Source organism: Bacillus sp. F9_6S_D1_P_5 (assembly GCF_054823925.1).
This window is the reverse complement of the sequence record NZ_JBTREW010000001.1, coordinates 115343-230685: the sequence shown is the minus strand read 5'-3', so window position 1 is coordinate 230685 and position 115343 is coordinate 115343. Positions and strand designations below refer to the sequence as shown.

Genomic DNA, 115343 nt, shown 5'->3' with positions numbered 1-115343 from the left:
TAAAAAGATAATTCTCCGCCTAGTGTTCTCGCTTCTTGTAATATCATCTCTTCTAAAATAATTTGATAACAAGCCGTTTGTTTTGATGGACTAATCTCTTCTATTTTTTGAAGTAACTTCTCATCGTTTCCATACTGAGTCGCCCGCATTTTTGCTAATTCTTCCTTATTCGCCTCAGCTATTGTATGAACTGCTATTCTTCCTCGGCAATTTTCTAATGCTTTACCCGCCGATCTAATTTTTTGTTCTAAACCCAATTCTCGAAATAACTCCATCGTACGAAAAGTGATTCCACCTGCTTTTGGATGAATTGCAGTAGACGGGTGCCTTTCAACCAGTGAATAATCAACGTTATGTTTTGCAAGGAATAGCGCAGATGCTAACCCTGATAATCCTCCTCCTACAATTAAAACTGGTACGTAATTCAATTTCATATATTTACCCTCCACATCATTGTTCTGAGCTCAGTGACATAAATATAATCAAAAAAACAACAAAGATATAGACTTATAATTCATTTTAAATTATCATATAGATAGATTACGCCCCAAATTACTTTTACTTTTTCATACATCTATAATCTGTTTGAATTATGCATGTATGAAAGAGTAAAACGAAACAATTCACTTTAGTAGACACCATCATAATAAAAACATGATAAGCGGTCGTACCCTATAAGTTATTCAGGGTACGACCGCTTATTTTTTTAAAATCCTTATCCTTTCTCATCTGTAAATAACATATCATTAAAGTCTTTTCTATCCCCTACCATTTTCAACTCATAAAATTTCATTCGTCTCGATTTTCTTTCCCAATATTGCAGCTCATATAACAATGATGTAGCATTACCGTATCGATGTAATGGTCCATCATCTTAAACCTTTCGACTAATTCATTGGAGGTAAAGTGATTGAAATGAATAAACAAGAACAATTAAGCGTTATAAAAAAAGATTTTATTGATTCTCAAAAAGTATTATTGGCAATTGGTGATGAAACACGGCAAGCTATTTTGTTAGTTCTAATGGAAACAGAATGTCAAACCGGATTACGTGTAGGTGAAATTACGAAACAAACACACCTTTCTCGACCAGCAGTATCACATCACCTTAGAATTTTACGAGAAGCCGGTATTATTTTAATGCGAAAAGAAGGCACAAAAAACTTTTATTATATTGATATACGTACAAAATTAGGCTTATTAAAAAATCTTGTATTAGATATTGAAAAGCTATTGCACAACTTTTATTGAAATTTGGAGGTATAAGAAATGAAAGCAATGATAATTGATAAGTACGGGAAAGTTCCAATGCGTATGGCAGAGGTACCTACTCCTGAAATAAATGAATATGAAGTACTCGCTGAAATTCATGCAGCTAGTATTAACCCAATTGACTTTAAAATACGTGATGGAAAAGTAAAGATGTTACTTAAATATGAAATGCCCTTAATTCTTGGTAATGACTTTTCCGGTGTCATCGTAAAGGTTGGATCAAAAGTGACTCGTTTTAAAGCCGGCGATGCAATATATGCACGTCCAAGAAAAAATAAGATCGGTACTTTCGCGGAATATATAGCCATTCATGAGGATGATATAGCTTTAAAACCAAAAAATTTAAGTTTTGAGGAAGCGGCGTCGATTCCTCTCGTTGGCTTAACATCATATCAAGCACTACATGACATCATGCACTTACAAAAAGGACAAAAAATATTAATTCACGCTGGATCTGGTGGTGTTGGTACTTTCGCAATTCAGTTAGCAAAAATAATGGGTGCTACCGTTACGACGACTGCTAGTGAAGCTGGTTCCGATTTAGTAAAGTCTCTTGGCGCAGATGAAATTATTAATTACAAAACAGAAAAATTTGAAGAAATACTAAAAGATTATGATGCAGTATTTGATACAATCGGCGGTACAACACTTGAAAAATCATTCGATATTATAAAAGGCGGCGGCAACATTGTTTCCGTTTCATGAATGCCAAATGCTCGTTTCGGTAAAGAATTTGGTTCCAGATTTTTTAAAACACTCTTATTTTCATTAGCAAGTAAAAAACTTACTGCACTTGAAAAGAAGCATAGTGCTCAATATTCATTTTTATTTATGAAGCCAAGTGGCGATCAATTACGTACTATCGCAAATTATATTGAAGCAGGAAAAATCAAACCAGTAATCGATCGAGTTTTCCCTTTTGAAGATGCGCAAAAAGCAATGGAATATTCAGAGGCTGGAAGAGCAAAAGGAAAAATAATCGTAAAAATAAAATAATAATAAAGACTCCATTTTCTTAAAATGGGGTCTTTATATTTACTGTTAAATAGACATAGTGCAGTGAAGTCCTTACAATAGATTGCAAGGGGAAATATCATATTATACTTTTAGCTAATTTTGCAAAGAATACATACGTACAAATACATAATAAAAAAATAAACAAGGAGGAGATAAAATGACTAAAAATAATGAAGCTGGTTGGAATTTAGATAATAGTTATACGACTTTACCACAATCATTTTATACAGAACCCCCCCCTACTCCCGTAAGTTCACCGGAGTTAGTTAAACTAAATCATTCATTAGCAATATCTCTTGGCTTTAATCCTGAAGAATTGAAAAAAGAAGTTGAAATTGCTATTTTCGCTGGTAATGCACTCCCAGAAGGAGCTCATCCATTAGCTCAAGCGTATGCCGGTCATCAATTCGGACATTTTAATATGTTAGGCGACGGTCGTGCGCTTTTAATAGGTGAACAAATTACCCCTTCAGGTAAACGTTTTGACATTCAGCTGAAAGGTTCTGGCCCTACTCCGTATTCACGCCGTGGTGATGGTCGCGCTGCACTCGGTCCGATGCTACGTGAGTATATTATTAGTGAAGCAATGTATGCACTTGATATTCCAACTACGCGCAGTTTAGCAGTTGTTACAACTGGTGAACCAACATATCGTGAAACAAAGTTACCTGGAGCAATTTTAACTAGAGTAGCAAGTAGCCATATACGCGTCGGCACATTTCAATATGCTGCCGCTCGTGGTTCCATCGAGGATCTTCAATCACTAGCTGACTATACGATAAAAAGGCATTATCCAGAAATTGAGGATCATGAAAACCGATATACTGCATTACTACAAGAAGTCATAAAAAAACAAGCAAGTCTCATCGCTAAATGGCAACTTGTTGGATTTATCCATGGTGTAATGAACACTGATAATATAACAATCAGTGGAGAAACGATTGATTACGGCCCTTGTGCGTTTATGGACAATTACGACCAAGGAACTGTATTTAGCTCTATTGATACACAAGGTCGCTACGCATATGGAAATCAGCCATATATGGCTGCATGGGACCTGGCGCGACTAGCAGAATCTTTAATACCAATTCTGCATGAAGATGAAGAAGAAGCATTAAAGATTGCTCAAGACGAAATTTCAAAATTTAGCGTACAATATGAAAACCTGTGGTTCATTGGAATGAAAAAGAAATTAGGACTATTTAACAGTGAGAAACAAGATCAAACACTTATTGAGCAACTTTTAAAAATGATGGAGAAACATAAAGTAGATTACACAAATACATTCCGTTCATTAACTCTTAATACGCTCGAAAATACAGCTCTATTTGAAAGTCCTGAATTTAAAGAATGGTACAAACTGTGGCAATCTCGATTAGAAAGACAAGAAGAATCGAAGGAAAACGCCTACGAAATGATGAAAAATAATAACCCATCGGTCATCCCAAGAAACCACCGCGTAGAAGAAGCACTAGAAGCAGCTGTCACAAATGGCGACTATAGCGTAATGGAAAAACTTCTTGAAGCTCTATCCAATCCTTATGCGTATGCTACAGAGCAAGAGGAATACTGCGTTCCACCTGCACCGACGAATCGTCCTTATCGTACTTTTTGTGGGACTTGATTGTTTAACATGTAAAAAGGTGTGTTCATACAGATTGTGTGAACACACCTTTTTATATTCTCCCCTCTCAACTAGAACTTTAAAATGCACCTTTCCCGATTCCTTTTCTTTACTCCAAAACAAAAATTAAACTATTCCAATAGACTTACTCATAAGCTCGTTAAACAAATATTGAGAAATAAAAATTACATTTCTAAATATTGTTATTTTTGATAATATATTTTATAAGAATATTCAAAAAGCGAGGGGATTTCATGAACGTTCAACTACAAGGTAATGAACAAATTACGAAATTATTTAATGATTGGTATTTAGCTATGCTTAAACAAGATGTGTCCCAGGCGACAAACTTAAAGCATGAAATTGAGGAAAAGGAACTAAACTTTGAAGAAGATGAAAACTTAGCATTATATCATTCCTTACTAGACTTTCGATATAAAGTTTTAGTAGATAGTTTAAGTATTTCAAAAGATTGTTTTGATAAAATAGATTCTTACTTAATCTCATCCAACCATCCACTGGCTTACTACTATCACTTCTTTAAAGGCATTTATGCAACTTTAACCACAGACTATAACTTAGCTAGCGAACATTATGAACAAGCTAAGTTATTACTAGTAAATAACACTGATAATCTAGAGCATGCTGAATTTTATTATCGAATGGCGATTTTCCATTATCACTTTTATCAACCAATTGAATCCATTGAATATGCAACTAAGGCTAAAGAGATTTTCGATAAACATACTGGCTACGAAGTTAAAGTTGGATTATGCAAAAATACATTAGGTGCCTCATTTGTATATTTAAAACAATATGAACAAGCGGAAGAACAATATAATTCAGCAATACACCTTTTACAAAAATCTAATGAAAAAGAATTAATTTTAAGTGTACGTAATAATTTGGGTTGGTTATATGCGAGTCAAAACCTCTCCACACTCGCAATCCGTCACCTATCAGAAGTAACTGAAAAGAAACCTACACATTTCAAAGCTCTCTTCTTGCAAGCAAGAGAACACTCTAAACTAGATGAAACTAGTATTGCTGAAGGGTTAATCCAAAAAGGGTTAAAAATTTGTACTGAATTAAATAATGAAGAATATATATATCATTTTAAAATTCTAAACGAACTAAATAATAATGTTGCTTCTGAAGAATTAGAAACAATTATTCTTAAAGGAATTACGTTTTTCGACAAAGAATTATTATATAACTACACTCAAGAATACTCAGAAAAATTAGCTGTTAAATTTTATAGTGAAAATAACCACATTAAGGCAAGTGAATATTTTCATAAGGCGTTACAAGCAAAAGAAAAAACGTTTGAGAAAGGGGCATTGAAATGATTAAAAAAATTAGCTCTGTTTTTTTAGGACTATCTGTTTTCGGTATTCTAGCTACTGGTATTCATAGTTCATTTACATACCAAGCGGGTCATGCTGATCTTCCTGCACCACAAAGACCTGACCTTGTTCAATCTGTTGACGCAAGTAAAGACTACAACTCAACAACAGCTGAAAAAGCACTTTAAAAAACGGAAGACCTTCAATTAAGAAGGTCTTTTTAAATACGCTTATTTAGAATATCTCCCTTTGATGTAGACTTTATTTTCTCATCAACTCCGCAATCCCCCTACTCCCCTCACTACCAACTTTCTCAAGTTCCTCCACAACTAATTTTCTTCTTGCCACAGAATGATTTTGACTTAATTTCGCTTTTCCTTCTATTTTACTAATCTTAATTTTAAAACCAACTATCCCTTTACTTAATCCTCCCATATAATTCGGATCTACATCATTAAGTGAGTAGGTGCTCTCTGGATCTTCATATTTATGTACTAACTCTTGAAGAGAATTTAATAATTCCTGTTCATCCTCAACAATTTCTAATTCCCCATATACATGCACTGCAACGTAATTCCATGTTGGTACTGCATTGTTTGTTTCATACCACGATGGAGATATGTAGCTATGTGGTCCTTGGAATATAGCTAACACTTCTTGATTCTCACTATCTTTCCACTGTTCATTCGGACGTGCGAAATGACCATGTAAAGTTAGAGTCTCCCTATTTAATAACAACGGTAAATGCGTTGCATATGGTTCCCCGTTATGTTGAGAAAATAATGTTGCAAAGCTATTTTGTTCTATTATCTCATACTTCATCTTTTCATCTTCTATTGCGAAATATTTTGGTACGTACATAAGCTCCCTCTTTTCCGATCTTTTATTTCTAATTATATTTAAGTCTCGTAGCATTCAACAGGGCCAGTTTATATTTGTTTTATAATGGCAGCTCTCAATTAAAAAAGAATAGGCCGCATATACTCAATGCGACCTTAGTTTATTTTTTCCAATATATTTGTAATAAATGCCGTCTTACCTTCACTATAACTGGATCGATGTTTCGACTCTCTTGCTAACTCTTTCTTTAAACTCCCATATTCAGCAGCAACGGCTTCATGTTCACGAAGGTAATCCCGAAACGCTATATGTTTTCTTAACTCTTCGCTATTTTTGTCACACACATATAAATGATGTTCCATCCAAACTGTATTTTCTTCACTCCACGGAACGAAAGCATCCTTTCTACCAAACGCCTCGCTCCCTTTGTAACTCCATTCTGCCTGATGATAGTATCCTATCGTTTCAAGCCTTTTTACTACTTCAGGAAAAATTTCGTACTCTTCTATTACTATATCGATATCTAATATTGGTTTTGCCGCAAGTCCTTTAACAGATGTACTCCCAACATGTTCAATAGCTACAATGCTGTCTTCCATTACATTGTTAATAAGAGTGTATATTTTATTAAATTCACTTTCCCATTTGACATTATATTCTTCGATAGCAATTCTCTGTTTCAACCTATCCCTCTTCTCAAAACAAATTATAACCGTTGAATATGAGTATCCTTAAAATCCGTCTCATATTTCAATCCATATCCAAACATTCGATCCATTCCAATATGCGCTGTCCATATTAAGCCAATCATTATAACTGTATCTACCTTAAAATAGACACCTATGATAGCTATTACTATTGATATAATATATGTGTGAAAAATATTATAAATTTTAGCGCCTACATGATTATTTATACTATACGCTAACATTGATAAATCCGGAGCTAAGAGGAATACAAAAAATATAATCCAACTAAATTCATATATTGAATACGCATAAATCGTGGCTAAGAAAACAACTAGTCCTTCAAAATGTAAAATACGCTTTTGCATTCTTTACCATCCCTATTTTTCTATATTTACAGATACATTTTCATCACTGAAAGTATTCTTTGCATTTTTTGACCAGATAGTTGCTAAAATCGGTCCTGCAATGTTATGCCACACTGCCGCTAATACACTCGGAAGCGCAGCTGCTGGTCCAAAATGTGCTGTTGCCAGTGCAACGCCTAAGCCTGAGTTTTGCATTCCTACTTCTATTGAAATAGCTCTTCTTGTCCCTTCGTCTAGTCTAAGTACGAACGCTGTTATATATCCGAGTAAAAAACCAAATGCATTATGAAGCATAACTGCGATAAAAATAAGAAGGCCAGAAGAAGTAATGCTACTTACATTCGCTGAAACAACTGCAGAAACAATAATGATAATTGCTACAACTGATATTAAAGGAATAACAGTCATTCCTTTCGTAACAGTTTTAGGGAAAAACTTCTTCACTACTAATCCTAAAATAATTGGTAGGATAATAACTTGTACGATAGAAAGAAACATAGACATAGCATTCACTGGCATCCATTGTCCTGCAAGTAATAATAAAATAAGAGGTGTAGCAATTGGTGCTAGTAACGTTGATAATGACGTCATTGCAATAGACAACGCTAAGTTCCCTTTTGCTAAATAAACCATAACATTTGACGCAGTGCCACCCGGTACTGAACCGAGCAACACTAATCCAGCTGCTAATTCAGCTGGCAGATTCATAACGTAAGCTAGTACGTATGCGACAAGTGGCATAATAATAAACTGAGCACATACACCGATAATAACTGGCAATGGTTTTGTAGCAATGATCTTAAAATCAACAGCCTTTAATGTTAATCCCATCCCAAACATTACAACCCCGAGTAAAATTGTGATGTAACTAGTTAACCCAAGAAATGGTCCAGGAATGAAATATGCAATAGCTGCAATACAAATAACCCAAAATGCAAAATATTTTCCAGCTATATTACTTATCGCTTCTAGTACTTTCACCCCATCATCCCCTATCCTTCAACTGAAAAACTTTATTCGGATTCAAAATATTTTGCGGGTCAAGAGCTTTTTTTATTTTTTCCATTACGAGCAATGCCGCCCCATGTTCTTCTTCTTGATACTTCCGCTTTCCGATTCCAACGCCATGTTCTCCCGTACACGTTCCACCTCGTTTAAGAGCATATAAAACGATACTTTCATTTATTTCGTCACCCTTTTCCACTTCTTCTTTATCGTTCGGATCAATCATTAAGAGCACGTGGAAATTACCGTCTCCTACATGACCGAGAATACCACCGACAAGCCCTACTTTATCTAACGTCTCTTTCGCATTTTGGATTGCACCAGCTAATTCTGAAATGGGTACACATACGTCTGTACTCATAAGCTTTTTACCAGGATAGCTATGAACGTAAGAGTATGCTAGATTATGCCGTGCATCCCATAATTTATTTCTCGCCGCAGTTTCCGTTTCAAAAGCAACTTCTTTACATTTATGATCAAAAACAATTTCCTTCGTGAATTCAATATCTTGCTTAAGCCCTGCTTCATTGCCATGAAATTCTAAAAACAGTGTAGGTTCTTCTCTGTAACTTGTTTCATTATAATGATTTACTTGTTTCATAGATAATTCATCTACAAGTTCAATTCTCGCAATTGGAATACCCGCTTGTAGTATATTAATTACAGCTTCTACTGCATCATTTATAGTTGGAAACGATGCTCTCGCAGCCATAATATGCTCTGGTATGCCGTATACTTTTAATGTTAACTCTGTAAAGCATCCAAGCGTACCTTCTGATCCTACGAAAACACCATTTAAATGATAACCTGATGATGACTTCGCTGCTAAATTCCCAGTATGTATTACTTCTCCATCAGCAAGAACGACTTCTAAATCACGAACTTGATCACGCATAACACCATACTTCACGGCTGTCGTTCCACTCGCATTTGTAGCAGCCATTCCACCTAACGTTGCATCTGCCCCTGGATCTACGCTAAAAAACAAACCGTATTTCTTTAATTCTTTATTAAGCTGAGAGCGAGTCACTCCCGGCTGTACTTTTACTAGAAAATCTTTCTCTCTTATTTCGAGTATTTTATTCATAAGCGAAAAGTCCATTGTAATTCCTTTTTCATACGGAATAACATGTCCCTCTAAACTAGAACCTACCCCAAAAGGAACGACAGGTTTTTTATGCTCACTCGCTACTTTCATTAATCTACTAACCTCTTCAGTCGTTTTCGGAAAAACTACTACATCAGGTAAACTACTAGTATGATAAGATTCATCTTTACTATGTAACTCTCTTACTGTCGTATTTACAACTACTCGCTCTTCGGGAAGTACACCCTTTAATTCATTTACTAAACGCTCTACCGTTATTTCCATCGTACACCCCCTACTTCCTATAAATTTGAATTACAAAATATGTTAACTATTTTATACATAATAATCGGAAAAATTAAATAATTCAAGCTTTATACATATGAAATTCGTTTCTTTCTGTCGAATAAACAAAAAGAACTTGCAATAACTATTGCAAGTTCTTTTCTATAAAACTACATTTTAAATGACTTCTTTATTAACAACATAAACCAAACTAAAGTAACTGCCATTAACGAATGGGAAAACCCTACAATATAAGTTAATCCTTTAAAGTCCGCTCCATTTAGCTGAAGAAGCCCTCTCGCTGCTAGCGAACCTAACATTAAAGTTAATGCAATGTTATGTAAAACAAACCACTTATTAAAACTTTTCGCTTCATGAAACGCGAATACTTTTGCTAACCCTAAAGCAATTAAAAAGAAGAAAAAGCCGAGTACAAGTGTATGTGTATGCAAAAGATTTAACAAAGTAGATCCTACAATCCCCTTATACTTTCCATACTCCCTAGCGAAAATTCCTGATAATAAACCGATAATCAAATACGTAAACGATGCATTATATAATTTTTTCATTATGTACCTCCTTGAGTAGAATGTGTAGTGTGTCATATTTAGTAATAATGATAGTTATATAGTAAAAACTCCTAGTTACCTAGGAGTTATTGTATAAGCATCTCACTCTTTACAATCAATCCTAATTATAAAATATCCCTTTATACAAAACAAACGAACTTTATGTGAACAAGCAGGACTCTATTAAAATATGTTGCGATTTCGTATTACGCAATTCATACTAATTATTATAAATGTTAAAGGTGGTGCATTGGATTGATAGTTCTTGAAACTGAACGACTCGTTCTTCGCTGGTTTCATATAAAAGACGCTCCATTTATTATAGAATTAGTAAACGATCCTGCATGGATTCAATTTATTGGTGATAAAAGGATAAAAAATTTAGAAGATGCAAAAAAATACATCTTAAACGGCCCTGTTGATATGTATAACAAAATGGGATTTGGTCTTTACTTAGTTGAACGAAAAGAAGATTTCACTCCACTTGGTATGTGCGGACTTATTAAAAGAGATTCATTAGAAGATGTCGATATCGGTTTTGCCTTTTTAGAGAAATTCCGCTCAAAGGGGTATGGATTTGAATCAGCTTCTGCTGTAATGGAATACGGTGTACAAAAGCTTGGACTGAAACGAATAGTAGCAATTACTACTATTGATAACATCAATTCAGGAAAGCTTTTAGAAAAAGTAGGATTTCAGTTCGAAGAAATAATTTCAGAATCCGGAGAAAATTTAAAGTTATTTGGGTATAACATATAATAAATTGTCAGAGTTCACTTTTAATCTAATCAAAAAATATTTCTTACATATACATTCCTAAAAGTTATTATGATTAAAATACTCATCTGTTTTTTAACATTATAACCACACTAATTTAAATCACAATTCTGATTTTCAGTACTGTATTTATTCTTAAAAACACTCTATTTTGTTCTTAAAGTTGTCAAAACTCTTATGTAGCTACATGAAAAGTTTATGCTAATATGTTAATAAGAAACTATGCGTTCCCTTAACCCTGTATCCGGCCCTGTATTTTTTACAGGGCCTTTGTTTATTTAACTTACTTATCACGTGCTTATATACACATTAAAAGTCATTTCAAATGTAATAAAAAATAAATAATAAAATAACTTTAGACAGTATGACCTGCACCTGTAATACGATTCCTTCAAATTTCTTGACGAGAAGACAAGTCATGAAAAAGGAATCACTTAAGAACAAGATAACAGCTTGAGTAATGATACATCTTAATGCAAAATATTTTGGAAACCTAACTGCTAGTTAACTCAAAAAGAAGTTCTACTTAATATAGGTAGAACTTCTTTTCCCTTTACTTCACAAGTACATAGTTCTCACTTATTCCCTGCTTAAAAACTTGAGAAACTCATCTTCATTTACAGGTTTACTGTAATAATAGCCTTGAATTAAATAGCATGCATTTTGTTGTAACACTGTTAATTGTTTCTTCGTTTCTACTCCTTCCGCAATCACTTTCATATTTAAAGTATGAGCTAGCGAAATAATAGTTTGTATAATTTCATCTCCATCATTCGAAGTTCCAATCCTATTCACAAATTCTCTTGGAATTTTCAAAGTATCAATTGGATATAAAGGTAGATATGCTAATGAAGAATATCCTGTACCAAAATCATCAATTGATAAATGTACACCATATGATTTTAATGCTTTTAACTTCAATAAAGTTTCTTTTTCATCTACCATGGCAATTCGCTCTGTTAATTCCAAATCAATCAAATTAGCTGGTACTCTTATTTCTTCTATGGTAGATACAATCGTTTGAACAAAATCTTTCTGTTCAAACTCTATAGCTGATAAATTTATCCCCATTTTTAGATTTGTATAACCTGCAGAATGCCATTCTTTCAGTTGTGAACACGCTTGCTGTAGCGTCCATTTCCCAATTGTAATAATCTGTGATGTTTCTTCCGCGATAGGTATAAACTCAAAAGGTGAAATTAGCCCCAGCTCTGGATGTTGCCAACGTATTAATGCCTCTGCACCAATAACCTTTCCTGCCTTACTATCAACCTGTGGTTGGTACAATAAAAACAACTCATTATTTTCAATTGCATTCGGTAAATCTTGCTCTAATTGTAATCGTCTTGTTATTTTTAGAGATAATGTCTCGTCGTATATACAAACAGCATTGCTACCTTCTTCCTTTGCGCTATACATAGCAATATCAGCGTGTTGTAAAAGTGTTGTGGCATTTGTTCCTCCAAATGGATACAATGCTATTCCTATACTAAGGGATAAGTAAGAGTTCTGTTGATTTATTACAAATGGTTCTTCAGTTATACGAAATAGTATTTCGCACAAATCCAATAGCTGTTGCTCTGTTTTGTTATGGACAATGATTGCAAACTCATCTCCCCCTATTCTTGCTAAAGGAATAGTTGGTGGCAGACATGTCCTAAAACGGTTGGCAACTTCTTTTAAAACCTTGTCACCAATTGCATGACCCAGTGTATCATTAATGTTCTTAAAGCGGTTTAAATCTATATACAGGAGTCCAAACTTATCCTGTGTTTTTTGTACACGCTCAATAGATCTGTCTAATTCTTGTTGGAAGAATATTCGATTCCCAATTCCCGTCACCGTATCATGAAATGCTAGATAGTTTATCTCATCCTGTTGTTGCTTCATCCTCGTTATGTCTTTTACCATTATATAACTCCCAAAAGTTTGTCCTTCTATCATGATAGGAACAATCGTAACGTACCAAAAATGTATATCCTTCTCATTATGATTTTTCACACGTAACTGTAACGAAGACGAACTACATCGTTTCCCCATCTTTAGAGCTGCTTCCAATTCAGGTTTATCCTCATCTAAAAAAATAGAAAAGCACTCTTTTCCTATTAATGCAGCACTGTCCTTCCCTAATAATATACTTCCAGACTGGTTTATATTTAAAACGGTACTATTTGAATCAATTGTTAATATAGGGTCTGGATGATACTCATATAAGGACTTAAACCTCTCTTGATTTTTCACCAAATCATTAGATTTTTTTATTAAATCTGCTGTTCTTTTAGATACTTTTTGCTCTAATTGATTATTAAACACTTTTAATGTTTCGGTTAAATCTTTGTTTTGCATTCGTACAATTGTATGACGAATCAGTACAAATACAAAGGCAATACAATTTCCCGTAATCAGTGTAGAGGAAGAAGTTTGCTCTTTGAAAGTAAAACCAATTAAAATTGCAACTGCAAGATAAGGAAATATGACAAGAAGTTTCTTTCCAAATGTCGGATTAATAATAAAGTAATCTCTTCTAGAAGATGTACTCCTTGGAATAGTAGCAGCAATGGCAATAAATAATAGAAAAACTCTATACAAACACCTTAATAATATAAGTGAACGATGTGATAAATCATCTTGTAAATAGAAATATAAATAGTCCGTAATAGACAAGCCAGTTAATACTAAGATAAAAATAAATAATTTACTTTTCGCATTAAAAATTGCTGGTCGAAAAATAAGGCTAACTCCTAGTAATAGAAGCAATAGATCTATAATTGGGAAAATAAATGAAAGAAAAACATCTCCAATAGATAAGAATAAGATATTTGCAGAAGGTTTATTAAATAGGTACCACTCTAAGGTAAAAATGGCAGTAACAACAATACATAAATCACAAATCAAATATGCTTTTTCCCATTTATTACATTCCATCATGATTTTATAAAAGAAAGCAAAGAGAAAGAAGAATAAGAAAAACAATAAAAATACATCAGAGATATTAAAATTTTGTATTGGTAATTCTATATTAAGTACTTGAAAAGCGGATATAAAATTTCCTATCAAAAAACACCCTATTGCAATAGTAATACAAACCCAAAAGACTCCTAGTTTAATTTTTCTTGATACCATAGAGTAAAGTAATGAGATAAATACAGTAGTTTCAACAACTAAGGATGATAGTCGTATATTAAAATCTGATACAAAATAATGATTCGGAAAAACAAATAAAAATATAAAACAAAAGCTTAAATAAGCTAGTAGAGCTAATATCAATACATAAAATTGCACATGTGAATGTTTACGCAACGGACTCACCTTCTTAATTTTTTCTAGATTTTTATTACTGCACTGCTCGTATTCATTAAAATGAGCTTACTTATTATTCCATGTTATGACCTTTTTATAGGATTTCTTTCTACATACCACAGCCTGATTTGCTTTCTGCAGATATTTCCTCTTTTTTAACTAAGCATTCCAAAAGAATACGATGGAAAATGTTATTTTTTTAGTATTTGCTCATCGTAAATTTGAATAATACAACTTAACTGTTCTTTGAATATGAGATAGAATCTAAACTTCCATAGCAACATAGTTATTCGCTTATTGTCACACTTAGAAAGAAGGGGAATATACTATCATTAATTTAGAAATTCGAATTAAATGACCGAACTCACTGTAACTATTATAGTTACAGTTAGGGGTGCTGTCAATTTCAAATACTTCCCCTTTTAATGGACAAAAGACGTGACATTTTGAACAAAAATAAGATGTTTATAAGAAAGATGTAATGTTATATCGACCTAACCAAAGAAATATAAATGATCTAGCATTAAGTGAAGATGATATTGCATCTCCCCAAAAAGAATGTTACTCTAAAAATAGAATGATGAAAGGAATGATGGATGAATAATGATTAACTAATTTATATTTTAAGTTGAATTTTATAACTTCAAACTACAAAATATAGGGTTAGTCTATCCATTTTTATAATTCATTTCATACTTTATTTGTCCTGATTCAAATGATTAATAAGTACTTACTTGAGCGACAGACTAATCCTTCCGGTTAAAAATCGGGGGATTTTTTTATTCCCTTTTATGTAAGTTGAAATTTATTAATCGCTAAATTTACCTAACAAATAAAGGAGCGAAAAAAATGGCTAATTCAGATACTATTGTTACACATGTAATGCTCTATATAAGTCGTTAATATCCATCAAACTTATATAGAGAAATTAAAAAATGGATGGATGTTCCGACTTTATATGAAACGTTTCGATATATAAAGGAGGAATTATTATGTCAATGATAAAAGTTCAAGACTTAACTTTTTCATACCCAGGTAGCTTTGATAATATTTTTGAAGGTGTAAACTTTCAAATAGATACGGATTGGAAACTAGGATTTATCGGTAGAAACGGACGAGGTAAAACGACATTCTTTAATTTATTATTAGGAAATTACGAGTATAGTGGAAAAATCCTTGCTTCTGTAGAATTCAATTACTTCCCCTACCCTGTTGCAGATAAGAACAAATTCACTCATGAAATCCTTGAAGAAATTTGTCCCCAAGCAGAAGATTGGGAATTTCTACGTGAAATATCCTATTTAAATGTTGATGCCGAGGTCATGTACAGACCGTTTAAAACTTTATCAAATGGAGAACAAACAAAGGTGTTGCTTGCTGCACTGTTTTTAAATGAGGGCCAATTCCTATTAATTGACGAACCAACAAACCACCTAGACACGGATGCACGAAAAATAGTCTCTGATTATCTAAGGAAGAAAAAAGGGTTTATTTTAATTTCACATGACAGAATCTTTTTAGATGGATGCGTTGACCATATCTTATCTATAAATAGAGCAAATATTGAAGTTCAAAGCGGGAACTATTCTTCTTGGAAATTAAATTTTGATAGACAGCAAGAGCACGAAGAGGCTACAAATGATCGTCTACAAAAAGACATAGGAAGATTAAAACAGTCTTCCAAGCGTTCAGCAAATTGGTCTCATGATGTAGAAGCTTCAAAAAATGGAACAAGGAATTCAGGTTCTAAGTTGGATAAGGGATTTGTAGGACATAAAGCAGCCAAGATGATGAAAAGGGCAAAAAACCTAGAATCAAGGCAACAAAAAGCTATTGAAGAAAAGTCAAAATTACTAAAAAATGTGGAGAAAACTGAGTCATTAAAATTAGAAGCATTGAAGTTCAAGTCAAATGAATTAGTTACTTTGGCTGACGTGTCTGTTACGTACGATGACCAAGTCGTGAATGAGCCAATTAACTTCGTAGTTGAACAAGGTGACCGAATTGTGCTTGATGGCAAGAATGGGAGCGGGAAAAGCAGTATCCTAAAACTAATTCTAGGGTATCCGATACAGCATACAGGTTTAGTTACATTAGGTACAGGACTCACCATTTCCTATGTTCAACAAGATACTTCTCATTTGAAAGGATCGCTATCAAATTTTATTGAAGAAAACAAGATTGATGAGACATTATTTAAATCCATCCTACGAAAGATGGATTTTGACCGAATTCAATTTGAAAAAGATATATTTCATTATTCTGGGGGACAAAAGAAAAAACTGCTTATCGCTAAAAGTTTATGTGAAAAAGCCCATATGTATATATGGGATGAACCATTAAACTTTATAGATATTTATTCACGTATGCAAATTGAAGAGCTAATTCAACAATTTAATCCCACAATGATTATTGTTGAGCATGATAAGGCATTTCAACAAACCGTTGCAACGAAAACTATATCTATGTAACTCCACTCGAATTATTAATAAATTAAGCCATTAGTCTATAAAGTATTTGAATGAAGTGTCCAAAAAAGCCTAATTTCTCTACAATCCTTTGAGAAATTAGGCTTTTTAACAGGAAAATTAGGATTCATAAACAATGACTAATTTACATATTAGGCTTATCTGTTAAAGCAGAAATAATTCTGCTCACCAAATCTTCTGGCATCCATTCGTAATTTGTATCATTCGATTCATTTGGTCCTAAAGAATCAATGAACTTTTTAAACTTTGGAAATAAAACAATAGAAGTGATCCAATGTATCGTATGATTTATAGAGAAGAAATGAAATACTCCTTGTTTCTCCCCCTCCTGCAATATTTCTTTTAACTGTTCAAAACTACCTACAAAATACGGTTTAATCTTTTCTAATCTTGCACTTTCCTTAATAATCTCCTCATATGCCAATGTGCCAATTTCAGGATTTTCTTTTATATGTGTAATAAAGACTGTTAAATATTCTTTTAGAGCATTAATAGGATTAAATTGATTCTTCTCAAGAAAATTAGGTAACTCATTAGCAAGACCATATTTCTTAAACACCTCATAATATAGGTTTTCTTTCCCATTAAAATAGTAAGAAGCCATAGCAACATTCACTTTCGCTTCTTTTGCAATTTCTTGTATGCTCGTACCTTCATAACCACGCTCTCCAAATTTTTTCTTAGCAGCCTTCAAAATATTTTCCATCGTCTGCTCTCGAGATTTCCCCATTTCACACACCTCAAATAATATATATTTCACTTCAAAAATCCACTAAGGACTTTGAATAGAGTATCTTTTTAATGAAGTTTAATTATATATTTAAAGTAATAACTTAACAACCGATGAAGACTTGATTACTTTAAACTATTCTCCACACAACATACTCCTCAAAAAGAAACATCTCCTGAACATCGCCTACCCTATGTCATCATACAAAGAATTCATTTAAAAATGAAATAAAAATAAACACCCTACTTAAAACAATATCTCCCTGCGTGGTATGAATAGCTTTCAAATACCTCACGCTCTTTTCTAATTGCGTATAAGAATAAAAAATAATAAGGGCCAGAGTTTATCTATCTTTACAGATAAACTCTGGCCCTTTCATTACGTTATACAGATTTAACATAAACCTTTATACTCATATCTTGATGAAATAATTATCTATCAATTGCAATTCATTTACTGATTAGACTTGTTTAATCTCAATATAGGGTCCTTTAATGTTTAATTTGTTAATGTCATTCGAAATATTACCTACAGTTGTTTTTTCATTAAACGTATAGATCTTTTCACCATTCACAAAGATACCCCAATTTTTATCCTCGTAACTAATACCATAACCAGCATTGCTAGATGTCGCTTTGAGCTGATGTCCATTCATTGAAAAAGATAATTTTCCTTTGCCTTTGTTGAGTTGGTTATTCACACTGTTGATACTACTCATTTGTTCTTCAAGAGCTTTTTGGTTATCAAGAGTAACTTGATGGTTTTTCCAGTCTAACTTATAGTTGTTTGTAAAGAACTCATTATATGTATCTTTATTATTTGTTCCCCACCATTTCGAACTTACCCATTCGATATTGTACTGATCTGATATTCTACGATTTGTTATTTTTAAATCAGATGTAGATTCTGTTTTATCTGCAGTAATAACTGCTACTACATTAGGAGAAAAACCATATCCTGTTAAAGCTGGTACTGTATCTTTTGAAACAAAATTATTCGTTCCTTCATTATAACTACGTGATTTCATAAATAGTTGATTACCGTAGAAAGTATTAAATGAATCACGATTATAAATTCCCCACTCCGGGTAATTAAATGATTGGAATCCTACTTTCCAATTTAATTTTTTATCTGTGTGAGTCTCTAATACCGTTTTATAGTCTACTTGATCATAAGATACACTTTCTTTCCAAGCAAAGCTACCTGTAATACTTGCATCAGCATTTGGGCCTTTATCATTTACCCCAACTTTAACACTTCCGCCAAGTGTATACCCTACTTCAGAAGTAACCTTTGCTGAAGTCATTGTATTAACTGGGGCAGCTTTATGGAATTGAGTGCTATCACCACTTGTTATTTCTACTTCAGTATGATAAGCCGATGGCCACTTTAAACCTGCGTTATAGTATCCGCCATTGATTGTATATTTAGCATCTATATTACTACCATCAGTAGTAACAATTGCAATCTTTTTATCTGCGTAAGGATCCTCAATAAAAGAAACCTTTATTGAATTTTTAATATTCTGCTTCATGTCATAAGTAGTTTTAAAACTATTATAGACTTTTCCACCATTTTGAAGATTTTCTACAGTTCCTTTAGAATCTGCAAATACAGATGTTGCTTGTAAACCAAGTGATCCAGACATAATAACGGACGCTACCGCAACACTTTTAGCTATTCCATTTGTTTTTTTCATACAGACAGCCACTCCTTCTTAAACATTTAAAAGATATAAACGTATTATTTTTATCTCTCCATACTAGAGATAGATTCATAACGTTACAATGTAGAAATTTATTAATCTTTATGACAATAACTATCAACACTTATTTTGCTAATTTTCATCTCTTTTTTTACTGATAACTATTATCAATATTATTAAAACACAGAATAACGATTTAAACAATAATTTTAAATACACATTTAAAATTATTGTTTAAAAAATCACAAAAAAATTATAGAATTCTTCATTTCAAGAATTACTATATTTTCATTTGCTTATTACAATCTATATTCAGATACATTATTCCCTTTCCATTCATAATAATCTAAAATACCCTCATAAATGGCTTCTGCTGCAATCTGCCTTCCGTTTTCTGTAGATAACTTACTGTAATCGATACCATTATCTATAAAAGCAAGTTCCGTTAACACAGCTGGCATGTCATTTTCTCTTATAACATGAAGATCTCCATGTTTAACACCTCTATCACGTGTTTGAAGTGCGTCTACTAATCGTTCTTGAATTTTTTCAGCTAAAACACGACTTTCTTCCACATGAGGATTTGTTTTTTCAGATTTAGAAGATTTATAGTAGTATGTTTCTGTCCCTTTTGCATTACCGTTAAAAGCATTTGCATGAATGCTTATAAAGATATCACCCTGATTTTGTTTAGCAAACTTAACACGTTCCTGTAAAGAGCTTTTTTGATCATGTCCAGGTCTAGTATCAGATTCACGAGTTAGTAAAACTGTAAAGGGAGTATGTTTTTCAAGCAATTGTTGTAGACGTAAAGAAGTGTCTAGTACAATCTTACTTTCAGGTAATCCCTTTGTGTTTTTTCCAGGATCTTCGCCGCCATGTCCGGGATCAATAATTATTGCTTTATTTTCTAAAGGATTACTTTGACTATATTGAAGCATATCTGTTTTTGCGGTTAGTTGTGCAGCTTCAGCGCGTGTTATGAATCTATTTGGTTGCCAACCATTATCTGTACCAACTGAAATTTTTAAATCAATTAAGGTATTTGCGAACTTTTCACCCCAATGTCCCTTTAAATCTTCAAATTTACTTTGCCCATTGTTATTGCTTTCATTTTGTAGTTTATATGCATTCACTAGCATAGTAGCCATAGCAGCACGAGTAACTTTTCCAGAAGGATTGAAAATTCCATTTCCTTCACCTTTAATTATTCCTGCCTTTTCAGCTGCGGCAATATAAGGAGTTCCCCAGTGGTTTTGTGAATCTTTAAAAGATGGTTTTGCATTTAAATCAATGTGTATACCAAGAGCCTTTGTCATAATGGTTGCTGCAGAAGCTCTATCTAATGTGTCATTTGAACCAAAAGTTCCATCTGGATAACCACTCAATACTTGCTTATCAACTAAATAAGTAACGGATTTGTCAGCCCATGCAGGAACATCTGGGAATTTGTGAGTATCTGCAAAAATACTAGAAGAATAAGATAGTAGACTTCCAGCGAGAATTCCTGTAGCAATTAATTTGTTCTTCAAAATTTAGCACCTCTAAAAATTTATTACAAGTTAGTAAATATATCATTTATAGTTAATCTTTAAATGATAGTCCTTTGAATACAAAAATAGATTAAGTTGGCACTAACACTATATTACAAATGAATAAATTTAAATCGAACTATTATTCCGAAAAGAATCTTCAGACATACACTTATAGATTGAAGCTAATAAATATATTTACCAACATTGTGTAACTAGTATAGTTACTTATATATACGAGTGTCAATTGAAATAACCTTACAGTTTTGTAAGGTAACAAACTTAATAATATATTAAGTAATTATTAAACAATGTAAACAATTATCTCTTATTTTAAGCAAAGATTGATTCAAAGCACATTCCTTCTAAATTAGCATTGGTGCCTCCTTCAAGTCCTAATGCACATCTTAAAAAGAGCATTTTTGAAAAGTGCTCTTTTTAGCTACAAACCTAGAATTCCTACAATCTGGCGAGCCTTAACATTATCTATATAATAATGCATCTCTAACCCTCGTCTTTCTGCACGGAGCACGGTTCCCCTTAATTTTGATAGATGCTGTGAAACAGTAGATTGCGGGAGTCCTAATATTTCTGTCAACTGTGTAACATTACACAGTTTATGGTGCATTAATTCATTTACAATTTTCAATCGAACGGGATGTGCCATTACTTTTAATACATCTACATCTTCCTCTCGGATGTTAGCTAGATCTCTATTAGATATTAATATTGTCATTTCGCATTCCCCTTTATTATTAATTTCTATTTTCCAATTATCCTTATAAGTAGTACTTATAGATATTTACCATTTGTCCTGTTGAGAAAATATATTCTCGTTCTTAAACAAAAAAAGATATCAATAATCCTATAAACAGTTTTTACTGTTCCAATGAATTGATGCCCTCTAATTTTTAACCAAACTATATTTTGTTTTAAAAGGATTATTTTATAGTCTATTATATGACTTTGAATGAGACTTAGTATTCTTTGTTACTTAAAAAGTAATACTTTTCTCCCTTGTTTAAGTACAAATTAAAATCTTGATTCCTCTTACACATATTGTAAAATCCAAAAGAAATGTTTCTTCATTTTATCTTATACAGACAGCATATATTATGTATTTCTCAACACCAATAAACGTAGCTAAATCCCCTATAATGGTATCTCTAGCTGGTAACTGTCATACCTTTTTAAAAGATCACTGTCTTTAATAACAGATCCTTTTAACTTTCCACAATTAAAATATCCTTTTTATTTCATTTTCTGTTTAACCTCAATGATATGTAAACCTCTTTTAATCTATTAATCTCCTACTAAACTTCTCCATGTAGAGATAAAGGAGACTTCTCGTTCAAATAATAAATTATGCAACATTGCATTTGATAATCGTTTTAGTTGTAACTATAATGATTACAGGATTACTATTAATCCAAATATTCCACATGGAGGTTTTATTATGTTTAAAAAAATCATTGTATCTTCTATGGCGCTTACTATGTTTGGTGGAGCAACAACTATGTTAGAAACACCTATTGCTCAAGCAGCTTCTTATAACTCAACATCATCTTCTTACTTTGATGTCACTCCTGAAGAAGCGTCTGCTTTTTATCAATCTCAGGACTATAAAACATTAAAAGCCTTTATGGATGATTTTGAAGCTAGAAACCCTTATGTTCCTGGCGGAGGCTACGCTCAAGGTAGTGTTCGTATGCAAAAATTCAATGACGCTCTTAGAGATGCTAAATTAACAAATGTATACCAAGAATTTATTAGAATTTCGTACTACAATCATTATCCAGAACCAAAATAATCTAAACAAATAAAATGCTTATTACTTTAACTTAGCCTAATTTTAAATGTATAGCCTAAAACTAGAAAAACCACTTATATAAGTGGTTTTTCTAGTTTTCCATGTAACTTAACTGAATGTTAAGTTACCTTTACTTTAAGATTTGTCACAACCGACATCCTCTTTTTTACACAAACTAGTAAATTAGCAATAAAAATATCAACATGTATTTATAAATAGTTGAAAACAATTCTCTTCTGTTTTCTAGCAAAAAACGAGCATCCTCTCAAATTAGATAAGGTGCTCGTTTTCATTTTGATCGGTAATTCTTAATTCAATTTAGTTTCTTTCCAATAAGGAAAGATTAAATCAACTTAAAACAAAGCGTTTTAAATTTAATTCATAGATCTTACTGAAACTTGGAATTGCCCCTTAGAACCATCATCATTTGAAACGTAAATTTTATATGTTCCGCTCGGTAATGGAGATAAAGCATTCTGTACATTTGTAACATTAATTTGTTGTTCACCAGGTTTTATATAACCACCAACAATTAGCTCCATATTTGGACCTTTCACACTATATCCCATTGTATTTTGACCATTATTTTTCATAAAGAAGCTTAAATTTTCACTCCCATTATACACAAAAGAAGTTACAGTCTCTCCACTATAATCCATTGTTTGAGTTAATAATAAGTCTGCAGGAACATGTTCAACTATATGAACGGTATCATTTGTTTTGTGTATTTCTTCAGCATAAGTATTATTTCCTAACACACCAAGTGTTAATGCTGAAATTACTCCACAACTAAGCACTAGTTTATTTAACTTCATTTTAAGCTCCCCCTTGATGTTTGTAATCTATTACCATCATACATTCTTTTTCAAGTACGTTTTTATGTAATAATTCATATCTTTAAACCTATATATTTTAACTTTATACCTTAATAGTTACTGAAAAGCTCACATTGATAAAGCTACAGTATTATGATTCATAAAAAAACATGTAAATTTCAAAATTTATTTAACGAGAATTCATACAATTAAGTACCAACGCACTCAAATAAATAGCGTTTCCATTTTAGATAAAATATACTAATGAAAAATTTCGAAATTTCCACTTTATAATTTGGTATATTCCATGTTAATATAACGAAGGCTACAAATAGAATCCACAAAATATATTTTTTCATAAAATATTCATACTTAAAATCCTATTATTTTATTAGTAACTCAATCCCAGCTTTACTTATACAAAAGTCAATTCCTAGTTTCATATGTATAAATATCTAAGTAGATTTTTTTATCTATTATTTTTCCTAACTTCCTTATCCATTCTAATAAAAGTAATATTATAGTACTTTTTCAAGTGCTCTTCCTTTTTTAGATAGAAAGTCTATTAATAACTAAACATCTAAGTTTAACTCATACATAATCCAATATACAAACTATCGGAGATGCAAACCTATGGGAATATCTACTCTTTTATTAAATACCTTTATAATAATAATTTGTATCCTTAGCTACCACGTATTTTGGCTAGAATTTAAAGAAAAAATAACATGTAATAATATATTGATTTCTATCCTTTCCTCCATTGCTATTATTTTTTGCATGACTTTTCCTTTTCAGTTACATGCTGGATTTATTTATGATTTACGTTTTATTCCTATCATATTAGTTTTTCTATATGGAAATACAAAAAATATTATTTTTATAGGAATTTTATATCTTTCTTATCGATTTTACTTAGGCGGAAATGGCGTTCTTCCATCATTTATTATCTTTACTATTATTTCTGTTATAGCAATGCTCTTCCATTACTTATTACCTCTATATGTTAAAGAAAAAAAGATATTATTGAGCTTGCTTCTTATTTTAGTATGTACAACTTCACTTTCTATCTGCGGTATTGTAACTCAAATACATACAGGCAGTAAAATAGACTCTACTCTCATAGAATTTTTATTAAATTATATAATCATTAATATTTTCACAGGATTATTATCAGTATATTTAATAGAGGGAATGATTGAGAAATATAAAATGAAAGAAAAGCTGCAACGGGCTGAAAAATTTTATATAGCTAGCGAACTAGCGGCGTCCATTGCACACGAAATTCACAATCCACTAACTACAGTACATGGATTCACTCAATTGTTAAATGAAAAACATGCCTCTAAGCTACCTCAGGATCAGTACTTAGAAATCATGTTAATTGAAATGCAGCAAATACAATCTACTATTAATAACTATTTATCTTTAACAAAACCACAGAACATCCTAAAGGAGAAAATAGATATTAATCATATTTTAAATCAAGTGAAAGACACTATTTCACCACTAGCTCTATCATACAAAGTTGAAATAAAACAAAATAGTACAGATTCCTTTTATATAAATGGAGACCCCGAAAAATTCAGACTCTGTCTAAACAACATCATACAAAACGGAATTGAGGCCATGATAAATGGTGGAGTATTACAAATAAATATACAGAAAATAAAAGGGAATATTATAATCGATATTATTGATTCAGGGATTGGAATGTCTTCTCAGCAAATAAAGCGGATTGCTTTGCCATTCTATTCAACAACAGAAAAAGGGACTGGGCTTGGTACCATGATCGCTTATAGTGTTATTAAAGAGTTAAATGGTGATATAGAGATAGAGAGTGAATTAGGTAAGGGGACACGCTTTTCTATTAGTATCCCATGCTGATATGACGGAATTATTTGAATGATAAATTCTTTCTACTTAACTTATTAAATAAATTTCAAAAATGCCACTACTTGATTCATTAATTATCTTCATTTCTTAAATAAATTAAAAGTAATAAGGACCAGAGTATATCCGTTTTTACCGATAAACTCTAGTCCTTATTACTTTGCTCACTTCTCTATGAAATCATAATTCATCAACTATTGTATCTCATTTACTAATTAGGTCTACTTAACTTCAAGATAAAATCTCGTGATACTTGATTTCTTAATATCATTAGATACATTACTTACAGTTATTTTTTCAGTTAAAGTATAATTTTTTTGATATTCATAACGATAATCAAGTATTTATCTTTATAACTGATATCATTACCTGCATTACTAAATATAAGCTAAAATTGATTTCCAGTCATAAATTTCTATTTCACTTCTACCGTATAATTCCCTGTTCCCCCGCCATACTGATACACATGTAAATAATATTTTCCTGGATACGTGTAGTAACTTCCTACTAACTTATTCCCTTCTTGCTGTGCATACGTAACATAATTATTTAAATCTGCTTCTGAATAAAGAACCCAGTTTACTCCGATATTATTTTCCTTCGTTACATTAATTTGAAGATTTTTCGCCGTTTCCACATTTATTTCAAAGAAGTCACTCGTATCACCATTTCCTAAACTTGCGCGTAAAACTTGATTTAATTGTAGTTTATTTGCTGTTTGGAATGAATTATTCGGCTCTTTTTCTACGCTGTTATCTTCTTTCTTTTGAACCGTTACATTCGTTGTAACAGTATTCGTTAATCCTTTATCATCTGTTACTGTTAATTTCGCTGTATACGTTCCTTCTTTTGTATACACGTGAGTCGGATTTTGTTCATTACTTACAGTACCGTCACCAAACTCCCATTTATAAGAAACAATTTTCCCATCTTCATCTTTTGATCCATCGCTTTTAAACGAAATTGCTTCATTTACATTTCCGCTATATGGACCGTTTATAACCGCAACTGGCGCTTTAATCACAGCACCTTCTTCTGTATTAATACCATGGAATACTACATCATATTCAAATTGTCCTGATGCATTCACACGGTAATTCACAAAGTAAGCTGTTACTGTTTTATATCCTGTCCATTCTTTCGCACTTAAACGTTTTAACGTATCATTCACGTTTTGTGTAATTGTTTTCCAGTCTTCATATTCCCCTTTTGCATTCGTACCTGTATACGTTCCTTGCAGTGTAAATGTATTAAAGAACTGTGATTTATTTTTCTTAACTGATACATTACTTAATTTTGCTTCTGCTGTAATTTCTGCCGCAATATCTGAAACTGGTTTCGGTGCGTGCGTTGCTAAATAATCATTTGATACTAACGGAACATTATATTTCTCACGGTTATCGACTAACATTTGCATATAATCTTGATACTCTTTATTTAAATTCGCATCTTTACTTAATGCAGAGCGGTATGCGTCATATGCTGTTACATCATTTTTCCTAATAAGATCATGAATTTTGTCAAACATATCATATCTCTTAGTGTACATGTACGATTGTAAAGCGAAGGAATAATTATAGAAATCCCACGTTCCATACTTTGCGTTTAACGTTCTCTCTGCCGTATAACGCTCTGCTGGATTTGAAGATATTCCTCCTATAATGCTCTTTCTCGGTACAACATTATCTGTTCTCGTTGCACCAGCAAAAAACTCCGCATTCCCTTCTTCAAACCAAGATAATCTCTCATTCTCATACATCTTACCTTGTCCCCACAGTCCTGGCACTTCATATCTACCTTGTAAGTAATGTGTGAACTCATGTCGGAACAATTCTTCTAAACTATAAATACTTTCTTCTGGCGTACGTTCATAAGTAAAGAACGTACCTGTTCCTTCTATATAAAGACCGCCGTTATTCGTTTCATACCCGTACAACTGACGGTTAAATTGATATTCAGCTGGACTATTATAAATAACCATCGTTAATACATCGTCAGGATTTCCTTTTTCTAAAGGCTGATCACTTTCAACCGTACGATGGAATTGTGCCTTCACTTCTTTTGCCGCCCAATATAGACGTTTTACTTTTTCTTCGGTCACCTTATCTCCAGCTTTTAAAACAATTGCCCCATCATCAAACGTATACGTTTTCGGCAAATACTTTTTCTTTCCATCTTCTCGTATTTGATCTAAATTCACAACATTTCCATTTGCATCTTTCCCGCCATAGTTCGTCGCAATTTGCTCAGCAGCTACGAAATATTGCTCTCCTAAATACGGATACATTTTCATTGCGTCCGTTACAACTTGCAATCCTTTCGTTCCTGTACTATGGAATGTACCAAGTCTACCTGTATAATAAATACCATTATTAATTAACCAGCCATTCTTCGCTGTTACCGTTCCAATTAATGCAAAACGACTTAATTCATTGACATAGCTATCAATTTTTTGGTACCACATTGTATCTTTCGGAGCTTTTCTCGTATCGTACAAATACGATTGAATATCGTAGTCAACACCTTGCATAATATCGTAAATCGCATTTCCAGCTGAAAGATTGTCTACCCATGTAGAAAAATTATCGTTATATTGTTTAAAGATCTTTGCAGCTGATGTTATCGTTTCCACATCACTCGAAGCATTTCCTATTAATTTTCCGTATGATGAGACAACTCTATTTTGTTCTAATGTACCGAGTTTGAAATTCGGGTTATTCGCAATCGTTTTTAATGCAGGTAAGCATTTATCATGATAGCTCCGCTCATTTAGTTTACTTAATTCTGCATGATAAAATCCTAAATAAAATCCTGAGCGTAATACCTCTACTAAAGTCTCAATCCCTTTTGAATCATCTTTCGTATAAGCTTGTCCTTGCTGCTTCAATTTATCAATAATTGCCTGCATTCTACTTTCATTTTGATAGAATGCAAGACTATCCTTATTAAACTGAAATAGCCCAGTAATTTGCTCCCAATCAATTGTTACGAGTAAATCTACTAACTGCTGATTGCTCAATTGATTTAATTCAGCAATTGTGTAAGTTTTCGCTACAGCTAATTGCTTACTTTCTTTTTTTACTTCAGGCGGTCTTTGAGACAAATCAGCAAATTGTAACCTTTTCTCAAAAGACTTATTTTCAAGCACTTTTGATGAATGAGCTAATTCTTGCACTGGTAATTGCACACCAACTGGCTCCATTTTGAGAACGTTCTGATAAGAAACTTGCTCTCCCTTTGTACTTTCCGCCAATGTGCTGCCTTGAAAACTCCCTAACATTAAACTAGCAAAACTTACCCCTACTAACACTTTTTTTGAATAGCCTTTCATGCTCTCCCCTACCTTACATTTTTTAGTGTACCGCACCATTATTTTACTATTCTTACTTTTTATTCTGTATTGAGAAAAAATAAGGTAACGTTCACATATGTATCCATGCCGTGCAAAATTAACACTTGACTTTATGTGCATTTTATATCAAAAAAGATAGATAATAGCGAATTTCCTGCTACATCTATCCTCGTTTTCAGCGCTATGATTTTAACTTTATAAATGTTACTTCCGGTAATGTTTGCATATGCTGAATCAACTCATTCTTTTCTTCTGATGATATATTTTTCAACTGCACCCCTACCTTATAAACAGTTTCTGCTCCTTGCTGTAAAGCTTCCACTTCATATGAAAGTATTGGAATGCCTTTTACTTGTAGCGTTTCTACTATTTGTTGTATCGCTTCATGTTTATTTATATGTATTTGCACTGTTATGCTTTGAGGAAATAAAAATTGCACCTTAAAAATACGGCTCACAATCTCTAAACCAATTAAAACGAGAATCGTCGCTCCAATTCCTACTACATACATGCCAGCCCCAATTGCTAATCCAATTCCTGCTGTAGCCCATAAACCAGCCGCTGTCGTTAATCCTTTCACCGCCTGCTTTTGAATAATAATTGTACCTGCACCTAAAAAACCTACTCCACTAACAACTTGCGCTGCAATACGGCTCGGATCAAGAGCCATATGTTCCTCATTCATAATATCTGAAAAGGCATATTTTGAAACGACCATTATTAAAGCACTTCCTACCGCTACTAGGAAATGTGTTTTTAATCCCGCCTCTTTTGATCGAATTTCCCTTTCAATTCCGATTATTGCTCCTAACAAACCCGCAACACCGATTCGTATAATTAAATCCATATTTACACTCACGAGCCCTTCCCCCTTTCGTTCATTATAGATAGATAAAACAAAAATTATCACACACATCCATTTATCGATATGAAGGAATCTTACTAAAATACACTTAATACCTAGGCCGTTTTATGTTAATATTTTAAATATTAACATAAAATAAATAAATTTTAATTTTAAACCTTCACTAGTTTTCTTAAAAAACAATGGTGGATTACATGAAATGAGGTTGAGAAAATTAAGAAAACGCTTTCATTTTGTGTTGTAATTTTTTTATACATACTACATAAATAAAGGAGCTTATTAACAATGAACGTCTCTTTACTTACACCTACTACTGATTTACAAGAAGAATACTTAGATTTTTATAACGAATGGAAAGATAGCGGTGAAACAATGATCCCGTGGGTTATCTCAAAAGATCCATCTAATTTCACAGCAATGATTCAAGAACTTCACGATGCGCATAACGGAATAAACCTTCCCGAATCTTGGGTACCAGACTCTACGTATTGGCTCGTTACAGATAATAATAGAATTGTAGGAGCTGTTAATATACGTCATAGTTTAACCGAGCATTTATTTAACGCTGGCGGTCATATCGGTTATGGCATTCGCCCTTCCGAAAGAAGAAAAGGTTATGCTACAAAGTTATTAGAATTATCGCTAGAAAAAACGAAGGAATTAAACATCGAGAAAGTACTTGTCGTTTGTGACGAAGTGAATACAGCTTCCGAAAAAACAATTTTACATAACGGTGGGCTTCGCGATGATGATTTTACTGAGGAAAATGGGAATGTAGTAAGACGGTTTTGGATTGAGCTATGAAGAAGTCCCCCAGTAAACATACTCTTGTTATAGAGAAATATAGTAGCAGCAATGAGCTACAAGTAAAACAACTTATTGACTTATACAATGAAGAATCGTATGTATTTAACTTATTACGAAATAATAAAACAAAATGTGCGTGTGTTGCCTACTATAAAAAAGATGTAGTAGGCGTCTTTTTCACCTGGAATAGTAACTTCCATCCATACTGCACATACTTTCGAATATATACAAATCCTTTCTATTCAGAGCTACACATTGAACAATTTTTATTAAACGAGATTCAAAAACGAGAAAACTTCAAACTACCATTACAAACCTCTATATGGGAAACATCGGCTCATTTAAAAGCCTATTATGAAGAACATAATTTTACGGAAATCCGAAGAACATATATGCCAATATTAGACGTACAAAAAATTATACCTATCGTGACAACGCTTCATTCAAATTATGCTGTACAAAGCTTATCAAACATATTATCCAATAATAGCTTCTTTGAAAAGCTAACTCACTTAGTAAAAACGAATTATGAGGATACTCACTTAGCAAATCCTGTTACCTCATTCCCGTTAGAAACTTGGAAAGAAAAGATCTTAGCTGATGACACATTATTAGATGGGAGCTTTGTATTGATAGATGAAGACAATGAAATTATTGCGTACTCTTTCCTCCATACGTCAGAAAAGGATAATACAGTAGAACTAGGATGGTGCGGGACTCACACTACAGAAAATGTATCCTTACTGAAACTGCTCGTTTTCAAACAAGCTATGTATGCAAATAAACACGGCTACTCTTTCATTCAAGGTGAATTCGATTCAACGAGTATATATGCAATGGAATTATTAAAAGCCTTCCCTTTTAATCCTTGTGCTACTTGGATTACGTATCAAAAAGAAGTCGGAAAGTGATTATACACCTTCCGACTTCTTTTATGCTGTTTCTATTTCAAACTGCACTGTAATACCGCTTGGGTCTACTACAGTAAATCCCTTTGTACTTTCGTTTACTTTATGTTGTTTTTCTATTAATCTTCCTTTCACTTCCTCTAACGCTTCTTTATGCGGTAATACAATTGTATATAATTTAAGCCCCGTTGCATGTGCTGGTGGATGTGGATTATTTACTCCGTTCCACGTATTTGCACCTATATGGTGATGATATCCACCTGCAGAAATGAATAAGCAGTCATCTTCGCGTTGTTGCACTTCAAACCCTATTGTCTCTACATAAAACTCGTGTGATTTCTCTACATCAGCTATTCGTAAATGTACGTGCCCAACGACAGTATTAGCAGGTAATCCATCAACCTCATAATCAACGAGCGTTGCCAGTTCTTTTAAATCAAGTGGCGTACTGCCTCCTGCTCCTTCTCCCCATTGATTTCGCGGACGATCAGCATAAATTTCAATACCATTTCCCTCTAAGTCTTGTAAATAAAACGCTTCGCTATACGTATGATCGCTTGCGCTATTAAACCTTGAAATTGGTAAAATTTCATTTGAATATGTATAACGTCCCTCTCGCTCAGTCGGACTATCAATTACGTTCTTATTACGAATCACTCCAAATAATGCCGAAGCAAACGCCTCACGAGTCGGAACTAAAAAAGCTACATGATATATACCAGTTGTACGTGGCTCTTGCAGTACCCCGTCCTCTAATTTTTCAAGAACTAGTAACGTGTTCTTTCCACCTTTTCCAACTAAATGTGCTTTATTCCCCTCTTGCTTAATTACTTCTAACCCTACTACATTCTCATAAAAAGCAATTTGACGCTCTAAATCTTTCACTTTAAATTCCACATGACCAATACGTGTCTTCGGATGAATTTGTACCATGAATAACTTCATCTCCAGTTCTCTTTTATTTTTATATAAGTTGATGGACAATAGCCATATTCAACGAACTTAACTTAATTTTGTTTTTTCGTAGCATCAACTTTCAGCCATTTTTTTGATATTTCGCTTAATGTGCCATCTTGTTCTAATTCTTTTAACGTTTTATTTATATCTTCTAACTTTTCGCTCTTTTTTGCAAATGGAAATGCAATCTCTCCCCATTTAAGTGGACCAAATCCTACTTTCACATTATCTAAGTCCGCTTTTTTAATTGTTGTTTCTACTTGCACTTTATCATTATAGTAAGCATCTACACGGCCAAGTCCTACTTCGTTCAATTCTGCTGTTGGATCCTCTGAGAACGTTTTAATTGTAAAAGCATTATTTTTATTTAAAGCTTTTAATTCTTGTTCCCCAGCTGTACCAAGCCCAACACCTACAGTCTTTCCTTTTAGATCTTCTAGCGATTTAATTGTATTATTATCTTTCTTCACCGCGAAAACAGATCCTGAATATACATATGGAATTGAAAAGTCATATTTTTTTTCTTTCCGGAGAAACGGATAATTCATTTGCAATCGTATCAATACGACCTGAATCTAATAAACCGAATAATCCTTCAAAATCAGAAACGTTCCATTCAACTTTATATCCAGCTTTTTAGCCTGTTGCTGAGATTTCATGGGGTCAGTCCCTCCATCTCTCTCGATAAAAAAACTAAGAATTAAATCCATATTTTTTTGCACATACAAACAATACGCCATCAAAATTACTATTTCTAATAAACCGTACACAAAAAGCCGGCACTTCACTCCCCTACTCCCAAACTCACCAACGCCTCTTTCCGAACCCGATAGATCGTTCACTGGCACTAGGAAGCATTGCGCGATTCTGTCGCCCTTACTGATTTTGATTCCTTCATACTTAATCGGTGCTGTTATTATGAATAAGGTCTTTCTATTATACAGTTTAAGAAACTTTTCTTATCTGAATCCCTATTTTTTATCGCATACCTCTCAACTTCTTAATAATTATATTTGGTGTTAACCACTCATCGCAATTAAAATCAGAAATAGATTCTTCAATATCTAAACGTTCTTGGAATTCTACTAAGTAAAGATACTGTACAAAAAAAGCAAGAATTCCTTCATCAAATAGTTGTACATATTGATAGAATGCATCATCGTTTTTTTGTGTTAAACTATATCATTATTTTTGCGTCATGATTCCTAGTTAAGCACACTTATTTTAACTAATTAATTTTTTATACTATCAATGGAATCAATTGCTCAATCTGAAGGTAATTTTTATTGAAAATAACTTCTTGATTTTTATCTATTTTCTCTACTGCGACAGACAACATATAGCCTGCGGAGGGATTAAAGGAATAATATAGTATATCTTCATTTGGATTGACATCTTTGCATAAAGGAACTGTAAATGTAAACGGTGATAATGAGAATCCTTTACCAATAAGCTTCATATACGCTTCTTTTCTTGTAAATATTTGATAGAATAGATTCTTTCTATTCTTAAAATCACTTTGAGAGTTTACGTAAGAAATCTCTTTTGGTAAAAAAAACATTTCCATTAATTCAAGATAATCTATTTCTGTGTTTTCAACATCAATACCTAAACGCCCTACCCTTGTTATGCCACATACTAATTTACCATCTGTATGTGACAAGTTAAAATTTAAATTTAAACCATGAGGTTGGTTACTTAAATAAAGCTTCCCATACTTGTTTTTAGAGAAAGAGATTTCTCTTGCATTTTTTTTGAAAATATTTCCTAAAATACCTTTCAATAAAATTCTACCTATTAAAAATTCTATCTGTTTTTTTTCTATCTTATATTTATTAAATTGTTTTACTTCTTCGGAATCCAGTATATAGGTGTATTGCTTTAATTCATCTATCCCTATTTCAATTGGAATTGAAATAATAAATATTAAAACATTTTTATCCTCTAAAAAGATTTTTTCATTTAGCAATAATTTTTTCATAAAATCCTCTTTTTCTATCTTCTTATTTAATTGGCTATTCCGATTCATTAGAAACCTAAATAATCTTTATCTATTTAAAATATTGTTATCTTGCATAATTTGTTTAATAATTTTCAGAGCCTGATTAACATCTTGAGTATTCACGCCAGAATGTGTCACAGCACGAATTCTGCCATGTCCTAATTCCGCTATGTTTAAGTCATGTTCTCTAGCTTTCTCAATAAAAGTCTTCCAAGTATAGCGTTTATCTATTACTTGAAAAAAAACAATATTGGTATCTACAGAGTCCACATCACACTCAATTCCTTCTATTTGTGCAAGTCCTTCAGCTAGCTGCCGAGCATGCACATGATCTTCCGTTAGACGATCATTCATTTGCTTTAACGCAATTAAAGCTGGAGCAGCAATAATACCAGCTTGTCTCATTCCACCACCTAACATTTTTCGAATACGGTATACTTTCTGAATAAAATCTTTCTTTCCAGCAATCATAGACCCAATTGGAGCCGACAAACCTTTAGATAAACAAAATTGAACTGAATCTGCATATTGAGCAATCTCTTTTACCGGTATATCCATTGCAATAGCTGCATTAAATATACGTGCTCCATCCATATGTATAGGAATCTCTTTTTGTCTTGAAAACATTTGTACTTCTTTAAGATATGATAGAGGTAAAACTCTTCCCCCCATTCGATTGTGAGGATTTTCAAGACAGATTAGAGAAGGTAATGAAAACTGTGGATCAGTTGGATCTTCTGGAAATGCCCTAGCTAAATCTTTGATTAAAAGGCGACCATCTGCTTGCGTTGGAATAGGTTCATACATAATGCCACCACAAACAGAAGCTCCACCAGCTTCATAAATATAAATATCCGTTTCATTGCCTACTAGTACTTTTGAACCTCTTGGGCAATATGCCATTAAGGCAGCCAAATTTGCCATTGTTCCACTAGGCATTAGAATAGCAGCTTCCTTCCCCATCATTTTGGCAACTAAAGTTTCAAGCTCATTCACAGTCGGATCTTCTTGATATACATCATCCCCAAGTGGTGCATGAATAATTGCCTTTAACATTTCCACTGTTGGCAGCGTGAACGTATCACTTCTTAATTCAATCATTTTATAATTACCTCCTATATTTCTAATAACCTCTCATTATTTTACCAAGGAATAAAGAACAAATATTTTATTGAACCAACTAAATTACTCTCCTCTTATAGATAAGATTTATTCTCAACTAAAAATATATTTTCAATTATAAATAAGTGAATTTTCTAACGAAAATAAAAGAATTTAGTATTTTAGCTACTCTGATGCTTTACACCATGAAAGTATATAAACCAATTGCGCTACATAAAAATTATCACAGAAAATCTGTGTAAAGTGAAGTCGATTACTAATAAACAGTAAGAAGATAGTACAATATCTACAAATCGGAATTACAAACCATTTTCTGATACTCTCTACTTTTTAGATCTCGTAAAAAAACTACAGAGAATGTTTCCAATTCTTTCACTTTACTTGTCTTATAATTGTTTTTAAAACTCCATTAGCATAAAAAGTTTTTTCTGAGCATCCAAATATTTTGTTTGTATTTTCCATTAAGCAAATCTTTAAACCTATTTCTTATATCTATGAATTGATAATTTTTTATCCTATAATGATGTAACCTGTTTCACTTTCTCCACTACCATCTCGGTTTTCCAAATCTTATTTCTAAAGATGATTCCAATCCCACCTAATAGAAACATAGCACTCCCTATCCATACATAAACTTGACTTACTCCTATGAGCTTAACGAACACTCCGCCTATAAGTGGAGGTACAATAAACATCAAATTTGATAGAGAACTTTGAATACCAAATACTCGACCAGCTGTTTCTATATCTGTTTCTTTCTGTAAAATGATGTTAAATGAAATAAAGAATAATCCGCTCCCTATTCCAGCAATAAAACCAATCACAAAAGTAAAAAAAATAGGGGTTGTCTCAGTAAAAAGACCAAGGCTTCCAAATCCTAAACCTATTAGAGCAATTCCACCACCAAGAAACCAGCCATATTTCAACTCTCCTATTCTCTTGATAAGCCAAACACCGCAAACTCCCCCTAAGCCCACAATTGCATTAATCCAACCCACCATTTCCGGAGAATTCGGGAATAATTCGCGCATTAGGACAGGCACTTGCGATTCAACGAGCTGCAGAATACCCACTCCACATAATCCATAGAACATAGTATAAAAAATGATTTTTCTATTCCATACATACTTCCAACCTTCAAGCCAAGCAGAAAAAAATCCTTGTCGTTCTTTTTTTTGTATTTGTTCGAATTGTTTTTTATCCTTCACCATTTTACTAATACTCAATAAAATAAAAGCGGAGCACAAACTGCTGACTCCTCTAACCGACATAGAAATCTGTGGTGACAGTCCAGTGATTAACATTGCCCCTAAGAGTGGTCCCGCAATTCTCCCCACTTGATCCATCAATCCATTCCAGGATGTAGCTTGAGCTAAGTGGTGCTCATGAACCACTTGCTTCGTCAAAGCTTGATGAGCTGGTTGAAAAAAAGAAGCAAATGTAGATCGAACAGCGAGTAATAAGAGTAACCAGTACACATTAGGAACAAATACCAAGATAAAGGTAACGATTGCAATAAGAACATCTGCAATGATCATAATTCTCAACTTTTTGAGGCGATCAGATAACACTCCTGCCCACGATCCAAATAGAATCATTGGGAGAGCATATGCAATAGGGATCAAACTTATGATGATAGGATCTGATTTCCACGTATAACTAACTAATGTAGCGACAGCTATCATATCTAAATAGACACCAAAAATAGAGATGGAAAAAGCAGAGAACATTCTAACATAAATACGATTACCCCATAGTGAAGCTATTTCATTCATGATTCATCCTCCATAAGATTAATTGTTTATGCGATATTGAGAACACAATGCATATCCCATCACATTATGGATTTGCATTAATTAAATTCGTAATATAAATTATTAATAGCTATCCTATGACAGAAAATAATCTAATTGAATATTAAAAATCACTGCATCGCCTATCCACAGGGAATATCAATTTTTTAGAAAATAGAGGCACTGCCAATTCTTCAACAAAATTTGCTAATAGTAGTATTATCAAGTACAAGAGCAATCTGAGACCCTTCCCATTCCTTTTGGAAAGATTCGCTGTGGTAACTTATCTATACCGCAAGGAATGAGGTAGTGTCTCAATATTTTTCACTTAAAAATTATTTTTGAGGATTCATAGTTTTAAAGAATTTTTAACCACTGTTTGTATCAGTGAAGCAACAACTCTGATAATGCGGACTTTATAACTCTCAAGACTTTGCACTTAGTCGAACAATTCGTTGAGTTCTCCTTTTGTAAAAAGTACATCTACCGAACCTAGTTGAATCTCACGCAAGCGCTTTTCTGGATGTTTTACCACACTCTCAAGCACAAGTTGAAATTGCGAAATCATTTTTTCAATCGTTTCCTTCCTAAATAGATCGGTACTGTACTCCACGTTACCTATCAATTTCCCCCCACGTTCTTCCATAAAAAAAGTCAAATCAAACTTTGAAAATTTTTCTTCCACTTCGCAAACTGTCATTCTGATATCATGGCAATCTAGTAGGATTGTAGGTACCTCCTTTTGTAAAACAAACATCACTTGACACAGAGGAGAATAAGAACGATTTCGCTCTGGGTGGAGTTCCTCAACTATCTTCTCAAACGGAATATCTTGATTTGCATATGCCTCTAGAGCCATTTCTTGTACTTGTTGCAATACTTCTTGAAAGGTTGGATTACCAGACAGGTCTGTTCTCAGAATCAAAGTGTTAACAAAAAAACCAATCAATCCCTCAGCTTCGCTACGGTTGCGATTGGCAACTGGAAACCCAACCGAAATATCCTCTTTCTCTGTCTCACGAAACAATAAAGTTTTATAAGCTGCCATCAGAGTCATGAACAGCGTAACTCCAGCAGTACGAGATAATGTTTTCAATGCAGAACTAAGTTCTATCGACAGTTCAAATTTCTGTACAGCCCCTCGATATGATTGGACTAGTGGACGTGGATAGTCTGTTCGTATTTCTAAGAGAGGTGGTGCATCTGCTAGATTTCGTTTCCAATAGCCAAGTTGACTCTCTAACACGCCCCCTTCTAACCAATTACGTTGCCACGCTGCATAATCTACATATTGTACTGGGAGCTCTGGTATTGAAAATGATTGACCAGTTGCAAAACTTTCATAGAACTGTCCAAATTCTCGTATCAGCAATTCATTAGACCAGCCATCAGATATAATATGATGCATTACCATGACAAGTACACATTCACATTTCCCTATTTTAACCAGATGACTACGGAATAGAGGTCCTTGAGACAAATCAAACTTATAGTCTGTGAGTTCTTTAATCAGTTGCTGTACCTGTGTACTTTGCACCCCTAAATCACCCCTACTCAAATCAATAACAGATAATTGTATCTCAGACGGTGGCTTGATTACTTGCATAGGGGAACCCTCTACCTCTGTAAAAGTAGTACGTAGTACTTCATGACGATTTACAATCTCCTGTACAGCAGATACAAGAGCTTGTTCATTTAAATTTCCCACAATGTGTAGCGGAAGAACAATATTATATAGAGCACTTGCTCCCTCCAGCTGATCTATGAACCACAAACGATGTTGGGCATAGGAAAGTGGCAATGGATTTCCTCGCTCTACGCGCTTCAGCGGAGGAAGATTTCGTTTCTGTCCTCTTTGACGCAACTGAACTACCCGTTCAGCTAAAGTCTCAACTGTCGAATGCTCAAAAAGTTCCCGTACTGAAAGTTCAATTTGAAATGCATCTTGTAACCGAAAAGCTACTTGTGTCGCTAAAAGAGAGTGTCCACCTAACTCAAAGAATGAATCCTGAATCCCAATATGCTCCATACCTAACACTTCACTCCAGATAGAAGCTACTAATTCTTCCACAGGAGTTCGAGGAGAAAGCACATTCTCTATAACTAATTGCTCCTTTGGAGCGGGCAAGATTTTCCGGTCAATTTTTCCATTTGGAGTAAGTGGCAGAACCTCCATTTCTATAAAGTGTGTAGGAATCATATAACTAGGTAATCGGCCCTTGAGGTATTCTCTCCATTCATTGCTATTTCCATTACCAACCACATACGCTACGAGACGTTTATCCCCAGGATTATCTTCTCTTGCTAAAACCACCACCTCTTTCACAGAAGAATGTTCAAGTAAAGCTGCTTCTATTTCTCCTAGTTCAATTCGAAAGCCTCTGATTTTAACTTGGCTATCAATCCGGCCTATATATTCTAAATTTCCATCTGGAAGATATTTTACTAGGTCCCCTGTCCGATACAGCCGCTCTCCTTGCTTGAATGGATGGGGAATAAATCGTTCACTGGTTAATTCAGGGCGATTCAGATATCCACGTGCTAAACCTACGCCTCCAATATACAATTCTCCAATCACTCCAATTGGAACTGGTTGCATCAAAGAATCAAGTATATAAAATTGCTTGTTGGTAATAGGCCGTCCGATTGGTACAGGACCTTTTTGAATCTCACTTGCATGATAGACAGAACAACCCACTACCGTTTCAGTAGGTCCATATTCATTAATTATCCTAGTCTCAGGAGCTGCTTGCTGCCAGAAAGTGATATTCTCCCCTAGCAGTGCTTCTCCACCGATTACGACTGTACGTACTCGATTCGCCAAATCTTCTGATGACAATTGCTGATTAAGCAATTGTAGATGTGCTGGAGTAATTTTAAGTAAGCTGAGATTCTTATATTTTCGTAACATCTCACTTAACTGCTCAATCTCTTCCCCTTCGCGAAGTAAGATCGCTTTACCACCGATTAATAGAGGTGGAAATAAGCTAGTAATCGTTGCATCAAACGCTAGTGATGATGACACAATCGTGCCAATCCCCTTTTCTACTTCGTAAGCATCCAAAGCCCACGTTAAATAGTCAATCAAACCATGGTGTTCTATCATAACCCCCTTCGGATTTCCAGTAGACCCAGAGGTGTAAATGACATAAGCTAAATTCTCTATCGTTACTTTACTATCAGGTGAAGTGCTATTTTCCAGATAGATCTTCTCTTGATCCCGATCCAAACAAATCACTTCTATTTCTTCTGAAAATAATTCTAGTAACGTTTCTTTTGTTACAAGCACTTGTATCCCTGCATCCTCTACAATATATCTCAATCGTTTTTGTGGATATGTCGGATCCAGTGGAACGTAGGCTCCTCCTGCTTTCAGAATACCAAAGAGACCTACTATCATCTCTGGAGAACGCTCTACACATAAGCCAACCAATGAATCTGGTCCAATCCCTCGCTTCTGTAGATAATGAGCTAGCTGATTCGCCTTCTCATTCAACTCTTGATAAGTTAGTTTTTGGTCTTCATATACTACCGCTACTGCTTCTGGAGTACGTTCTGCTTGTTCCTCAAGTTGTTTATGAATTACATCCTTACGTGGATACCCCACTTGAGTATTATTCCAATTAATTAACATTAGTTCTCTTTCCGTTTCCGTTAATAGAGAAATTTCACTTAACCGTTGTTGTGGATCAGAAGAAATACTTCTAAGCAGACAGCAAAAATGCTCTGCCATACGCTCTATCGTCACCTTATCAAATAAGTCAGTATTGTATTCCAGACTCGCTTGTAAACCATTCTCCACCTCTGTCACAAATAAAGTAAGATCAAATTTAGACATTTCTGTATCAAATGTGTGCTGACATATATTCAGCCCTGGTATTTTTTCTTCTTTAAAGAGACTACTTTGCATTACAAACATTACTTGAAACAATGGAGAATAGCTTTGATTCCGTTCTGGATGTAATTCTTGAACCAATTTTTCAAATGGTATATCTTGATGCGCGTATGCTTCCAATGAGACACGCCTAACTTGTTCCATCAATTCAGTGAACCTTGGATTATTAGACAATTCCGTACGCATTACCAATGTGTTCACAAAAAAACCCATTAACCCCTCAATTTCAGTGCTGTTACGATTGGCTATCGGTGAACCAATTAGTATATCTTCTTGTCCGCTATATCGATAGAGTAATGTATTTAACGCAGCAAGTAGAGTCATGAATGTCGTCATACCAAATTTATGAGACAATTCCTTAATACGCTTAGACAAATCTTGTGAAATCACAAATTCATGAATAGCGCCATGAAATCTCTGCACAGGTGGACGTGGTTTATCAATAGGTAACTGTAAAACGGGTAGTATTCCACTAAGTCTTTGCTTCCAATACTGTAACTGTTGCTTCAGCACATTTCCTTGTATCCATTCTTGTTGCCAGTGTGCATAATCAGCATATTGAATCGGTAGCTCGACCAATGGGGAGGGTTTCCCCACATTAAATGCAGAATACAGAATCATTAATTCCTTTTTGAACAATTCTGTTGACCACCCGTCTGAAATTATGTGATGTACAATCCAGATCAGATAATAATCCTGCTTACTAGTCTGTACCAATACACTACGGAATAATGTACCTTGAGATAGATTGAATGGCTTATCATTTAGTTGTTTCGCTAAATGGTATACATCTTCCGCTTCTGCCTGATCTAAGTGAATCAATGGCACATCCACTTTAATCTGCTCTTGAATTTGCTGAACAGGTCCATTCTCTCCTTCCCAAATTCTTGTACGAAATGATTCATGACGCCTAACTATTTCAGTGATACTACTCTTAAAAGCTTTAATATTTAAGTTCCCTTCCAGATGCAAGACAATGGGTATATTGTATACAGAATATTCTTGGTTAAGACTATGTAAAAACCACATTCGCTGTTGAGCATAAGAGAGCGGTAATGGCTTGCCTCGCTCTACTCGCTTCAGCGGAGGAAGATCTCGTTTCTGTCCTCTTTGACGCAACTGAACTACCCGTTCAGCTAAAGTCTCAATTGTCGAATACTCAAAAAGTTCCCGTACTGAAAGTTCAATTTGAAATGCATCTTGTAACCGAAAAGCTACTTGTGTCGCTAAAAGAGAGTGTCCACCTAACTCAAAGAATGAATCCTGAATCCCAATATGCTCCATACCTAACACTTCACTCCAGATAGAAGCTACTAATTCTTCCACAGGAGTTCGAGGAGAAAGCACATTCTCTATAACTAATTGCTCCTTTGGAGCGGGCAAGATTTCCCGGTCAATTTTCCCATTCGGAGTAAGTGGCAGAACCTCCATTTCTATAAAGTGTGCAGGGATCATATAACTAGGTAATCGGCCCTTGAGATGTTCTCTCCATTCATTCCTACTTCCATTACCAACCACATACGCTACGAGACGTTTATCCCCAGGATTATCTTCTCTTGCTAAAACCACCACCTCTTTCACAGAAGAATATTCAAGTAAAGCTGCTTCTATTTCTCCTAGTTCAATTCGAAAGCCTCTGATTTTAACTTGGCTATCAATCCGGCCTATATATTCCAAATTTCCATCTGGAAGATATTTCACTAAGTCCCCTGTCCGATACAGCCTTTCTCCTTCTTTGAATGGATGCGGAATAAAACGTTCGGACGTTAACTCTGGACGATTCAAGTATCCCCTCGCTAGGCCTGCTCCACCGATATAAAGTTCACCCGTCACACCAACTGGAACAGGTAACCCATTCCTATCTAATACATAGGTTTGAACGTTCGGCAACGGACGCCCAATAGTTACTCTCTTGCTATCTTTTTTGATATGATAACATGTTGCATCAACAGTACATTCTGTAGGACCATATACGTTATAAAAATGGATTTTATCAGCCTCAACTAGTTGTTCCCACAGTGACGGCATAATCACTTCTCCACCAACCAGTACCTTGCTTGGAACATGAACACCATCGTTCATTTCTAACAACCCACCATCTATGAGTAATTGAAGTAATGAAGGTGTTATATCGAACATTTCCAACTTGTTCTCCCGAATATAAGATACAAACTGTCGAGGATTACTGCGAACCTCGTTCGGGATAATATACAAACTAGAACCATACAAAAGCATTTGTAATTGCTGAACAGATGCATCAAAAGCAATTGAAGCATTTAAGCCGACGCGCATGCTAGTGGGTATCTCATGTAAAAAAACTTCTTTCTGTAAACCATAGGATAGATTTAGTACAGAATGATGCTGCACCAAAGCCCCCTTCGGATTTCCCGTAGATCCAGAGGTATAAATGACATAAGCTAAATTCTCTATCGTTACTTTACTATCAGGTGAAGTGCTATTTTCCAGAGAGATTTTCTCTTGATCCCGATCCAAACAAATCACTTCTATTTCTTCTGAAAATAATTCTAGTAACGTTTCTTTTGTTACAAGCACTTGTATCCCTGCATCCTCTACAATATATCTCAATCGTTTTTGTGGATATGTCGGATCCAGTGGAACGTAGGCCCCTCCTGCTTTCAGAATACCAAAGAGACCTACTATCATCTCTGGAGAACGCTCTACACATAAGCCAACCAATGAATCTGGTCCAATCCCTCGCTTCTGTAGATAATGAGCTAGCTGATTCGCCTTCTCATTCAACTCTTGATAAGTTAGTTTTTGATCTTCATATACTACCGCTACTGCTTCTGGAGTACGTTCTGCTTGTTCCTCAAGTTGTTCATGAATTACATCCTTACGTGGATACCCCACTTGAGTATTATTCCAATTGACTAATATTTGCTGTTGTTCTGTCTCATTTAAGAGTGGGAGACGTGTAATCTGCTCCCCTAGGTTACAAACAATCCCTTCTAATAAAACCTGGAAACTTTCTAACATCCGGATGATTGTATCCTGCTCAAAAAGTTCTGCATTATAATAAAATGTCAAGTTTGCTACTTCTTCAGCAAAACTACTGAGTAAGTACAAATCGTACCCCTCTAGTTTCCTGTTATCAAGCCAAACTTCATTCTCAATATGTTGAAATAATAACGGTATAGATCCTTTTTCCCATAACCACTCTTGAATATTAGCTTTTTTCTGAAAGCCAGTATGCAGTTGTTCAAGCAATTTCCGAAACGATATCTCACCTAAACTATCAAACAAAGCCAACTCGAATCGGTCTGTATTAACTATGCAAATAACTAGTTCTTCCTGTGAAGAGTAACGCTGAATGAACACCGAATAAGCTGCTAGCAAAACTGTACTCTGTGAAACTCCTACTTGCTGAGAAATTTGATGTAATCCTTTCAATGTAGCTGCTGCAATTGAGATTGATTGTTTACCCAATGTAAACGAAGTAAATTCCTCTCGGTCATGATCAGTTTGTAATGTAATCTGAGAAGATAAAACAACTCTATCAACAAGATTAACCATTCATACTCCTACTTTCTAAATTTTAATCTATTTATCCTAAATCTATATCCGTTCAACTTAAAAAACTACTTGAAGTAGAAAAGTTGATATTCGAAACGAATGTCCTTTGCGTCTCTCCCTAAAAGGTAAAGACAACATAGGGCAAGTCTTTTATACGTTACTTCTGTAAGACTTTGCCCTATATCCCGTGATTCCTTCTTAGGGGTAATCATTTCTCACTTTTCTCCAAGACTTAAAATCCTAAGAGATAAACATTAACTCCAAGAATCAAGTGGAGACATCAACTTTTACTTTAAAGAGTGTGATATACATGCACTTGCCCATACATCTTTTTTAATTTTTTAGTTAACTGTATTAGTTTATATTTATACTCTTCTTCTTCTTGCCAAAGTAACAAACCAATAAAGGTGCCACTATGTGCAACCACAATACCTAACGCATCATATTGATCGGAAAGTTGTAGAAAATGATTTAAATAACGCTTTTTTTGCCGTGACTGATTCATGATAGCACTTCGAGTTGTCACTTCTCCTATTGTACGGACATCTTGTTCCTGGAAAGCTACCTTTAATCGATTAACTAGCTGTGTATATTCAAGTTTCTCTTCCAATGTGAATACTTTCCGAAGCTTATTAAATTCAATAGTATCCACTTCCCCACCTTCATCTATTGCTAAAATTGTTAAAGGGGGTATAGGACCTAGCATTTCACCAAGTTCCACTTTGCGGTGATAGAAAGAGACTACTCCAGGATACATTACCCCATCAGTCGGTTCGATCTCTCCCATAAATTTTTGCAGTAATGTAACTGGAATTGCAATGGCATAAGATGATTCAATCGCTCGTGCAGTCGCTACTAAATCAGCAGAGGAACTTGCTAACCCCTTCCCTGTTGGCAAGTCGCTCTTAATGGTCAATGTTCCACCCAGCGGTAAATTGAAGTACTTCAGCAACCGAACAGCAAGTAGAGCTGACTTTTGTTTAAATTCAGGAATTACTTTTAACTCTTCAGACAAATCGGGGGCAAATTCAACCCTCGAATATCTTTTGATTGGTAATGTGACGAGAAAATCAAGATTATTATCAGCGTGTACACCCTGTAATAATTCACCAAACGTTCCAAACGAGGTTCCTGTGCCAATTTCACCAGAGACTAATGTGCCTGTCTTCCATTGCTTCTGCATCTTATGATTCCCCCATTACTTCTGATACCTGCTCACCAACTAATACACTCTGTATTACCTCAGCCAACTTGCTCACATGTGGAGGTTCTACCATACTATTATGATCACCTGGAACATCGAATACGGTAACATTACCAGTAGTACGTGGTATCCATTCATTCGAATTAACTAGTGGATGCAGATGTTTCGAAACTTCATGTACACAAAACAACTGAAGATTAGAACGAATAGGCCCTTGATAACGGTAATTCACCCTGGCCTGACTACAGGCAACAAGCACTCTTATTTTTCGGCGTATAGAATCAAGTGTCATACCCTGTGTCCATTTGCCACATTCTTTTGCCTTTTGTAGTAGTACTTTAAGAGCTTTTTCCGGATCCATCTGAGTATATAGACAAGGTTCAAGCTCAAACAGAGTAGCAAAATAATCTATCGCATCACGTTCCGTAAACTCCTCATATATTACTCCTGCCTCGTCTAATGGTTCCGCATCAAGTAATCCAACGAATTCAATTTTCTCATCCAAATGTTCTAACTGCCTTGCTATTTCATAGGCCACTGTTCCACCGAAAGACCAACCCATTAAACGATAAGGCCCTTGTGGTACCACACGACGGATTTCTTCAACATATAAAGCAACCATTTCTTCAATTGATGTCACCGGCCGCTCATCTGACTCATATCCAATTGCCTGTATCCCATATACTGTTTCCTGAGGCCCTAATGCCTTGACCAAATGAATATATGGTAGTACACCACCACCGTGTGGATGTATAAGCACTAGAGGAGGTTGTTTTCCGTCGCCTTGCTGAAGTTGAATCATAAATGCTCCATGTTCTGTAGCTTCTTCTTGCAAATGTGTGCACAGTTCAGCAACTGTCGGATTTTGGAACAGAGCAGTTAATGGCAATTCAACACCAAATCGCTCACGAATAACATTCTGCAATAGTAGCGCTTTTAGTGAATAGCCACCAATTGCAAAGAAATTATCATTAATTCCAATTGGTTTAACATTTAGCATTTCTTCCCAAATATTGACCATATATAACTCATTAAGGTCGCGAGGTGGTTCATAGGTATGGTGTGACAACGACACATTTAAATCTGTAAGTTGCTTACGATCCACTTTACCATTGGATGTTAAAGGTATTTTGTCCAACTCTATAAAAGCTGAAGGAACCATATACTCTGGAAGTTGAGTGAGACAATGTTTACGTAACTCTTCATGTGTAGGCAACCCTTTCCCTACCGGAACAAGATAAGCAACCAACTTCTTTTCATCCAATATATCATCTTGTGCCACCACCACTGCTTCACTAATATCTGAGTGTTGTTGTAGTACGATTTCAATCTCAGATAGTTCAATGCGATAGCCACGAATCTTCACTTGATGATCTATTCGTCCTAAACATTCTAACGTCCCATCAGCAAGATAACGTACAAGATCACCAGTACGGTAGATTCGTCCTTGTCCAGTAAAAGGATTCATCAGAAAACGCTCATCAGTTAAATCAGAACGGCGCCAATAACCTTGAGCTACACCATCTCCACCGATATACAATTCACCTGGCACCCCAATCGGCACAGGTTTCATCTCTGAATTGAGAACATATAGCTCTGTGTTTCCGATAGGTCGCCCAATCCTTACTGATCCTTCCTGCTCAGTCACATGGTGGATAGCTGACCAAATAGTGGTCTCTGTTGGCCCATACATATTCCATAGTTCACCACTGCGAGCCTGCAATTCCTTCGCTAGTTCTCGAGTCCACATCTCACCGCCGCAGAGAATCTTCAGTTGTGGACTTCCCTGCCAACCGGCTTCTATTAACAGGCGCCAAGTCGCTGGAGTTGCTTGCATGATCGTCGCTTTACTCTCTTGGATTACCTGTGCTAGACGTACTCCATCCATCGATTCTTCACGACTGATAAGAACAACCGTAGCACCTGTAATTAGTGGTAAAAACAGTTCCAGTCCAAAAATATCGAAAGATAAAGTAGTTACTGAAAGCAAACGATCTGCTGCACAAATACCAGGTTCATCCGCCATGCTGGTTAGGAAGTTAACTAAGGAACGGTGAGACACTTGAACTCCCTTTGGCTTACCGGTAGAACCAGAAGTATAGATTAAATAAGCTGTTTGTTCACTTGACATAGGGAAAGAAGGAGCTTCTTCAGACTCAGCAGAAATTTGCATAACAACCATTTCCAAATCAATAATTAGTACATTATCTGGCACAGATGCATTTATAGATAAACGGTCGGTTAGCGCTACCTTAACAGAAGAATTTTCCAACATATACGTTAGACGATCTGATGGAAAATTAGGATCAAGTGGCACATACGTTCCACCTGCTTTCAGGATACCTAACAGAGCAACTACCATTTCCAGTGAACGATCCAGACAGACGGCGACATTGACTCCTACTCCAACGCCTTGTTTTCTCAAATAATTGGCTAATTGGTTTGCACGCCTCTCTAACTGATGATAAGTGAGATATTGCTTGCCATATTCCACAGCGATTCGATCCGAGTTAGTAAGAACAGTTTGCTCAAATAATTGATGAACACAAGAATGAATTGGATAAGAGTGTCTTGTGTTGTTCCAATTGATTAACAATTGATTCTTTTGTGGTTCATCCATAATCAATAAATCAGACACCTTATTATCAGGATCATTTAGAATACTATCGATCATAACTGTGAAATGTTTTATCCATCGCTGTATTGTTTCTGCTTCATAAAGATCAGTACGATACTTAAATTGAATATCAAGTCCTTCTCCAGTTTCAGCACAGATAATCATCAAGTCAAAATTGGTCATGTCTGTTCCAGTTGGTAATTGGCGAAAACTCAAGTTACCTAACTCTATCGGCGTGGTCGAATGTATCAATTGGAACATAACCGAGAAAAGGGGTGAACGACTTAGATCACGCTCTAATTTAATTTTTTCAACTAATTGATCAAAAGGATATTCATGATGAGCAAACGCGTTGAGTGCAGTACGTTTACAGTGTTGTAATAATTCAATGAATGTCTGATCATCACTCAGACGAAGACGTAAAGGCAAAGTGTTAACAAAAAATCCAAGTAACCCTTCAAGCTCCACATGATTTCGTCCCGCCTCCGGTGTGCCGATTACGATATCTTGTTGTCCACTCATTCGCGACAGAAATGCCCCAACTGCAGACAAAATTGTCATGTATAACGTCGCTTCCTGTCGTTGAGCCAATTCTTTAAGTTTATTCAGACATTTAAGATTAAGTTTACAAGTCTCTTGTGCAGCTGCAAATGTCTGTATTGATGGACGCGGATGGTCAAGAGGCAAGTCAAGAATTGGTAAATCTCCATTGAACTGTTCAAGCCAGTAACGCTCTGCCTCTACCAGTTCACCTCGTTGTAAACGATCGTTCTGCCAACTCGCATAATCTTTATACTGCACGATTAAAGGTGGTAGTAAAGGAATCCGTCGTTGACAATATGACTCATACAAAGCAGCAAAATCTTTCATCAACACCTGCCATGACCAGTAATCGCCAATGATGTGATGCATATTCATCCAAAACACATGGCGGTCGCTCGCAAGTTTGCAAAGTCTCATCCGAAATAGAGGACCTGATGTCAAATCAAAATTTATTTCTTCCTCACACCTGCTAATATCTTCTATTTTCTGTTGCTGTACTTTCTCATCTTCATCTGATAAATCAATGAATAAACATTCGTTGTGAAGCGATTCAGATACCCGTTGCACAGGCTTTTCATCATGAATAGCAAAAGTAGTACGCAACCCTTCATGTCTATTTAATAGCGATTGAAAAGCTTGTTGAAATGCTTCTAAATCCAAAAACCCTACGAGTTCAATAGCAACTGGCATGTTGTAAGAAAGATTATATGGATCGAGACAATGAAGTAAGAATAAACGTTGCTGTGCATGTGACATTGGATAGAACTCTGCCGGACCTACTTGCGGAATAATTCCCTCTACTATATTCCCTTCTCCATCTAGTGCTTCTTTCAGCATCGGCGAAAGTTTTCGAATAGTCTGATAATCAAACAGATTTTTCAGTGGTATTTCTACATTGAACTGTTGTTTGATTCGCGAACGAATCTGAATTGTTTTTAACGAATGACCTCCAAGATCAAAGAAATTATCATCAATACCAATAGGGCTAATCTCCAGTACTTCTTCCCAAATCTTAACTAACATTATTTCCCAAACATTTCGTGGGGCTATATAATTAGTACTTTCACGTTCAGATTCATCAGGATCTGGTAATGCTTTCCGATCAATCTTACCATTACGATTCAGTGGCATCTCCTTTAGGATAATAATGTGTTCCGGCACCATGTACTCCGGTAAATGCTTTTGTAAATATTGCCGAATTTCAATAACATCAACTGAAGCATTCAGCATGAGATAAACCAAAATACGATTGTTCCCTCTTCGATCCTTACGGACGATTGCCAAACATTGACTCACCGCTTGATGACTCAACAAAGTGGATTCAATCTCTCCAAGTTCAATACGGTACCCTCGTACCTTTACTTGAAAATCGGCACGTGATATGAATACTAGTTGTCCATCCGGTGTAAACCGTGCCAAGTCACCCGTTTTATACATCCGCTCTCCCATACCATCTGAAAAAGGATTAGGCAGGAAAGCTTGAGCTGTACGCTCTGGATCATTCAAGTAGCCGCGCCCCACTCCAATACCTGTTATATAAACTTCACCAATACAACCAATTGGTACCGGTCGCTGATCAGCATCAAGTAGGTAGTGGTGAATGTTAGGAATCGGTGTCCCTAGCACTACCTGTGGATGATCCTTATAAGGATATATACCACAAATCACTTCATGTGATGTATCATCAGAACATTCAGTTGCCCCATAGGTATTGACCACCTTCACATGTGGATATGCCGTCAACCATTTACGACATAAAGATACTGGTAACCCTTCTCCTGTCGAAATCATAAATTCCAATTGAGGGAGTGTACAATTCAACTCATCGCTCGCCGCCTGCAGAAACAACTCAATTATTGCAGGCACCATCTCCAATACAGTTACATGATCATTGTGCACTGCTTGAAATAATGCTTGTGGATCAGTTGCTACCTCGTTACTGTAGATGATAACTTGTCCCCCTGTCATTAAAGGCGCTAAAAACTGCCAAACTGATATATCAAAGCAATGTGATGCATTTTGAGCAACTATACTATTCTCATTTAACCCCAGTAGATAAATCTTCGCATATAGATGGTTTAGCATCCCAATATGCTCGACCATCGCTCCTTTTGGCTGTCCTGTAGAACCAGAGGTGAAAAATACATTAGCTAAATCCCCCTGCTCATTAATAAATGTCGGGTTTTCCACCGAGTACGAGGCAAGCTCTTCGATATCAGCGCAACTACCATCTCCTGTATCAAGTGAAAATGCCATGATATCTTGTAAGATATTCTTACTTAACTCCAAACTGCGTGATTGCCATTTGGATTCTGTTAGAATCACCTTGGCACCACTATTATCTAGTATAGTAAGCAAACGGTTATCAGGATGTGTAGAATCAAGCGGTACATAAGCTCCACCTGCTTTCAGCACTGCCAATATACCAACCAGCATGTCAATATTCCGTTCAGCTAACAAGGCAGCAGTATCATCACGTCCAAATCCTCGTTCTCGAAGCCAATGTGCCAGCTGGTTTGCGCGTTTATTTAGCTCTCTATAAGTAATAGACTCTACACCACATATCGCCGCAATGGCATGCGGCCTCTTTTCCACCTGTTCCTCAATCACTTGGTGAGCCAAGCGATTCAGAGGTGGCATAGCCAACTTTGTTCGATTGAAATCCACTAGAAGTAGCTGCCGCTCCTCATCTGATAGCAAATTCAATTCACGTAACTGTGCATCTGACTGATTAGAAATACTCTCCAATAATGTGACAAAATGCTCTAACAAACGCTTTAAAGCTGGCAAAGAAGAAGAGTTTGGCTGGAAGAGCTCAATTTTCCAGCGCGAACCAATCGTTACTATAGCTTCAATCTGCTCCTTACCTGATCGATAGAGAAGATATGGATTGCAATAGCGATTATTAACTGAGCGCCTCACTGTTACACTACTATCAAACAGGGAATTATCCTCAATAATATCTACATATGTGCGAGCTATCTCACTTGGAACATGACTAATTTCTTGCAACTGTTCCCACTGCTTCTGCACAGTAGCAAACACTTCACCTAATCGTTGATTAGTAGTTAAAGTTGTGTTTATGAGAAGATTATGAGCAAACGGACCAATAATGTCTTCCTCCCAGTTCATAGGACGACCTGACACTGTCGCTCCACAAGAGACACTCTTTTCACCGCTGTACACTTTGAGTAGCAGAAGCCATGTCACTAATAATAAGGCTTCTTCTGACACATGATGTTGTACCGCAATCTGTTCCAACCGTTTGGATAACTCTTCTGATAATAAAGTGCTACAACTATGGGCGTTTCCTTTGCCCTCTGTCTGACTATGCATCAATTGCAGCATAGGAATCGGTTCATAGCCAGTTAGTTGGTCTATCCAATATTTTTTGGCAGGCATTCCATCCTGACCTGCCTCCCATGCTAAGTACTCTTTGTAGGATTTATAATTAAAACCAGCTTGCATTATTTTTTGTGTACGATCCATCCATTCATTGAAAATCCTATCACGACTGTGATCATCCATGCACAGGGCGTGATGCGTCCACAGAATAACCGTACGCTCTTCATTAAAACGGCATACTGCCAAACGAATCAATGGTCCAGTCTCGATTTCGATCGGCTCTCGGTGTGAATTAGCAACAGACTGAAATTTAGTCTGTTGCTCTTCTTCCTCCATCCCATACAAATCTAACCATTCGATTGGAATAGGTCTTTGTTTAAGTAGCACTTGTACAGTTCGGTTCTTCAATGTACGAAACACAGATCTCAGTGCTTGATGAGTTGCCACCGTTTCCTCCCACGCCTGCTGCAATCGATCTGAATCGAAATTTCCTTGCAGTTCATAAGCCACTTGAGTGAGGGTGCCATTCGGTAATACAGCTTTTTGTACAAGAGATAATTCTAAAATATCTTGTACATTATCTTTAGATAAACAATTCAAACTAACACGTCCTTTCAATCAGTTCAGCTGTTCGTTATACTACTCGGAATAATCAGAAAACAATAAATATTCAAGGTTATCTTCCATTAGCTTGACTTGAGATAAACGTATTTGTGGATTTTCTACTAACTGAGTCAATACATACTCTATCTGTTGCAAGAAACTATCAACTGTTTCTGTACGGAATTTTTGAGAATTATAACGAGTTTCCAACAACAAATTATCCTCGTCTTCAAATAAGAATATAAGCAGATCAAATTGAACTCTCTCGTCACCACTAAATTCATTTGCCGTAACATTCACTTCATCTTGTTCCTGTCCAAGTTCTTCCAAAGAAACTGAACGTATGTTTATCCCGTTATACTCCAACTTATTATGGTGAGCATTTTGACCAATAAAACTGATTGAATACAATTTCGATTCGTTACCGTTCCTTATTCTCTCCTGCACGATGAGATCAAATGGATAATCTTGATTGTTATATGCTCCAATTGTAGTTTCTTGAACCCGCTCTAACACCTGTAAGAATGTTGGATTACCTGAAAGGTCAGTACGCATTGCCACAGGGTTGATGCATAATCCAAGGAGATCCTCCAAATCTAGGTGCGTACGTCCTGAGAGAGTAGAACCAATGGTAATCATAGTCTGATTAGACTGAAGAGATAGCCAAATTTTCACAGCTGATAGTACGGTCATATAGGTTGTACCTTTGTATAAAGCCGTCATCTTGCGTAAGGAATGAGCCAATTCTGGTGCTAATGTTCGTACTCTTACATCAGAAGGATTCTGCTCTTCCACAGGAATATTCATATCGCACGGTACATTTGGTGGTTCTATCGACTGCTCTAATTTTTCCATCCAATAGATTCTCTGATGTTCCATAGAACCATTAATTAATTGTTCATTTTGCCAGCGAGTGAAATCTACATATTGCAATGGCATAGGCAGTAATAATGGATCCTCACTATTAATGATCGCTTGGTAAATTTTAAATAAATCCTTCATAAATACCTGGTGTGACCATCCATCACATCCAATATGATGTACACATAATAGGAGTAAATGTTTTTGCGATTCTAAACGATACAAGCTCATACGATAAAATGATTCACAAGTCAAATCAAACGGTCGGTTTTGCTCAAACCTCACCGCACTTTCCAGTTGCTTTGAACGTCCTGCTTCTGATAGTACTGACAGATCCTCATAGAAGCAAGGAACATCTAGTGACTTATGCACCTTTTGATATGGCCGTCCATCGCGCTCAATAATTGTCGTACGCATGATACTATGTCTTTTGATTAGAGTACGCAATGCTTTATACAATGCACTTGAGTCAATTTCACCATTTATCTCGAAGGCACCTAAATCACCAAAAGTATCACTCATATACTGTGCTCGAAACCATATACGTTTCTGTCCATTCGAGAGTTCATAAAAAGCTTTCTCAGCCTCTGTAGGCGATTGTTCTCCGTCTGATTTTAATTCCAATGAAAATTCTGCCGGACCTACTCGCGGAATAATTCCCTCTACTATATTCCCTTCTCCATCTAGTGCTTCTTTCAGCATCGGCGAAAGTTTTCGAATAGTCTGATAATCAAACAGATTTTTCAGTGGTATTTCTACATTGAACTGTTGTTTGATTCGCGAACGAATCTGAATTGTTTTTAACGAATGACCTCCAAGATCAAAGAAATTATCATCAATACCAATAGGGCTAATCTCCAGTACTTCTTCCCAAATCTTAACTAACATTATTTCCCAAACATTTCGTGGGGCTATATAATTAGTACTTTCACGTTCAGATTCATCAGGATCTGGTAATGCTTTCCGATCAATCTTACCATTACGATTCAGTGGCATCTCCTTTAGGATAATAATGTGTTCCGGCACCATGTACTCCGGTAAATGCTTTTGTAAATATTGCCGAATTTCAATAACATCAACTGAAGCATTCAGCATGAGATAAACCAAAATACGATTGTTCCCTCTTCGATCCTTACGGACGATTGCCAAACATTGACTCACCGCTTGATGACTCAACAAAGTGGATTCAATCTCTCCAAGTTCAATACGGTACCCTCGTACCTTTACTTGAAAATCGGCACGTGATATGAATACTAGTTGTCCATCCGGTGTAAACCGTGCCAAGTCACCCGTTTTATACATCCGCTCTCCCATACCATCTGAAAAAGGATTAGGCAGGAAAGCTTGAGCTGTACGCTCTGGATCATTCAAGTAGCCGCGCCCCACTCCAATACCTGTTATATAAACTTCACCAATACAACCAATTGGTACCGGTCGCTGATCAGCATCAAGTAGGTAGTGGTGAATGTTAGGAATCGGTGTCCCTAGCACTACCTGTGGATGATCCTTATAAGGATATATACCACAAATCACTTCATGTGATGTATCATCAGAACATTCAGTTGCCCCATAGGTATTGACCACCTTCACATGTGGATATGCCGTCAACCATTTACGACATAAAGATACTGGTAACCCTTCTCCTGTCGAAATCATAAATTCCAATTGAGGGAGTGTACAATTCAACTCATCGCTCGCCGCCTGCAGAAACAACTCAATTATTGCAGGCACCATCTCCAATACAGTTACATGATCATTGTGCACTGCTTGAAATAATGCTTGTGGATCAGTTGCTACCTCGTTACTGTAGATGATAACTTGTCCCCCTGTCATTAAAGGCGCTAAAAACTGCCAAACTGATATATCAAAGCAATGTGATGCATTTTGAGCAACTATACTATTCTCATTTAACCCCAGTAGATAAATCTTCGCATATAGATGGTTTAGCATCCCAATATGCTCGACCATCGCTCCTTTTGGCTGTCCTGTAGAACCAGAGGTGAAAAATACATTAGCTAAATCCCCCTGCTCATTAATAAATGTCGGGTTTTCCACCGAGTACGAGGCAAGCTCTTCGATATCAGCGCAACTACCATCTCCTGTATCAAGTGAAAATGCCATGATATCTTGTAAGATATTCTTACTTAACTCCAAACTGCGTGATTGCCATTTGGATTCTGTTAGAATCACCTTGGCACCACTATTATCTAGTATAGTAAGCAAACGGTTATCAGGATGTGTAGAATCAAGCGGTACATAAGCTCCACCTGCTTTCAGCACTGCCAATATACCAACCAGCATGTCAATATTCCGTTCAGCTAACAAGGCAGCAGTATCATCACGTCCAAATCCTCGTTCTCGAAGCCAATGTGCCAGCTGGTTTGCGCGTTTATTTAGCTCTCTATAAGTAATAGACTCTACACCACATATCGCCGCAATGGCATGCGGCCTCTTTTCCACCTGTTCCTCAATCACTTGGTGAGCCAAGCGATTCAGAGGTGGCATAGCCAACTTTGTTCGATTGAAATCCACTAGAAGTAGCTGCCGCTCCTCATCTGATAGCAAATTTAAATTTGCTAGAGGTACTTCTGGCTGATTAACGATTTCATTCAGCCAATTTTCAAAATTCTGCGCCATGCGTTCAATAGTTAAAGAGTTAAATAAATCAGTATTGTATTCAAAGGCTAGGAAAAAACCTTCTTCCTTTTCAATTCCAAATAAAGTGAGGTCAAATTTCGCAATTGAAGTATGAATATCCATCGTTTCTAAAACTCTGCTCGATAACTCCCTTGGTCCCTGTTTTGCATTTTGCATGGTAAACATCGTCTGAAAAATTGGAGAAGTACTCATATTCCGTTCAGGTTTTATAACTTCTACTACTTTTTCAAATGGAATATCTTGATGTTCATAGGCTTTCAGTGCCTTTCGACGAACCTGGGACATTAACTCTTGGAATGTCGGATTTCCAGTCATATCTGCTCTATACACCAACGTATTCACGAAGAATCCGATTAACCCTTCTACCTCCCTGTAGTTTCGGTTTGCAATAGGACTTCCTACTAATATATCTTCTTGTCCTGTATAACGAGAGAGGAAGCTCTGGTAAGCTGCTAATAAAGTCATGAATAACGTCGATCCTTCCCGACGACTTATTTCTTTCAGTTTCTCCAATAATGAATGAGATAAAAGAACAGAATGCATCGCACCTCGGTGTGTTTGAACAGTTGAGCGTGGACGATCCATCGGTAATTGCAGGATTGGTAATTCTCCAGACAACTCTTCCTTCCAATACTGTAGTTGCTGATCTAGTACCTCCGCTACCAACCATTCTTTTTGCCACTGGGCAAAGTCAACATATTGGAACTGTAAAGGACTTAGTTCCGCTGGCTTTCCATCCACCACTTCTTCATATAAAGCTAGCCATTCTTCAAGGAAGATTTCCATCGACCATCCGTCAGAGATGATATGATGCATAGTACAAAGAAGAATCCATTCCTCTTTTTCAACTTGGAAAATTTGTGCTCGAATTAATGGACCATGCTTCAAATCAAAGGGAGTTTCTACTTCTCTTTGAATCAAATGATTCATTTCTTTTTCTTTCTCTACCGAAGAGAGCTTTGTCAGATCCACTCTTTTCATAGATTGTGGCACATAAAGACAAATCTGTTGCATAGGCTGTCCATCTACCCCTTGGAAGAAATTCGTTCGTAAAGACTCATGACGTTCGATAAGTTGATTCCATCCTTTTTCTAACGCTTCAGGTTCCCACCTTCCTTTGAGGCGCCATACGGCTGGGATATTATATAGAGCACTTGCTCCCTCCAGCTGATCTATGAACCACAAACGTTGTTGGGCATAAGAGAGCGGTAATGGCTTCCCTCGCTCTACTCGCTTCAGCGGAGGAAGATCTCGTTTTGGTCCTCTTTGACGCAACTGAACTATCCGTTCAACTAAAGTCTCAACTGTCGAGTACTCAAAAAGTTCCCGTACTGAAAGTTCAATTTGGAACGCATCTTGTAACCTAAAGGCTACTTGTGTCGCTAAAAGAGAGTGTCCACCTAACTCAAAGAATGAATCCTGAATTCCAATGTGCTCCATACCTAACACTTCACTCCAGATAGAAGCTACTAATTCTTCCACAGGAGTTCGAGGAGAAAGCACATTCTCTTTAACTAATTGCTCCTTTGGAGCGGGCAAGATTTTCCGGTCAATTTTTCCATTCGGAGTAAGTGGCATAACCTCCATTTCTATAAAGTGTGCAGGGATCATATAACTAGGTAATCGGCCCTTGAGATGTTCTCTCCATTCATTCCTACTTCCATTACCAACCACATACGCTACGAGACGTTTATCCCCAGGATTATCTTCTCTTGCTAAAACCACTGCCTCTTTCACAGAAGAATGTTCAAGTAAAGCTGCTTCTATTTCTCCTAGTTCAATGCGAAAACCTCTGATTTTAACTTGGCTATCGATCCGGCCTATATATTCCAAATTTCCATCTGGAAGATATTTTACTAGGTCCCCTGTCCGATATAGCCGCTCTCCTTCTTTGAATGGATGCGAAATAAACCGTTCACTGGTTAATTCAGGACGATTCAGATATCCACGTGCTAAACCTACGCCCCCAATATACAATTCCCCAATTACTCCAATTGGAACTATCTCAAGGCTCTGGTCAAGTACGTATAACTGAGTATTATTAATTGGCTTCCCAATTGGGATAAGTGTTAATTCTTGTTCTAAATCACAATCAAAGTATGTTACATCTACAGTTGCTTCAGTAGGACCATATAAGTTATTCAAATTCGTCCCCTGGGAATTAAAAAACACACTCTTAAATCGTCGAACCTGATCTGTATTTAACGCTTCTCCACTTGTAAAAACATGTCGGAGAGAAGATAAGTTCTTTTTACCTGTCAACCGTTCCATATAATTCAAAAAAGCAGATAACATAGACGGAACAAAATGCATAATATTCACGCTATAACGTTCTATATAATCCACAATCAACCTAGGATCTTTTTCACCACCAGGTGGAAGCAAACAAACACGAGCTCCTACAAATGACCACCATAAAAGTTCCCAAACAGATACATCAAATGAAAAAGGCGTTTTTTGAAGGATAGTATCTATTTTAGATATTGGATACTTTTCCTGCATCCATTCTAATCTATTAATCACCGAATGGTGCTCTATCATAACCCCCTTCGGATTTCCAGTAGATCCAGAGGTGTAAATGACATAAGCTAAATTCTCTGCTGTTACTTTACTATCAGGTGAAGTGCTATTTTCCAGAGAGATTTTCTCTTGATCTTGATCTAAACAAATTACTTCTATTTCTTCTGAGAACAATCCTAGTAACGTTTCTTTTGTTACAAGCACTTGTATCCCGGCATCCTCTACAATATATCTCAATCGTTTTTGTGGATATGTCGGATCCAGTGGAACGTAGGCCCCTCCTGCTTTCAGAATACCAAAGAGACCTACTATCATCTCTGGGGAACGCTCTACACATAAGCCAACCAGTGAATCCGGTCCAATCCCTCGCTTCTGTAAATAATGAGCTAGCTGATTCGCCTTCTCATTCAACTCTTGATAAGTTAGTTTTTGGTCTTCATATACTACCGCTACTGCTTCTGGAGTACGTTCTGCTTGTTTTTCAAATAGCTGATGAATTGTGAAATTTGAAGAATAATTGGCTTTTGTCTCGTTAAACTCTACCAATACTTTTTCCTTTTCTTCATTAGGAAGAATACTAATTTCTTTAATCTTTTGTTTCGGTTCTTTTAATATATTCTCCAATAAAACAAACATAGAATTGAAGAAACTTCTAATCTCTTGTCTTGAAAATAATCTTTCCCGATAATCTACTACTAATTCTAAATTACCGGTATCAAGTTGCTCTTCAATATGTACAGCAAAATCATTAACTTCATGTCCATTTGAAAGCCAGAAAAAGTTATTATCTACATATTCCTTACTAAGTTTTATAGGACGATAGTCAATGGAAACTCCAAAAAAACGTTCGAAGCTACCGTTAATTTTTCTTATCTTCTCAGACAATAAGTTAAAGGGGTATTTTTGATGAAATAAAATCTTCTTTTGCTTTTTAGCTATCCGAGTAAAGAAAGACACTGCTTCCTCTTCAGGTTCAATATTCATTCTTAAAGGAACTGTGCTAACCATCATCCCCATAAGTTCTTTTTCAATCCTACCCGCGCGATTCCCATAAACCATTCCAAGTGTAATATCATTAGATGAAGTCCATCGATGCAAAGCTAGCTGAAGAACAGAAACAAAAATAGAATAAATACTAAAACCATACTCCCTAGAAAAGTTCTCTATTGCACCCCTTAATCCATCTGATACAACGAATTTTTCACGTGAAGATTTTGTACTAGTTAAGAAAGGATTATGAGGTTTTATTCCAGTAACGGCTGGGATAGTCTGAAATTCTTCCAACCAAAAATTCTCATCTTTTTCAAAACGAGAACTCTTCATATAGTTTTCTTCATTTTTTATAAACTGTACATATGAGCTTGTAGAAATCGCATTTATCTCTTTTCCCATATAGAGATTTACGTACACATCAATGATTTGATTGACTATCATATTCATTGATAAGCCATCCGTAACTATATGGTGCACCTTGCAATAAATAAAACCTTCCGTTTTTCCAGGTTTCACCAAAGAAAAATAATATAAATCTGAATCCATCAAATCAAATGGTTCTCTTAGTTTTTTTTCTATCCAAGAGTCTAATTTTGCAGAGTCATTTTCATTGCTAAAATCTAAATATTCAAAATTTTTATCTTGATGTTCTATGAAATATTGTACTGGCTCCTGGTTATCTTGCTGTTTAAGTCTAATGCGAAGACTATCATTTTCACTAATCACTTTATTAATTGCCTTATTTAATAAAAAATAATCCACTTCACTGTATATCCTTATAACCATATCTAGATTACATGCATTTGTATTAGAATTTAAAATTTCTGTATACCAAATTCTTTTCTGAGGGTGAGTTAAAGAGTATTTATCTTCTTGAATCATTTAAATATTCCTCCTCAATAATACAATAAACTCTCAAAATTCATTAAGACAGATAATATAAACGACCTTTGGGATTACCTTAACTTTCTCCATATGTGATGAAGAATCATCAACCATAAAAACATCTAGCACATTTAGTTATTGACTTGTATTTCAAGCTTCTTAGCTACTTCTTCTAGAAATAATACTGTTTCTTCATATGTTCTACCTCGTACCATAACATGACCTAAACGGTGTGAAAAATTTTCTGGTGGATTCACAGGTTGACCAACTTGCGCCTTAACTACTAGCTCTTCAATATAGGAAAGCTCTCTTACCTCTTCAATCCCCTTTACTGTAGACAAAAACCCTGACTTTTTAGCCGTGAGAAAATGAATACCAGCATAATTCATGTACTCTATTTCTTTCCACTCTGGTGCTACACCTACTGAACTAAGAACTTGCTGCCTGAGAAGATCAACTCCAGTTGAATGGCGAACTAATTCAGGAATCATCCCCCCCGCAAGACGAGCATTTACTTCAATCACGACACAACCATTTGATGTCCATTTTACTTCTGAATGTGATGCACCAAACCTAAAATCCACAGCTTGAAGCGCACATTTCACGGTCTGTTCAATCTCTGATTGTACATCTTTTGGAAGTTCAGCAGGGAAAATATGACCAGATTCAACAAAATACGGAAATCCAGTTAATTGTTTTTCTGTAATACCTATGCATATAGAGTTTCCTTCCCACGAAAACATTTCTACACTATATTCTGGACCTTCTATATATTCTTCTAGCAACACCATATTTGCTTTCTCTTGTCCCCTAGCATTATATTTGTTGGCAAGAATTTTTGTGGCTATTTTCTCTACTTCTTCCCAATTAGAACAAAAGCGCACATTATTCGAACCACTGTCATCTGCTGGCTTCACTACACACGGAAACTGTATAGAAGAATAAATATTCTGTAGAGAATCTATAGATTGAACGATGTGAAATTTTGGCTGAAGTACTTTCTCTAAATGAAGTTTTTCACGAAACATTGCCTTATTACGACAATAATAAATCGCTTGATGCGTATTACCACTTAATCGAAACATTTGTACTAGCTCTGCCACAGTTTCAAGATAATAATCGCTAGTTGTCAAAATCCCTGCTATATCTTCCATTTTCTCATGTATAATGTAATGCTTAATAGCGTCAACGGAATTAGTATCCAGCTCAATCACACGACATTCTAAATCAGAGAGCCCTTGATAAAGACTCTTTTTTTGTGTCAAAAATATCGGCTCATATCCTAGCTCCTTCGCCTTTCTTATAGCGAGCATTCCTGTGCCTGTTGTATTGGCTTCAACGAACAATAGTTTTTTTTCCATGTGGATTCACTCCTAATAAATTTGCATAAGACCAAGAAGAGACGACACAATCCAAATCAACAAATTGTGGTCCTTTAGTTAGGTTGCATCTAGAAAGACCTTTCTCATTATGATACGCCTCATTATAGATTGTATCAGCATAACGATCACCACGATCAGGAAAGATTGCAACAATATTACATTCTGACGTGACCTGACTAGCAAGCCAACGTGAGACTGCATATACCGATCCAGAGCTGTTTCCGGCAAAAATCTGCTCATCGCGTGCAAGTTGCAAAGTAGCTGCAAACGCCTCTTGATCATTCAACCAATGTACATCATCAATCACACTAAAATCTACATTAGACGCAATCAAACTGTTACCAAGTCCTCCTTGTAAGCGATTAGGACAATCCGGCTGTCCAAAGATCACACTCCCAGCCGCATCAACAGCTACCACTTGTAAATCTTGATTATAGTATTTTAATGCACGTGCAGATCCCGAAAGAGAACCTCCACTACCAACGGAACCTACAAGAACATCAACTCGCCCTAAATCTTTTATCAACTCCATTGCTAGTTTTTTATAAGCACGTGGATTTTCTAAGTTTTCATACTGACGAGGCCAAAACGCTCCAGGATACTCCTCCATTAACTCATACAAACGCTCTAATCGTGCACTTTGCCAACCATTTCTCCCCATTTTCTTCACTACATGCACTTTACAATCTAACGACTTTAATTTAGCATATGTAATCGAGTCAATACGTGGATCCGTTACAATATGTACCTTATGCCCTAATTGACGACCAACCAGTGCCACTCCACAAGCCATTGTGCCTGAAGAACTCTCAATAATTGGCATATCATCCGTAAGTTCTCCAGATAATTTAGCAGCAAGAATGATTTGTTTAGCTACTCGATCTTTCATTCCAAAAGGATTCATAAGTTCGAGCTTCGCATAGACAGATGCGACTGATTGATTATTCAATCGTAACTTAACCAGTGGAGTGTTTCCTATAACATCCATCATATTTTCATATAACATCTATGTCCTCTCCATCCTTTTCTGTTGATATCAACAGATTTAAAAGATACTCCCTTTGTGTATTTGCTTTCGATAGCTGAGCTTCCCGCTTTCTTAATTCCTCTCCAAGATGCTGTGCCTGTTCTTTCTGCACTAGTAGTAATGCTTTAACCTGCTCTGGATTAGTCGAACCCGAAGACCTCTTTATAAATAGATTTTTTCGGATATCAAATGCAGTAGTAAGTATATCGCTTAAATCAGAAACTTCATAACCCTCTTCTGCACACTTCTCCTGCAACAATCGCTCGTCTCCTTCCATCGGCATTAAGCTACGCTGAGACGCACTCATAATATAACGACCAACAATTACTTGCGCTTTTCGGTATGGAATGCCTGTCTTCACCGTAAGTAAATTGGCAAGTGTGAATCCACCGAAGAAATCACGTTTACAGATAGTAAGCATCTGTTCTTCGTTAAAGCTCAAATGGTCAATCACCGTTTTCAACAGACGGAGTAAAGACTTAGTCGTGCGAAACATCGTCAATAGATGTGTCCCCGCCTCCTTCGATGTCTCTACCAAATTAGTAAATGGTGTATTACGCTGTCCAAGAACCATATCTAGATAAAATGAAGATAAATGAGCACTCTTCCCTCTTATTCTCTCTAAAATAGGAAAATTTTTCTTTTGAGGCATCGCTGAAGAAATTCCTGATAATTCATCCGGCAAATTAATAAAATTCATTTCACTACTACCCCACTGCATCAAATCTGTTGTAAATCTAGAAATTAGAACAGAAAATATAGATAACTCCGAAGATGCTTGTAAGACCCATTCGCGTGATGCAACTGCTGCTAGTGCAGTAAGGCGAACTTGGTGAAACCCCAGAAGACTAGCAAGTCGGTCACGATCCCAATCTAGTTCCACACCAGCCATTGCTCCTGATCCAAGTGGACATTGATTCATATCGTCATATACTCTAATCCAACGTTTCAATGTTTGCAGCAACTCTTGATTAATTGTTGATAGATAAAAACCAGGTGTGATGATTTGAGCTGACTGATAGTGAGTATACCCCGGCATACCCACCTCCCGATACTGATTAGCAAGGATGTCCATCGACTCTATCAATTCTATTAGATTTTGCATTAACTCTAGCCATTGTGCACGACCAAAAATCAACTGAGCACAAGCTTGAAAATCATTACGACTACGGTCCATATGCCAACAAGGTACTGGAACAGAAAGAGAAGATTCCACTAGTCGCTCAATCCCAAATGCTATATCTGACATGTTATTTACTGGATCTGCTACTAGCCCACCACTAGTAATAGACTGCAATATCTGTGAAATTTCCTGTCCTTCTTTTGCAGTAATCCAACACATCCGTACATATTCCAGAAGCATCACTTGTTCAATCTGAATATACGCTGGCAACAAATACTCAACCTCATACCTGAATTGGGGTTCCAAAACTTCTTCATGTAAGAGACGAGCTGGTGTTGCTGAAATACGCCCTGTTAGACCTTTGCCCATCTAGATCTTCAACTCACTTTCATATTTTATTTATATATGCATCTACTATTAAAGTATACCTATCTACTTAGAGGCTATATTTAACTAACCTAATTATGAATTTATTACTTATTTCACAATTCAACCTGAATGATTGCAGACCGTTACCTCTAAAAACTAATCAATATCAACAGATAACAATTTATCGCTTTTCAACTAGGGCTACCATCCATTAACTTAAATCACCTATATTGAAAGCAATATTTCTATTCCTCTTACAAAATTTTTGTACATTCATTTACATTAGAGTGAATATTACTATTTTTATTTTAGATATTTTGATTAACTACCTTTGAACCGAAATAGATTTTTAAATAATCAAAAAATTAAAACGCCAATTCTCTTAATCATTATTTTGTATAATCGCTATGGACTAAATAATCTACATCAACAATATACAGTTTCATCATTCCATACACCTGTGCCTCCTAGTAACAGTTTCACTATATAACTTGCATTATTCCCAACAACGAATATAAACTTAATTAATTAAGCCTCTTCAAAAACCAAATATTTATTACCCCCTAAATATTGGTACTTTCTATCTTGATGTCTATATTACGCAAGAAATCGACATTTAACAAACATTTTCTTTCATCAAAATTCGATATATATAGTCAAAATTTTACAAATTAAAGAATTATGGTTCTTTTGCAAAAGTATAAGAGAATAAAGCGTATATACTCCTAACGGAATCATATCTTATGTTGCAAGTCCAAACAATTAATGACTGATTTTTTTGATTATGGGCAAACCGATCCCGTACATCAATCTGTTCTTTTTTAATCATTTGCATGGCTTCTTCTATGTTATTCAAGTACTTTTGTTGTCTAAGTCGCATATTCTTTTTTAATCGTTCAATGGCTATAGGATAAGCTGGATTCTTATTAACTGTTATAACATGAGGCTTTGAAACATGAAAAGACCGCAAAGCTTTCTTGAAAAATTTTTTTGCTTATTAGCTTCTTCTTCATTTGATTAACTTCAGTTTTTAACAACCTAACAATAGCAATAAAATAATTAACTTTACATTCGCTTAAATTATACTAGACATTTTAATCCTAATTCTTTCATGATATGATACACTTTTTGCGATTTACTTTTTATCCGCGATTCTTCAGTTCATCACTAATATGACGATAAACATAAAGACCCTCATGTTCGTCGTAAATGGCTTGGATAAATCCTTTTAGCTCCATATCCGGATTAGGACAATCGAAATTCCCCACCCAATAGCAATACGTACTACGCTGAATATCTGCTAGATGAAGTAACACTTTCACCGTAACTCCATGCCTTATTTCATAGACTACTTAAGCTTTATTTTGTTTCGAAAATTCCCCTTGTTTTGAACTAAGATATTCCACTTTTTTAATATGTATTTTCCATACGTAAAACGCTCATTTTCCACTTGCAGTGCCCCTATTGAGCCAACTACTCCTTGTTTTTTTTGTCACGTTACGTATTTTATTTTTCATGGATAAGCACCCCTTTTTCTTTAATTATAGGGCATAAAATCCCCCTGAGTCATAAGCTACTTTCCACTTCCGAGGTGTTTCATAAGACGGAATGTTGAAAACCACGCTGTTTCCCTAATAGATGTCCTTTGTTCGTTCATATAATGAAGTACAACTAGTCTATACTGGGATGAATATGGTTTATAGCGTTTTTTAAAAGCATTTTCACCTGAAGATTCATATTGTCTAATCCACTGATAGAGCATACTGGAGTGAACACCAATAGATTTAGCAATTGTTTTTCCACCTTCAGTCCCTTCTAAATATCGTCTCACCCCTCGTATTTTTTCTTTCGAATAAAATTTAGCCATAAAAAATTGCACCTCAATTGTTAGACTATGTCTAACAATTGAGGTGCAATTCAGAAATACCGGCTTCAAATCTATTATTCTTATAGCTTATGATATTTATCTCATCTTATGTACTTCAGCAACTAACTTTCCGCCCTGAATGCCCATATAAAGTTTCACAGGTGCATCATTCGTGTTTTCAAACACTAAGTCTAAGTATGGATAAGCAATCGTAGCATCTCTTCCTTGTGGAACGTACCCTACCGTTTTAGAATGTGTCGTTCTCTCTACCATTTTCAAACCAGCTTGATCTGCTGCATTGTATAATGTTGATGATGTTTGACAAACACCGCCGCCATATCCATCTACTAACTTACCATCTACTATTTCTTTCCCTAATTGATATCCTTTATCCGGTGTTGTATCACCAATTAATGCATTGAAAGAGAAACGGTCTCCTTTTGCTAATACAACTCCATTTATGCTCGCTGCTGACAAACGAATATTCTCAATACGGCCACCTGCTGAGCCACCTAAATTCGTTTCATATCTACCAATTACCGTGCCACTTCCTTGCGCATCACTTAATGTTGCAGTAGGCTTTTTCTCAACAATAGGTAATTGATATGAAGAATCCCACATACCAACGTTTAATAATTTATCTACTAATTCTTTTTCCATTAACTCATAAGCAGGTTTTCCTTCTTGCCAACTTCCATCAGGTGCTACGCGTGATGGAACCATCTTTTTGTCAACGCTTTTCCCAACTTCGCTAGCAACCTTCGTTACCGATTTTTTAAATTTTACTTCGTCTTCAAAATAGCCTAGACTCGATAAATCTAGCTTTTTCACTTCCGTACCTGTACGACCATCTACTAAACTAATAGAATCCTGTACTTCTGCTTTAGCCTCTACCGTGTGGCCACCAATATCACTTACTAATGCAACATCACTGACTTTTGTACCACAGCCACTCACTACAGCTACACATAACACCCCAACTAATATACCCTTTACTTTACGGAACAATAGACTCTCCCCTTTTTCCCAATATTACTTTTATGTATTATTTCATTTTTATGTATGTTTTGTTACAATCATTTTACAATATATTTATAAAATGTTACAAGTTATTTTTTACTCTATATAAATTACTCTTTTCTTTTCCAAATGTCTATACATATTTACATAAAAGTTTGAGTTTGATAGAAATGTAACCTTTATGTAACCCCACCCCATTATCCAGTATATACCATTAAGCGAACGAAATACAAATGTAAAAACTCCATATTCTTATTTATAAAGAAACATCCTGTGAACATAAATAGGTATTTGCCGTGCCACACTCCACTTTTACACATACATTATGGTGAATTAACCTATTTTAAAGAAATGGAGGATGTTTTTATGTACCCCTACAATCCATACGATCCATATAACCAAAATGGTTATCAGCCTCAATACGATTTACAAGCACAATACCAACAATATATAGATCCAGCAGAACAAGTTAATCCATATGATCAAACTCGACAATTCCAACTTCCAATCTCTTTTCCTGGTGCTGGAAACCGTCAACTAGAAAGACGAGTAAATGAGCTTGAACAAAGAGTACGTCAATTAGAAAACACGGTTGAGCGTCATACACGTAGATTAAACCGCTTAAACCAACGTTTACGTACAATAGAAAATAGACTAAACATTCCATTTTCAGCATTAGAAGACGGATTTTAATTTTGAAGATAAAGTGAAACTTTAATTAGTGGGGGTTTTGTCCATCCCCCACTAATTATTAGTTGAACCAATCGGGCTTTTATGGACAGTTATCTCCCACCTAACTTTCTCGCATTCGCCGAAATTTGAGGTGGGAGCATTACTGCCCGTTAATGCGGGATAAAAAATATATAAAGGAAGGGGCTCCCCCTTCCTTATATAAATTGACGAAAGTTTTTTCCATCTCTATACTGATAAGAGTTAATGAAATGAAACAAGGTGATAAATATGGATTTCGAAATAAATTATCTTTCCTTTTATGTTGTACAAGTAGAAGGAAAAGGTGAAGCTGTTGATAAACGCTACAAACATTTTCAAACATTAGACGCTGAAGAGTATGAAGATAGCTCCTTAAAAGAATTTTTGAATGGTGAATTATTAAAAATTTCAAAGCGGAAAGTAGAACGTCATGCGAAAACAGAACAAGCCCCGACAAAGATCGGTCGCTTCATTGTAGAAGAAGGGCACGAACTTGATTCAAACCCTCATTACAACCTATTTAATCGCATTCGCTTCGCAGAAACTAAGGAAAACTTCAAAGATATGAGCGAACCACTCGTTTATACATATCTTGACACAAGTGCTGTACGCGGTGGTGTATTTTTAATTGCGCAAGCGAAGCTGCGCAAATACTTTGATGATCCATTCGTTTTCGTTATGAAATGTGACTTTGAACCGAAAGTTGCTTCTATTTCAGATGAATCCACACTGATTCGTAACGTTGAAATGGCCATCACAACAAAAAACATGAAATCTATTCAATATCCGTACATGCCTGAAGAAGGTATGGTTGAAGTAGGCGAACTAAAAATTCACCAAGCATCACACGCCCGTTACTTTGAAGACTTCTTAAAATTCGTCGAGTATGAACGCTCTATGCCTGAAATTATGAAAACTCAAGTAATGGACATGGTATATGACCAAATTGAAGATGTATTGGAAGAAGGTACGGAAGAACGTGAACAATTCGACCAAGCAATGGAAGTATGGGCTGCTAGTCCGAAACGTGAGATTATGGAACAATTTTCAACCGAAGAAGTAATGGAAGCTACCGCACAAATCGTCGAGCATGCTCCTGAAGTGGAATTAAAGCTAAAAGCGGATCATATCTCTGTGAAGGCCCTGCTTGCTGATTTCGGGGATCAAATACATATCGCAAAGGTAAATGACCGATACGTACTAATGATCGAAGCTGATACACTTACGTTTGAGAAAGGCTTCTCTCCTATTGAGTTCCTGAAGCCGGATGAGTTGCAAGATGTGATTGAGCGGATTGAGAATAAGCAGCAGTATTCTTATGATCCGAACGGGATTGAATAAATCCTTCTATATCCCTATTTTTACTGAGCGCTGTTAACGAGCGCTCTTTTATTTGGGACATAGTTGAAAGTTATATAAAAAACCGATTCTACTAAAAATCGGTTTTTTATAACAATATATGCTTATTTTTGATCCAAGAGGACATTTGTTACAGAATCAAGTAGATTACTTCCTTATTGCACAAGCGTATTTCCATTAGAAGGACTTACTTCAATATTTCTAGTTGAACAAGTCGGTCTATAAATTTTTTATGTTTTCTTTTTAGTCACTATGTATGTTGTTCAAGTGAAAAATTCACTTCACTACCTCAAATTTATTGTAATCGTAGAAAGATAATTGAAAACGATATTCTGGGTGCTCTCTCACCCAATCGTAAGCTTCTTCTAAAATATCCATTTTGTTTTGTAAGTCATTAAGTTCACTACATTCGCCCCTTTTTTGTTTGCACAGAGGGCAAAACCCATTAACTATTTCGGCACTTGTCGCCCTAATCGTTTTACTTTCTAAGTCAACTACTAGACGAAGAAGAAGAGAATGCTCTTCTTTTGTAGTCACCGTCATTTCAGCAATTCCATCCTCATTCCAAAAGACTCCGTTTAATTCCATCTGTACGTTGACGTCTTTAATATCCAAGTCTATCACTATCACACCCCCCTATATAAAACTCTCATCTTACTGTTCGATTTTAATCATTAATACACCTTAATTTTCAAAGTAATTATAATGACCCAATCACAACAAATCAATTGCCATTTAATATGAATATTTTATTCGCCTATAAATACACGACGTTACATTTATGTAGCTAGAAATAAAGAAGAATCTCATTTAACCTCTGCATTCTTCTCCATCTCAACCAAATACTTAATCTGCCTTTCCGCTTTTCTAACCGCCGTACGAAAATGCTTTTTCAGTAGTTCTATTGTCGCTTCACTTATATAGTATCTTTCCGTAATACTTTCCCACGTGTCACTACTTTCAAATGTACTCCAAACGAAAGGACGCTCTGTATTTTTTCTCATTTCTTTAAATACCCATTTTCGCATCTTTTTTTTCGCTTTTTCTGTTAGTTTTCCGTTCTCTACAAGTTCAAGTTCACCATGTCTTTTGTATCGTTTATGAATATCTCTCTCGCTATATACTTTAAGAAGTATCTTGGCTGTATTCTCAGCATCTGCCAAAGCTCTGTGTTGCTTTCCTTCCCATGTTAAACCGAGCTGTTCTACTGCAAATTGTAAACTTGGTGTATGCTCAAATAATTCTTCATACGCTTGGAAAACAAATTTCTGCAAATCAAATTTTCTCTCTTTTTCCATAGATGGGCATTCTACGCCGTGCAACGTACAATCATGAGATAGAAAACGATAATCTTCTCTTCCCCATGAAACAAATATAGAATCCTCTCCGATAAACTGAATAAATTTCTCTATAATTTGCGGGAATTTCTCTACACCCATTAAATCTTTCTTTGTAATTCCTGTTAATTTTGTCGTATGGCGAGTAAGTCGTGCACCTGGTTTTACTAACTCTGAAAATTCTCCAATTACCTTCATTGTACTCGCTTCTATTTTTACAGCCCCGATATCAACTATCTCTGACGGGTCGTCTGATTTATACGGCCTGAAATTTCTCTCTATATCAAACACAATAAAATGTGTAGCGTTTTCCAATTTATTTACCTCTTTCTACATTCCTTTTCACACACATACTTTATTTTCAGTATTTATTTATTCATACACTTTATGCATGTAATGCTTCGTCAAAAAACGAAAATTCAATCTCATTATGATATGTACATAGAAGATTATTCAATAAAAATGCAAAAAAAAAAGAAGGGCAAGCCCTTCTTTTTTTCACAATTACTTCTTGTTAACGTTAGTAGCTTGAGGTCCACGGTTACCTTGTTCTACTTCGAAAGTAACTTCTTGACCTTCTTCTAAAGTTTTGAAGCCTTCGCCTTGGATAGCTGAGAAATGTACGAATACGTCTTCTCCGCCTTCAACTTCGATGAATCCGAAACCTTTTTCTGAGTTAAACCATTTTACTTTACCGTTTTGCATGTAAAAAATCCTCCTACAATGTACCTATATGTACATATTCATTTTCAACCACTTTACAAAAATAAGTCAGACATTAAAAAAACTGCACCTCTGAGGAGATTTAACATTGCTATCCTCCTCGGAAGTTACAGCTCATTTAAATCTCTATATTATTAAAAGTAAAATGGTTTAAATATAATATATCATATCAATATAATAAAAGCAAAGTTTTTTTTGCTATACAACTTTTTTTTTCCATTGCATCGCTTTTGATTCCCGTGAACCAGCTACAACATAGCCTTCTTTTTCGTTCACAATGCGCCAGCCATGCCCTTTAACTGAGTCACATACTGTAACAATTCCTTCTTCTAGAAGCACACGACAAACAGTACTAATCCCCGCCTTATTTTGCGTTGACGTTGTATATAGCACATGTTGATCTACACTTAAGTCTAAATAGCTACTTGCTTTCTGCTCGCTTTGACATGTGTGCCAATATATTTTTTCACCCTCAATACTTTCATCTATTTTACAAAAAGAAATATTCCCGCTAATCCCTTTGCACGATCCACTAGCTGCTACTAAATAAGCATTGTGTAAAGTCAACGCTGAGATCATCTGATTCATCACGATTTTAATCCTCTTTAATTTACGTGTTTCCAAATTAAAGAGCCAAACACCACCATATTTAGCATGTATTTTCGTACCGATAAATAAGTAATGTTTATATAAAAATAACGATCGAATAGATGGTGCCCCGCCACCATACTCAAGAAATGGATGAATGGTTTCCCATGTCGAACCAAAATCATTAGAATGATACAACGTTTTATCTCCATGTGCAATGACAGTTCCTTTTTCATTACTACACACATTCCAACTCGTTGCTTTTGTTGGAAAACGCTGAACCGTCCAGTTCTCTCCACCATTCGTACTACGAATAAAAATTCCTTCGTCACCTACACCGTATACTACATTACCTTCGCTATGTAAATCTCTAATTCGTTTTTGAAAACCATGTAAAATTTGTTTCCATTCTCCGTCTTGTTCAATAAATAAGCCATTATATGTAGTAGCTAACATAAGCTTTCCATCTCTTAACTTTGTAATAGCGGTCGCACTTAACATTGTCTCCACGTTGACACTCCCATTCTTAAAACTTCTCAGCAAATGCAATTGCAAAATTACTACATTTTTCAACATCCTCTTCATCTTCTGGAGCTAATTCAATTTTCAACCCTTCTTGTACAAGCTCTGCACCACGTTCTACAAGTTTCTCTTCAAATATCGTTACCGCTTCACAAAACAGTTCATACGCCGTATCTCCTGATCCGAATACCGCTACTTTTTTCCCTGATAAATCTATATTTTCTAAGTCATCATGGAAATCTTCCGCTTCAAATGGTAGTTCACCATCACCCCACGTATAAGATCCTAAAATGATTCCATCATAAGCTAATAATTCTTCAGCATCCATGCCTTCCATCTCTTGCAATACTACTTCATGATCAAAAGCATCTAAACTAACTTTAATTAAATCAGCAATACTCTCTGTATTTCCTGACATACTTGCATAAGCTATTAAAATTTTCGCCACTTCGGCATCCCCCTCTTACAATAAATGATTCTCATTCTCATTATATTAATAATGAGAATCAATTTCAATTATATTTTTTAATATTTCTATTTACCGCACAAAAAAAAAGCACAGATGACTATACAATCATCTGTGCTTTTTTATTACTTTTTAAAAATACCAAACGGCTTTCCAACTGGTAAAACAACTTTTCCGAAGTGTGTATTTAACACTGCTGCTGCTGAACCATAGAAAGATAATAATGAAATAAGAAGTTCAGAATATGCTGCTAAATTATGCATTGCATGCGGCATAACACCTAAAGTACTTAATGAAAGACCGATAAATAAGAAATCAATAAGGACGAAAATCATAAATAATACTTTATGTGTTTCCATTGCACCAATTGTCATAAAGATTGTGAAAATCAAATATCCGATAAAGGCTACCCCAAGCTGTTTTGAATCTGCAGCTTGTGCTAATTTTTCGCCAAATACTCCAAGTTGAATTAACCAAGTCATTCCAACACCTAACCAAAATAGGCCGTACGCACCGAATGCTGTTGTACCGAACGTATTGTTATGCTTTGCATCGTGAATACACGCAAAGATTTGTGCAAATCCTCCTAAAAAGATTGCCCACGGTAATACAAGAGAAACGCCATCTGTTAAGCCTAACTTTTGAGACGATGCTACAAGTGTTACCATCGCTAATCCAAATAGACCAATTCCAGATGGATCCGCTGTTGTCATTTTCACATGATGTGTAGTTGTTTGATTGCTCATATAAACCTCCTGATTATAAACATACTCGAATACAATACTTAAATCAGAAGGCTATGTCAATGGTTTTTTTTGTATGTTGTCATACCTCACTTTTTATAATGATTGAATATACTTCCGACCACTTCATACGGTTTTATATTCACTTCTTCCAACTCGTGTATCGGCAACCATAACGGAATATAACTCCCTCTATCTTTCAGTTCGAATTCTGCAGCTTTACCACTTCCGAAAACTCCATCAGTAATACGGGCATTAAAATAATACTCCGTACCCTTATACTCCACCTTTGCAATAAGTTGCTCCACTTCTATATGTACCCCTAACTCTTCATAAACCTCTCGCTTCGTTGCCTCTTCAGCTGTTTCATCTTCCTCAATTCCTCCGCCTGGAAAAACATAATATGTTTCACCTTCTCGAATACGTTTTATAAGAGCAATTTTCCCTTCCTGCACAATGATAGCTGCGCCGCGATTTCTTATCATTTTATTACCTCAATACGAATCGCCACTGTTCCCCACTTTTGCTCTTGTTCTTTCGTATATATTTTGTTTGTACTTTCTAGCATTTCCTCTAAACTATCATTTTCACAATCCAATAATTTTTTATCAATTTGCTCGTACATTGCTTTAAAGCTTTCGTATCGTTTTATTTCCATTACTTTTACAGTCATCGTTTCCTCTGTCGTAAGGTTCGTAAATACAATATGATTGCCTCGTTTTATAAGTTGACGTTTCGCATCATATAAACGTACTTCATATACTTTTTTTCCTGATTGAATTGATTGAAAAGGTTTATTATATAATCCCATTTCGTATATCATTCATTCCACTCCTTTTTATTCGTTGCGCCTACTATTTTATTTGTGCATTACCAATTCATACAACACAGTTCGACTTATTCCAAGTTGCATATAATGTTCCATATCCATTACTTGACTTAGAGAGGATGCTAAATTCGTTATGTTATATTTAAATCAAAAACCTGAATATAATAAATATGATATTGGTGATTATACTTATAGTAAAGTAGGTCCAACCATTTTTTCTTGGAATGATGAAACAAAATTAAAAATAGGTAAGTTTTGTTCATTAGGAGAAGAAGTCGTTTTTATACTTGGCGGTGAACATCGTGCAGACTGGATAACGACTTACCCATTTAATGCATTTTTTAATGAAGGAGCACATATTACTGGTCATCCTTCTTCAAAAGGTGATATCGTAGTCGGCAACGATGTATGGATTGGTTATCAATCCTGCATTTTATCTGGTGTTACAATTGGTAACGGTGCCATTATTGGCGCAAAGAGTGTTGTTACAAAAGACGTACCTCCATATGCAATTGTAGCTGGTAATCCTGCAAAATTTGTTCGATATCGTTTCCCGCAAGAAACGATTGACAAACTAGAGAGTCTAGCATGGTGGGACTGGGATATTTCTGTTATAAAAGGAGCTATTCCATTTCTACTCTCCAACAAAATTAACGAGTTTTTTACCTCGTCTGAACATGAGTCTATATGATAAAACAAAAAGAGCATCCTATTCTTTCTAGATGCTCTTTTTGTTTTTATTTTTTATGTTGGTGCAACTGATTACACGGAGAACATTGAAATGGAATTTTATCTAAGCAATTAAAGTTTGTTTCACAAATTTGTTCGATAGTTGGGACGAACGGTATGATCACAATATTACTTTCTATTATTTGTGTAACAGGTGGTAACACTGTACCTACTTGATGTTCGAAGCGAATATTCGCTTGATTTATATAATTTCCTGAACCACTTGGCGCGCTCTGAACTACTACTTGGAACGAGACTGTGCGTGCTTCACCTGGATTTAAACTTCCTATAAGAAATCCTGATACTGGATTTACATTTGACACTAGCGTATTATCAACCGTTACACTTCCAAGGACAAATCGTACACTACTATCTAACATATCTTGAAAACGGATATTTTGCATCACTGTATCACCCGTATTTGTAATAACTGTCGTAAACGTAATAACATCACCTATCGTTGCTGTTTGATGATCTGCCACTTTTACAACAGTCGTTGAAACATTCTGAGGAATAAACGGGATAACAACTGTGTTACTATCGCCTACAACTACTGCAGGAGGTTCATTAGGATTCACAATTGCAAGCCCATTCGCTGTAGCAGTATTTGTAACTAAATTATTTATTTGCCCTCCTGTTATTACAACTTGGAAATTAATAATTGCTGCATCATTTGGCTGAAAATCACCTAACGAAATACCGGTATTCGGATTAGCAAACGGAAAAGGTACATCATTTACCGTTACCGTTCCATTTATAAATAGCGTATTCGGATCAATGATATCTGTTAACACAATGTTGGTCACAGGAACTGTACTATCATTTATAACAGCAATTCCGTAAGTGATAACATCTCCTACCATTGCTACTTCAAAGTTTGCTCCTTTTGCAACAAATAAGATTGCAGTATTTACCGTCACTATAACTGTATTGCTCGTATCCATCACTGTAACTGGCGGCTCTCCTGGTACTAAAATATATTCTGCTAACGCCCCTGCAACGTTCACTACTGTACCACCATCTGGAAAACTTGTAATCGTAGCTTCATATGTTACAAGTGCGGTTTCACCAACTGGAATATCTGGTATCGTAAATCCAACCTGCGGATTTAACCCTAGCTGCGGAACTCCATTTATCGTTACACTATTTGGGACGAAATCGGCTTCCTGAGATAGCACATCGATAAATTGAACATTCATTGCATCAGCAGTACCAGTATTTAATATACGAACAGTATACGTTACCGTTTCTCCTACTCCAACAATTGAATTGTCTACTTCTTTCAGCATATCTAAACTGCCTCTATTTACTGGTGTGACTGCCGTATTACTTGAATTCGTAATTGTAAACGGAGGTTCTCCCGGAATCAATTCGAAATCACCAGTTACTCTCGCTGTATTCATAATGCTATTAGAAGGCGGAATTGCGATTACATTTACTTCAAATGTAATTAATATACTATCGCCTACTGCAAGATCCGGTAATGAAAAGCCTACAAATGGATCTAAACCTACTTGTGGAATTCCATTTATTTGTACACTTCCAGGAACGAATTCTAAACTAGGTGACGGAACATCGATAAACTGAACATTCGTCGCTGTTACCGTTCCCGTATTTGTAACTTGCACACTATACGTTAACGTATCTCCTAAACGTGTCGCTTCTTTATTTACAGATTTTATAACGCTGAACCGTCCTCTATTTATCCTTGTTATCGTCGTATTACTCGGCTCTGTTAATACAACCGGTGGCTCTCCTGGTACTAAAGTAAAGCTTCCTGTTATATTCGCCACGTTCGTAATTGTTCCTGATGTCGGGATGTTTATAACTGTCGCTTGAAACGTCACGATAACCGTTTCACCAACGAGTATATCTCCAACTCCAAAGTCAGTAATCGGATTTAAGATTGGTTGCAGAGCTCCATTTATCGTTACACTATTTGGTATAAATGACGCTCCTGCTGAAATGGTATCAATAAACTGAACATTATTTGCTGTTACTGTTCCTGTATTCGTTATTTGAACCGTATACGTTAATACATCTCCAACGAGAGTAGCAGCCCTATTTACTTGTTTAATTACATTAAATTGTCCTCTATTTACAGTTGTAAGTGTTGTATTGCTCGGTTGGTTTACTATAACTGGTGGTTCTCCTGGTACTAATACAAAGCTTCCTATTACATTTGCCGTATTGACAATTGTTCCATTTGACGGAACACTAACAACTGTTACTTGGAATGTAACTTCTACACTTTCACCTGGGTTTATATCTGGAAGTGGGAATCCATTATTCGGATTGAATCCAGGTTGTAGCACACTATCTATCGTTACACTGTCCGGTACAAATGTTATTGAGGATGGTAATACATCACTATATTGAACATTCGTCGCTACCACTGTTCCTGTATTTTGAACTACTGTTGTATATGTGATTGTATCACCTACTGCAACAACCGGCTGACTTACTGATTTTAAAACATTCAAACCAGGCTCATTGATTTCTGTTAATGTCGTATTACTTGTCGTTGTTTCTGTAATAGGCGGCTCTGTTTCACTTACAGGAAATGTAGCTGTAACGTCTACAAAGTTAACAACTGTACCACCTTCTGGTATGCTTGTAACCACTTCTTGATATGTGACACGTGCAAAACTATCTACAGGTATATCTGGAACTGTAAAACCAATGAAAGGATCTAATCCTGGTGCCGGTACCCCGTTTATGCTCACACTTCCCGGTACAAATGCTACACCGACGGAAGTTGTATCTATAAATTCAACATTCGTTGCTGGCACTGTACCGAAATTAAAGATTAATACATCATACGTTAATATTTCTCCTACAGTCGCTACTTCTTTATCTACTAGTTTTAATGGAAAAATCGAAGCTATATTAATTGTCGTAACGACTAAATTCGTTAATATCGTTTCCGTAATTGGTGGTTCCTGCGGATTTGGTTGTGAAGTAAATGTAACGTCTGCATCATTTAATATGACTTCATTATCTGGAATTTCTGTAATCCTCACTCGGAACGTTACCTCAATACTTCCACCATCGATTAATAATGGAGTAACTGTAAATCCTATTTCTGGATTTAAACCGAGTTGCTGTACCCCACCTATCGTTACACTATCTTCTTCAAATGTTGTTCCTTCTGGAATGACATCTTGGAAGAACACATCTGTAACAGGTATAATTCCTACGTTTGAAATTAGCACAGTATACGTTAATACATCCCCAACAGCTCCAGCAGCAACGTCAACTGTTTTTGTTGCTGTTACTTCACCAGGAGGAGGTAACGGTATTGTAACTACCGTTGTATTACTTGAGTTCGATGTTGTTACAGGTGGTTGTAAAGGATTTAATAAAAAAGTGGCTGTAGCAGATGCTGTATTTAATACTGCTCCACGTGTAGACGGTGCAACTACCATAACTTGGAACGTTACTGTCAATGATGTTCCAGCTGCAATATTCGGAAGTGTGAAACCAACATTTGGGTCAAATCCAGGTTGTGGCGCTCCATTTATCGTTACACTATTTGCTACAAATGTTGTTTCTGCAGCAATTGGATCAAGGAAAGAAACATTCGTTGCTGTTACTGTGCTGTTATTTCGAATGATAACAGAATACGTGTAAGTTTCTCCAAGTGCTGCTTGTTGTACAGATGAAGATTTTTGTATACTTAGCTGCGCTGTGTTTACTTGTGTCACTACAAAATTACTATTTGTTACAGTCGTTATTGGAGGGTTTGCTGGATTTATAAGAAAACTTGCAGTAACGTTTGATTGGTTTCTAACATTTCCACCGCTCGGAACACTCGTCACTGTAACTTGAAACGTAATTGTAGCCGTTTGCCCGACCGGAATATTTGGTACTGGGAAACCTGCCATAGGATCCGCGCCTTGCTGTACGACTCCGTTTATCGTCACACTATTTGCTACAAACGCAGTACCAGACGGAATTGGATCTTGAAAAATAATATTCGTTGCAGGAACAGTTCCTGTATTTTGAATAAGAATCGTATACGTTAACGTATCTCCTACTCCTGCTTGCGATGTATTTACACTCTTCATTACATTAAGTGATCCTACATTCACTCGCGTCACAACAATATTACTAATCGTTACAATTATAATTGGCGGCTGGAGAGGGCTTACTTGGAAATCCGCAGTTACATTTGCATTATTCGGAAGAACTCTATTTGGTGGTACACTCGTGATTGTCACTTGAAAAGCAACTGTTACCATCCCTCCTACTGGAATATTAGCAAGCGGAAATCCAATTGTTGGGTTTAAACCTGGTTGAGGCGTTCCATTTATTGTTACACTATTTGCTACAAACGTTGTTCCAACTGGAATTGGATCAAGAAATGATACATTTGTCGCTGCTACCGTTCCACTATTTTGTATACGAACTGTATATGTTAACGTATCTCCTACACCTGCTTCAGTAGCGCTTACACTCTTCCTTACATTTAACCCTGAAGAATTCACCACTGTCATAACAGTATTACTTGGCACCGTTACAGTAATTGGTGGTTCTGTTGGATTTACAAGAAAATCTCCAGTTACATTCGCATTATTTACAACATTATTTCCTTGTGGAATTTCATCAATTAATACTTCAAACGTAACAATTACACTCGCACCAGCGGGTAAATTATTTAATGGGAATCCGAATTCTGGATCTGCCCCTTCTTGTAAGACCCCATTCACAAAGACACTGTTTTCAATAAATAATGTCCCTTGTGGAATTGAATCTTGGAAAAATACATTTGTAGCTGGTACACTACCTGCATTTATAATTTCGATTGTATATACTAAAACATCCCCTACTGTTGCAACATCCGTATTCACTGCTTTCACAACTTCAAAGTTCCCTGATTGTATAGTTGTATTCACAATGTTACTCGGAACATTGATTGTTACGGGTGGTTCACTCGGATTCACTTGAAAACTTGCTGTTACATTTGCTTGATTTAATATGTCTTCATTTTCTGGATCCTGTACAATTAATACGTCAAATGTGACTACAACTGTTTGAGCCGCAGGAATATTAGGAAGAGAAAATCCTGTATTCGGATTTAATCCACTTTGTGGTACTCCATTAATTGTTACAGAATTTGCAACAAATGAGACAGCGGGAGAAATAGTGTCTTGGAAAAACACATTTGTTAACGGAACGTTTCCTGTATTTTGGACGGCAATCGTATATGTTAAAGTGTCCCCTACTGCCGCTTGTGTCGTATTCACTTCTTTTATTACATTTAAACCACCTGTATTAACTTGTGTCACAACTGTATTCGTTTGTCTATTAATCGTCACTGGTGGTTGATTCGGAATAACGACGAAATTAGCAGATACATTTCCACGATTCGCAATCGTGCCTCCTGATGGCGTAGATGTCACTCGGACTTGAAAACGCACTGTCCTACTTCCGCCAGGAGAAATATTTGCTACCGCAAACCCAGTCGAAGGATTTGCTCCAGGTTGTGAAACCCCATCTACCGTCACACTATTTACGATAAAAGTCGTTCCAATTGGAATCGGATCTTGAAAAATAACATTCGTCGCAAGTACATTTCCTGTATTTTCAATTGTAACAGTGTACGTAAGAACGTCATTCACTGTCGCAAAAGCTCTATCCACTGTTTTTCTCGTTCTTATATCAGCTATATTAATAGTAGTAACTACAGTATTACTTGTCGCTTGCCCTGAAACTGGTTGTTGGCCAGGTACTGGAGTAAAGTTAAAGGTTGCACTCGCACGGTTCGGAATTGGATTGACAAGTGGATTAGATGTTACTCGAACTTGAAAACGCACTACAGTCGTTTGCGAAGCATTAATACTTCCTAGATTAATACTGCTTGCTGGATTTGCTCCTGGACGTGCTACTCCATTCACTGTAACACTATTTGGAACAAATGTTGTTCCACCAGGGATACTATCGACAAAAATAACATTATTTGCAGTGACATTCCCATTATTCGTCACATTAACCGTGTATGTTAATACATCATTAAGTGTCGCTGTCTGTAAATCTACAGATTTTTGCATACTTATAGTTGCTTGATTTACTGTCGTTTGTACTGTATTTGAAGAAGACGTACTTGTAATAGGAGTACTACCAACGAAAGGACGGAATTGATATGACACCATTGCACGATTTGAAATAGGATTTGGATTTGGGAATGATGTTATTCGAACTTGAAATGTAACAATTCTTTGCGTGTTATTTGGGATTGTACCTAAATTAATTCCATTCGCAGGGTTCGCATTCGGCTGTGTTACTCCTCCTACCGTTACACTACCTGCAACAAACGTCGTTCCGTTCGGAATACTATCACGTAATACAACGTTTTCTGCACTTCCTGTTCCTGTATTTGGGACCGTAATCGTATAAGTGAGAGTATCCCCTACTCCTGCGACTGTTCTATTAACCGATTTAACAGGATTAATAATTGGACCGGTTGCATCAATTTGAACACCAAAACCAGCTGCAGCGTATCCATCTCCATTTGTAACGAAGTGAACAGTTGCTGACGTTTGATTATTTACTAATGATGCAGAGGCATTTACATTCGTAATATCCCACCCTTGTCTTCTGACGGCTAAAGCTGCCCCTAACGGCTGATTCAAATTCCCAAATGTCCCGGTTGTATCTAGCTCTCCAATGTCATTACAAATTTGTGATTGAAAGAAATTATTAGCAGGGTTTCTCGGGCCTGATAATGCAACTGTAGCATTTGCATTCGGTCCAAAGCGAAGTTGATCTCCAACAATGTTAGAATCACCTTCTTGAGCAGTTACGAGCACTCGTCCTGTTACAGCTCCTGTGGCTGGGGTAGCAAATCCTGAAATAGTAGCATCAACTGGTGGTGATGAAGCATCGATAATTTCTTGACCTGCATAAACTGACAAATTCCGAAGTGGCAAACTGGCATTTTGATACACAACCTCAAGCGTCCAACCAGCCGAACGACTAATAGTCGGATCAGATGAAGTTCTTGCAGCTGGCACTGCACCCGTTGTATAAGTTCCTGCCCCACCTGCACTAACAAGATTCGTTACATTAGCAGAGCGAGCATAATAAAATTGATTCCCTACTGAGCCTTGCTGCGCGGTAGCAGGATCTGGCGTAACAGAAAACGTCCCTGCTGGCGTTGTAAATGTAATGTTATCATTTAAAAATGGTAAAACATCTTCTGTATCAGTCCGGAAAGTACCAGCCCAAACTAATTCTGCATATAACACACTACTTCCCGCTGGAAGATTTAAAATTGCACTTGAAGAATTCAATTGCCATTCATCTGTTGTCCCTGCTGGGAATCCTGGTACTTGCAGCGCTGTATTTACTGTCGTAAACACAGCAAGTGTACCAAAAATATTACCTGGTGCAGGTGATGTAGGGCTAAGCCCTAACGTATTCCCAGTGAACGTGACGGCACCAGGTACTGTTGTTGTAAAACGATTTATAAAAGGCACACAATCATCTCATTTCAATTATAGTAAAAAGTGCTCTATACTATAAAATGTAGACAAACTATGCAATGTACTTTGTCCAACAAAATTCCGCACATACGAGAGGAGCTTACTACACTATGCGCTATGTTATCGTAACAGGAACTTCACAAGGTTTAGGTGAGGCAATCGCCGCGCAATTGTTAGAAGAAAACACGAGTATCATCTCTATTTCTAGAAGAGAAAATAAAGAGCTTACGAAACTTGCACAGCAATATAACAGCAATTGTGTTTTCCACTCCTTAGACCTTCAAGATGTACATAATTTAGAAACGAACTTTAACGAAATCATTTCATCCATTCAAGAAGACACTGTATCATCTATTCATTTAATTAATAATGCTGGTACACTCGCACCGATGAAACCAATAGAAAAAGCTGAAAGTGAACTGCTCATTACGAACGTTCAAATTAATTTACTTGCACCGATGATCCTTACCTCCACTTTCATGAAACATACGAAAGATTGGAAAGTAGATAAACGTGTTATAAATATTTCATCTGGTGCAGGGAAAAATCCTTATTTTGGCTGGGGCGCTTATTGTACAACGAAAGCTGGCGTAAATATGTTTACACAGTGTATAGCAACCGAAGAAGCAGAAAAAGAATATCCAGTAAAAATCGTCGCTTTTGCACCTGGTGTTGTTGATACGAGTATGCAAGCACAAATTCGTGAAACAAATAAAGAAGACTTCATCAATTTAGACCGCTTCATCACACTAAAAGAAGAAGGAAAACTACTGTCACCTGAATACGTTGCGAAAGCAATTCGTAATTTACTAGAAACTGAGAATTTCCCGCAAGGTGAAGTCATTCGAATTGATGAATAACAAAAAGGCACGCTCTAATAGCGTGCCTTTTCATTTTATTTCTCTAAAAATATAAGTACAGACTCCTCAATTTGTTCATAACCAATTTCTTGATAAATTTTATTAGACGTAGGATTCGCTAGATCAGTATATAACGTAGTCGTCTTATATCCTTCATCTAACATACGTTGACTTAGTGCGGCAACACAACTAGATGCGTACCCCTTTTTCCGCGCTTCTTTCGGTGTATATACAAAATTAACAGTTATATTGTTTGTAGTTGGTCTCGTTTTTGCAGCTACAGAAACAAGTTCTCCGTCTACTTCTAGACCAAATATACGACGATTAGTAATTAATGTATGAGCGGTTTGTCTCGCTTCTTCTTTCGTAGTAGGAAGCTTCACATCTTCGCAAAATTCATATATCCACTTTTCTATTAATGTTAGCTCATCATTACTTACTTCTCGAAAGACTCCATCTCCGTTCCACTTTTTCTTCACTTGTTTTAATTCATATATACCTTGCTCCATTGCAACAGTAGTTTTCTTATTTTCTAACACTGCAATCTCTTCCGCTAATCTCTGTACAATTTTCTTATTACCGATCAATCCAGGAACATTTGGATATACTTTCGTTAATTTTTTGGCAAGTTCCACGATGTCCTCTTCTGACATTTCAGACGTAGCAATAATAATTTGTTTCTTTTCTTCTGTTTGAAGAAATACAACTGCAATTTCTTCCTCTCGTTTTGCTATCCCCATAAATATCGGTTGTTGGATCATTTGTAATACACCTAATATGAGATTATTTTCCTGCTCATTCTTTTCTAAAAATGGTGTAACCTCTTCTTTAAAAGTAGGAATCTCTTCATATACATGTAATTGAATCATCGACAATCTCTTCTCTCTATTTATAGTTTCATTAAGTATTGGCGATTAATTCACTAAATTCCTCTTTTACGATTCAATAATATTCGAAACTAACGTATTCAAATCATTTTCCGCTTGTAAAATTCTCTGTTTTTCTTTTTCAAATACCTTTTCTTCTTTCTGAAATGACTCTTTTCGATTGTTAATCATACGCTCCATTTCTTTTTTACTCGGTCCACCGTATACATTTCTTTTTTGTATAAAAGCTTCTGGTGATACAATCTCTTCCCACTCGTTTTCTAATAGCTGTATTTTATAATTTTCTTGTAAGTATATATTTACATCTTTTAAATGTAATTCATGTAGCTCCTTTTGTTGCTCCAATGATATATTCGCAATAACACTCGCTGCATGATGCGCATGCCGAAATGGAATGTCATAGTTTTTCGTTAAAACATCTGCGAAATCAGTTATCGTAATTGCATGTTTATAAGAACGATTTTTTAACGTTTCTTTTTCTACTTTCATCGTTCGAATGACCGCATTCATAATACAAAAAACACGAATGGTCTTTTCAATTCCTTTATATAAATACGGTTGCAAATCATCTTCTGTATCGACAATATCACCAAATGGTGTATTATGAATCATTTGAAATACTGTAAATGCCTCCCCTAAAGCACTACTCGTGATCGCACGGGCATGTTCAATGGAAACTGGATTTCGCTTTTGCGGCATAATACTACTAATTTGTACATATGGCTTTGCAACAGTAATACCATCATATTCTTTCGTCGCTAATAGTAAGAAGTCATGAATCCATCTACTCGTATTCGTCATCATTACCATAAGTAACGAGCTAACTTCTAATAAATAATCCGCTCCAGCAACAGCATCATATGAATTCTCAATTACATTTGTAAATCCAAGTAAATAAGCAACTCGCTCTCGTTTAATCGGGAAACTTGTTGTAGAAAGAGCGGCGGCTCCCATCGGAGACTGATTTAAAAGTTTGTACGTTCGTTTCATTCGTTCTAAATCTCTTTGCATCGTATCATAAATCGCTAACGTATAATGACCAAATGTAGTTGGCTGTGCTGGTTGTGTATGTGTATAAGCTGGCATAATCGTTTCCTTATGATTATCGGCAAGTTGCAACATACTTTCTTGCAATAACAAATGATGCTCCATTAATCGTAGTACATATCGCCTTAAACTCATACGATACATCGTTACACCCATATCATTTCTACTTCTACCAATATGCATATTACTTACAAAATCGCATTTCGCTTCTTGAGAAATTAAATGTTCGATTAAAAAAAAGAGATCCTCATGCTGCTTTGTATATAGCAATTGATCTTTCGGAATTCCCTCTATTTTTTTTAGTGCGTGTAATATAACTTTAGCTTCTTCCTTTTTCATTAAATTTTCTTCAGTCAGCATTGCAATATGCGCTTTATGCACTTGAAACATATCTTTTAATAAGTAATTTCGCTGAAAATGAAATACATGTTGTAATACACAATCCACATATGTTTTCCCAGGGAAATCAGCGCCTTCACTCTTTATAAACTCTTCTTTACTTTGTTTCATCACCTTTTCCCCTCTCACCTAAGTATTACTACCCATCATACCCAGAGATAAGAAAAAAGTGCTTGTATATAAAAAAACTCGGTGCTCTCTGCACCGAGTTTATTTAATAAAAGTCGCATCATACTTATCACTTTGCAACACTTGGAAATGTAAGTTTGCTAAATGTTTCCGTATTTCTGCACTGTCGTCCTCATTTAAATTATTTGCTAAAAACACTATTTCTGTACAGTTCCCGCGTTTATCCATCGCATAAACTGCTTTTGTAACTGTCCATGGTGTATAACCATTTTTTTGCCCTGCATGTCTAAATGTTTTACGATATTTCTTAGCGCTCATATCTGTTTCAACGATATTCGCCCACACTTTTTCTTCGGCTTCTGTTAGGCCGCCTTTATGATTCGCCTTTTGAAGCAGTACCATATAATCGTTTGCAGAAGCTGCTGGTAATCGATCTGACCAAATTTTATCGTAACGTTCCTCTAAATAAAGAGGAATTTCCTTCTGTAATAATGGTCCCTTCTCTTTTAAGCGTTCATGAATAATCATCGCGTATTCACGATATTGCTCCTGAGACATTTCTTTTAACTTTTTCTCTACTTTATATTTCGGAACATGTAGTTCTTTATGCAAATATCCAGGGATGTATAAAGATGAAACAATCGGAAATAGCGGCTGATGTGCTGGAAGCGATAAACTTTGTAAATTACGATTAATATTATCTAACCCTAACACTTCCATTAAATATTCAGCATTCGCATTCGAACTAAATTTAACCATTCCTTTTGCCACTTCTTCTAAAGAAACTGCTCCTTCTGTTATCTTGTCTGTCTTTTGCAAATACTTTTGCCATCTATCTTGTGCACCGCCATCTGTATTCGGTACGTAATAACGATTCACATCATTAATGGAAACGAAACTAGACGGATCAATTTTCCCCTCTGTAACTTGTTTCGTATATTCAAGCGCCACGATTAACTTCATCGTACTGGCAACTGGCAATACAACATTTGGATTTACAGAATAAACAACTTTATCATTTCTCTTTACTAGAAGCGCGCTATTTTTTTCATCTTTATGTTCTTCAATAAAGGATGCGATATACTGCGCATCATCATTATTTGAGCTCCATACTTTTTCCACTAAAAAATTACCCGATATTAGCAAAACGAAAATACCCACACTCACTGCGCATACTATAGTTTTTTTCAAGTAAAATTCCTCTCCTATTGTGTAACTCTTCTCTATCTATCTCTTACAAACAAAATAATGGAGATGATTATTTTAGTAATCATCTCCATTATTTTAACTTGTCTTCTCCTATTATGTCTACGTCATAATTTTCACGAAGTCTTCGAGAAATTTTTTATAATGCAATGACCAACCAATTCGCACCCAATTCTTTAGGGCTTTTGCATCAGGTTGAGGACGAAAATCAGCAATACTTTCTCCTTTTGCAATGCCAACTGTATCTACATCTACACGACGATATACATAATCTAAAAGGGACGGATTCGCTGCAACCATCATCGTAACGACATCATGTACTGGGCTACCTGTTATTTTCGGGTTTAACTTTTTATACGCTTTATAATAATACGTAAATATCGGCTCGATTAACTTATTAAAACTCGTTTTAGAGTGTTTCGTAATATATTTTACCATTTCCGGCGTAATAATAGCTTCTGATGTAACGTTAAGTGGTACTAATGTCACATTCTTGGCGTTTTGCATCACTAATTGTGAAGCAATGGGATCACCTTGAAAATTCGCCTCTGCGACTGGTGTTACATTTCCTGGCATTAAGAAAGCCCCGCCCATTATATAATATTCTTTTACATACTTCATCATTGGTTTTTCTAAAATAAATGCCGTCGCTAGTGTCGTTGATCTACCTGCATCAACAATGATTAATTCTCCTTTATATTTTTCAAGAATATCAAAAAACTCACAAAAAGGCTTTATATTCGGAGAAAGATTTTTCGGAGGACGAATTGGTCCTAAACCTTCTGCCCCGTGAATTTCCGGATAGTATGTTGTAATATCTCCAGATAAAGGAATCTTCGCACCATTAATAACCGGTATATCTTCCCTTCCTGCTAACTGTAATAAATATGCTGCATTACTCGTCGCCTTTTCTTGCGTTACATTTCCATATCCCGTTACTACGCCGACAATATCAATATCAGGATGCAACAATCCATACATAATTGCTAAAGAGTCATCAATTCCCGGGTCTCCTAAAAATAATACTTTTTTCATCGACCTCAACTCCATCCCCCTCAATTGTTATTAATTTATGAATAGTCATTGATATACAGAATAAAAAAGAACAAATTTATACGAAAAAACGCAGTCCTATAAGGACTGCGCTCTTTCCCTAACCTATACTATTTTTTCTTCACAGCACTCATGCTTCCAATGATATAAGCGATAAACGCAAAACAAATCGGGAAGACAACTGTATGTATACCGAACGGATTTGGATAGAAAAGATGGATACACATATATGAACCTACCCCAACTAAAATAGAGGCAAGCGCTCCTGTTGCATTTCCTTTCCTCCAATATAACCCTAATACGATCGGCCAAATGAATGCTGCTTCTAATCCACCGAAAGAAAATAAATTTAACCATATTAAAAAATCTGGTGGTTTAATCGCTGCTGCATATACAAGCAGTCCTACGATACCAGTAATCCACAAACTTCCTTTTTTGATCGTAATGTCTGCTGCATCTTTATTTATGTAATTTACGTATATGTCTTTAATAATTGATGAACTTACAAGTAACAATAACGAGTTTACTGTAGACATAATTGCTGCCATTGGTGCAGCTAAGAAAACTCCAGCTAGCCAAGGTGGCAACACTTCCATAGCGAGTAGCGGCATCACTTTATCTGGTACCGTTATACCGGGAAGTACGACTCGTGCAAACACACCCGTTAAATGCATACCAATCATAATTGTACCTACGACAATCGTCCCAATTATTAACGCTTGATGCATCGCTTTGGAATTTTTATAAGACATAGCACGCACGCTAATTTGCGGTAAACCAACAACGCCAATTCCAATTAAAATCCAAAATGATGTCACATATGATTTCGTTAAACTACCATCGGCTCCGAGTGGTGTAATTAAATTTGGGTTGATTTGAACAAGTTCCTGCATAATCTTTTCAATTCCACCACCAGCAATGACAGTAGCAATTAAAATGATTGTCGTTCCAACTAACATAATGATACCTAATAACGTATCTGATAAAGCAACTGCACGGAATCCACCAATTAATACGTACACAAGTACAGAAAAAGTAAATAAAAATAGTGCTGTTGTATAAGAGAGACCCGTTAACGACTCAATTAATCGGCCGCCGCCAACCCACTGAGCTACTGTTGCTGAAAATAAGAAGATAATAATACATAATGCAGAAAGTATAACAACTGCTTTATTATTATATCTTCCCTTTAAATAGTCGATAAGAGTAATTGCTTCCATCTTCCTAGCGATAATTGCAAACTTTTTACCAATAACCGTTAAAACGATATACCCTGTTACAACTTGAATCGCAGATAATAATACCCATCCGAGACCCATATTATACGCAATACCAGGACCCCCAATAAAGCTACTAGCACTACCGTACGTAGCAATCATTGTCATTGCTAATAATAAGCCGCCAAGTTCACGCCCACCAAGAAAATATTCTTGCAAAAATTTATTATTAGCAGTCGCTTGTACGCGTCTTGAAGCATATACACCAATTAAAAATACAACGATAAACGAAATTATCATTGGAATGATTACATACCAATTCATCTATTATTCCTCACTTTTTTCTTCCTCATCGAGTGAAATATCTTGAAATACAAAACGAACAACTAAACTAAGTAAAATAACCATAACGATAAATCCAACGATACAGCTATAAAAAAACCATGCTGGAAAACCGAATACATATGTATATTCACTTGGCTTTTTACTACCAAGCCCATAAGCAAATCCGTACCATATTATAAAATTGATAATAGCAAGTCCAAGACCGATTAACGCTTCTCTATGGGCAATCCGAAAGCGTGGATCATCATGATAATTCTTCATTTTCTTCCTCCTCTCACGATGTATTATTGTACCATTGTTCTTCTAGTTTTTCCTACTAGAAAGCAAAAACAAGCAGGATTTTTTATATTCATATAGAAGATTCTCTTACATTACATATTTTTTACAATTGTAACACAAATGAAATTTGAATTTTCAGTATTTGTTAATTATGATTTAAATTAGAGGCTTTCCATCTAGTTCCCACATCCTTGATTTCGGAATAAACGCCGTCTCGTACTGCGTTTACATTATATTTTCAAGGGGGTTATACAATGAGTCAACTAGCTGTAAATCTTCATGAAAAGGTAGAAAAGTTTCTTCAAGGTACAAAAAAATTATATGTGAATGGATCTTTCATTGAAAGCGCTTCCGGTAAAACATTTAAAACACCTAACCCAGCAACTGGCGAAACACTTGCCGTCGTTTCTGAAGCGGGTCGCGAAGATATTCATAAAGCTGTCGTTGCAGCTCGCATGGCTTTTGACGAAGGTCCTTGGTCTCGCATGAGCACTGCTGAGCGAAGCCGTCTTATGTACAAGTTAGCTGATTTAATGGAAGAACATAAAGAAGAGCTTGCACAGCTCGAAACGTTAGATAATGGAAAGCCAATCCGTGAAACAATGGCAGCAGACATACCACTTGCAATTGAGCATATGCGCTATTATGCTGGCTGGGCGACGAAAATTGTTGGTCAAACAATCCCTGTTTCTGGTGATTACTTTAACTATACACGCCATGAAGCTGTTGGTGTCGTTGGTCAAATTATCCCTTGGAACTTCCCACTTCTTATGGCAATGTGGAAAATGGGAGCTGCGCTTGCTACAGGATGTACAATCGTTTTAAAACCTGCAGAACAAACTCCATTATCCGCTCTATACTTAGCTGAATTAATTGAAGAAGCTGGATTCCCGAAAGGTGTTATTAATATCGTTCCTGGATTCGGTGAATCAGCTGGACAAGCTCTTGTTAATCATCCACTCGTTGATAAAATTGCGTTTACTGGTTCTACTCCTGTCGGTAAACAAATTATGCGACAAGCATCTGAATCATTAAAACGCGTTACACTTGAGTTAGGCGGTAAATCACCAAATATTATCTTGCCAGATGCTGATTTATCTCGCGCGATTCCTGGTGCACTTTCTGGTGTTATGTTTAACCAAGGACAAGTATGCTCTGCTGGATCACGCTTATTTGTTCCGAAGAAAATGTATGATAATGTCATGGCTGACCTTGTCCTTTACTCTAAAAAATTAAATCAAGGTGCTGGCTTAAGTCCAGAAACTACAATCGGTCCTCTCGTTTCCGAAGAACAACAAAAACGTGTAATGGGCTACATTGAAAAAGGAATTGAAGAAGGCGCTGAAGTACTTTGCGGAGGAAGTAATCCATTCGATCAAGGCTACTTCGTTTCCCCTACAGTATTCGCTGACGTAAATGATGAAATGACGATCGCAAAAGAAGAAATTTTCGGTCCAGTTATTTCTGCAATACCTTTTAACGATATTGATGAAGTAATTGAACGTGCAAATAAATCACAATTCGGCTTAGCGGCTGGTGTGTGGACAGAAAATGTTAAAACAGCACACTATGTTGCAAGTAAAGTACGTGCTGGTACTGTATGGGTAAACTGTTATAACGTCTTTGATGCAGCATCTCCATTTGGAGGATTTAAACAATCCGGTCTTGGCCGTGAAATGGGATCTTACGCATTAAATAACTATACAGAAGTGAAGAGCGTTTGGCTTAACTTAAATTAACGAAATAGAGAACCTGGCCTATACGGTCAGGTTCTTTTCATTATGTATTCCTTTAAACTTGCAGTCCCCCGCTCACATTCAATACTTCTCCTGTAATATAGGATGCGTATTCTGATGCTAAAAAGGCAGCTGCGTTCGCAATATCTTCTGGCGTTCCAATTCTACCAACTGGAATCGCGCCGACCATCTTTTCTTTCACTTTATCTGGTATCGTTTTTGTCATATCTGTATCCATAAATCCTGGACAAATCGCATTACATGTAATACCGAAACTTCCAACTTCTTTCGCTGCCGTTTTCGTTAAACCTACAACGCCTGCCTTCGTAGCTGCATAGTTTGCTTGACCTATGTTTCCTTCTCTACTAATTGAAGATATATTAATAATGCGTCCATATCCTTGTTGTCTCATATAAAGGAGAGCTGGTTGCATACAATAAAAAACTCCAGTTAAGTTCACTTGCAATACTTGTTCCCAAGCAGACTTCTCCATTTTATGTAACATTGCATCCCTTGTAATCCCAGCGTTATTCACTAAAATATGTAATGTTCCGAATTTTTGAACCGCATATTCAATTAACGACTTCGCTTCATTTTGATTACTCACATCACATCGATATAAGCTCACTTCATATCCTTCATCCGATAACTCACGTGTCGTTTTTTGTAGCTTCTCTTCATTTACATCACTAATTAATACTTTCGCCCCTAGTTTTGCATAAACCCTTGCAATCTCTTTTCCAATTCCCTGTGCAGCTCCTGTTACAACAGCTGTTTTCCCATTTAAAAACTCCATCCCTATCCCCCATTTCTATTACTTATACTGTATATTTCGGCTTTTTACTTTCCAATTCCTCTTTGCATAAAAAAGTCTATTTGTGTCAAACTAACTTTGCAACGTCGCATAAAGTGAAACTTTAATCAGTGGGGGTTTTCTCCATCCCCCACTGATTATTAGTTGAACCAATCGGACTTTTATGGGCAGTTGATCCCCCACCTAACTTCTTTACTTTCGCTGAATTTTGAGGTGGGGGTCTTACTGCCCATTAAAGCGGGATAAAGTGCAAGGAGATTGTGTCGAATGAACAAAAAAAATTTCAAACAAAACAAAGCTACTGATGGCATTGATGTTGAGTTCTCTCGTGAACTCGCTGACCACAATGACTTAGAAGCGAACGCACGTGCAAATGCCGCTGATGCACGTCAAAAACGCCAGTCAACAGAAAAATAAGAAAAGCACAACCTTATTCTTTTCAACAGGGACCTACTACCCAACAAAATAAACCGAGAGATATCCTCTCGGTTTATTTTCTATATTTTTTTATATAATGTGCCAAAGTAAGTAGCGGATAAATTTGGGCATAGCTATGATAACGAATATAAAACCCACCTGGTAAACCTGTTCCAGTAGGATATTTTTCATTCACATAAGGATTCGCAAGCAAATATGAAATACCTTTTCGAATAGTTGGTGTTTCTGTGTCATAGTAAGAAATGAGAGCATCTAACGCCCATGCTGTTTGGGATGGTGTACTGAATGGTAAAGTAATGAACCTTTTTTCCACACTACTATAGCATGATTCTCCCCACCCACCATCTTCATGCTGTATATGTTCAAGCCATAAAGCTGCTCGCTTCAATGATGGATTGCTAGATGGAATTCCTAGTGACCGTAAACCAGTCATCACCGCCCACGTACCATATATATAACAAATCCCCCATCTCCCGTACCATGATCCATTTTCCTCTTGCACATTCATTAACCAATTTATCGCACTTTGTTTTTGTTTCTCAGGCAACTCATTTTGCGCATATGTCCCAAAAAACTCTAACACTCTTCCTGTAATATCTGGTGTAGAAGGATCTGTAATCATATCGCTTGCATTTTCGATTGGTAAATTCGCTAATAAATTGCTTGTCACACCTTTTTCAAATGCTCCCCAGCCACCATCATTATTTTGTAATCCTTTAACCCAAGTAACTCCTTTCTTCCAAGCATAATCTACATTTTCGTTTCCTCTACTTCTTGCCAACGCTCTTAGTGTAGCTGTTGTATCATCAACATCTGGAATTGTCGTATTCACATCTGAAAAACCCCAACCGCCTGGAGCAAGCGCTGGTGCATGTATGCTCCAATCAGCTTTTTTTGTATGCTGTTTTTTTAATAAATATGCTGTGGCATGTTGAAGCATATTGGTATCTTTCGGAACATGGGCCTCTTGTAGCGCATAACTGAGTAAAGCCGTATCCCATACAGTTGAAGGAGAGTTTTGCAAATGATTTCCGCTTTCCATCTTCCATATATAAGATGTTATCCCTGTTATAGCCTTTTGAATCATTGTTGATTGAAGAGAATGTCCTAACGCGAGTAAAGCATAAATCATATAAAACGAGGCAGTTGCGTAACTATATAACGTTCCATTTTCATCAATACGCTCTTTCATAAAACGTTCGACTTCCTCATATCCTTTATGATGTAACGAAAGAGGATACGATATAATTTGCTTTACATCATTTAATAACGTTTGAAACAACGGAGACCGATCCTCCCGAAACCATTCTCCGCCCCCGCCCGCAATATGATTTAAATTTGGCAATAACTTTTTCCCTACTCGAAATCTCTTATTTAAACATAGCATCATCGGAATTAAATGGATACGTGCTGAGCTACTCAATTCAAATATACTGAGGGGAGAATCATTCTGTAGAAACATGATTGGTGTTGGTAAATGAAAGAGTGAAGGATATTCATATTCTCCATGAATCGCTAATAAAAACTTCGTCATAAAATGAGCACGCGCTACCCCGCCACGCTCATTTATAAACATTTCCGCTCGTTTCATATTCGTATCTTCTTTTTTATATTTTTTCGATGCAAGTAAGGCGGCATAAGATTGAATTGTAGCAGATAAATTGCCACCCACCTCATCTTCATACAATTTCCATGTTCCTTCATTTGTTTGAAGTGATGCTAATCTTTTTACAAACGGTTCTATCTCTTTATCTCTACCTAATAATTTTAATAAAAAAATCATATGGCAATCTGTTAACGGAGCTCCTTCAAAACAAAACCGCCACGTACCATCTTGCCGTTGCATCGTTTGAAGTGCAGTTGTTCTTCTCGCTATTTCTTCATGCACTTTTTTGTATAATAACAAGTTACTCACCCACCCTTTCGAAATCCGTATAACGATATTCAAAAAGTTAGCTGAATATGTATGAAAACAAAGAAAAGCAGAACATATAAAATGTTCTGCTCATAAACAATATCCTACTCCGACAATTATCCCTACTAAAGCACCGACTACTACTTCATATGGTGTATGCCCGACAAGTTCATTTAACTTCTTATATTCTGTTTGTCTACCGTGAAAAAACTCATTCAATATTTTCGCCTGTTTACTTACTGCAAGTCTTACCCCTGAAGCATCATACATAACAATTATTGCAAAGATAGCAGCAACAGCAAATAAGGTACTTTCCACACCTTCCACAACGCCAACACCGGTCGCAAGTGCTGTAACAGTTGAAGCATGAGAACTTGGCATCCCACCTGAAGCGAAAAACTTTGCAAAATCGAATTCACCCGTTTTAACTAATTTAAAGACTACTTTCGTCAATTGTGCTAAAAACCATGAAATTACAGCGGCCATAAGCGGATCATTATGTAAAATTGTTTCCACGTTCTCAGCTCCCTACTAGCTATAATGGAAATTCTATATAGTATCAGTATAAAGAAAAATGCGTAGAAAATACTACGCATTATGATACTTTTGCTGATTTATTTTTTATAAATTTCGGTTGTTTCTGCACTAAGAACTTTGTTTTCGCTACCGAGAATACAAATAATGCAACCCATATACAGAAAAATGCAATCATATGAGTAGATGTGAAATGTTCACCAAATACGAATACACCTAAAATTAAACTAATCGTTGGTGCAATATATTGTAAAAATCCTACCATATAAAGTGGGATAAGTTGTGCTCCTTTTGCAAAATAAAAAAGTGGTAAAGCTGTAACAATGCCCGCTCCTATTAATAGTAACGTCGATAGCATGGAAATAGATCCAAATGAACCGAATCCATGCACTCCTGTCATAACGAGATAAATAATTGCAAACGGTGTCACTAACATCGTTTCCATCGTAAGTCCAATTGTCGCATCATAGTTTAACAATTTTTTCGTTAATCCGTATAATCCAAATGAAAAGGCAAGTGATAAAGAAACCCACGGAATAGATCCGAAACGCACTGTTAAAATAATAACCCCTACTCCAGCTAAACCAACTGCAACATATTGCCAAAAGTTTAACTTTTCTTTTAAAACGACTGTACCAAGTAAAATACTAATAAGCGGATTAATATAATACCCAAGACTTGCTTCAATGACATGATTATGATTAACCGCCCATATGTAGACAAACCAGTTTCCGCTAATCAAGACTGAAGCTATTGTTAATGACATTAATAATTTAGGTCGTTTAAAAAGATTCACGAACTCCCCAATAAACTGACGAAACCTTTTCGTAACACCTAATACGAGTAACATAAAAACGAACGCCCAAACGATGCGGTGTGCTAATATTTCATCTGCAGGAACTTCCTCAACCCATTTCCAATAGATTGGTAGGATTCCCCACATCGTATAAGCACCAGCCGCATATATAATCCCTTTTTTTTGCTGTGCTGATTGACTCCCCATCTTCCTTTTTCTCCTCTTCTCGTTTTTCTCCATTATACGGTCCCACATGCTCACTTTACCAATAATCAATCTGCAATTCTTTCGACATTTCTCATACAGCAAAAAGTAAACATACTGTTATAACGACAAGTAACGGTATACCGAAAACAAATTTCTTTTTATGAGTTTTATGGTGAAACATATACATCCCGATCCAAGCACCAACTGCGCCTCCAGCTGCCGCTGATAAAAACAACGTACTTTCTGGAGTTCTCCACTGTTTCTTCTTCGCTTTTCGTTTATCAAGCCCCATAAGGCTAAAAGCTATAACGTTAATAATAATAAAATAAATCCACTTCATCGCTTTCTCTCCCTATGAAAAATTCGCTTAATAGTAACATGAAAAAACAATGGAAACAACTGAAGAACGCTTTTCATTAACTAGTTACCTTCATATTTACATAACCAACTAAAATCGCAGTTAAAGCAATGAAATAGAAAGATGATATGAGCAGAATCTTATATTTCATTCCCTTCACCCACTACCATATCATCGAAAAAACTTCTCTCAATCTCTTTTTCATCAAAATGAAGAACTACGATTAGCCCTACATATAAAGAAACGAAATTTAGAAACCATTCGCCATTATCATCTTTGTTAGCTAAACATTTAAATATCTCTTGAAATTGCATACGCTCATCGGCGGCAACAACCGGTCGCACGCCAAAATATTTCAATACGAGATTCAGCTTTAGCTGCACGGATAATGATAAAATATATTTTAATAGCTCCGTATAATGAGCAACATTTTTTTGACTATATAACGTCACAAGCTTTTGATGTAAAGTAGAAATCGATAATTCTTCTTCCGTCACTTTAGTTGTTTCTACCATTTCAATCATCTTTTTCATATCCATTACATTCACCCCTTCTGCCAAAAAACAAAAGCCAAAGCGTATTTATTTTATAATCAACAATAATTGAGTATTTCTCGTCTCTCTTTCTTCTTCACTAACTAAGTCATACTTTTTTAAAAGATGAAAGATATCGTTTAATATTTCTTGTGGATGATTACGTTGCAAAAACCCCTTCAATCCTGTAAAAATCCCTTCCGGTAAAAAACTCTTCTGACTTTCCAGCTTATTCATTACATCTTTCATAGAATGATCGATATTACAAGCCATAAAAAATTCCTCCTCTATTCTTTATAAATAATATCCTCCGCTAATGTTGCAAACACTTCTCCTACAAGAGAGTCTTCATTATATACAGATGAACCGTTATTTTCTTCTCGTTTTGCAAAAGGTATTTGCGCAATCACTTCTGTTTGCAATTGGTCTGCAAGCATTTCGCCGCCACCTTTTCCGAAGAGATAGTTTTTTGATCCATCTTGTTCTTCATAATAAGCCATATTCTCCACAATACCTAAAATCTCGTGTTTCGTATGTTTTGCCATTACCCCTACTCTAGATGCTACGAATGAAGCTACATTATGTGGTGTTGTAACGATAATTTCTTGCGCCTGCGGAATCATTGCTGCAACATCAATAGCAACATCTCCTGTACCAGGTGGTAAATCAAGAAGTAAATAATCTAATTCTCCCCAGTGCGTATTCGCAAGGAAATTTTGAATCCATTTATTTAACATCGGCCCGCGCCACATAACTGGGTTATTTCCTTCCGTAAAAAATCCCATCGACATGATTTTCACACCGTGACTAACGACTGGAATTGCTGTTTGATCAATCATCGTCGGTTTTTGATTCGTTTCCATCATAGCTGGAATGCTAAAACCATATATATCTGCATCTAATATCCCCACTTTTTTGCCCATACGAGCTAAAGCAGTCGCAAGATTAATTGTCACTGTCGATTTTCCAACTCCACCTTTTCCGCTCGTTACAGTAATAAATCGTACTCCTGAATCAAGGCGAAGCATGCTCGGCATACCAGTTTCTGTTCTACTATTTTTCTTTAACTTCTCTGTTAGCGCAGCTCGTTCCTCTTGTGTCATAGAACCAAATGTCAAATCTACTTTAGATGCACCAATTGCCTGAAGAGACTCTTCCACGTCTTGTTGAATTTTTGCCTTTAATGGACAACCTTGAATCGTTAACACTACTTCAAGTTTAACCTCTGTTCCATTCATTTGTATATTTCTAACCATATTTAATTCTACAATACTTTTGTGTAACTCCGGATCCTCTACATGTTTTAACGCGCTCATTATTTGTTCTTGAGTAATCATAAAACTCATCCCTTCTCGTATTCGAATTTATATACAACATCTTCTTCGCGAAAAATCTTATTATCCCCCGCTAACAGGCGGAATGAATGCTACTACATCTCCAGCTTTTATCATCTCTTCATTCGTTACAAATTCTTCATTAACAGCCACCATCACTCTATCAAGCGATTGTAAACAATAGCTTGCTTTGAGCCATTCTTTTAATTGCTGCACTGTCATTTCTTGTTTTTCTAAAATTACGAATCGATCCAATCCGACTTCCTCACGCAAATTTGCGAACAATAAAATTGTAATCATCTTCTCATTCTTCCTTCTTCGGTTTTCCTTCTGGATATGCCGTATTTTCAAGTTGATCTCCAATCCACATCGTTCCATCTTCCCAAAATTCTTTTTTCCAAATGGGGACGATTCTCTTTATACGTTCAATCGCGTATTCATTTGCTTCATAAGCAACTTTACGATGCGGTGATGAAACTGCAATGACTACCGCGATATCCATAATTTCTAGCCTCCCTACACGGTGCGTAATTGCTACTTTTGCGTCTGGCCACTTTTCATTTATTTCTTCACCAATTCTTGTAAGTTGTTTTACTGCCATCGGTTTATATGCTTCGTACTCTAAATGTAGCGTTCGTTTTCCTTTTGTTAACTCTCTCACCGTACCAATAAAAGTTGTAATCGCACCTGCTTCTCTTCTTGCGACTTTATTTGTTACTTCTTCAACTAAAATTGGTATATCTACAATTTCAAATAGTGCTTGTCCCATTAGAAACACCCCTCACTTTATAAAATGCTCCAGGCTATTCACTACCTTCGTTATCTTCCAGCAAGAGAACATCTACGAACATATCTTTTTTATAACCTCTCGTACCACCTGGAAGTACAATAAATATATTTGTCTCTGCTAGAGAAGAAACCGAGCTAGATTTATCAAACCCTGACGGATAAGCGATTAACTGTCCTTCGTTATATGCCAGTTTTGCTCGCACAAATCTTGTAAATGGATTTGGTTTTAAAAAATCTTCTCCTAACAACGCTTTTTCTCTTTTTACATGTGCTTTTTCACTAAACATATACGTCCGAATACAAGGTCTTACAAACAATTCAAATCCTACGTAACAAGCAGATGGATTTCCTGATAAACCAAATAATAACTTGCCATTTAATTGTGCTACAGTCGTAACACTTCCTGGCCGCATTGCAACTTTATTGAAAAGAACCGATGCACCTAATTTTTCATATATAGCTGGCAAATAATCGTAATCCCCTACTGATACACCACCTGTTGTAATGAGCATATCTACTTGGCTTAATGCTTCTTTTACAGCTGTGAAACATGTATGAAAATCATCGCTAAACTTCCCAAAATATTTTACTCTTCCGCCCGCTCTTCGAATTTGGGACAATATCATATACGTATTACTATTTCGGATTTTCCCTGGCTGTAGTGAATCATTTACATCCAGTAATTCACTACCAGTCGCTAATAGTCCAATTATAGGCTTTCTTGCAACTGGCACCTCGCTATAGCCGAACGTAGCAAGAAGAGCTGAAATACCTGGATGAATGTATGATCCTTTCTTTGCAAGAACCGTTCCTTTACGAGCATCTTCACCTTGAAAAGAAATATTGTCGCCCGTTTTAAACGATCGCTTCACTTCCATGTAATTGTTGCCAGCTTCCTCATATTGACGAGTCAGCTCCAACATAACAACCGCATCACACCCATTCGGAATTTGCGCTCCCGTCATAATTCGGACTGCTTGAAACGGGCCTACTTTCTCGTGGAATATTGATCCTGCACCAATTTCACCAATTACTTCAAACACAATTGGTGTTTCATAACTTGCTACATTCGTATCTTCTGCTCTAATAGCAAACCCATCATACGGTGAACGATTAAATGAAGGTACATCATGGTCAGCTACTAAATCTTCTGCTAATATACGTCCGTAAGCTAATTCAATAGGTAGTAGCTCCTTTAATCCCTCATTAGCAAATCCCATTACTTTACGAACAGCTTCTTCAACCGTAATTGGCACTCTTCTTTCCATTGTTGACAACCCTTTCTATTAACCGAATACGCGATAATATAATTGTTTCGCTTTCGAAATATCATTTGTACCATGAATGAGAACACGTCCATCCCGAAAAATAACGAAGCGGTAATCATCCAGTTGGCAAGATAGTAAATACGGGTTCCGATCTACTTCCCCCAGTCTTTTTAATACTTTTTCTATATCGTCAAAATCGTACTTTCTATTTTCTACTGGCCTAATTTGAACTGTATTTCTTCCGCACAAAACAGCTACCTTCGTTTGGTTTTCGTATGATAAATAAGGATAAGTTCGATTCAAACCGCACGAAGGACAATCGTCTGTCTTGATTTTCCCTAGTTTTATAAATTGGTTTTGATTATTCCATATATCAAACATGAAAAATGTTTTTCTAATTGCTGAAAAATCTTCTACTAAAATTTTGAGTGCTTCCGCCACTTGATATGCTGCGACGATTTGAACAGTCGGGCTAATAATTCCAGCTGTATCACACGTCACACCTGTAACTGGAATGTTCTTCAGCACACAATGTAAACACGGTGTCTTTTGCGGAATAATTGTATAACTCATACCGTACGAGCCAACGCAAGAACCATATACCCACGGGATATTATGTTTTTGTGATAAGTCATTTATTACAAATCGAATATCAAAATTATCTGTTGCATCAATTATTACATCTACATTTTTTAATAGGTCATCCATATTTTCTGCAACTGCATCCATTACGAAAGCATGTATTTGTACTTCAGAATTAATTTGTTCTAGCCGATTTTTAGCAGCGATTGCTTTCGGCATTTTCTCTCTCGCATCTTGTTCAGAGTACAATTGTTGCCTTTGTAAATTACTCCATTCAACGTAATCACGATCAATAATCGTCAACTTGCCAATACCTGCACGCACGAAACTTTCGGCACTTGCACTTCCTAATGCGCCTGCTCCTACAATTAACACATGTTTATTTCGAATTTTTTCTTGCCCTCTACTCCCAATTGGTTTGAACAACTGTTGTCGTGAATACCGCTCAGCCATTACATACCCTTCCTCTCACGAACTCTATTTCATATTAGAATGTTGTTTTTGATAACAAGCAAAGTAAGCAAACCCAACAAATCCAGCCCCTCCAATTACATTTCCGATAAAGACAGGAACGAAATTTCTAGCAAGATCCATCCACGTCAGATGACCTGCAAAAATAACTGCTGAGATGACAAACATATTTGCTACTACTTGCTGAAATCCGATTACTACAAATGCCATAATTGGAATCCAAATTCCTATTATTTTCCCGACAAAATCACTCGTTCCATAAGCGAGCCAAAGCGCCAAACAAACGAGCCAATTACAACCAATTGCTAAAATCAAAGTTCTCCCAAACGATTCATGTAACTTTCCTTCCGCTATCGCTACCGTTTTATTTAAATAATCTCCCTCTGTTAATCCGCCGAGATGACCGAAACAATAAGCTACGAAAATAGCTCCCACAAAATTCATGAAAGTAATCCAAACCCAATTATTTAATACACTTACCAATGTAATTTTCTTTGCATATAGCGCCATAGACAGTGACATCATATTTCCCGTAATTAATTCTCCTCCTGCCAATACGACGAGCATGAGTCCAACAGGAAAAACCGCTCCTCCTAAAACATTGACTAAACTCCCCCAGCGCTCAGGTAAATTACCTAAAACGCGAATGTTAAGCAAAAAACCTAGCGAAATAAACGCTCCTCCTAAAAAACCGAGAATAAGCATTGCTGGCAACGTTTGACTTACTTTTTGAACACCGGCCTCAATTACGAGTTCAGCAATCTGTTCCGGTTTATGAAATGCCATTACTAATTCCTCCATTTTCTCCAAATAAAAAAGCAGCTTCAAAAAACCTACTTAAAATAAAGGTTTTTGAATGCTGCTTAATTTCTCTGCACATCTTTTACAGAGATATCAATCATCACTTTTACTATAAAATAGAAAATCTACAAACGTTGCATACTTTCCATTTTGTATATAATTCATCATAGCGTCACTCTTATATATCAACCGCCAATATGTGACATTTCAATTTTAGGCACTCTTTTTTTACCTGTATGACTTAAGCGTTCATCTGAATAACGATCTTCTCGGTTGTTCCATATATCGCGTACGATATCTGTTATTTCCTCGTCAGTGTATACAGATCGAAGCAGTTCTCTCAAATCATTTCCTTTAGAAGCGAACAAACAAGTATATAATTTTCCTTCTGCAGAAATACGTGCTCTCGTACATGAGGAACAGAAGGAATCTGTTACCGATGAAATGATACCTATTTCCTCTTCACTTCCGATATAACGATAACGAGTTGCAACTTCACCTGCATAATTCGCTTCTATCCGTTCTAATGGCATAACTTGATGTATGGCATTTACTATTTCTTGTTTAGATACGACCTCTTTTAACTCCCAACCGTTATAATTTCCAACGTCCATATACTCAATAAAACGAAGAATATGTTTATTTTCCTTAAAGTATTGCGCCATCTGCAAAATGTCCTGTTCGTTTTTCCCCTTTTGAACGACCATGTTTATTTTAATTTTCATACCGACTTCAGCTGCAGCCTGTATTCCTTCTAGTACCCTTTGCACTTTGCTTCTATTACCATTCAAATAGAAAAACCGCTCTTCTTCTAAGGAATCTAAACTAACTGTCACACGTGATAAACCCGCCTTATATAAATCAGGAGCAAACTTTTTAAGTAACGATCCATTGGTTGTTAAGCCGATATCCTCCACACCATCTATTTTATTAAGGCGCTCAATAAGCTGCGGAAGACCTCTTCGAAGTAACGGTTCTCCGCCCGTAATCCGTAACTTTCTTACACCTAAAGAAACAAAAATACGTGTTATCCTTTCAATCTCATCAAAAGATAAAATTTTATCATTAGACAAAAACGAATAATCAGGACCAAATATTTCTTCTGGCATACAATAACGACAGCGAAAATTACAGCGATCAGTAACAGAAATACGTAAATCCTTTAAAGGACGTTGTAGTTTGTCTAATGTGACAGATTTCATATTTATTGCCTCGCTTTTACTTATTTTATATTTAAAACACGCTCTGGATGCGTATATACATTTAAGGATTGATTCCGAATAAACCCTATCGTAGTAATACCTAATTCTTCAGCTAGCTGCAAAGCCAACTCAGTTGGAGCTGATTTTGAAAGTATAATTTCACAACCAATCTTTGCAACTTTCAATAATATTTCCGAAGAAATACGACCACTAAAAACTATGATTTTATCTTTTATAGAAATATTATTTTTTAAACAATAACCGTAAATTTTATCTAACGCATTATGCCTTCCGATATCCATTCGGCTTAAAATAATACCATTCACATCACACAAAGACGCATTATGAACGCCGCCTGTATGACGAAATGTCTCTGCGGATTGCTGCATTTCTTTCATTAACCGAAAACAATCTTCTGCTGCAATCTGTACATGGACACCACCCATTTTCTTTGCGCTTAGTGCATCATTTGCGAAAACAAAACCTTGTCTACTCATACCACAACACGACGTAATATAACGTTTATTTTGCATTTGTTCGTAATACGGGTTCGCTTTTTTCGTTGTGACATGTACAAATCCTTCTTTCTCTTGTACCCATATGTCATCAATATCTTCATACTTTCGAATGATTCCTTCAGATGCTAAGAAGCCTATTACCATATCTTCTATATATTCTGGAGTACTAACCATTGTAACAAACTCCTGTCCGTTCATTTTAATCGTGACTGGAAACTCTGTTACAATGCTGTCCTCTATATGTTTAAACGCCCCTTGTTCATAACGAAAGATTTCTCTTTCTACCTGTATCGGTTTCACGATCAGTATCCTTCTCTCACGTTATATTTTTATCAAAAACGAATACCGAAACTGCAATATCTTCTTCCACTTTCATATCTGAAAACAAATTCACTAATTTCGCTCCAACAAGTTCCTCCAAATGTTCACGGGAATTTGCGGCATACACTTCTTGAATCATTTTCGTTCTAGCCATATGAACCATTTCCGCACCGTCCATCGTACTTGAAATGAATTTTTCAGTAGGTGTTAAGTTTCCGTAAAGGGTCGCAATCGCCATATTTTCAGCAAAAACAGTATGAATTCGTTCCGGTCCTTTTCCGAAAAGTTCCTTTCGAAGTTTTCGTATCATATCATTAAATTCATGTACTTTTTTTGACATACAATTATACCTCCCAAAATCCTCATTTTACTTTATTATATATTTTACCAAAATGATCCTTTCGCCCAAACTATTTCGCACCAACATTTGGGCGAAAAGATTCACCTCATGAAACTTATTCTTCTTTTAATCCTTTTCCCATACCTTTTAAGAAATGAAGCCCAAACCCGATAGCACGGTTAATATCTGGGTCTTTCAATACTTTCATAAGATCGAATACCCCTACTTTTTTATTACTCTCTAAATGTTCATTACCTTTTTCTAGCCCTACTAATAAGCTACCTATAAGCTTTTTCGTAAGTTCCGGATCAAGTTCTGTTAAAGCACCCGCAGCACCCATCATATTATTAATTAAATTTGTAACAGGCTCACGAGTCACTTGGCCAAGAACAATCTTTGCGATTGGTTCTTTCGCCTTTAGCATAGAATTTGCGGCTTCTAGCATTCCAATTTCATTTAATTCCCCAACAATATTAAACATTTGATTTAAAGCTTCTTCATTATTAGCTAGAAGCTCTTTTAAATCATCTAGTTTTTGCTGTTTTATTTCTTCCTCAGTTAATTCTTGTTTTTGAATCATTTTTATAGGTGCAGCCATATTTTTCTCCTCCTACTTATCCGTTAAATGCACATACCCTGGACGTGCCCACTTACGATGTACCTCAATGCCAGCTTGAGGATGACGTTTTTTATTACGCGGGTTTGCTTTTGGCATCGGATTTTCACCATCAACTTCTAGCACTTCCATACGCACTTTCGTCTGTTTATAAGCAGGTGTATTTGTACGCGTATCAACTGCAGGACCTGTTAAGAAATTAATCGCTGTTTCATTATCTGTAGAGTTCATCGGTAAATATAACTCATTCGCTTTTACACGGTCTGTTACAAGTGCACGTAATTTTAACGCTCCAAAAGGAGAGATAAGACGAACTAATGAACCGGTTTTCACTCCACGTTCTTTTGCAAGTTCTGGAGAAATTTCAACAAACACACCAGGTACTTTCGTTTGAATACCTGTTGATTTATTTGTCATATTCCCTTCATGGAAATGCTCAAGCATACGACCGTTATTAATGTGAAGATCGAACTCCGCTGGGAATTCAGCTGGACGTACCCAGTCAGCAATCGCAAAACGAGCTTTTTTATCTGGGAAGTTAAATCCATCTTGGAAAAGTAATGGTGTATTCGTACCATCAAAGCTTCCCCAATGGAAACTATTCCATCCTTCCAGCACTTCATAGTTCGCTTGTGAGAATAGTGGTGATAAGCTTGCCATTTCAGCAAAGATTTCACTTGGATGGCTATAATTCCAGTTTGCACCTAATTTATTCGCAACTTCCTGCACGATCCACCAATCTGGTTTCGCATCTCCAAGCGTAGGAAGCACTTGATATAGTCTTTGTACACGGCGCTCTGTATTTGTGAACGTACCTTCTTTCTCAAGAGACGGTGCTGCTGGTAATACAACATCTGCATATTGTGCAGTTTTAGAAAGGAAAACATCTTGCACAACGAAGAAATCAAGGCTTGATAACACTTCGTGTACGTGGTTCGCGTTAGAATCTACAAGAGCCATATCCTCTCCGACAAGATACATAGCTTTCATTTTCCCTTCGTCAATTGCGTGCAGCATTTCAATATTATTAAGACCTGGTTCAGTATTAATTTTCACTCCGTAAGCCATTTCAAATTTCGCACGTTCCATATCGTTAGTAACGTGTTGATATCCAGGAAGCCATCCTGGTAAAGTACCCATATCACAAGCACCTTGTACGTTATTATGACCTCGAAGCGGATATGCACCAGCACCTGGACGACGATAATTACCAGTTGCAAGAAGTAAGTTTGAAATCGCAGCGGAAGTATCAGATCCACCTGTATTTTGCGTTACTCCCATACCCCAAAGAATACATGTACCATCTGCATCACGAATCATTTCAGCCATTTGAATAAGTGTTTCTTTTGAAATACCAGTCATTTTCTCTGCATATTCAAGTGTATATTCTGTAAGACTCTCTTTGAAATCTTCAAAGAAGTTTACATTCTCATCAATAAATCGTTGATCGTGCCAGCCTTGATCAATCATATATTTCGTAACAGCCATTAACCATACTTGATCTGTTCCTTGTTTTGGACTAACAAAGACGTCTGAACGCTCTGCCATTTCTGTTTTACGAAGATCAGCCACAATTAATTTTTGTCCGTGTAATTTATGTGCACGTTTAATTCGTGTAGCTAAAACAGGATGACCTTCTGTCGGATTACAACCTACAATAATAACAAGACCAGATTGTGCGATATCTTTAATCGTTCCAGCATCTCCGCCCATACCAATTGTTCGGAATAATCCGTCTGTCGCTGGTGATTGACAATAACGTGAGCAGTTATCAATATTATTCGTTTGAAATACTTGTCGGGCTAATTTTTGAATCACGTAATTGTCTTCATTCGTAATTTTAGATGAAGAAATAAAACCGATAGCATCTTTACCGTACTCTTCTTTAATCGATCCTAATTTACTTGCAACTACATTCAATGCTTCTTCCCATGTAGATTCAACAAACGTTCCATTTTTACGAATTAAAGGTTTCGTAATTCGTTCTTTAGAATTTACGAAATCCCAGCCAAATTTTCCTTTTACACAAGTAGAAATTGCGTTAACTGGCGCATCAGAAGAAGGTTGTACTTTAAGAATTTTACGCCCTTTCGTCCACACTTCAAATGAACACCCTACACCACAAAATGTACATACTGTTTTCGTTTTCTTCGTACGAGTATCACGCATGGCCGCTTCCACTTCTGATACCGCAAAAATACCGCTATATCCAGGCTCAACTTCTTTAATTAAGTCTACCATCGGTTCAAGAATATCTGGTTTTAATCCCGTCATAAATCCAGCTTCACCGAGCATCGTTTTCTCCATTAAAGCGTTACAAGGACAAATCGTTACACATTGACCACAGCTCACGCATGAAGAATCATTAATATTTACCCCTTCATCCCAAATCACTCGCGGGCGTTCCGCTTCCCAGTCTATTGATAACGTTTCATTTACTTGTAAGTTTTGACATACCTCAACACATTGACCACATGCAATACATTGGTTAGGATCATAACGATAAAACGGATGTGTCATATCCACTTCACTTACATCCACTTTCGGTTCATATGGATATTTTTGATGTTCGATTTCCATTAATTCTGCTGTATTATGCAGCTTACAGTTCCCATTATTGTTGTCACATACAGTACAGTATAATAAATGATTTTCTAATAACCGATCCATCGCCTCTGTTTGTGCTTCTTTCGCACGAGTAGAATTACGTTCAATGTTCATAACTTCTGTCACTACTGTCGAACAAGAGCGCATTAACTTCCCGTCAACTTCTACAATACAAGTGTCACATGTTTGAATAGGATCTACTTCTGGCACATAACAAATTTGCGGATGTTCAATCCCGTTTTCATTAATCACACCCAATATCGTTGAACCGGGCTCCGCTGCATACTTTTTTCCGTCAATTGTAATATGAACCATGTTGTCATTCATGGTCTTTCCCCCTTTTTGAGAATAAAAAAACTCCACCACGAAAATATACGCACCACATTTCGGCACGTTATTATCATGGTGGAGTAGTTTATTAGCACATCTTGCTAAAATACCAATCCATTTATTCATAAATAAAACGATAGATTCATAACAGGTCATATCACGATTCCATCTTTAACACTATAATTATAGCGTTAAAGTTAAAAATATACAATATAAAATTTAAACTACGCATATGTCCGCATGGAACCATCCATAATAACCCATATAATACATAGCAAGGAGTAAGCAAACAAATGGGGTCTTTTAATAAATGGATACGTGGTGAAAAATCTTTTTCTGCACAAGAGCAAGCTGATCACCTATTAAATCAATCTACCTCTGCTTCTCTTTCCCTTAATCTAAAGCACTTGTCCAAGCTGTTTAGTGGTATTCCAGAATTAATTACACGAACCTTTCCGTTAAAAAACGGAAAAGAAGCTGCCCTTATATATATGGAAGGACTTGTAGACAAAACCGTTATTAACATGAATATAGACAAAGATAGAAAGAAATTAACTTCACTTATTACAAAACAACTAAACAAAGATCTAAACGATTTAATCCACAAAATTCAAAAACAGCAACTTGATCCATTCGGATTTGGTGACTATGCGAGGGCATTTCAATATAAAGAATGGAAAGAAGTTGAAGACGATTGGCCGAGTGCCTTTTCAAAAGCGAATGTGAAAGTAGTACCTACTATTAAAATTTTAGAAAACGGAATCATTAAATAATAAAAACACGCTACTTGCTCTTATACGTGTAAAGAGCAAGTAACGTGTTATCATATTTATTTTGAAGCTTCCTATACAGTTAAGCTTCTGTTTCTGGCTCTTCGTTTTCCGCTTGTTCCAATCTTTGCTGCTCTGCAAGTTCAGCTGAAATCATTCCATAATAAATTTCTGGATACAATCCAAATATTTGATATACACTTCCTAAAAACGGCATCGGAATCCCTCTTTTCTAAAGTTGTATTGCCACTTTTAAGGATTCCCTTTTCATTCATTATACATTCGTTTTTGGCGTTTCTTCTTCATCATGAACGCTTAATAAATTTTGCCACTTTTTATAAGGAGCACTATTTGGATCTACATAGCCTTTCGCATACGAACGATCCCACAATTGTTTAATAAACATTTCTTTCTCTTTCTTTGCAACCATATCGGCACCTGTACCGTAATAGTTTTGGAAATATAACTCAATTTCATCAAGGAATAACCTTAATAATTCATCAGAAGTTTCTTCTAACGTTGGATCATACTTTGCTTCACGGTCATACATTAAAATCATATCTAAAATATTATGGACATGCTCTTTACGAAGCCATCTAATATCTTGAGCACCTAATACAAATGGATGTGTATATAAATGTCCACCTTGTATCATCGCCTTTTCTTGTTCTTCTTCAAATCTAGATAAGATGTTTTCATAAATGAACGGATTATGAAGCAACGCTCTATGCAATTTATAACTTTCGCTTGAAATATTTTTCCCCATCGACTGAATTAAGAAGCTACGACCAACGCCGTTATATTGGTACACGAACTGGCCATCAACAGCAACTAAACTTATCCAGCGATACATATACGCGTATAGAAGAGCTCGATTACATTTATCATAATCTAACTTCGTTTGCGTTGCATTTAAGTCTGGCATGAATGCCGGTAAGTGCCAATACTTATCTAAATGCGGCGTTAAACTAGATTTTTTACTATTCAACTTGTTTACGCGGCGATAGTAAGACTGAAAATAATCACCTTTATCATTCATAAATCCATTTGCAATATGTCCAGACGAGAGCTTAGGAAAATCTTGCAGTGATAAACCGTAATGCGCACGATAACAAATGACTTCAAATGGTGAAAAAGCTTCATGTACTGTATCCTTTTCTTTAAACATTTCTTGAATTAATTCCTCTTGCAGTTCTTTCTTTAAAGATGGATGTATGCCCCAATATTGTAATTCCCTATGATGTGAAACTTTCGGCACGAATGGACTTGCTAAATGGAACAAGTCTTCAATTTTTTCACGAACGTATTCATCACGATCACGCTTCTTATAATCCGCTTCTTTTCGTAACGCCTCAACGATATTCAGCTCTAATTTATCACGATAGCGTATTTGTAACTCATCGTAGCAATAACTTAGTATGTGCTCACGATAAAAGTCTTCTACCTTTTTCGATTGAATCTCTTCCGTTTTTGCATCCCGGCAATATTCCCCGTATAAACTCATATAAATTTCTGCTGATATATCTTTCGGTAATACACCTAAATTTAAATGTTGCTGCATATCTTGCCATATCTTTTCTTGTAACTTCTCTTCAGCTAATACGTATACATTCGTTGGGTTTGTTTTCCCTTCAAACTCCTTGCTTCGTTTTTGAATTTCGAACAATAAATTTTCACGTGTTTCGTGTAAATTATCAAAAAATCTTTCCCAATATTGAATCATTTTATTAACCGCTTGATATAGCGATTGATATACGAGTTCTAATAGCATTTCTTTACGATACTCGTTTAATTTGTGTACGTACTGCGTTACAATATCTTCAAATTCCTTTTTAAATAAACGCTGCTGATTATTAATCATTTTTCCAAACCAGCCTTGTTGCTGCGCGATTTCTACTCGGCGCACAGCTGTTACCGTTCCATCAATATTACTCACATTAAATTTCTTATCGTAGTTTTGAATTAAATTACGCTTTTGTTCATTATTTTCATGTAGTCGATTCATTTTCTCGACTAACTGCTTTCGAATTTCATATAACATAAAACGAGCGGATACTGGATGAACAGGATCTGTTTTCTTTAAAAACCATGTATTTAGTTGATATGACTGTCCCTCAGAACCACTTGGTGAAAAACGGTCTGATTCAATCATGTCATATAAAAGTGTCGTTACATGTTCATGTACGCGGCTCGCAATCGCATACGCATATAAACGAACCGCATGGTCTACCCTTGCTACTTCACCTTTCATTTGTTCCATCATTTTCAGCTTTGCAGCTGAAATTTTACACTCATGCTGCAGACGATTTAATTCTTCATCTTTTTGCACCGTACGCTGTACATAACTTTCTACAGCTTCTAAAAACAGTTTTGATTTCGCAACACCGACCTTACCGCCTTCTGCTCCTTCACGCGTTTCATTATACATTTGTCTATAAAAAATATGAGCCTGTTCTGGGCGAGTAGCAAGATGTTCTAAGTCTTCTAAATAACTTTTCCCGCGCTCTGGCTTTTCACGTTGCATACCACGTTTTACATCTTGATCGTATCTTTGCTTCTTCTCTTGAAACAGTTGATCTAAATGCAGCCACGATTCATCTAAACCTTGCACTGCCCATTTTAAAGCACAATATTTTAACACGTGCTCATATGGATAAATAATCTTTGCCGTTCCTGCCCCGCAATATCGTCCTTTCCCGCTCGATTCTGCTAATTGCTGAATTTGATTATCTTCCTGTGCAAAATGATTTGCAGACATCGGACTAAATAACTGTAAATAAATCGTATTTGCCATTTGCTCCATATAATCTGATAAATTGTGCAGATGGTGTCCGTGTAGATTTTCGTAATCGTATAAGAAACAATAATTGTACGGTAGATGGTGTTGTTTAATTGTATGATTTGTTCTACCGTCTTCATCTACTTGATCAGGTCGATATTCTAATTCAATCGTGACGCCACCGCGTTTTGATAATTCTCCAGTAGAACCGAGTGTAATGGCATGTAATTCTTTTAGCGATGCATAGCCATTTGCTTGCACCGTTTCAAACTCTTTTGCACTAACCGTTCTCGTCTTAACTAACACGTCCGGCATTAAAAACGCACCACGTATTAAAATGTTGTGATGTTGCAGTTTTTTCCGAAGCATTTCACGTAAATATAATGCAATTTGTAGAAACATCCCTGAACCTGTTCCGCCCGCTAGTGATGTTACGATAATGACACGCACTCCATATTCCGTTTGATCGCTTGTAACCGGAAAAATCTTCTCAATTTCTTGCCAAAAGGACGTCAATTTATCTTCTTTCATCGCAGCACGTAACGCTAAACGGGAAATGACGCGTAACTGTCCTGCCCCTTCTGTCAGTGGTTTATCCAGTATAGTCGGGTCCATTGGAAACCATTCTGGAATCGTTGGATCTCCCGCAATATACTCTCTTGGTGTTTTACTCGAACTCGTTTGTGTTTTAAACTTTCGAATATGATCAAATTTACTCAATGTATTCACATCTGTATCAAATACGTGCATTGCTACCTTTTTTCGGCGTTCCTCAGGTAGCCTTTCATATATTTGATGTGTCACAGTACTACCGATTCCACCTAAACCAATTAATATCGTTGGAACTTGTAACGTCATGTGAACCACCTTCCTATTCTTGCTTGTTTGAAAAGAGGAGGGAAAATTAAAATCCCCCTCTTTGCCCTATCTACTATTCACACTCGTACCTGTAAATCTCTTTACCATATCCTCTATCAATTACTAAAAGTTCATTTGGATATAACGTCTTATGTTCCATTCCAACCTCATCCTCTGTTATAAACATCCCATCAATAATCATTCCTACTAATTGGGATTCTTTCGCTACAAATATCGATTTCGATCCTTTCTTTGCTATAAACGTAACGGATTGTACTGTCTTCCTTTCCGCTCTATACGGAATACCAAAATAATGTTTCCACCATTTATTTTTAAGTAATTCTGGCTCAGATTGATATAACCAATCTTTCGCTACTTCTTGATCCCATTCGTAATACAATAGTGCTTTCCGGTGAAATCTTGGACGGACAATCCAACCTAAAATGATTATTCCTACTATTAACAGTAATAAAGTGATAGGAATAACAAACTTAAAGATAAGCGCATATTTTTCATAAAACGGTGCATTTTGAATATGAAGTGATATTTTTTTCTTTACTTCTTGTAATTTTGAATCTTGCACTACGATGGTAGCTTCTACGGTGCCGGTATCTGTGAAATTGAATGTGTCGGAGTAATGAGGGCGAGGATAAATATACATTTGATTACTATGTTGTTTTATTTCATAGTTGATTGATTGTTTAGATGTGACACCAGTAGATTTTAATAGTTTCTTTACAGCCTCTTCTGTCATCGGCTTACCATCTAACTGTGGTTGTATAACAAACGGTTTACTATTCTCTAAATTTGTTACTTTTTCTTCATAATCTTTCGTAATCGTTTGTAGTGATAATTTTGGTTTTTCCGTTACTTCGATTTTAAATTCTTTCGTCTGTCTGTAAAAACCCTTTATGTTCATATGAACTTTCCCGCGCACTAGCCCTTTATCAACCTTCATTTCGTAGTAAAATATATGTTTTTTATCGTCCCACTTCATCGGGTACTGTTTTCCGTCTATTTCTACTTCTGCCTGAAAATATGAAGATTGAATTGGTAATTCCGTAGGCTTCGCTTCAATAACAGCAGTAATACCTTCATACATTTTTCCCACATTCTTTTGACTACTATCATCTTTGTCATAAGTAGAAACAGTATAGTTAAGCGCCGGTTCAACTAGTACTTGTAGTCCTTCTTTCTCAATATCTCGATCCACCTCTATCGTATAAGTTCCTGGCTTAATAACTTCCTCATTTTCCGTACTAATATGAACTATATTTCCGAATAATTTCGCTTCTCCTGGTGCATGTATGGAAAAAGAAGATTGTAATTGTAATGGTTTAGAAATTTGTGTGACCTGATAATTAGACAAAGAAGGCGATTGTCGTACAAGCGTCATACGCTTTAATGGAAATGGTGTTGTAATTTCTACTTTCTTCCCTGCTACTTTCGTTTTTACAATCGATTCAACAGAGGAGAACGGATCACGATTTGCAACTAATGCTGCCACTTGATTGACGCTTTTTACAATACCATCCTCTCCACTAGACGGCATCGTAACACCATTTATCTCTTTCTTCCATATTTCTTTAAACGTATTTAGTTGTGCCTTTTCTTGCTGTCCTAAGTCCTCTTCCATCGTAATTAAAATTGGATGTAACGATATCTTTTTTGCATCCATATCTTTCTTAAACTGCGCTAGCTTCTGCAAAATTTGTTCTTTTCCGCCAACCTTATCTTTCTCTAAATCATTAAATGCCCCGTCAGTTAAGACAATAAGCCAAAATTCACGTTTTCCATCTATATCTGCTTCCTTTTTTATAGATTGCATCGCCGTTTCTACTGCGCTAAACGGAGTATTTAAATACGTCTTCCACGCTCCAATTCCTTCAATTTCTGTTTGTCTCTTATCCCTTGTTAACGAAATGTTTAATGGATCATTCGGCTTGCTCATTGGAACGTAAGAAAATGTATCTTTTTCATCTAATAGCGCAACTAAACTTTGCAAAGCGTAATTGGCATATTTCCAGCGATCGTTATTTCTCATGCTGCCCGAATCATCATATACAAGTGAAACGACCCTTTCCTTTGCCTCCTCTCCTTTTGCAAAA

78 protein-coding genes and 10 pseudogenes (2 of these 88 running past the window's edge) are annotated in these 115343 nt (G+C 36.1%); 18 read left to right on the top strand and 70 right to left on the bottom strand.

Annotation, left to right across the window (positions count from 1 at the left end):
• Positions 1–434, bottom strand: partial view of an FAD-dependent oxidoreductase gene (locus ACUXEY_RS01060; RefSeq protein WP_461299855.1) — the beginning only. The gene continues 1186 nt to the left of window position 1, outside the view; 434 of the gene's 1620 nt are visible here — the first part of the coding sequence; it begins with the start codon at positions 432–434; its stop codon lies off the left edge, out of view.
• Between the two features lie 472 nt (positions 435–906).
• Between ACUXEY_RS01060 and ACUXEY_RS01055 the strand changes: the two genes are divergently transcribed.
• From ACUXEY_RS01055 to ACUXEY_RS01035, 5 genes and pseudogenes are all read left to right on the top strand, one after another.
• Entirely contained in the window at positions 907–1251 is a 345-nt protein-coding gene (locus ACUXEY_RS01055) for an ArsR/SmtB family transcription factor (protein WP_000571892.1), read from the top strand.
• Positions 1252–1269: 18 nt separating this feature from the next.
• Positions 1270–2268 (top strand): annotated as a pseudogene (locus tag ACUXEY_RS01050) (NADP-dependent oxidoreductase).
• 178 nt (positions 2269–2446) lie between these two features.
• Positions 2447–3913, top strand: coding sequence for a protein adenylyltransferase SelO (locus tag ACUXEY_RS01045; protein ID WP_461299854.1), 1467 nt, complete (start codon positions 2447–2449; stop codon positions 3911–3913).
• A 254-nt stretch (positions 3914–4167) separates the two neighbouring features.
• A complete protein-coding gene (locus tag ACUXEY_RS01040) occupies positions 4168–5262 on the top strand; it encodes a response regulator aspartate phosphatase (protein WP_001102707.1) in 1095 nt (364 codons plus the stop codon).
• Positions 5259–5447, top strand: coding sequence for a Phr family secreted Rap phosphatase inhibitor (locus tag ACUXEY_RS01035; RefSeq protein ID WP_087958833.1), 189 nt, complete (start codon positions 5259–5261; stop codon positions 5445–5447). Before ACUXEY_RS01040 ends, ACUXEY_RS01035 begins: the two co-directional genes overlap by 4 nt.
• A gap of 73 nt (positions 5448–5520) precedes the next feature.
• Here the strand turns inward: ACUXEY_RS01035 and ACUXEY_RS01030 are convergent, their stop codons facing one another.
• From ACUXEY_RS01030 to ACUXEY_RS01005, 6 genes are all read right to left on the bottom strand, one after another.
• Positions 5521–6120 (bottom strand): FMN-binding negative transcriptional regulator, encoded by a 600-nt coding sequence (locus ACUXEY_RS01030; RefSeq protein WP_461299853.1) that lies wholly within the window; start codon positions 6118–6120, stop codon positions 5521–5523.
• 134 nt (positions 6121–6254) lie between these two features.
• Positions 6255–6782, bottom strand: coding sequence for a GrpB family protein (locus ACUXEY_RS01025; RefSeq protein WP_461299852.1), 528 nt, complete (start codon positions 6780–6782; stop codon positions 6255–6257).
• Between the two features lie 23 nt (positions 6783–6805).
• The gene (locus ACUXEY_RS01020; protein WP_098346087.1) at positions 6806–7153 is read right to left on the bottom strand and encodes a DUF4260 domain-containing protein; all 348 of its coding nucleotides are present in this window, start codon (positions 7151–7153) and stop codon (positions 6806–6808) included.
• Between the two features lie 12 nt (positions 7154–7165).
• Entirely contained in the window at positions 7166–8134 is a 969-nt protein-coding gene (locus ACUXEY_RS01015; RefSeq protein ID WP_046954626.1) for a bile acid:sodium symporter family protein, read from the bottom strand.
• 4 nt (positions 8135–8138) lie between these two features.
• Positions 8139–9530, bottom strand: a complete 1392-nt coding sequence (locus tag ACUXEY_RS01010; RefSeq protein ID WP_166703202.1) for an FAD-binding oxidoreductase — start codon at positions 9528–9530, stop codon at positions 8139–8141.
• A gap of 170 nt (positions 9531–9700) precedes the next feature.
• A complete protein-coding gene (locus ACUXEY_RS01005) occupies positions 9701–10099 on the bottom strand; it encodes a DUF2871 family protein (RefSeq protein WP_061677712.1) in 399 nt (132 codons plus the stop codon).
• A gap of 255 nt (positions 10100–10354) precedes the next feature.
• On the opposite strand from ACUXEY_RS01005, the gene ACUXEY_RS01000 reads away from it, so the two are divergent.
• The gene (locus ACUXEY_RS01000; protein ID WP_429603110.1) at positions 10355–10858 is read left to right on the top strand and encodes a GNAT family N-acetyltransferase; all 504 of its coding nucleotides are present in this window, start codon (positions 10355–10357) and stop codon (positions 10856–10858) included.
• A 597-nt stretch (positions 10859–11455) separates the two neighbouring features.
• Here ACUXEY_RS01000 and ACUXEY_RS00995 read toward each other — a convergent pair.
• Positions 11456–14176 carry a putative bifunctional diguanylate cyclase/phosphodiesterase gene (locus ACUXEY_RS00995; RefSeq protein WP_461299851.1) on the bottom strand — a complete coding sequence of 907 codons (2721 nt, stop codon included), beginning with the start codon at positions 14174–14176 and terminating at the stop codon, positions 11456–11458.
• A gap of 992 nt (positions 14177–15168) precedes the next feature.
• Here ACUXEY_RS00995 and ACUXEY_RS00990 point away from each other — a divergent pair.
• Positions 15169–16647, top strand: a complete 1479-nt coding sequence (locus ACUXEY_RS00990; RefSeq protein ID WP_166703200.1) for an Lsa family ABC-F type ribosomal protection protein — start codon at positions 15169–15171, stop codon at positions 16645–16647.
• Positions 16648–16789: 142 nt separating this feature from the next.
• On the opposite strand, the gene hlyIIR is transcribed toward ACUXEY_RS00990, so the two are convergent.
• From hlyIIR to ACUXEY_RS00970, 4 genes are all read right to left on the bottom strand, one after another.
• On the bottom strand, positions 16790–17395 hold the full coding sequence (gene hlyIIR / locus ACUXEY_RS00985) for a hemolysin II regulator HlyIIR (protein WP_087984037.1): 606 nt from the start codon (positions 17393–17395) through the stop codon (positions 16790–16792).
• A 460-nt stretch (positions 17396–17855) separates the two neighbouring features.
• Positions 17856–19094 carry a hemolysin II HlyII gene (hlyII, locus tag ACUXEY_RS00980; protein WP_461300039.1) on the bottom strand — a complete coding sequence of 413 codons (1239 nt, stop codon included), beginning with the start codon at positions 19092–19094 and terminating at the stop codon, positions 17856–17858.
• Positions 19095–19399: 305 nt separating this feature from the next.
• Complete coding sequence (locus ACUXEY_RS00975; protein WP_429603112.1) at positions 19400–20632, bottom strand: N-acetylmuramoyl-L-alanine amidase; 1233 nt, start codon at positions 20630–20632, stop codon at positions 19400–19402.
• Between the two features lie 442 nt (positions 20633–21074).
• Positions 21075–21368: an ArsR/SmtB family transcription factor gene (locus ACUXEY_RS00970; protein WP_017560598.1), complete on the bottom strand. Its 294-nt coding sequence runs from the start codon at positions 21366–21368 to the stop codon at positions 21075–21077.
• Between the two features lie 720 nt (positions 21369–22088).
• On the opposite strand from ACUXEY_RS00970, the gene ACUXEY_RS00965 reads away from it, so the two are divergent.
• A complete protein-coding gene (locus ACUXEY_RS00965; RefSeq protein WP_017560597.1) occupies positions 22089–22442 on the top strand; it encodes a hypothetical protein in 354 nt (117 codons plus the stop codon).
• Between the two features lie 374 nt (positions 22443–22816).
• Here ACUXEY_RS00965 and ACUXEY_RS00960 read toward each other — a convergent pair whose 3' ends face one another.
• Positions 22817–23257, bottom strand: coding sequence for a hypothetical protein (locus tag ACUXEY_RS00960; RefSeq protein ID WP_461299850.1), 441 nt, complete (start codon positions 23255–23257; stop codon positions 22817–22819).
• A gap of 633 nt (positions 23258–23890) precedes the next feature.
• On the opposite strand from ACUXEY_RS00960, the gene ACUXEY_RS00955 reads away from it, so the two are divergent.
• Entirely contained in the window at positions 23891–25144 is a 1254-nt protein-coding gene (locus tag ACUXEY_RS00955) for a sensor histidine kinase (RefSeq protein ID WP_166703197.1), read from the top strand.
• A gap of 421 nt (positions 25145–25565) precedes the next feature.
• Here ACUXEY_RS00955 and colA read toward each other — a convergent pair whose 3' ends face one another.
• Entirely contained in the window at positions 25566–28481 is a 2916-nt protein-coding gene (colA, locus tag ACUXEY_RS00950) for a collagenase ColA (protein ID WP_461299849.1), read from the bottom strand.
• Between the two features lie 202 nt (positions 28482–28683).
• Positions 28684–29361 (bottom strand): MgtC/SapB family protein, encoded by a 678-nt coding sequence (locus ACUXEY_RS00945; RefSeq protein ID WP_166703195.1) that lies wholly within the window; start codon positions 29359–29361, stop codon positions 28684–28686.
• A gap of 291 nt (positions 29362–29652) precedes the next feature.
• Between ACUXEY_RS00945 and ACUXEY_RS00940 the strand changes: the two genes are divergently transcribed.
• Both ACUXEY_RS00940 and ACUXEY_RS00935 read left to right on the top strand, forming a co-directional pair.
• Positions 29653–30171: a GNAT family N-acetyltransferase gene (locus ACUXEY_RS00940; protein WP_461299848.1), complete on the top strand. Its 519-nt coding sequence runs from the start codon at positions 29653–29655 to the stop codon at positions 30169–30171.
• On the top strand, positions 30168–31085 hold the full coding sequence (locus tag ACUXEY_RS00935; protein WP_461299847.1) for a GNAT family acetyltransferase: 918 nt from the start codon (positions 30168–30170) through the stop codon (positions 31083–31085). The genes ACUXEY_RS00940 and ACUXEY_RS00935 overlap by 4 nt, the downstream gene beginning before the upstream one ends.
• Before the next feature lie 21 nt (positions 31086–31106).
• Here ACUXEY_RS00935 and ACUXEY_RS00930 read toward each other — a convergent pair whose 3' ends face one another.
• The 19 genes and pseudogenes from ACUXEY_RS00930 to ACUXEY_RS00840 form a co-directional block, all read right to left on the bottom strand.
• Entirely contained in the window at positions 31107–32015 is a 909-nt protein-coding gene (locus tag ACUXEY_RS00930) for a VOC family protein (protein WP_461300038.1), read from the bottom strand.
• A 74-nt stretch (positions 32016–32089) separates the two neighbouring features.
• Positions 32090–32675: pseudogene (locus ACUXEY_RS00925) on the bottom strand (transporter substrate-binding domain-containing protein); the annotation flags it as partial.
• Positions 32676–33017: 342 nt separating this feature from the next.
• Positions 33018–33179: pseudogene (locus ACUXEY_RS00920) on the bottom strand (acyl carrier protein); the annotation flags it as partial.
• A gap of 100 nt (positions 33180–33279) precedes the next feature.
• Positions 33280–34020, bottom strand: coding sequence for a 4'-phosphopantetheinyl transferase family protein (locus ACUXEY_RS00915; RefSeq protein WP_461299846.1), 741 nt, complete (start codon positions 34018–34020; stop codon positions 33280–33282).
• Between the two features lie 66 nt (positions 34021–34086).
• A complete protein-coding gene (gene ltaE, locus ACUXEY_RS00910; protein ID WP_166703192.1) occupies positions 34087–35142 on the bottom strand; it encodes a low-specificity L-threonine aldolase in 1056 nt (351 codons plus the stop codon).
• 536 nt (positions 35143–35678) lie between these two features.
• On the bottom strand, positions 35679–36938 hold the full coding sequence (locus ACUXEY_RS00905; protein WP_166703191.1) for an MFS transporter: 1260 nt from the start codon (positions 36936–36938) through the stop codon (positions 35679–35681).
• A gap of 457 nt (positions 36939–37395) precedes the next feature.
• Positions 37396–40521 (bottom strand): annotated as a pseudogene (locus tag ACUXEY_RS00900) (amino acid adenylation domain-containing protein); the annotation flags it as partial.
• 78 nt (positions 40522–40599) lie between these two features.
• Positions 40600–41970, bottom strand: a pseudogene (locus ACUXEY_RS00895) (condensation domain-containing protein); the annotation flags it as partial.
• 6 nt (positions 41971–41976) lie between these two features.
• A pseudogene (locus ACUXEY_RS00890) lies at positions 41977–43977 on the bottom strand (non-ribosomal peptide synthetase); the annotation flags it as partial.
• 700 nt (positions 43978–44677) lie between these two features.
• Positions 44678–45568, bottom strand: coding sequence for a GHMP family kinase ATP-binding protein (locus tag ACUXEY_RS00885; protein WP_461299845.1), 891 nt, complete (start codon positions 45566–45568; stop codon positions 44678–44680).
• A gap of 1 nt (position 45569) precedes the next feature.
• Entirely contained in the window at positions 45570–52694 is a 7125-nt protein-coding gene (locus ACUXEY_RS00880; protein ID WP_461299844.1) for an amino acid adenylation domain-containing protein, read from the bottom strand.
• Between the two features lie 39 nt (positions 52695–52733).
• Positions 52734–54431: pseudogene (locus ACUXEY_RS00875) on the bottom strand (condensation domain-containing protein); the annotation flags it as partial.
• Positions 54432–54524: 93 nt separating this feature from the next.
• Positions 54525–60611 (bottom strand): annotated as a pseudogene (locus tag ACUXEY_RS00870) (amino acid adenylation domain-containing protein); the annotation flags it as partial.
• A gap of 134 nt (positions 60612–60745) precedes the next feature.
• Complete coding sequence (locus ACUXEY_RS00865; RefSeq protein WP_461299843.1) at positions 60746–61975, bottom strand: ATP-grasp domain-containing protein; 1230 nt, start codon at positions 61973–61975, stop codon at positions 60746–60748.
• Positions 61950–63002, bottom strand: coding sequence for a PLP-dependent cysteine synthase family protein (locus ACUXEY_RS00860; protein ID WP_002165295.1), 1053 nt, complete (start codon positions 63000–63002; stop codon positions 61950–61952). Before ACUXEY_RS00860 ends, ACUXEY_RS00865 begins: the two co-directional genes overlap by 26 nt.
• Positions 62992–64515 (bottom strand): argininosuccinate lyase, encoded by a 1524-nt coding sequence (locus tag ACUXEY_RS00855; protein WP_002014387.1) that lies wholly within the window; start codon positions 64513–64515, stop codon positions 62992–62994. The genes ACUXEY_RS00860 and ACUXEY_RS00855 overlap by 11 nt, the downstream gene beginning before the upstream one ends.
• A 741-nt stretch (positions 64516–65256) precedes the next feature.
• Positions 65257–65509 (bottom strand): annotated as a pseudogene (locus ACUXEY_RS00850) (DDE-type integrase/transposase/recombinase); the annotation flags it as partial.
• 89 nt (positions 65510–65598) lie between these two features.
• A pseudogene (locus ACUXEY_RS00845) lies at positions 65599–66382 on the bottom strand (transposase); the annotation flags it as partial.
• 96 nt (positions 66383–66478) lie between these two features.
• Positions 66479–67390 carry a VanW family protein gene (locus ACUXEY_RS00840; RefSeq protein ID WP_461299842.1) on the bottom strand — a complete coding sequence of 304 codons (912 nt, stop codon included), beginning with the start codon at positions 67388–67390 and terminating at the stop codon, positions 66479–66481.
• 363 nt (positions 67391–67753) lie between these two features.
• Between ACUXEY_RS00840 and ACUXEY_RS00835 the strand changes: the two genes are divergently transcribed.
• The gene (locus tag ACUXEY_RS00835; protein ID WP_116746286.1) at positions 67754–68095 is read left to right on the top strand and encodes a hypothetical protein; all 342 of its coding nucleotides are present in this window, start codon (positions 67754–67756) and stop codon (positions 68093–68095) included.
• A gap of 267 nt (positions 68096–68362) precedes the next feature.
• Positions 68363–69454: a DUF3900 domain-containing protein gene (locus ACUXEY_RS00830; protein ID WP_461299841.1), complete on the top strand. Its 1092-nt coding sequence runs from the start codon at positions 68363–68365 to the stop codon at positions 69452–69454.
• 294 nt (positions 69455–69748) lie between these two features.
• On the opposite strand, the gene ACUXEY_RS00825 is transcribed toward ACUXEY_RS00830, so the two are convergent.
• The 8 genes from ACUXEY_RS00825 to ACUXEY_RS00790 form a co-directional block, all read right to left on the bottom strand.
• Entirely contained in the window at positions 69749–70096 is a 348-nt protein-coding gene (locus ACUXEY_RS00825; RefSeq protein WP_166703922.1) for a hypothetical protein, read from the bottom strand.
• A 182-nt stretch (positions 70097–70278) separates the two neighbouring features.
• Positions 70279–71124, bottom strand: coding sequence for an exonuclease (locus ACUXEY_RS00820; protein WP_461299840.1), 846 nt, complete (start codon positions 71122–71124; stop codon positions 70279–70281).
• Between the two features lie 189 nt (positions 71125–71313).
• Positions 71314–71514, bottom strand: coding sequence for a cold shock-like protein CspB (gene cspB, locus ACUXEY_RS00815; protein WP_001179150.1), 201 nt, complete (start codon positions 71512–71514; stop codon positions 71314–71316).
• 216 nt (positions 71515–71730) lie between these two features.
• A complete protein-coding gene (locus ACUXEY_RS00810; protein ID WP_461299839.1) occupies positions 71731–72630 on the bottom strand; it encodes a WD40/YVTN/BNR-like repeat-containing protein in 900 nt (299 codons plus the stop codon).
• Positions 72631–72646: 16 nt separating this feature from the next.
• Positions 72647–73090, bottom strand: a complete 444-nt coding sequence (locus tag ACUXEY_RS00805; RefSeq protein ID WP_001062755.1) for a flavodoxin — start codon at positions 73088–73090, stop codon at positions 72647–72649.
• 143 nt (positions 73091–73233) lie between these two features.
• Positions 73234–73854, bottom strand: a complete 621-nt coding sequence (locus ACUXEY_RS00800; protein ID WP_000070938.1) for an acetate uptake transporter — start codon at positions 73852–73854, stop codon at positions 73234–73236.
• A gap of 86 nt (positions 73855–73940) precedes the next feature.
• Positions 73941–74336, bottom strand: coding sequence for an NUDIX hydrolase (locus tag ACUXEY_RS00795; protein ID WP_461299838.1), 396 nt, complete (start codon positions 74334–74336; stop codon positions 73941–73943).
• Complete coding sequence (locus ACUXEY_RS00790) at positions 74333–74674, bottom strand: ASCH domain-containing protein (RefSeq protein WP_461299837.1); 342 nt, start codon at positions 74672–74674, stop codon at positions 74333–74335. The genes ACUXEY_RS00795 and ACUXEY_RS00790 overlap by 4 nt, the downstream gene beginning before the upstream one ends.
• A gap of 139 nt (positions 74675–74813) precedes the next feature.
• Between ACUXEY_RS00790 and ACUXEY_RS00785 the strand changes: the two genes are divergently transcribed.
• On the top strand, positions 74814–75371 hold the full coding sequence (locus ACUXEY_RS00785; protein WP_461299836.1) for a CatB-related O-acetyltransferase: 558 nt from the start codon (positions 74814–74816) through the stop codon (positions 75369–75371).
• A 46-nt stretch (positions 75372–75417) separates the two neighbouring features.
• On the opposite strand, the gene ACUXEY_RS00780 is transcribed toward ACUXEY_RS00785, so the two are convergent.
• A complete protein-coding gene (locus ACUXEY_RS00780; RefSeq protein WP_461299835.1) occupies positions 75418–82890 on the bottom strand; it encodes a DUF7507 domain-containing protein in 7473 nt (2490 codons plus the stop codon).
• Between the two features lie 116 nt (positions 82891–83006).
• Here ACUXEY_RS00780 and ACUXEY_RS00775 point away from each other — a divergent pair, with 116 nt between their 5' ends.
• Positions 83007–83756 (top strand): (S)-benzoin forming benzil reductase, encoded by a 750-nt coding sequence (locus tag ACUXEY_RS00775; RefSeq protein WP_166703930.1) that lies wholly within the window; start codon positions 83007–83009, stop codon positions 83754–83756.
• A gap of 35 nt (positions 83757–83791) precedes the next feature.
• Here ACUXEY_RS00775 and ACUXEY_RS00770 read toward each other — a convergent pair whose 3' ends face one another.
• The 6 genes from ACUXEY_RS00770 to ACUXEY_RS00745 all read right to left on the bottom strand — a co-directional run bounded on the left by ACUXEY_RS00770 (position 83792) and on the right by ACUXEY_RS00745 (position 90300).
• On the bottom strand, positions 83792–84625 hold the full coding sequence (locus tag ACUXEY_RS00770; protein WP_461299834.1) for a GNAT family N-acetyltransferase: 834 nt from the start codon (positions 84623–84625) through the stop codon (positions 83792–83794).
• A 66-nt stretch (positions 84626–84691) separates the two neighbouring features.
• The gene (gene argH, locus ACUXEY_RS00765) at positions 84692–86218 is read right to left on the bottom strand and encodes an argininosuccinate lyase (protein ID WP_429603126.1); all 1527 of its coding nucleotides are present in this window, start codon (positions 86216–86218) and stop codon (positions 84692–84694) included.
• Positions 86219–86299: 81 nt separating this feature from the next.
• On the bottom strand, positions 86300–87409 hold the full coding sequence (locus ACUXEY_RS00760; RefSeq protein ID WP_166703933.1) for a serine hydrolase: 1110 nt from the start codon (positions 87407–87409) through the stop codon (positions 86300–86302).
• Positions 87410–87526: 117 nt separating this feature from the next.
• On the bottom strand, positions 87527–88468 hold the full coding sequence (locus ACUXEY_RS00755; RefSeq protein WP_347878484.1) for a nucleoside hydrolase: 942 nt from the start codon (positions 88466–88468) through the stop codon (positions 87527–87529).
• 119 nt (positions 88469–88587) lie between these two features.
• Complete coding sequence (panF, locus tag ACUXEY_RS00750; RefSeq protein ID WP_461299833.1) at positions 88588–90018, bottom strand: sodium/pantothenate symporter; 1431 nt, start codon at positions 90016–90018, stop codon at positions 88588–88590.
• A gap of 3 nt (positions 90019–90021) precedes the next feature.
• A complete protein-coding gene (locus tag ACUXEY_RS00745) occupies positions 90022–90300 on the bottom strand; it encodes a YhdT family protein (protein ID WP_429603128.1) in 279 nt (92 codons plus the stop codon).
• 272 nt (positions 90301–90572) lie between these two features.
• On the opposite strand from ACUXEY_RS00745, the gene dhaS reads away from it, so the two are divergent.
• Positions 90573–92057 carry an aldehyde dehydrogenase DhaS gene (gene dhaS / locus ACUXEY_RS00740; RefSeq protein ID WP_000080277.1) on the top strand — a complete coding sequence of 495 codons (1485 nt, stop codon included), beginning with the start codon at positions 90573–90575 and terminating at the stop codon, positions 92055–92057.
• Between the two features lie 52 nt (positions 92058–92109).
• On the opposite strand, the gene fabG is transcribed toward dhaS, so the two are convergent.
• A complete protein-coding gene (gene fabG / locus ACUXEY_RS00735; RefSeq protein WP_016086869.1) occupies positions 92110–92850 on the bottom strand; it encodes a 3-oxoacyl-ACP reductase FabG in 741 nt (246 codons plus the stop codon).
• A 285-nt stretch (positions 92851–93135) separates the two neighbouring features.
• Between fabG and ACUXEY_RS00730 the strand changes: the two genes are divergently transcribed.
• Positions 93136–93285, top strand: coding sequence for a YfhD family protein (locus ACUXEY_RS00730; RefSeq protein ID WP_001035808.1), 150 nt, complete (start codon positions 93136–93138; stop codon positions 93283–93285).
• Between the two features lie 73 nt (positions 93286–93358).
• On the opposite strand, the gene ACUXEY_RS00725 is transcribed toward ACUXEY_RS00730, so the two are convergent.
• The 17 genes from ACUXEY_RS00725 to fdhF all read right to left on the bottom strand — a co-directional run bounded on the left by ACUXEY_RS00725 (position 93359) and on the right by fdhF (position 108825).
• Complete coding sequence (locus ACUXEY_RS00725) at positions 93359–95212, bottom strand: terpene cyclase/mutase family protein (protein ID WP_461299832.1); 1854 nt, start codon at positions 95210–95212, stop codon at positions 93359–93361.
• A 99-nt stretch (positions 95213–95311) separates the two neighbouring features.
• Entirely contained in the window at positions 95312–95737 is a 426-nt protein-coding gene (locus ACUXEY_RS00720) for a divergent PAP2 family protein (protein WP_087958799.1), read from the bottom strand.
• Positions 95738–95816: 79 nt separating this feature from the next.
• Positions 95817–96758, bottom strand: coding sequence for an EamA family transporter RarD (gene rarD / locus ACUXEY_RS00715; protein ID WP_461299831.1), 942 nt, complete (start codon positions 96756–96758; stop codon positions 95817–95819).
• A gap of 91 nt (positions 96759–96849) precedes the next feature.
• Entirely contained in the window at positions 96850–97098 is a 249-nt protein-coding gene (locus tag ACUXEY_RS00710) for a DUF1294 domain-containing protein (protein ID WP_016086864.1), read from the bottom strand.
• A 158-nt stretch (positions 97099–97256) separates the two neighbouring features.
• Entirely contained in the window at positions 97257–97655 is a 399-nt protein-coding gene (locus ACUXEY_RS00705; RefSeq protein WP_461299830.1) for a hypothetical protein, read from the bottom strand.
• Positions 97656–97697: 42 nt separating this feature from the next.
• Positions 97698–97922 carry a group-specific protein gene (locus ACUXEY_RS00700; protein WP_166703941.1) on the bottom strand — a complete coding sequence of 75 codons (225 nt, stop codon included), beginning with the start codon at positions 97920–97922 and terminating at the stop codon, positions 97698–97700.
• 14 nt (positions 97923–97936) lie between these two features.
• Positions 97937–98986 carry a P-loop NTPase gene (locus ACUXEY_RS00695; protein WP_461299829.1) on the bottom strand — a complete coding sequence of 350 codons (1050 nt, stop codon included), beginning with the start codon at positions 98984–98986 and terminating at the stop codon, positions 97937–97939.
• A gap of 60 nt (positions 98987–99046) precedes the next feature.
• Positions 99047–99283 carry a molybdopterin converting factor subunit 1 gene (gene moaD / locus ACUXEY_RS00690; RefSeq protein ID WP_353840078.1) on the bottom strand — a complete coding sequence of 79 codons (237 nt, stop codon included), beginning with the start codon at positions 99281–99283 and terminating at the stop codon, positions 99047–99049.
• Positions 99284–99287: 4 nt separating this feature from the next.
• Positions 99288–99752 carry a molybdopterin synthase catalytic subunit MoaE gene (moaE, locus tag ACUXEY_RS00685; RefSeq protein ID WP_063262502.1) on the bottom strand — a complete coding sequence of 155 codons (465 nt, stop codon included), beginning with the start codon at positions 99750–99752 and terminating at the stop codon, positions 99288–99290.
• Positions 99753–99786: 34 nt separating this feature from the next.
• The gene (gene moeA / locus ACUXEY_RS00680) at positions 99787–101040 is read right to left on the bottom strand and encodes a molybdopterin molybdotransferase MoeA (RefSeq protein ID WP_461299828.1); all 1254 of its coding nucleotides are present in this window, start codon (positions 101038–101040) and stop codon (positions 99787–99789) included.
• Positions 101041–101058: 18 nt separating this feature from the next.
• Positions 101059–102075 (bottom strand): molybdopterin-synthase adenylyltransferase MoeB, encoded by a 1017-nt coding sequence (locus tag ACUXEY_RS00675; protein WP_461299827.1) that lies wholly within the window; start codon positions 102073–102075, stop codon positions 101059–101061.
• A gap of 24 nt (positions 102076–102099) precedes the next feature.
• Positions 102100–102879: a formate/nitrite transporter family protein gene (locus tag ACUXEY_RS00670; RefSeq protein ID WP_033656377.1), complete on the bottom strand. Its 780-nt coding sequence runs from the start codon at positions 102877–102879 to the stop codon at positions 102100–102102.
• Between the two features lie 200 nt (positions 102880–103079).
• Positions 103080–104096, bottom strand: coding sequence for a GTP 3',8-cyclase MoaA (gene moaA, locus ACUXEY_RS00665; RefSeq protein WP_429603134.1), 1017 nt, complete (start codon positions 104094–104096; stop codon positions 103080–103082).
• Positions 104097–104116: 20 nt separating this feature from the next.
• On the bottom strand, positions 104117–104914 hold the full coding sequence (gene fdhD / locus ACUXEY_RS00660) for a formate dehydrogenase accessory sulfurtransferase FdhD (RefSeq protein ID WP_461299826.1): 798 nt from the start codon (positions 104912–104914) through the stop codon (positions 104117–104119).
• Between the two features lie 16 nt (positions 104915–104930).
• Entirely contained in the window at positions 104931–105275 is a 345-nt protein-coding gene (locus ACUXEY_RS00655; RefSeq protein ID WP_000039582.1) for a Na-translocating system protein MpsC family protein, read from the bottom strand.
• A gap of 115 nt (positions 105276–105390) precedes the next feature.
• Positions 105391–105873: a helical membrane plugin domain-containing protein gene (locus tag ACUXEY_RS00650; protein ID WP_461299825.1), complete on the bottom strand. Its 483-nt coding sequence runs from the start codon at positions 105871–105873 to the stop codon at positions 105391–105393.
• Between the two features lie 12 nt (positions 105874–105885).
• Positions 105886–108825, bottom strand: coding sequence for a formate dehydrogenase subunit alpha (gene fdhF / locus ACUXEY_RS00645; RefSeq protein ID WP_461299824.1), 2940 nt, complete (start codon positions 108823–108825; stop codon positions 105886–105888).
• 296 nt (positions 108826–109121) lie between these two features.
• Between fdhF and ACUXEY_RS00640 the strand changes: the two genes are divergently transcribed.
• Positions 109122–109601, top strand: a complete 480-nt coding sequence (locus ACUXEY_RS00640) for a Ger(x)C family spore germination C-terminal domain-containing protein (RefSeq protein ID WP_461299823.1) — start codon at positions 109122–109124, stop codon at positions 109599–109601.
• Positions 109602–109680: 79 nt separating this feature from the next.
• On the opposite strand, the gene ACUXEY_RS00635 is transcribed toward ACUXEY_RS00640, so the two are convergent.
• The 3 genes from ACUXEY_RS00635 to ACUXEY_RS00625 all read right to left on the bottom strand — a co-directional run.
• Positions 109681–109815: a hypothetical protein gene (locus ACUXEY_RS00635; RefSeq protein ID WP_001116178.1), complete on the bottom strand. Its 135-nt coding sequence runs from the start codon at positions 109813–109815 to the stop codon at positions 109681–109683.
• Between the two features lie 57 nt (positions 109816–109872).
• Complete coding sequence (locus tag ACUXEY_RS00630) at positions 109873–113235, bottom strand: tubulin-like doman-containing protein (protein ID WP_461299822.1); 3363 nt, start codon at positions 113233–113235, stop codon at positions 109873–109875.
• 73 nt (positions 113236–113308) lie between these two features.
• Positions 113309–115343, bottom strand: partial view of a vWA domain-containing protein gene (locus tag ACUXEY_RS00625; RefSeq protein ID WP_461299821.1) — the 3' portion only. Its footprint extends 65 nt past the window's final position; only the last 2035 of its 2100 coding nucleotides appear in the window; its start codon lies beyond the right edge, outside the window; it ends in the stop codon at positions 113309–113311.

Coding starts and splice junctions, on each gene's coding strand:
- fdhF (WP_461299824.1), bottom strand. CDS start 108,825: ATGAATGACAACATGGTTCATATTACAATTGACGGAAAAAAGTATGCA.
- moeA (WP_461299828.1), bottom strand. CDS start 101,040: ATGGAAAGAAGAGTGCCAATTACGGTTGAAGAAGCTGTTCGTAAAGTA.
- ACUXEY_RS00695 (WP_461299829.1), bottom strand. CDS start 98,986: ATGATTACTCAAGAACAAATAATGAGCGCGTTAAAACATGTAGAGGAT.
- moaA (WP_429603134.1), bottom strand. CDS start 104,096: ATGAAATCTGTCACATTAGACAAACTACAACGTCCTTTAAAGGATTTA.
- ACUXEY_RS00670 (WP_033656377.1), bottom strand. CDS start 102,879: ATGGCATTTCATAAACCGGAACAGATTGCTGAACTCGTAATTGAGGCC.
- panF (WP_461299833.1), bottom strand. CDS start 90,018: ATGAATTGGTATGTAATCATTCCAATGATAATTTCGTTTATCGTTGTA.
- ACUXEY_RS01045 (WP_461299854.1), top strand. CDS start 2,447: ATGACTAAAAATAATGAAGCTGGTTGGAATTTAGATAATAGTTATACG.
- ACUXEY_RS00990 (WP_166703200.1), top strand. CDS start 15,169: ATGTCAATGATAAAAGTTCAAGACTTAACTTTTTCATACCCAGGTAGC.
- ACUXEY_RS00705 (WP_461299830.1), bottom strand. CDS start 97,655: ATGGATATGAAAAAGATGATTGAAATGGTAGAAACAACTAAAGTGACG.
- ACUXEY_RS00960 (WP_461299850.1), bottom strand. CDS start 23,257: ATGAAGTTAAATAAACTAGTGCTTAGTTGTGGAGTAATTTCAGCATTA.
- ACUXEY_RS00865 (WP_461299843.1), bottom strand. CDS start 61,975: ATGGAAAAAAAACTATTGTTCGTTGAAGCCAATACAACAGGCACAGGA.
- moaE (WP_063262502.1), bottom strand. CDS start 99,752: ATGGGACAAGCACTATTTGAAATTGTAGATATACCAATTTTAGTTGAA.
- fabG (WP_016086869.1), bottom strand. CDS start 92,850: ATGGAGTTTTTAAATGGGAAAACAGCTGTTGTAACAGGAGCTGCACAG.
- ACUXEY_RS00965 (WP_017560597.1), top strand. CDS start 22,089: ATGTTTAAAAAAATCATTGTATCTTCTATGGCGCTTACTATGTTTGGT.
- ACUXEY_RS00885 (WP_461299845.1), bottom strand. CDS start 45,568: ATGCAGAAGCAATGGAAGACAGGCACATTAGTCTCTGGTGAAATTGGC.
- ACUXEY_RS00770 (WP_461299834.1), bottom strand. CDS start 84,625: ATGATTCAATTACATGTATATGAAGAGATTCCTACTTTTAAAGAAGAG.
- ACUXEY_RS00795 (WP_461299838.1), bottom strand. CDS start 74,336: ATGATAAGAAATCGCGGCGCAGCTATCATTGTGCAGGAAGGGAAAATT.
- cspB (WP_001179150.1), bottom strand. CDS start 71,514: ATGCAAAACGGTAAAGTAAAATGGTTTAACTCAGAAAAAGGTTTCGGA.
- ACUXEY_RS00930 (WP_461300038.1), bottom strand. CDS start 32,015: ATGGTACAAATTCATCCGAAGACACGTATTGGTCATGTGGAATTTAAA.
- ACUXEY_RS00830 (WP_461299841.1), top strand. CDS start 68,363: ATGGATTTCGAAATAAATTATCTTTCCTTTTATGTTGTACAAGTAGAA.
- ACUXEY_RS00860 (WP_002165295.1), bottom strand. CDS start 63,002: ATGTTATATGAAAATATGATGGATGTTATAGGAAACACTCCACTGGTT.
- ACUXEY_RS01040 (WP_001102707.1), top strand. CDS start 4,168: ATGAACGTTCAACTACAAGGTAATGAACAAATTACGAAATTATTTAAT.
- ACUXEY_RS00635 (WP_001116178.1), bottom strand. CDS start 109,815: ATGCCGTTTTTAGGAAGTGTATATCAAATATTTGGATTGTATCCAGAA.
- colA (WP_461299849.1), bottom strand. CDS start 28,481: ATGAAAGGCTATTCAAAAAAAGTGTTAGTAGGGGTAAGTTTTGCTAGT.
- ACUXEY_RS00855 (WP_002014387.1), bottom strand. CDS start 64,515: ATGGGCAAAGGTCTAACAGGGCGTATTTCAGCAACACCAGCTCGTCTC.
- ACUXEY_RS00940 (WP_461299848.1), top strand. CDS start 29,653: ATGAACGTCTCTTTACTTACACCTACTACTGATTTACAAGAAGAATAC.
- ACUXEY_RS01030 (WP_461299853.1), bottom strand. CDS start 6,120: ATGTACGTACCAAAATATTTCGCAATAGAAGATGAAAAGATGAAGTAT.
- ACUXEY_RS00655 (WP_000039582.1), bottom strand. CDS start 105,275: ATGTCAAAAAAAGTACATGAATTTAATGATATGATACGAAAACTTCGA.
- hlyII (WP_461300039.1), bottom strand. CDS start 19,094: ATGAAAAAAACAAATGGAATAGCTAAAAGTGTTGCGGTAGCGTCCGTT.
- ACUXEY_RS01010 (WP_166703202.1), bottom strand. CDS start 9,530: ATGGAAATAACGGTAGAGCGTTTAGTAAATGAATTAAAGGGTGTACTT.
- ACUXEY_RS00835 (WP_116746286.1), top strand. CDS start 67,754: ATGGAGGATGTTTTTATGTACCCCTACAATCCATACGATCCATATAAC.
- ACUXEY_RS01020 (WP_098346087.1), bottom strand. CDS start 7,153: ATGCAAAAGCGTATTTTACATTTTGAAGGACTAGTTGTTTTCTTAGCC.
- ACUXEY_RS00935 (WP_461299847.1), top strand. CDS start 30,168: ATGAAGAAGTCCCCCAGTAAACATACTCTTGTTATAGAGAAATATAGT.
- ACUXEY_RS00790 (WP_461299837.1), bottom strand. CDS start 74,674: ATGATATACGAAATGGGATTATATAATAAACCTTTTCAATCAATTCAA.
- ACUXEY_RS00955 (WP_166703197.1), top strand. CDS start 23,891: ATGGGAATATCTACTCTTTTATTAAATACCTTTATAATAATAATTTGT.
- ACUXEY_RS00710 (WP_016086864.1), bottom strand. CDS start 97,098: ATGAAGTGGATTTATTTTATTATTATTAACGTTATAGCTTTTAGCCTT.
- ACUXEY_RS00905 (WP_166703191.1), bottom strand. CDS start 36,938: ATGAATGAAATAGCTTCACTATGGGGTAATCGTATTTATGTTAGAATG.
- hlyIIR (WP_087984037.1), bottom strand. CDS start 17,395: ATGGGGAAATCTCGAGAGCAGACGATGGAAAATATTTTGAAGGCTGCT.
- ltaE (WP_166703192.1), bottom strand. CDS start 35,142: ATGATTGAATTAAGAAGTGATACGTTCACGCTGCCAACAGTGGAAATG.
- ACUXEY_RS00775 (WP_166703930.1), top strand. CDS start 83,007: ATGCGCTATGTTATCGTAACAGGAACTTCACAAGGTTTAGGTGAGGCA.
- ACUXEY_RS00630 (WP_461299822.1), bottom strand. CDS start 113,235: ATGACGTTACAAGTTCCAACGATATTAATTGGTTTAGGTGGAATCGGT.
- ACUXEY_RS00745 (WP_429603128.1), bottom strand. CDS start 90,300: ATGAAGAATTATCATGATGATCCACGCTTTCGGATTGCCCATAGAGAA.
- ACUXEY_RS00785 (WP_461299836.1), top strand. CDS start 74,814: ATGTTATATTTAAATCAAAAACCTGAATATAATAAATATGATATTGGT.
- ACUXEY_RS00650 (WP_461299825.1), bottom strand. CDS start 105,873: ATGGCTGCACCTATAAAAATGATTCAAAAACAAGAATTAACTGAGGAA.
- ACUXEY_RS00915 (WP_461299846.1), bottom strand. CDS start 34,020: ATGAAAAAATTATTGCTAAATGAAAAAATCTTTTTAGAGGATAAAAAT.
- ACUXEY_RS00700 (WP_166703941.1), bottom strand. CDS start 97,922: ATGGCTTGTAATATCGATCATTCTATGAAAGATGTAATGAATAAGCTG.
- rarD (WP_461299831.1), bottom strand. CDS start 96,758: ATGGGGAGTCAATCAGCACAGCAAAAAAAAGGGATTATATATGCGGCT.
- dhaS (WP_000080277.1), top strand. CDS start 90,573: ATGAGTCAACTAGCTGTAAATCTTCATGAAAAGGTAGAAAAGTTTCTT.
- ACUXEY_RS00800 (WP_000070938.1), bottom strand. CDS start 73,854: ATGAGCAATCAAACAACTACACATCATGTGAAAATGACAACAGCGGAT.
- ACUXEY_RS00640 (WP_461299823.1), top strand. CDS start 109,122: ATGGGGTCTTTTAATAAATGGATACGTGGTGAAAAATCTTTTTCTGCA.
- ACUXEY_RS00970 (WP_017560598.1), bottom strand. CDS start 21,368: ATGACAATATTAATATCTAATAGAGATCTAGCTAACATCCGAGAGGAA.
- ACUXEY_RS01035 (WP_087958833.1), top strand. CDS start 5,259: ATGATTAAAAAAATTAGCTCTGTTTTTTTAGGACTATCTGTTTTCGGT.
- moaD (WP_353840078.1), bottom strand. CDS start 99,283: ATGATTACAATTTTATTGTTCGCAAATTTGCGTGAGGAAGTCGGATTG.
- ACUXEY_RS01005 (WP_061677712.1), bottom strand. CDS start 10,099: ATGAAAAAATTATATAATGCATCGTTTACGTATTTGATTATCGGTTTA.
- ACUXEY_RS00730 (WP_001035808.1), top strand. CDS start 93,136: ATGAACAAAAAAAATTTCAAACAAAACAAAGCTACTGATGGCATTGAT.
- ACUXEY_RS00675 (WP_461299827.1), bottom strand. CDS start 102,075: ATGGCTGAGCGGTATTCACGACAACAGTTGTTCAAACCAATTGGGAGT.